This is a genomic window from Pseudomonas sp. SH10-3B (assembly GCF_019891415.1).
Lineage (GTDB): Bacteria > Pseudomonadota > Gammaproteobacteria > Pseudomonadales > Pseudomonadaceae > Aquipseudomonas.
On sequence record NZ_JAFLXD010000019.1, the window covers coordinates 1 to 113464 of the forward strand.

The following is a 113464-nucleotide window of genomic DNA, read 5'->3' on the forward strand; positions in this document are numbered from 1 at the left end:
TGGAAGCCGCCCATGCATAACCATCTGTGGGGAGCGGGCTTGGTATGCCTAGCGGGCATCCTGTGGCGAGCGGGCTTGCCCCGCGTTGGGCCGCGTAGCGGCCCCTGTAAGGTAACCGAGCTGTGTCAGACGGAACTCTGGCGCAGGTTTCAGGGCCGCTCCGCAGCCCAACGCGGGGCAAGCCCGCTCGCCACAACAAGCCCGCTCGCCACAGGTTATTTACCAGACGGTGAGGGACACCATGCATAACCCCTGCGCCCTGATCCCGGTCTACAACCACGAAGGCGCCGTGCCCGCCGTGGTCCACAGCCTGTTGAACAGCGGCCTGCCGTGCCTGTTGGTCGACGACGGCAGCAGCCCGGCCTGCGCAGCGGTACTGGCGCAATTGGCGGACCTGGATAACGTCACCCTGCTGACCCTGCCGAACAATCAAGGCAAGGGCGGCGCGGTGATGGCAGGCTTTCGTGAAGCGGCGCGCCTGGGCTTCAGCCACGCTTTGCAGGTCGACGCCGACGGCCAGCACGACCTGCGCGAAGTCGAGACCTTTATCGACGCATCCCGCAGGCAGCCCAACGCAATCATCTGCGGCTACCCCGAATACGACGAAAGCGTGCCCAAGGGCCGCTTGTACGCGCGTTACCTGACCCACGTGTGGGTGTGGATCAACACTCTGTCGCTGCAGATCCGCGACTCGATGTGCGGCTTTCGCGTGTACCCACTGGCACCGGTGCTGGCCCTGATGGACTCGGCCTACATCGGCACGCACATGGACTTCGACTCCGACATCCTGGTGCGCCTGGCCTGGCGTAACCAGCCGATGCGCTGGCTGCCGACCCGGGTGCATTACCCGGCCGACGGCCTGTCGCACTTCCGCCTGTTCCGCGACAACGTACGCATCAGCGCCATGCACACCCGATTGTTCTTCGGCATGTTGGTGCGTGCACCGCTGATCCTGTGGCGACGGTGGCAGGCATGAACGACAGCACCAAGCATTGGGCCGACCGCGAAGAGCGCGGCAGCTACTGGCTGATGAAATTCACCGCCCTCGCCGCCAAGGTCCTCGGCCGCCGCCTGCTGAGCCCGGTGCTGTATGGCATTGTGTTGTACTTCTTCCTGTTCGGCCGCACCGCGCGCCAGAGCGCCTGGCAATACCAGCAGCGCCTGGCCGACTGGAGCGGGCGCGATGAACTGCGCCCCAGCCACCGCAGAGTCTTCGCCCAGTTCATGGCCTTCGCCGACGCCCTGCTCGACAAACTCGACGTGTGGAACGGCAAGCTGCGCCTGGAACAGATCGAGATCAACGACCCGGCGAAACTGCGCGGACAACTGCGCGGCGAGCGCGGCCAGATGCTGGTCGGCGCACATTTGGGCAACCTTGAAGTGTGCCGCGCGCTGGCGGAAATCGGCGAAAGGGTCACCATGAACGTGCTGGTGCACACCAAGCACGCCGAACGCTTCAACCGCCTACTGGGCGAAGCCGGTGCCACCCACTTGCGCCTGATCCAGGTCAGCGAGCTGGACCCGGCCACCATGCTGCTGCTCAGCCAGCGCCTGGACGACGGCGAGTGGCTGGCGATTGCCGGCGACCGTGTGCCCTTGCATGGCGGGCGCACGGTGCGCGTGGATTTCCTCGGCCATGACGCCGCCTTCCCCCAAGGCCCGTGGCTGCTGGCGGGCCTGCTGAAGTGCCCGGTCAACCTGCTGATGTGCCTGAAACACCAGGGCCGCTATCGCCTGACCATCGAGCCCTTCGCGCAATTGATCGAATGGAAACGCAGCACCCGCGAGCAGGTCATCGCCCTGTGGACCGCGCGCTACGCCGCACGCCTGGGCCAGTTCTGCCTGGAAGCGCCCCAACAATGGTTCAACTTTTACCCTTTCTGGAAGACCGATGACGACGCATCTTGAGCCGGTAACCTTTGGCGAACGCCCCCTGCGCATCGAAGACGTGCTGGCCCTGGCCAACCGTCAGGTGCCTACCCAGCTGCAAAGCGATGCCGCGTATCGCCAGCGCATTGCCAAGGGCGCGCAGTTCCTCGACTCGCTGCTGGACAAGGAAGGCGTGATCTACGGCGTGACCACCGGCTACGGCGACTCCTGCGTGGTCGCGGTACCGTTGCAACATGTCGAGGCCCTGCCCCGTCACCTGTACACCTTCCATGGTTGCGGCCTGGGCAAGTTGCTCGACGCCCAAGCCACCCGTGCGGTGCTGGCGGCGCGCTTGCAGTCGCTGTGCCACGGTGTCTCCGGGGTGCGCGTGGAGCTGCTGGAGCGCCTGCATGGGTTCCTCGAACACGACGTGCTGCCGCTGATCCCGGAAGAGGGCTCGGTGGGCGCCAGTGGTGACCTGACGCCGCTGTCCTACGTGGCCGCGACGCTGTCCGGCGAGCGCGAAGTGCTGTTCCGTGGCGAGCGTCGCCAGGCGGCCGACGTGCACCGCGAACTCGGTTGGGAGCCGCTGGTACTGCGGCCCAAGGAAGCCCTGGCACTGATGAACGGCACCGCGGTGATGACCGGCATCGCTTGCCTGGCCTTTGCCCGTGCCGATTACCTGCTGCAACTGGCCACACGCATCACCGCGCTGAACGTGGTGGCGCTGCAAGGCAACCCGGAACACTTCGATGAGCGCCTGTTCGCCGCCAAGCCACATCCAGGGCAGATGCAAGTCGCCGCCTGGCTGCGCAAGGACCTGGCGATCGACGCGCCGACCGCGCCGCTGCATCGCCTGCAGGACCGCTACTCGCTGCGCTGCGCGCCCCACGTCCTCGGCGTGCTGGCCGACAGCCTGAACTGGCTGCGCTCGTTTATCGAGATCGAACTGAACAGCGCCAACGACAACCCGATCATCGACGCCGAAGAAGAGCGCGTGCTGCATGGCGGGCATTTCTACGGTGGGCATATCGCCTTTGCCATGGACAGCCTCAAGACCCTGGTGGCCAACGTCGCCGACCTGCTCGACCGCCAGCTCGCCCTGCTGGTGGACGTGCGCTACAACCACGGCCTGCCGAGCAACCTGTCCGGCGCACCGGCTGACCGCGCGATGATCAATCATGGCTTCAAGGCCGTGCAGATCGGCACCAGCGCCTGGACCGCCGAAGCGCTGAAAAACACCATGCCGGCCAGCGTGTTCTCGCGCTCCACCGAGTGCCACAACCAGGACAAGGTGAGCATGGGCACCATCGCCGCCCGCGATGCGATCCGCGTGCTGGAGCTGACCGAACAGGTCGCCGCCGCGACCCTGCTCGCCGCCAACCAAGGCGTGTGGCTGCGCGCCCAGGCCGACGACGCCCGCCCGTTGCCGCCGGCTCTGGCGGCCATGCATGCGGAACTGGCCCAGGACTTCCCGCCGGTCATCGAAGACCGTGCCCTCGAAGGCGAACTGCGCCTGTGCCTGCAACGCATCGCCGAGCAACACTGGAGGCTGCATGCGTAGCCCTGGCGTACTGCACAGCGATACCGAAATCCTCGTGCCGTTTTTTGACGTCGACACCATGAACGTCGTCTGGCACGGGCATTACGTGAAGTACCTGGAAGTCGCACGCTGCGCGCTGCTGGACAAGATCGGCCATAACTACACGGCGATGCTCGAAGCCGGCTACGCCTGGCCGGTGATCGACATGCAACTGCGCTATGTGCGCGGTGCGGTGTTCGGCCAGACGATCAACGTGCGCGCCAGCCTGGTGGAATGGGAGAACCGTTTGAAGGTCAACTACCTGATCACCGACCTGGCCAGCGGCGAGCGCTTGACCCGCGCCAGCACCGTGCAAGTGGCGGTAGAGATGGCCAGCCGCGAGATGCAGTTGGCCTCGCCCAAAATATTCACCGACGCCGTCGAAAGGGCCCTGAAATGCTGACCCCGTTCTCTGTAGGAGCGAGCTTGCTCGCGAAGATCGTCAACGATAACGCGGGTTTCCTGATCCCCCGCGGCGCTCTCGGGTTTTTCGCGAGCAAGCTCGCTCCTACAGTGTTGGTGTTGTTTGGTTTTTCGGGGGCGGCACACGCCTTCGACCTGCAACAACTCAGCGACCAACTGGCAAAGCCAACGGTCATTCACGGCAGCTTCATCCAGGAAAAACACCTGCGTGCGCTGCCGCAGCCATTGGTCAGCAAGGGCACCTTCGTCCTGGCCAAGGACCACGGCCTGCTGTGGCTGCTGAAAACCCCGCTGCAACAGGACTACCGCATCAGCGCCCAAGGCATCGCCCGCCGTGACGCCAACGGCTGGCAGCTGCTGCCGAACAAGAGCGCCGGTGCCGAACAGAACCGTCTGTTCCTCGCCGTGCTCCAGGGCGACAGCAGCGGCTTGCAGCGTGACTTCGAGCTGCAACTGCAAGGCGAAGCCCAGCAATGGAAACTCACGCTGATCCCGCGTTCACTGCTGCTCAAGCAGGTATTCACCCAGATCAATATCGACGGCGGTGAGCTGGTACACACCATCGAACTGCTGGAAACCCAGGGCGACAGCACCGTACTGCGCATGCAGGACAGCACCGCCAGCCAGCCGTTGAGCGACGCGGAGCAACACGATTTTGCCCAGTGAGCGCCTGTTACCGCGCCTGTTCCTGATCCTGCTGGTGGCCGTGCTGGCCCTGGCCGGCTGGCAGTGGCGCCACGGCGCACCGCTGTCGGCCAACCTGATGGAGCTGGTGCCAGGCAGTACGCCGGACGCCTTGGAGTTGCAAGCCGAACAGCGCATGCAGGAACCGCTCAACCGCGAAATGCTGGTGTTGGTGGGGCACGCCGATCGCCAGCAAGCGGTGGCCGTGGCGCAGCAATTGGGCGAACGCTGGCAGGCCAGCGGCTTGTTCGAGAAGGTGCAGTGGAACCTGCAAGCTGACCTGCCGGCGCTGCGTGAGCAGTTGCTGCGCGGACGCCTGGCGATGCTCTCGGCCAAGGACCGCGAACAGCTGATCGACCACCCCGACGCGTTCATTCAGCAACGGGTGCAGTCGCTGTTCGACCCCTTCACCGGCTTCAGCCTGGTGCCGAGCCAGGACGATTGGCTGGGCCTGACCGGGCGCATCCAGAACAGCCAGCCGCAACACGGTTCGGTGCAACTGGACATCGGCAGCGGCGCCTTGATCGCCGATGCCGACGGCAAGAGCTGGGTGCTGCTGCGCGCGCGCACCACCGGCAACGCCTTCGACATGAAACTGCCGATGCAAGTGGCGGATTTGCTCCAGGCCAGCCGCGCGCAGGCCAGCGAACACGGCGCGCAATTGCTCGCCGCCAGCGGTTTGCTTTACGCCGCGAACGGCCAGCAGCAGGCCACGCGGGAAATTACCTGGGTCGGCGGTGGCGCCACCGTCGGTATCCTGCTGTTGCTGTTGCTGGCGTTCCGACGCTGGCGAGTGCTGTTGGCGTTTGTACCGGTGCTGGTGGGCATGCTGTTTGGTGCCGTCGCGTGCGTGGCGCTGTTCGGCCATATGCATGTGATGACCCTGGTGCTCGGCTCCAGCCTGATCGGCGTCGCGGTGGATTACCCGCTGCACTACCTATCGAAAAGCTGGAGCATGAACCCCTGGCGCAGTTGGCCGGCATTGCGTCTGACGCTGCCAGGACTGAGCCTGAGCCTGGCCACCAGTTGCATCGGCTACCTGGCGCTGGCCTGGACGCCGTTTCCGGCCTTGACGCAGATCGCGGTGTTCTCCGCTGCGGGCCTGGTCGGCGCCTACCTGTCAGCGGTGTGCCTGCTGCCGGCGCTGCTCAAGGGCGTCGAGCTGCGCCCGGCGCAGTGGCCGCTGCGCATTGCCGAATGCCTGTGGCTGGTGCGTGCCTCTTTGCTCAAGCGTGTGCCGAGTTCGGTGCTGCTGGTCTGGGTGCTGCTGTTTTGCGCCGGCGGCCTGTGGCAACTGAACAGCAAAAACGATATCCGCCAGTGGATCGGGGCGCCGCCGCAACTGCTGCAAGAGGCACAGTCCGTGGCGCGCATCACCGGCTTCCAGCCCACCAGCCAGTTCTTCCTGGTGCGCGCCGACAATCAACAGCAGTTGCTGGAGCGTCAGGCCGCCCTCGGTCAGCGCCTGGATCAGTTGGTGAATATGGACAAGCTCCAGGGTTACCTGGCGCTCAACCAACTGGTCAGCCTGCCCGCCGAACAGCAGCAACTGCGCGATGCCCTGAGCACACTCCCACAGCATTGGCAGCCGCTGTTGGACCTTGGCGTGCCCGCCAGCGCCCTGCAAGCCGAAGTCGCGCAACTGCAAGCGCTGCCCACCGAAGACATCGACGCTGCGCTGATAGGCCCCTTGGCCGAACCCTGGCGCACGCTGTGGCTCTGCCCGGTGGACGGCGGTGTGGCGGCCATGGTCAGCCTGCAAGGCTTGAACAACCCGGCGCTGCTGCGGGTGCAAGCCGTGGACCTACCCGGCGTGCAGTTGGTCGATCGCCTCGGTGATTTGAACCGTGTGTTCGCCGACACGCAGATCAGCGCCGCCGAATTGAAGTTGATGTCGTGCGTACTGATCGTGCTGTTGCTGATCCTGCCGTTCGGCTTTGGCGGGGCCTTGCGCATCGTCGCCCTGCCACTGCTGGCGGCGCTGTGCAGCCTGGCCAGCCTGGGTTGGCTGGGCCAGCCGTTGACCCTGTTCAGCCTGTTCGGGTTGCTGCTGGTCACGGCCATCAGTGTCGACTATGCGATTTTGATGCGCGAACAGATCGGCGGCCCTGCTGTCAGCCTTTTAGGGACATTGCTGGCAGCGTTGACGACCTGGTTGTCGTTCGGCCTGCTGGCGGTGTCCAGCACCCCGGCAGTGAGTAATTTCGGCCTGTCGGTCAGCCTGGGCCTGGCATTCAGCTTTATGCTGGCGCCTTGGGCCGGCCAACGGAAACACGCCTCATGAATGTAATTATCGCCAAAGCGGCAAGGAGCCCTCGTGCCCATAGTTGAAATGGAACGTCGCCAGGTCGTGGTAATTGGTGCCGGGCCATCCGGCGCGATTGCCGCCGCACTGCTCAAACGCAAAGGGCATGATGTATTGATCATCGAGCGCCAGCATTTCCCGCGCTTCTCGATCGGCGAAAGCCTGCTGTCGCACTGCATCGATTTCATCGAGGAAGCCGGCATGCTCGATGCCGTGAACGCGGCGGGTTTCCAGGTAAAAACCGGTGCCGCGTTCGCCTGGGGCGAGCGGTATAGCGCGTTTGATTTCGGTGACACCTTCAGCAACGGCAAGCCGACCACCTTCCAGGTGCAGCGCGGCGAGTTCGACAAGTTGCTGGCCGATCAGGCAGCCCAGCAAGGCGTCGACATCCGCTACGGCGAAACCATCGTCGGCGTGGATTTCTCCGGTGAGTGCCGCTACCTGCATGTGCGCCGCGAGAACGGCAGCGAGTACCACATCAAGGCCAAGTTCGTGCTCGATGCCAGCGGCTACGGCCGTGTGCTGCCGCGCCTGCTCGACCTGGAGGCGCCGTCGAATTTCCCGCTGCGCCAGGCGGTGTTCACCCACGTTGAAGACCGCATCGAACACCCAGGCTTTGACCGCACCAAGATCCTGGTGACCACGCACCCTACGAAGCGCGACATCTGGTTCTGGACCATCCCGTTCAGCAACGGTCGCTGCTCGGTGGGTGTGGTTGCGGCCAAGGAGCATTTCGACGGCCGCGACAGCGACCTCGACGCTTGCCTGCGGGGTTTTATCTATGAGACCCCAAGCCTGTCCGGTGTGCTGCGCCACGCTGTGTGGGATACCCCCGCGCGCACCATCGGCGGCTACTCGGCCAACGTCAAAACCCTGCACGGCCCCGGCTTTGCGCTGCTGGGCAATGCGGCGGAATTCCTCGACCCGGTGTTCTCCTCCGGCGTGACCATCGCCATGCGTTCGGCGAGCATGGCCGCCGGCGTGCTGCATCGTCAGCTCAAAGGCGAGACCGTAGACTGGCAAACCGAGTTTGCCGAGCCGCTCAAGCGCGGTGTCGACACCTTCCGTTGCTACGTCGAAGGCTGGTACGCCGGTACATTCCAGGATGTGATTTTCCACCCCGGCAGCGCGCCGGAGATCCGCCGGATGATCAGTTCGATCCTCGCCGGCTATGCGTGGGACGAGCGCAACCCGTTCGTCAGCGAGCCCAAGCGGCGGTTGCGGATGTTGTCAGAAATTTGTGCAGGGGATGCCGCGTGAGCAGTCGCTACTTAAGCAAGAACTACGTTGAAGAAACCAAGTTCGGCTTCTGGTTCCTACGCAGCCACACCTGGCAGCACCACGTGTTGCGCGTGGCGATCAATGACTTGCGCAGCCGCTTCAGCGAGCCGCTGCCCGTCGCCCCGGTGCTGCTGGACGCGGGGTGCGGCCAGGGCAAATCCTTCAAGTTGCTGCAACAGGTGTTTGCGCCTTCCCGCCTGATCGGCCTGGATGCCGACCCGCACAGCCTGGAACTGAGCCGCCAGGAAGCCGCTCGCCAAGGCCTGGATGTGGAGCTGATCGGCAGTGACTGCGCCACCCTCGACGTGCCGGATGCCAGTGTCGATATTCTCTTCTGCCACCAGACCTTCCATCACCTGGTTGAACAGCAACGCGCGCTGACCGAGTTCTACCGGGTGCTCAAGCCGGGTGGTTACTTGCTGTTTGCCGAGTCCACTGAAGCCTATATCGACACCTGGGTCATTCGCTGGCTGTTCCGCCACCCCATGCATGTGCAGAAAAGCGCCGAAGCGTACCTGCAGATGCTCCGCGAACAGGGCTTTGAGTTCGGCCCGCAAAACGTTTCGTACCCGTACCTGTGGTGGAGCCGCTCCAGCGATTTCGGCCTGCTGGAGCGCTGGGGTTTGCGCAAGGCGCCGCCGGTGGGCCAACGCGAAGAAACCCTGGTCAATTGCGTGGCGCGCAAACCCCTGGCGAGTACCGCAGCATGATGCGCCTGCTGTTGATGGGTTGCCTGTTGCTGCTCAGTGCCTGCGCCAGCCAGCCACCGCTGCCGGAAAAAACCCCGGCCCTGGCGCTGCCCATGCAATTGCATGTGCAGCGCCTGGAAGGTGCCCAGAGCCAGGACTGGCTGCTGGTGATCCAGCGCGAAGGCGCGGGCATTCGCTGGTCGATGATGGACCCGCTGGGCATTCCCCTGGCCCGGCAAAAGCTGATCAATGGCCAGTGGCAGGCCGATGGCTTGCTGCCGCCCAACCCTCAGGCGCGTGAACTGTTCGCGGCCTTGCTGTTTGCCCTGGCCTCGGCGGATGACCTGCGCGCGCTGTACCCCAGTGCCCAGGCGATGGACCTCACGCGCACGTTGCCGGGGCGTTGGCAGATCGTCTATCAGTCTTCGCAGGTGTTCAGCGTGAACATCAGCGGGCAGCCGTTGAGCTACCGCATCACGCCGCTCGGGGCTGCGCCATGACCGCCTATCTCAATGCCCTCGGGGTGATCTGCGCCCTCGGCCGTGGCCAGGCGCACGTCAGCCGCAACCTGTTTGCCGGTGACTGTTCCGGCATGCGCGCCGAAAGCGGCTGGGTGCCGGAACGTGTGTTGCCGGTGGCCGGTGTGCACGGCGAATTGGCGACGATCCCGCCCGAACTGGGCCAGCAAAGCAGCCGCAATAATCAGTTGCTGCTGGAAGCGGCGTTGCAGATCGAGGGCGAGATTCGCCTGGCGATCCAACACTACGGCGCGGCGCGGGTCGGCATTGTGCTGGGCACCAGCACCTCGGGCATCGACGAAGCCAGCCGCGGCATCGCCCAGTACCTGCGCGACAAGCACTTCCCCGGCGACTACGACTACCAGCAACAGGAACTCAGCGCACCGGCAAATTTCCTCGCCGACTGGCTGCAACTGAGCGGCCCGGCCTATGTGATCTCCACCGCCTGTACGTCCAGCGCCCGTGCGCTGATGAGTGCCCAGCGCCTGCTCGACCTGGGCGTCTGCGATGCGGTGATCTGCGGTGGCGTGGACAGCCTGTGCAAGCTGACCCTCAATGGGTTCAGCGCGCTGGAAGCGGTGTCCAACGAGCGCTGCAATCCGTTTTCGGTGAACCGCAACGGCATCAATATCGGTGAAGCAGCGGTGCTGTTCCTGATGACTAAAACGCCTGCAGCGATCGCCCTGTTGGGCAGCGGTGCGAGTTGCGACGCACACCATATCTCCGCGCCGGAACCCACCGGCAAAGGCGCCTTGCAGGCGATGCGCAAGGCCTTGGCCAGCGCGAAGCTTGCGCCCGAGCAGATCGGCTACCTGAACCTGCACGGCACCGCCACCCAACACAATGACGCCATGGAAAGCCTGGCCGTCGCCAGCCTGTTCCCCGAAGGCGTGGCCTGCTCGTCGACCAAACCCATGAGCGGCCACACCCTGGGCGCGGCCGGCGCGCTGGAAGCCGCGTTCTGCTGGCTGAGCCTGGCCCACGGCCGGGTGCCGCCCCATGTGTGGGACGGCCAGGCCGACCCCACGCTGCCCGCCTTACGATGGGCACACAGCGGCGAAACCCTGGAAAAACCCTGCCTGATGAGCAACTCGTTTGCCTTCGGCGGCAACAACGTCAGCCTGATTATCGGAGAGGCCCCATGACCGATTGGCCACTCGCCGAACTGCTGCCCCATGCGGGCGACATGATCCTGATCGACCAGGTGCTGTCGTTCGATGAAGAGCAGATCCACACCCTTATCACCGTCAAGCCTGGCGGCCTGTTCAACCGCCCTGACGGCAGCCTGCCGGCGTGGGTCGGGATCGAGCTGATGGCGCAGAGCGTCGCTGCCTATGCCGGCTGCCGCGCGCGTCAAAAGGGTGAAGCGGTGGAACTGGGCTTCCTGCTCGGCACACGTAAGTTCGAGTGCAATGTGGAGCACTTCCCGGCGGGCGCCGAGTTGCGCATCCACGGCCTGCGCTCCCTGGAAGACGACAACGGCATGGGTGTGTTCGAATGCCACCTGACCGGTGACGGTATCCAGGCCAGCGCACGCCTGAATGTATTTCGACCGCCCCAGGCGGCCAACTATTTAGATGAATCGAAGGACGAAACGCCATGACTGAATCCGTACTGGTCACCGGCTCCAGCCGTGGCATCGGCCGCGCCATTGCCCTGCGCCTGGCCCAGGCCGGGCATGACATCGTGCTGCATTGCCGTAGCGGTCACGCCGAAGCCTGCGCGGTACAGGTCGAGATCGAGGCCTTGGGCCGCCAGGCGCGGGTGCTGCAATTCGACGTGGCGGACCGCGCCGCGTGCAAGCAAATCCTTGAAGCCGACGTGGAGCAACACGGGGCTTATTACGGCGTGGTACTCAACGCCGGCCTGACCCGCGACGGCGCCTTCCCGGCCTTGTCGGAGGACGATTGGGACGTGGTGATGCGCACCAACCTCGATGGTTTCTACAACGTGCTGCACCCGGTGATGATGCCGATGATTCGTCGTCGCGCGGCCGGGCGTATCGTCTGCATCACCTCGGTGTCGGGGTTGATCGGCAACCGTGGCCAGGTCAATTACAGCGCCTCCAAGGCCGGCCTGATCGGCGCGGCCAAGGCCCTGGCCATCGAGTTGGGCAAGCGCAAGATCACCGTCAACTGCGTCGCCCCCGGTTTGATCGACACCGCCATGCTGGATGAAAACGTACCGGTGGAAGAACTGATGAAGATGATCCCGGCGCAACGCATGGGCACCCCGGAAGAAGTTGCCGGCGCGGTAAATTTCCTGATGTCGGCCGAAGCCGGCTATATCACGCGCCAGGTTTTGGCCGTGAACGGAGGCCTGTGCTGATGAAGCGCGTCGTCGTTACCGGCATGGCCGGCATGACCTCCCTGGGCAGTGACTGGGAGACGATCTCGGCCAACTTTCGCGCCAACCGCAGCGGCATCCGGCGCATGGACGAGTGGGAGCGTTTTACCGAACTGAACACGCGCCTGGCCGGGCCGATCGACGACTTCGTCGTGCCCGCCCACTGGACCCGCAAGCAGCTGCGCAGCATGGGCCGCGTCTCGCGCCTGGCGGTGTGGGCGGCGGAGCAGGCGTTGCAGGACGCGGGTTTACTCGGTGACGAGTCGATCAAGGACGGGCGCATGGGCGTCGCTTGCGGCTCATCCACCGGCAGCACCGACGAGATCAAGGCCTTCGGCAATATGCTGCTGAACTCGGTGGCCGAGGGGCTCAATGCCAACTCCTACGTGCGCATGATGCCCCACACCACGGCGGCGAATATCAGCATCTTCTTTGGCCTGACCGGGCGGCTGATCCCCACGTCCAGTGCGTGCACCAGCGGCAGCCAGGGCATCGGCTATGCCTACGAGGCGATCAAGTTCGGCCGCCTGCCGTTGATGCTTGCCGGCGGCGCCGAAGAACTGTGCCCCACCGAAGCCATGGTGTTTGACGCGCTCTACGCCACCAGCCTGAAGAACGATGCACCGCAAACCAGCCCACGCCCCTACGACAGCGGCCGCGATGGCCTGGTGATCGGCGAAGGCGGCGGCATGCTGGTGCTCGAAGAGCTGGAGCACGCACTGGCGCGGGGTGCGCATATCCATGCCGAGATCGTCGGTTTCGGCAGCAATGCCGACGGCCAGCACACCACCCGCCCGGAACAGAAAACCATGCGCCGCGCCATGGAACTGGCCCTGGAAGATGCGGGCCTGGAGCCTGCCGCCATTGGCTACGTAAACGGTCACGGCACCGCCACCGACCAGGGCGACATCGCCGAAACCCAGGCCACCAGCAGCCTGTTCGGCAGCCGCATGCCCATCAGCTCGCAGAAAAGCTTCCTCGGCCATACCTTGGGTGCGTGCGGGGCGCTGGAATCGTGGTTCAGCATCGAGATGATGAACCGCGACCAGTACGTGCACACCTTCAACCTGGACTCAGTCGACCCGCAATGCGGCGAGCTGGATTACCTGCAGGGTGAATTTCGCGAGATGCACCACGACTACGTGATGAACAACAACTTTGCCTTTGGCGGCGTCAACACTTCGTTGATCTTCCGCCGCTGGTCCTGACTTTTTAATCGATTGGAGAATACGGAATGTCTTCCTTGCTACGCGTCACCCTGATTACCCTGGCCCTGCTGGTCACCGCCGGCTGCACCACCAAGCCGGTCCTCAACACCCAGCACGACCTGCCGGCCGACGCTCAGGTCAGCGAAGAAAAAATGAAAAAGGTGATCGTCAACGCCCTGCAAAAACGCGATTGGACAGTGCAACGCCTGAGCCCGCAACTGGTACAGGCCGAAATCACCGTGCGCAACCAGTACTACGCGGCCATCGACATCCGCTACACCCGCAACAGCTACGCCATCACCTACCGCGACAGCCGCGAGTTGGGCTACAAGGACGGCAAGATCCATCGCAACTACAACCGCTGGGTGAACAATCTGGACAGCGACATCATGGCGGGATTGCGCAGCAATGGCGTGAGTGGTGAGGCAGGGTCGGCAGCGCAGTTGTTTGAGCAGACGGGAACGTCGAAGTAAAACCAAGGCCGGGCACATCCTCTGTGGCGAGCGGGCTTGCCACAGAGAGCCCGTTGGCGGTGAGTTATTGCACTGCCTTGCGCGTCAACAACTCCACAAACGCCTGCGCCATCGGCGTTTGTGCGCCTTTGCGTTGCACCAGCCATACCGCCGTCACCGCCTCCTGATCCAACAAGGTGCGATAGACCACGCCATCGATCCGTATCCGTTGGTACGACGCCGGCAGCACCGACACGCCCAAGCCCGCCGCCACCAACCCGATAATCGTCATCGCCTCCCCCGCTTCCTGGGCGAAGTGCGGGCTGAAGCCGGCATCACGGGCCAGATTGAGCAGTTGGGCGTACAGGCCACTGCCGTAGGTGCGAGGGAAAAATACAAACGGTTCCTGCGCCAGTTGCGCCAGGTGCAGGCCACGTTCACTGCCCTCCACTAAGGGGTGGTCAGCGTTTAATACGGCAACCAGCGGTTCGCGCATCAGCTCAATCACATTCAATGAGTCCGGCAGCGGCAGCGGACGCATCAGCCCAACCTGGATCGACTCATCCACCAGCGATTCGGCCACTTCGGTGCTGCTCATTTCCTGCAGGTTCAGGTGCACCGCCGGGAAGGCTTGGCGAAACGCGAAGATCGCCTGCGGAATCGTGGAGTTGAACGGCGCCGACGAGGTGAAGCCAATCTTTAATTCGCCCAGTTCCCCCAACTGCGCACGACGCGCCACGTCTGCCGCCTTGTCGACCTGGGCCAGCACCAGCCGCGCCTCGTGCAGGAACAGGCGCCCGGCCTCGCTCAGCTCGACCCGACGATTGGTACGCTCAAACAAGCGCGCGCCCACCTCCTGCTCCAGCGCCTGGATCTGCTGGCTCAACGGCGGTTGCGAGATGCCCAGCACCTGCGCGGCGCGGCCAAAGTGCAGTTCTTCGGCAACGGCAATGAAGTACCGCAGGTGACGTAGTTCCATGCCAGCCTCATTAGGTCGTAAAAGCTATCAAACGGGTCGAACAATATATTGGAAAGAATCATTAGGCAGCTATATTCTTTTTCCATTGCCGGTCCTGGCAGGCTTTCCCTCCCCGAGGTCCCCGTGAAATCTGCTGTCGCTCCACTCGCCCAAGAAGTACCACCTACCGCCCTGGATGAGGTGGTAGCGCAGCTCAATGACGCGTACATCGAAAAAGGCACACCGATGTTCATGCGTACGGTGCTGGCGCTGTTCTCCGGCGGCTTTGCCACGTTTGCCCTGCTGTATTGCGTGCAGCCGATGATGCCGGCGCTGTCCCACGAGTTTTCGATCAATGCAGCGCAGAGCAGTCTGATCCTGTCCGTGTCCACGGCGATGCTGGCGCTGGGTTTACTGATTACCGGGCCGATTTCCGACACCCTGGGGCGCAAGCCGGTGATGGTCGCCGCGTTGTTCTGCGCCGCGCTGGCAACCATCGCCAGCGGCTTGATGCCGTCCTGGGAAGGGATCCTGCTGATGCGTGCGCTGGTGGGCCTGTCCCTGAGCGGCCTGGCTGCCGTGGCGATGACGTACCTGAGCGAAGAGATCCACCCCCAGCACATCGGCCTGGCGATGGGCCTGTATATCGGCGGCAACGCCATCGGTGGCATGAGCGGGCGCCTGATCATTGGCGTACTGATCGACTTCGTCAGTTGGCACACCGCAATGCTGATCATCGGCGCCCTGGCGCTGATCGCCGCCACGGTGTTCTGGAAGATCCTCCCCGAATCGCGCAACTTCCGCGCCAGCAGCCTAAAGCCCCGCAGCCTGGTGGATGGCTTCGTCATGCATTTCAAGGACGCGGGCCTGCCGTGGCTGTTCCTTGAAGCCTTCCTGCTGATGGGCGCGTTTGTGACGCTGTTCAACTACATCGGCTATCGCTTGCTGGCCGATCCGTATGACCTGAGCCAGGCCGTGGTCGGCCTGCTGTCGCTGGTGTACCTCTCGGGCATCTACAGCTCGGCGAAAATCGGCTCCCTCGCTGACCGCCTCGGCCGCCGCCGCGTACTGTGGGCCACCATCGTGCTGATGCTCGCCGGCATGGCCCTGACCCTGCTTACCCCACTGTGGCTGGTGGTGCCGGGCATGTTGATCTTCACCTTCGGCTTCTTCGGCGCCCACTCGGTGGCCAGCAGCTGGATCGGTCGCCGCGCGGTCAAGGCCAAGGGGCAGGCGTCATCGCTCTATCTGTTCTGCTACTACGCCGGGTCGAGTATTGCCGGCACGGCGGGCGGGTTCTTCTGGCACTTTGCCGGGTGGAACGGAATTGGCGCCTTTATCGTGGCGTTGTTGCTGGGCGCGTTGCTGGTGGCGTTGAAGCTGGCCAAGTTGCCGCCCCTCGCGCGCACCTGAGGACGTGTCGTCTCAAGGCTCTGTACCTTGAACGACATCCGCGCCATCACCCGCTTGCCACGCCGTTCATGCAATACCACCGCGCCGATATGCAAGACCAGCATCAGCAACAACAGCGCGCACGACCCTACGTGCACCTGGGTGTACCAGGCGATGGCCGCCGGATCGCTTTCGAACGGCGCAATGGAGAACAGGTTAAAGACATTGATCGGCCGATCCATCATCAGCACACCGGTCACCAATACCACTGCCAACACCAGATACATGGCCTTGTGAACCAATAGCGCCATGTACTCCTGCAGCGAGCGCCGGATGGAAAAATCCAGGCCGTGAGAGAAGGAGCAATACACCCGTAGGACAAATACCGGGATGTACAACGTGGTCAACGACACATTAAAGAACCCCACCCACGCCTTGACCGAAGCGGGGACGGTAAATACGGCCACATAAAAACCAGACAACAGTGACCAAAGGATGATCACAGCCGAAACCCAATGCAGGAGTTTCTGGCTGATCGAATAATCAGAAGTTTTCATTTCGCTAACACCTGTCAATTAACACTTATCCGGCGAGTAAATTCGCGGCGGATTCTTGACGAAATACATCCCTAACACCGTAGGAAAAATCCCAAAAACTACCGAGATGGCGACGTAAGCGCGTAAAGCCATCTCATCGATAGACCGTGCGTCGGCACGCGAGCCCTAGAGCAATACGCGTGCTTCGAGCTGCTGGTCGCGCTTTTCCAGACTCAACACGTGCAGGGCAATACCTTCACGCTCCAGGTCGGCGAGCCAGTCCAGCAGTCTGTGCGCGTCGGCGAGGAGGGTAATGCGCACCTGGTCGCTGTCGACGTCCATCTGTTGAATGTCCAGGCCTGCCGCCGCCGCTCGCGCGCTGATACGTGCAGCCAATGGCTGGGTAGAAACCGTCGCCGAGGGTTGCGGTTGGGCGCTCTGCACGCGCCGTGCGAGGGCCAGTTGCTGCTGATAATGGCGCTCGGCAACGACCAAGCGTTGTTGGGTGGGCTGCCACAGCCATGCATAGGACAGTCCGCCAAGCACCAGCAACGCCATGCCGGTGAGCAGGTAACGTTCCCGCGCGCTGAGGCCTTTCCAGGCCTGGAGCACTGACTTAATCCGCGCGTTCATCATGACTCCTCCAGCATCAACACCGCCTGAACCCGGTTCCCGTCCTTGCTAGCACTGCCGATGCGCACTGGCATGCCGCTCTGCTGCCCACGCTCACGCAGTTGTTCCAAGGCGTTGAAGCTGGCCGCCGTCAATTGCACCTTCCAGCCATCGCCGGCACGAAAATCAATGCGTTGTACATCGATATCCCCACCGCCGATCACCTGCTCGGTCAGGCGGACCAAACGTGCAAGCGCTGTGGTTGGAGCATTCGCCCCTTGCGCCTGCATGGCATCGAGCTGGGCCCGGAGGTCGACGATACGGGTCTGCTGTGGGTACAGCGCTTGAAAACGCTGCAGACTTTGCTCATGCAGCTGTCGCGCCTGCTCGTTGAGTGTATGGATACGCACCTGCTTGAAGCTCACATCCAGGATAAAAATCAGGCTCGCCGCGAGGATAACGGTTGACCACGGCCAGGCTCGCCGGGCTCGCCCGAACTCACCTTGCAACATGTCGATGGAGTCGCCGCGCCCGCCCCACAATGCCGCTTCGATCAGTAGCAGGCTGGCGGGCTCATCCAGCCAGTCCACCGGCTCGCCGAGCATGGGTTCAAGCGCCTTGAGCGCCTGCTCGCCAAGTGCCAGGCGCACATTGCCGCCCACCACGCGCCGGTCGTACCAGCGGATGGCGGCCGCGCTGTCGTCGGGCAATAGATCGGCATCCACCTGCACGCTGACCACTTGAATACCCAACGCCACCATTAATTGCAGCAGTGCGGTGAAACGCGCTTTATCGGTGACGAGCGCCGGATAACCCCCCTTGCGGTCACGACGGCCGACACACACATGCACCCCATCCAGGTCTTCACCCAGTTGCGCCTCAATCGCGAAGGCAATCGCCTGGGCACTCGGTCGTCGTTTTGACGGCCAGGGTTCAGTACGCAACGCACTGCACATCTCCATCGGCAGCAACAGATGGACAGGTTGCCCTGCCAGGCTCTGCGCCGCCTCGATCAACGCCATCCGTTGATTGTCACCCGGAGCCCGCCACAGGCAGCAGGGCCACTGGGCAGAGGGCGCGACGAGACCTTCGGGGCTCAAATGAAGCCAGGTTTTCATAAAGCGATCTCACTTGAAGTCGGAGGTAGGAAACGTCGCTGCACCACACGCCAACGCCCGGTCTTGCGCTCATGTTCAACTTCGCTGGCCATACGCAGTTGGCTGGTGCCCTGGCGCACATCGACACTCACGCGAAACCAGCGACAGCCGATGCCCAGCCCCTGACTGCTAAGCCCCAGGCCGGCGACCAACGGCTCATGGGTAAATGCCTGGGCGCTGGCATAACCGTCGTCGGGACGTTGTTTGATCAACGCTTCGGCGGTCGCCATGGACATGCCCTCAAGCGCCGCCAGCACCGGTGCCGGTGCGGTGTTGATATTCAACGCAGCATCCCTGGGCAACACCGCCACCCAGGGCTCCAGCCTGCGCAGGAATTCGTGACTGATGCCCGGCAACACACGTAACTGGCTCAGCTCCTGCACGGTAGCGTTGGCCGACAGCTCCAACGTGGGCAGTGCCAGGGACTCGAGCAAGCGTGACCAGCGCTGCCGGACCACCTCATCCACTTGCCCTTCACCCAGCAACGCATTGATGTTGAATCGGCCGCAGAGGTCTTCGATATGCACGCGGACCTGCGCGCCGTCGGTCTCGAAAGGCCAACGCAGATGGGCCCAGTCCTGGCCTGGATGCACCTTCCGCGGCAGGTCGACGTTGGCCGCCAGGGTCACCTTGGCCCAGGCCTCCGCCGCCAGTGCCCATTGCCGAAGCTGCAACTGGTGCAGCTGGCGCGCGCTGCTTTGCAGCATCAGGTGATGGCTGCGCAGCATGCCCGCCGTCAATAACAGCGCCAGGCTCATCACCAGCAACACGCTCAGCAACGCGACACCGCGCTGACGGCGCCTCATGGATGCGCCTGGGGGAACAGCCATACACGCCGTATCCGCTCGAATTGGCCGGTAGTCAGTACCATTTCCAGCGCCTGTGGTGGCGTCGCCGCCGCGCCACGACCTAGCGGCCACAGCGCACTCCAACCGGTCTCAGGGTCAAACAAGCGCCAGCTCAACGCCTCCACATCCGTAAGCAGTTTCTGCCGCTCGACCGTGTGCGACTCCAACCCTCGGCTTTCACGCCAGAGCACGCGGTTGTCGAGGCGATAGAGCACTTGCTGACGCTCACTGCGCGGCACGTCATGAGGGTTGCGCCAGTTGCTGCGCACCCACTGCAAGCTGGCGGGACTGAGCACCATGACCGATGACGCCACCTGCAGCGCATCCCGCTCGATTACGCCGAGCGCCCGTTGCAGACGGCGCAGCGCTTGCTCGTGGCTGGCCAAGCCCTGCTGCGAGCGGACGGTGGTATCGAACATGCGCCAACTGGCCAACCCCAACAGGGCAAAGATGGCCAACGCGATAACCAGTTCCAGCAGGGTAAAGCCGCGCTGTTTATTCATTTGCGGCGGGCATCCAACTGCTGGTGCGGTAGATCGGTTGATCACTGTCGGGGCGCTTGACGCTGATATCGACCTTGAGCATGCGCGGGTCATCGCCAGCCGTAATGGTCTGCTCGACCAGCCAATCACGCTGGCCAAACTGCCGGAGCACTTGTTGCCGACCGGGTGAAACCGCCTGCAAGCGCAGCTCGCTCAGTTGGTTATCCGCCAGCCATGCACCTTGCATTTGCTCCTTCACTCGCGCGCTTTGTCGCAATGCATAGTGGTTGGCCGAGATCACTGCGGCCGCCAACGTGGCAAAAATCGTCAGGGCAATCATGACTTCCAGCAGGGTGAACCCTTTTGCTGTCGCGATACGCTTGCGACGTTGCTTACCCTTCAATCCACGGCTCCCCCGCGCCATCACTGACCAGGCTCAGCCACGTCTGTTCCGACGATGCGAAGGACAACACAAACGCGCTGATTTCATCGTTGCTGAGCATCAGCAGCTGCGGCACGGTACCGTCCAGGTTCAGCTGCAACCCTTCCTGCTGGAGATTCAAGTGCAGGCCCTGCGGCAACCGGCGCGCGGCACCCAAGGGCTGCCAACCCTCGTGTTCAAGGCGCATCACCCGATACTCGCCGGGCTGTATTCGCACACCGTATTCACGTCCTTCAAGCACGGCTTGCTCACGCAACTGCAGGATCAGTTGCAGCAACTGGTCGGCTTCCTGACGCGCCTGGCGCCCTGGGCTGTTACCGGTCGCCAGGCTGACGACGCCGAGTACAACGCCGATCAACGCGATCACCACCATCAACTCCAGCAGGGTAAATCCACGGCTCTTTCTAGGCATTCGATCAACCTCCCCAATTGCCGATATCCGCCGCGTGGCCTTCGCCACCCGCTACACCGTCGGAACCCAATGAGTAGAGGTCATAGCCGCCATTGGCGGCGCGTGCGCCAGGTTTGAGGTATTGGTAGGGCGTGCCCCAAGGGTCCACCGGCAAACCCTTGAGATACCCCTGGGGGTTCCAGTTCCTGGCGGGCGGTGTGCCTGTCGGGCGCTGGACCAAGGCTTCCAGGCCTTGCTGGGTCGAAGGGTAGTCAGCGTTGTCGAGACGGTACATTTCCAGGCTGGTGGCGATCGCCTGGATGTCGGTCCTGGCTGCCGTGACTTTGGCCTGATCGGGTCGACTCATGAATTGCGGCACCACGATGGCGCCAAGCACACCGATGATGACCACCACGACCATGATTTCAATCAGCGTAAAGCCACGTTGGCCTTTGGGCATTTTGTGCATTCAGTTCACCAGTTGGTTGAGGCTGAGAATCGGCAACAGGATCGCCATGACGATCAGCAGCACCACGCCACCCATCACCACCAGCATTGCCGGCTCGAACAAACTCACCACCAGCGCAATGCGGGCAGCGAGGCTTTTTTCCTGTTGCTCGGCGGCACGCGCCAGCATCGCGTCGAGTTCACCGGCGCGCTCGCCACTGGCGATCATGTGCAACATCAACGGTGGGATATCGCCGCTGGCTTCAAGCCCGCGGGTCAGAGTGCCGCCTTCACGTACAACGCGCGCGACATCGACCATGCGGGCACGGATGGTGACGTTACCGACCACTGCCGCGGCGATTTCCAGGGCATCCACCAACGGCACCGCACTCTTCCCAAGAATTGCCAGGGTGCTGGCGAATCGGGCGGCTTCCATCGCACGCAACACCCCTCCCACCAGCGGGATACGCAAGGCCAGGCGATGCCAATACCAGCGTCCACCCGGCTGTTGCAGGCTCCAGCGCAGCGCCATTGCGACGGCCGCCAACAGCACCAGTAACAACAGGCCATAAGCACGCAAGCCGTGACTCACGAGGATCATGGCCTGAGTCAATCCGGGCAGCGGCTGGCCGCTGTCGACAAAGATCTTCACCACATCCGGAACCACGTAGCCGAGCAGAAAACCGACGATTGCCACGCAGGCCAGCATCAGCAATGCCGGATAGACCAGAGCCAGTTGGATTTTCTGGCGCGACGCCTGGCGTGCTTCGGTGTACGCCGCCAATTGCGCCAGTACGTGGCCCAGATGACCGGAACGTTCACCGGCCGCAATGGTGGCGCAAAACAATTCTGGAAATGCCCGAGGGAACGCCGCCAATGCCGCCGCCAATGAATGACCTTCCATGACACGCCCGCGCACTTGTGCAAGCAAGCGCGCGACACGACGTTTCTCGCTCTGTTCGGCAACCGCGTCCAAGGCTTGCTCCAGCGGCAGACCCGCTTGAACCAGGGTCGACAGCTGCAAGGTCAGCAACGCCAAGTCAGCGGCGCTCAGGCCGAGCATGCGGGCCTTGCCGCCCCGCACACTTGACGCTTGCACCTGGCTCGGCAACAGACCCCGTTCGCGCAGCAACTGACGGGCGTGACGCTGGCTATCGGCTTCTTGCCGGCCCCGGCACGAACGGCCGTGGTGATCCAGGGCTTTGTAGTCAAAGGTCGGCACGCTAATCCTCCTGGGTGCCCCGCAGCAGTTCATCAACGCTGGTCATGCCTTCGAGCACCAGGCGACGACCGTCTTCGAACAGGCTCGGGGAAGAACGCCGCGCCTCGACCAGCAACGCCTGCTCACCCGCCCCCTGATGAATCATTGCGGCCAGCACCGGGGTCACGCGGACCAATTCGTAGATGCCTACGCGCCCGCGATAACCTTGCTGGCAGTGCTCACAGCCGACCGCCCGGAACAGCCCGGAGACTGACCCGGCAGCCAACCCCAGGCGGCGGCACACGGTCGTGTCCGCCTCAACGCTGACCTTGCAGGCAGGACACAGCGTGCGCAGCAAGCGCTGGGCCAGCACCCCGACCAGGGACGACGCGAGCAGGTAGGCATCAATGCCCATGTCCACCAGGCGGGTGACGGCGCCAATGGCACTGTTGGTGTGCAGGGTCGATAACACCAGGTGCCCGGTCAGCGACGCCTGGACCGCAATTTCAGCCGTTTCACCGTCACGGATTTCGCCGACCATCACCACATCCGGGTCCTGGCGCAGGATCGCGCGCAGACCCCGTGCAAAGGTCATCTCGACCTTGGGGTTGACCGGCGTCTGGCCGATCCCCGGCAGGTGATATTCGATCGGGTCTTCAACGGTGAGAATGTTGCGGGTCTGGTCATTGAGGTGCGTCAGCGCGGCGTAGAGGCTGGTGGTCTTGCCCGACCCCGTGGGGCCGGTCACCAGAAAGATGCCGTGAGGTTTACCCAGCAGCCCATGCAGCTCGGCCAGGGTGGGCGCTGACATGCCCAGGCGCGCCAACTCCAGGCGCCCGGCGTGTTTGTCGAGCAGGCGCAGGACCACTCGCTCACCGTGGGCAGAGGGTAGGGTCGAGACGCGCACATCCACCTCATGCCCTGCCAGGCGCAGGGCCATGCGACCGTCCTGGGGCACGCGTTTTTCGGCGATGTCCAGGCGTGCCATGACCTTGATCCGAGACACCAGCAAGGTCGCCAATTCGCGCCGGGGTCGCAGGACTTCGCGCAGCTGCCCGTCGACGCGCATGCGCACTGACAGCGTGTGTTCGAAGGTTTCCAGATGCACGTCGGAGGCTTTTTCCCGGACGGCCTCGCTGAGCAAGGCATTGATCAGCCGAATGATCGGTGCATCCCCTTGCTGCTCCAGCAAGTCAGCGGTCTGGGGCACCTGCTCGACAAGGCTGAGCAGGTCCAACTCATCATCAAGCCCCTGTGCGACTTGTTCGGCTGCGCTTTGCCCCTCGCGGTAGGTTTCTGCCAGGCGGGCGGCGAAGGCGTCGGCGCCAAGAATGCGCAGCGGCAGTTCGCGATCAGTGAGACGGCGGGCTTCGCCCACGGCACTGATCGGCGTATCACTGCGCAGGATCAGGCAGCCGTCGTCGAGCAGCACGCCGAAACGCCGGGCAAAACCGAAGGGCAATGGCTTCATTGCACCACGGGCTCAAGCTGGCGCAAGTCGAAGAGCCGCGCAGCGTCGTCAGGCAATTGCAGGGAACGATGCTGGCCGGTCGTGGGCAGGCTCTGCTGGTGCAAGTCCTGATAACGCTGCTGGCTGATCCCGGACAGGTCCTGGCCACTGCGCACGATGGTCGGGCGCAGGAACACCATCAGGTTGCTCTTGGTCTGGGTATCGCGGCTCCAACGAAACAGCGCCCCCAGATACGGAATGTCACGCAACAGCGGCACCCCGCTGTGTTGGGTGCGCACACTGTCCTTGATCAGCCCGCCGATCACGATGATCTCGCCATCATCCGCCAGGATCGTGCTTTTGAGCGCCCGCTTGTTGGTAATCAAATCAGAGGAGTCCACCCCGGAGACTGCCGGTGCGATATCCGAGACCTCCTGCTCGACCTCCAGGCGCAGGGTCGACCCTTCATTGATGTAAGGCTTGATCTTGAGGCTGATCCCGACGTCCTTGCGCTCCACCGTGGTGAAGGGGTTATCCGCACCGTTGCTGTTGGTGGCATAGGAGCCCGTCTTGAAGGGCACGTTCTGGCCAACGATGATTTCCGCCTCCTGGTTGTCCAGGGTCAGCAGGCTCGGCGTCGACAACAAATTGCTGCGGCTATTGCTGGCCAATGCGGAGATCAGTGCACCGAAACGGTCCCCTCCCAACTGGAGCACCGCGCCTTCTGGGGCCACGCTTTTCTCATCGAACTTCAAGCCACCCAGTATCGGTAGCCCGGTACCGGGAAAATTGATAAGCCCGGAGGCATCGCCGCCGTTGAGCGCCCATTGCACGCCAAGCGCCTGGGTGATGTCGCCGGAGATTTCAACAATCGCGGCATGGATCAACACCTGGGCGCGCGGGCGATCCAGTTCGCGCACGATGCCTTCGAGCGTCGCCAGTTGGGCCGCTTCGGCCACCACTACCAGGGCATTCTGGCTTTCATCGGCGCGCACCATGAACGGCGCAGTGGCGGTGGTGTCTTTCAGTCCTGAGGCGGTCAATGGCGATTTACTGCCCTGCCCCATGGTGTCCAGCACTTCGGCCAATTGCTTGGCGTCGCTGTAGCGCAGGCGGATGACCCGCGCATTGTCCAGGCGTGCCGGTGCAACGGTATCGAGGCTGCGAGCCAGTTGCACCAGGCGCTGGCGCACCGCTGCCGTACCGACGATCACCAGGCGATTGGCACGCGGATCGGCCATGACCGAAATGGCACCGTCCGCATTCTGTTTGCCAAGGGTGGCCTCCATCAGCGCGGCGATATCCGCTGCCACACCGTGGCGCAGCTCCACCAGTTCATGGTTATTCCTGGCGCCGGAATCCAACTGCCGCACCACTTCACCGATACGCCGTACATTGCGCGCGGTATCGGTAATCACCAGCGCGTTGGTCGACACCGAAGGACCGACGTAGCCGTTGGTCGAGATCAAGGGCCTGACGAGGCCGGCCAGATCGGAAGCATTGCTGACACCCAACGCAATGACTTGGGTAACGAACTGCTCGGGCGCAGCGGTGGACTGATCCGCGTTGCCCGATAACGACCTGGCCTGGACAACGGGGACGATAAGGATCTGGTCGCCCTGGTCGATCACACTGAAACCGTGGGTATCGAGCACGCTGTAAAACAGCCTGCGTACACCTTCACGGTCCAGCGCCTGCCTGGACATCACCGTGATACGCCCCTGCACCTTGGGATCGAGGATCACCGTAGTGCCGAGGATGCTCGATATCTCCTCGACCACATCACGCAGCTCGGCCTGGTTCATGCTCAACTGCCACCGTTGTTCCGTGGCCGACACCGAGGTCGTGAACAGCCACACGAACAGGGTTATTGCGGCAACGACACCGCGTAGGACACGTTGCCCGATGATGCTGTGCATGGGGTTACTCACTCCTGGATTGTCCGGCGGCGGGTTTCAGGTGAAGGCTTCTTGCCTCGTTGCGGCGTGCGTCGACGGCCTGGAGAAACCGCTCGCCTTCGGGACGTAGCCTCAGCAGTTCCTCGCGCCCCTGACGCCACAACACCACATGGGCAGGTTCGATGCGCCGCAACACGCTGCTTCCCGACAGCCGCTCGCCGGCTCGGTAGAAACGCTCGCCGTCTGGCCCGGCCAACAAGGCTCGTGACTCGCTGCCGACCACCGTGGCCAGCAACGTCAAGGGCTCGGCACTGCTCACTGCGCGGTCCTGTGGCGAAAGGCCCAGTACCGTGGCCACCGCCAAGGTGTTCAAGGGGCCGGGCCGCGCGACTGACACGGTTTGCACCTGCGACGGTTGCGGCGCCTGCAACGCTTGGCGAAATGTCTTCTCCTGCGCGGCGAGCACCAGTGCGTAGCCCAAAGGCAGCGTCAGGATGAACACCTTAAGCCATTTAAGGTTTAATACCGCACGCACTAACAGGCCACGCATGTGCGAACAAGGCGTGCTTTAGCCAAAAATGAAAAACGCTGAAAAAAAGTGCAGCACTGTTTAAAAATAGAAAAAAGACATGGCCAGGCCATGAAATAAGCGCAATTACCCCACCTGTTCGCCCCCGGCATTATTGCGGGCACTGAACCCTTCATTCGTTTCATTTGGCAAACTCCCAAAACCAACTAAGCCAACGCATTAAAAAGCCCAGGGCAAGTTCAAAAGAGCTTGCCCTGGCGCCTTTCAACTAACGATCAGAGTTGATTCCAGGCAGTCTGCCAGTGATGACCAACACCCGGTTCAAAGCCATTGGCGGTTGGCAGGTACTGTTTGCAGTAGCCCGAGTCCGGGAACGGCTTGCACTCATAAACTTCGCCGGTTTGCGGGTGCAATACGCGGGTACCGGCCTCGTAGGTTGCCAGGCCTTCAGGGAACACGAAGTGGTAGTCCTTCGCGCCGCCTTCACCCGTCACGTTGACCGGCTGGGTGTCCTGGCGGGTGGTACGACCGTCGGTGGTCGTGCCAACCAAGGTCATGTGGTGAGTGCCCGGCTCGGAACGTACATCCATTTCGAGCCAGTTGCTGGAACCCTGTACCAGGGTCTTTACGCTGCCGACCGGCTTGTTGCTGGCATTGAACAAGGTGGCTTCGACGTTCATGTCGCGGTTGGCGATCATGGCGAAACGCATTTTCGTACGGCCTTTGTCCAGAACGTACTCCTGGGCGAATGCCGACAACGCCATGCTTGCGCTCTCATCTTCCTGCATGTCCAGCGCCAGCTCGTAACGGACCACTGCGCTGTCTTTCTGGGCAAACAGGTTGTTCTGACCCTTGACCGGCGCAATGTTGCCTTGCTCATCGCGGATGCCCGCTTTGATCAGGGTCTGGGTCTTGTTGATTTTTTCCGCGAGTTTGAATGCCCAGTTCTGCGGTGCACCCTCTTCGGCGTTATCGATACTGATTTCAACCGTGTGCGCCGCACTTTCGCCGGCGTTGGTAAAGGCACGGGCCTTGACCTTGTCTCCCGGTATCAACACGGTGGATGGCGCGATGCTGCCAACGTTGCTCCAGCCGCCTGGCAACTCGGCTTCGGCGATGATGTTCACATCGACTACGTTGTAGAACGCTGCATCGGTATCACCGACCGTCCAGATGCCGAGCAGAATGTGAGACCCATTTTTGTCTTGTGGGATCACGCATTCATGCTGGGTGCCCGGCACTGGCAGCACATTGCCGCCATCCACCGTACAGAACGGGGTGCTCTCGAACGAGGTGCGCTTGAGCGGCTCGTTGGGATTCCAACCGTTGCGGGTGATGAAGTACTCGTGCTTGGTCACCGGGTGCGGCGCCGTGTACTTCCAGTCGAACTTGACGGTGCGGTCTTTGATTTCGGTCTTGTGCCAGCGCGTGGCCGACTGGGCATCCATGGCCGAAAACAAACCAATGCCGCCACTGGCAATCTTGCCGTCAACCGGTCCCTGCAGCGGAGCACCACCCACACCAGCAGGGAAACCCTTGAAGGTTTCACCGACGCTTTGCGGCTCGTATTGCGCGCCGCCACAATCTTTGTTCAGGCCTTTCTGGCACAGGAACGCACGTGACGGTGGGTCATTCAAATAACCGTGCGCCTGAACCGCTTGGGAGGGCAGTAACAAAACACTTAACAAGGTGAGCGAAGACACACCACCCCAACGGGACATTTCTTTCTTAATCATAAAATTTCGACCCAACATGACGACCTGAAAAAACCCATATCGGTGATATGGACGACGTTTTTTTGGCTGCTATAGAACAGACGGGGGCGAAGTTTTATAAATTACAACGAGGCTGTATGTAGGAATAGTTGAATTATATAGGGTGAAACATCTTAAATATCGAATTCAGCCACATAAAAATAAGACCTTTCCCACAAGTCTTATTTAAATTAAACAAACTAGCGAGCACCGAAACAACATTTGCAAGTTAGGTATTCAAGCAATAAATCCTCAATAACAACTGTCACCATCACCCTCTTCATGAAGAGGGTGACGTGGCAATCTCGGAAATATTACTCGTGGTATTGCGCGGACAACTCATGCACGGCTTGCAGGAACGCGCCGGCATGCTCGGGGTTCACTTCCGGGGTGATGCCATGGCCGAGGTTGAACACGTGGCCGCTGCCTTTGCCATAGCTGGCCAGGATGCGACCGACTTCAGTGCGGATCGCTTCTGGCTTGGCGTACAGCACGGTCGGGTCCATGTTGCCTTGCAGCGCGACCTTGTCACCGACACGACGGCGGGCGTCGCCAATGTCGCAGGTCCAGTCCAGGCCCAATGCATCTGCGCCGGCGTCGGCGATGCTTTCCAGCCACAGGCCGCCGCCCTTGGTGAACATGATGACCGGCACTTTACGGCCCTCGTGCTCACGGATCAGGCCGCTGACGATCTTGCGCATGTAGGCCAGGGAGAATTCCTGGTACGCCGCCGCCGACAGGTTGCCGCCCCAGGTATCGAAGATCTGTACCGCTTGGGCACCGGCCATGATCTGGCCGTTGAGGTAGGAAGTGACCGACTGGGCCAGCTTGTCCAGCAGCAGGTGCATGGCTTGCGGGTTGTCGTAGAGCATGGCCTTGGTCTTGCGGAAGTCTTTCGACGAGCCGCCTTCGACCATGTAGGTGGCCAGGGTCCACGGGCTGCCGGAGAAGCCGATCAGCGGCACACGGCCGTTCAGCTCGCGGCGGATGGTGCTGACGGCGTCCATCACGTAGCCGAGGTCTTTGTGTGGATCAGGGATCGGCAGGGCTTCGATATCGGCGAGGGTGCTGACGACTTTCTTGAAGCGCGGGCCTTCGCCGGTCTCGAAGTACAAGCCTTGGCCCATGGCGTCAGGGATGGTGAGGATATCGGAGAAGAGGATGGCCGCGTCCAGTTGCGGGTAGCGGTCCAGTGGCTGCATCGTGACTTCGCAGGCGAACTCCGGGTTCATGCACAGGCTCATGAAGTCGCCGGCGTGGGCGCGACTGGCGCGGTATTCCGGCAGGTAGCGACCGGCTTGACGCATCATCCACACGGGAGTGACGTCAACGGGTTGCTTGAGCAGGGCACGAAGGAAACGGTCGTTCTTGAGGGCAGTCATGTCGGCATCCGCAAAAAAAGTGCGGGCATTTTCTCAGAGCGCGACGCAAAAGGCACGGTATGAGCCGTGCCTTTTGTCTATCGGGTTGATTTACGACAATATCTTGAACCTGCGCAAATCAAATGTGGGAGGGGGCTTGCCCCCGATTGCAGTGTGTCAGTTTCAGTATCTGTCACTGAACCACCGCAATCGGGAGCAAGCCCCCTCCCACATTTTGATCGCATTTCAACCTGGGATCAGGGTCAGACTTGCAGGTAGTCCAGGATCCCTTCGGCGGCATTGCGGCCTTCGAAGATCGCCGTTACCACCAGGTCAGACCCGCGCACCATATCGCCACCGGCGAAGATTTTCGGGTTGCTGGTCTGGTGTTTGTACTGGCCTTGTTCCGGCGCCACGACACGGCCCTGGCTGTCGGTCTGGATCTCGAACTGCTCGAACCACGGCGCCGGGCTTGGACGGAAACCGAAGGCGATAACCACGGCATCGGCCGGAATGATCTCTTCGGAGCCCGGGATCGGCTCGGGGCTGCGACGGCCACGGGCGTCCGGTTCGCCGAGACGGGTCTCGACCACCTTCACGCCTTCGACACGGTCTTCACCGACGATGGCGATCGGCTGGCGGTTGTAGAGGAATTTCACGCCTTCTTCCTTGGCGTTCTTCACCTCTTTGCGCGAGCCGGGCATGTTGGCTTCGTCACGGCGATACGCACAGGTCACCGACTTGGCGCCCTGGCGGATCGACGTACGGTTGCAGTCCATCGCCGTGTCGCCACCGCCGAGTACCACGACCTTCTTGCCTTTCATGTCGACGAAGTCTTCCGGCGACTTTTCAAAGCCCAGGTTGCGGTTGACGTTGGCGATCAGGAAGTCGAGCGCGTCATACACGCCCGGCAAATCCTCACCGGCAAAACCGCCCTTCATGTAGGTGTAGGTGCCCATGCCCATGAACACCGCATCGTATTCTTCGAGCAGTTGCTCCATGGTCACGTCTTTGCCGATTTCGGTGTTCAGGCGGAACTCGATGCCCATGCCGGTGAACACTTCACGACGGTTGCTCAGTACGGTTTTCTCCAGCTTGAACTCGGGGATGCCGAAGGTCAGCAGGCCGCCGATTTCCGGGTTCTTGTCGAACACCACCGGGGTTACGCCGCCACGCACCAGCACGTCGGCACAGCCCAGGCCCGCCGGGCCCGCACCGATGATCGCGACACGCTTGCCGGTCGGCTTGACCTTGGACATGTCCGGACGCCAGCCCATGGCGAACGCGGTGTCGGTGATGTACTTCTCCACCGAACCGATGGTTACCGCGCCGAAGCCGTCGTTCAGGGTGCAGGCACCCTCGCACAGACGGTCCTGCGGGCACACCCGGCCGCAGACTTCCGGCAGGGTGTTGGTCTGGTGCGACAGCTCGGCGGCGGCGAGGATGTTGCCCTCGGCCACCAGCTTGAGCCAGTTGGGAATGAAGTTGTGCACCGGGCACTTCCATTCGCAATACGGGTTACCGCAACCCAAACAGCGGTGGGCCTGGTCGGCCGAGTGCTGGGGTTTGAAGGGCTCGTAGATTTCCACGAACTCTTTCTTGCGTTGACGCAACAGTTTCTTCTTCGGATCTTTGCGCCCGACATCGATGAACTGGAAGTCGTTATTCAGACGTTCAGCCATATTAAAACCTCATCAAACTCTTCAGGCGCATATCACTGCGGGTTGGCACGGATGCTGGAAAGCAACGATTTCAGGTTGGCAGCCTTGGGCTTGACCAGCCAGAAACGACGCAGGTAATCATCGAGGTTTTCGGCGAGGTTACGACCCCATTCGCTGCCGGTCTCCTCGACGTACTCGTCCAGCACGTGCTGCAAGTGGTTCCGGTAGGATTCCATGGCTTCGCCGCTGATCCGCTGGATCTCGACCAACTCGTGGTTGACCTTGTCGACGAAGGTGTTGTCCTGGTCGAGCACGTAGGCGAAACCGCCGGTCATGCCCGAGCCGAAGTTGTAACCGGTCTTGCCCAGTACCGCGACAAAGCCCCCGGTCATGTACTCACAGCAGTGATCGCCAGTGCCTTCCACCACGGTGTGGGCACCGGAGTTACGCACGGCGAAACGCTCACCGGCCGTACCGGCGGCGAACAGCTTGCCACCGGTGGCGCCGTACAAGCAGGTGTTGCCGATGATGGCACTGTCCTGGGTCTTGTAGACGCTGCCTTTGGGCGGAACGATGACCAACTTGCCGCCGGTCATGCCCTTGCCTACGTAGTCGTTGGCATCGCCTTCCAGGTACATGTGCAGGCCGCCGGCGTTCCAGACGCCAAAGCTCTGGCCCGCAGTGCCTTTGAAGCGGAAGGTGATTGGCGCTTTCGCCATGCCCTGGTTGCCGTGCTTGCGTGCGATTTCGCCGGAGATGCGTGCGCCGATGGAGCGGTCGCAGTTGCAGATATCCAGGGCGAATTCGCCACCGCTGGCGTCGTTGATCGAAGAAGAAGCCATCTCGACCATCTTCTCGGCCAGCAGGCCTTTGTCGAACGGCGGGTTGCGATCCACCTGGCAGAATTGTGGCTTGTCTGCAGGGATGTGATCGCTGCCCAACAACGGCGTCAGGTCCAGGTGCTGTTGCTTGGCGGTCTGGCCTTCGAGGATGTCCAGCAGATCGGTGCGACCGATCAGCTCTTCCAGCGAACGCACGCCCAGCTTGGCCAGCCACTCACGGGTTTCTTCGGCGACGTAGGTGAAGAAGTTCACCACCATGTCGACGGTGCCGATGTAGTGATCCTTGCGCAGTTTTTCGTTCTGAGTCGCGACGCCGGTGGCGCAGTTGTTCAGGTGGCAGATGCGCAGGTATTTGCAGCCCAAGGCGATCATCGGCGCGGTGCCGAAGCCGAAGCTTTCGGCGCCGAGGATCGCGGCCTTGATCACGTCGAGGCCGGTCTTCAGGCCACCGTCGGTCTGCACCCGCACTTTGCCGCGCAGGTCGTTGCCGCGCAGGGTCTGGTGGGTTTCGGCCAGGCCGAGTTCCCACGGCGCGCCGGCGTACTTGATCGAGGTCAGCGGCGATGCGCCGGTACCGCCGTCGTAGCCGGAGATGGTGATCAGGTCGGCATAGGCCTTGGCCACGCCGGCGGCGATGGTGCCCACGCCCGCTTCGGCGACCAGTTTCACCGAGACCAGCGCCTGCGGGTTGACTTGTTTCAGGTCGAAAATCAGCTGCGACAAATCTTCAATCGAGTAGATGTCGTGGTGCGGCGGTGGCGAAATCAGGGTCACGCCTGGTACCGCATAACGCAGCTTGGCGATCAGGCCGTTGACCTTGCCGCCCGGCAGTTGGCCGCCCTCACCGGGCTTGGCGCCCTGGGCCACCTTGATCTGCAGCACTTCGGCGTTGACCAGGTATTCCGGGGTCACGCCGAAACGGCCAGTGGCAACCTGCTTGATTTTCGAGCTCTTGATGGTGCCGTAGCGCGCCGGGTCTTCGCCGCCTTCGCCGGAGTTGGAACGCGCACCCAGGCGGTTCATGGCTTCGGCCAGGGCTTCGTGGGCCTCAGGCGACAAGGCGCCCAGGGAAATACCCGCGGAGTCGAAACGCTTGAGGATCGATTCCAGCGGTTCGATTTCGCTGATGGCCAGCGGCGTGTCCAAGGTCTTCACCTTGAACAGGTCACGGATCATCGACACCGGGCGGTTATCCACCAACGCGGTGTATTCCTTGAACTTGGCGTAGTCGCCCTGCTGCACGGCGGCTTGCAGGGTGCTCACCACGTCCGGGTTGTAGGCGTGATATTCGCCACCGTGCACAAACTTGAGCAGGCCACCTTGCTGGATCGGCTTGCGCGCGCTCCAGGCTTCGGCGGCCAGGGCTTTCTGTTCGGCTTCGATGTCGACGAAACGCGCACCCTTGATACGGCTCGGCACGCCACGGAAGCTCAGCTCGCAAACTTCTTCCGACAGGCCGATGGCTTCGAACAACTGCGCACCACGATAGGACGTGACGGTGGAGATGCCCATCTTCGACAGGATCTTCAGCAGGCCCTTGGTGATGCCCTTGCGGTAGTTCTTGAACACCTCGTAGAGGTCGCCCAGGACTTCACCGGTACGGATCAGGTCACCCAGCACTTCATAGGCGAGGAACGGGTAGACCGCCGAGGCGCCGAAGCCGATCAACACCGCAAAGTGGTGCGGGTCACGGGCGGTGGCGGTTTCCACGAGGATGTTGGAGTCGCAGCGCAGGCCTTTTTCGGTCAGGCGGTGGTGCACCGCGCCGGTGGCCAGCGAAGCGTGGATCGGCAACTTGCCTGGCGCGATATGGCGGTCAGTCAGCACGATCTGGGTACGACCGGCGCGCACGGCTTCTTCGGCCTGGTCGGCGACGTTGCGCACAGCGGCTTCAAGGCCGAGGCTCTCGTCGTAGTTCAGGTCGATGATCTGGCGGTCAAAACCTGGACGCTCCAGGGTCATCAGCGAACGCCACTTGGCCGGAGACACGACCGGCGAGCTGAGGATCACGCGGGAGGCGTGCTCAGGCGACTCCTGGAAGATGTTGCGCTCGGCACCGAGGCAGACTTCCAGGGACATCACGATGGCTTCGCGCAGCGGGTCGATCGGTGGGTTGGTCACCTGGGCGAACTGCTGGCGGAAATAGTCGTACGGCGTGCGCACACGCTGGGACAGCACAGCCATCGGCGTGTCGTCGCCCATGGAGCCGACCGCCTCGTAGCCTTGCTCGCCGAGTGGACGCAGCACTTGGTCGCGCTCTTCGAACGTGACCTGGTACATCTTCATGTACTGCTTGAGCTGGTCGATGTCGTAGAAAGCCGAACCGTGGTCGTTGTCTTCCATGGTCGCCTGGATGCGCAGGGCGTTCTTGCGCAGCCATTGCTTGTACGGATGACGGGACTTCAAGCGGTTGTCGATGGCGTCGGTGTCGAGGATCTGCCCGGTTTCGGTGTCCACGGCGAGGATCTGGCCAGGGCCTACGCGGCCCTTGGCGATCACGTCTTCAGGCTTGTAGTCCCACACGCCGATTTCCGACGCCAGGGTAATGAAACCGTTGGTGGTGGTGACCCAACGTGCCGGGCGCAGACCGTTACGGTCGAGCAGGCACACCGCGTAGCGACCATCGGTCATGACCACGCCGGCCGGGCCGTCCCACGGCTCCATGTGCATCGAGTTGTACTCATAGAACGCCCGCAGATCGGGGTCCATGGTCTCGACGTTCTGCCACGCAGGCGGAATGATCATGCGCACGCCACGGAACAGGTCGATGCCGCCGGTGACCATCAGTTCGAGCATGTTGTCCATGCTGGAGGAGTCGGAACCCACGCGGTTGACCAGCGGGCCGAGCTCTTCGAGGTCCATCAGATCGTTGGCGAACTTGGTGCGACGGGCCACGGCCCAGTTGCGGTTGCCGGTGATGGTGTTGATCTCGCCGTTGTGGGCGAGGAAGCGGAATGGCTGGGCCAGCGGCCATTTCGGCAGGGTATTGGTGGAGAAGCGCTGGTGGAACACGCAAATAGCGGTTTGCAGGCGCTCATCGCTCAGGTCTGGATAGAAGGCGGTCAAGTCCGCCGGCATCATCAGGCCTTTATAAATGATGGTCTTGTGGGAAAAGCTGCAGATGTAGTGGTCAGCATCCGCCGCGTTGGACACGGACGAGCGACGGCGGGACGTGAACAGCTTGATCGCCATGTCCTGGTCGCTCAGGCCGTCGCCTGCGATGAACACTTGTTCGATCTGCGGCAGGCGCTCGAGAGCCAGGCGGCCGAGTACGCTGGTGTCGATCGGCACTTTGCGCCAGCCGACCAGCTGCAGGCCGGCGGCGGCGATCTCGCGGTTCATGTTTTCGCGAGCGGCTTCGGCTTTGACCGGATCCTGGTTGAAAAACACCATGCCCACGGCGTACTGCTTGGGCAGGTCGACAGCAAAATGCTCTTTGGCGACCGCGCGCAGGAACAGGTCGGGCTTTTGAATCAGCAAGCCGCAACCGTCACCGGTCTTGCCGTCGGCGTTGATCCCACCGCGGTGGGTCATGCAGGTCAGGGCCTCGATGGCCGTTTGCAAAAGGGTATGACTGGGCTCGCCCTGCATATGGGCTATCAGGCCGAAACCGCAGTTATCCTTGAATTCATCGGGTTGGTACAGACCTGCTTTCATAGACACTTTCTCACCAGGCTGCCTCTTATACCGAGGCAAATTTCTTTTCAATTCAACCGGTTACCTTCCACGCCGAACGTACGCCGGCTTAGCGGGGGCAAAAGGGAGGTCATTGTACACACCGACACGAACGCTCACAAATTTAGCGACGAAATGTCGCAAATCTATGTCGCATTTATGAAAGGTTTAAAACGATATGCTGTGCTAGTCAAAACTTTTTTAATTCTGACCGCTACGACTCAAAAGCTACTGTGACGCAGACACCACAAGGCGCGCGGCCTGGAAGGCTGCACGCACTTGCGGTTTTAATTTTGAGGTGCCGGGAGGGCGGCCTGGGTAAGGCCGCCGGATCTTCAGCGAGTTGTCGCCAGTTCTTGTTGAACGCTGGCAACAGTGCGAGGCCAAGGTTTACCAGCCTGAACCTTCGCTGGCAAGGCTTTGATGGCGGAATCAGCTGCGGCACGGCTTGGAAAACTGCCGTAGGTGATCACGTAGAGAGGCTTGCCGTTGAGGACTTTCTTGAAATAACGGTACTCGCCGCCCTGCTCTTTCACGAACGCCTGGGCGTTGGCTTCGGAGCTGGTGCCGAGGATTTGCACCACAAAGTTGCCGGTGGGCTGGCTGCTGTACCAGCTGCTGCCGGCGGCGCCAGCTTTGGCAACGGTGGCGGCTGGTTTTTCAGCAGGCTTGGCAACCACTGCCGGAGCTGGCTTGGCGGCTGGCGCAGGCGTGACCGGCTTGGTCACCGGCGCAGGCTTGGCGGTAGCGACGGTAGGGACAGGCGCAGGTGTTGGCTTGGCAGCAGGCTGGCCGGCTGGCACGCCCGCAGGTGGCGCGGTAGTGGTCACGGTCGGCGGTGTGGCACTGGAGCCTTCCACCGGTACGCCGTCATCGCCTTCGGAGATGCCACCGGCTTCTTCGGCGAGCGGGCCGCGCATCACCGGCTGGCCAACCATCGGCAGATTGGTCGGTTGACCGGAGTTAGCAAATTCGACGTTGGGTGTGGGCTTGCCCAGTGGCAACTGCGCCTGTTCGGTTGGCGCGCCGGCAGTGGTCGGTGCCTTGCTGCGACCCGGAATCAACCAGGCAGCGGCAACGGCAACCACGACAACGGCGGAAATTGCCAATACGTGCTTCTTAGGCATAGTGAACCCCATCTTTGGACGCTTGACCGCAGAGCGGCTGGCAATCATGGCTTCGATCATGGCATCGCGGGCAACCTGGTTGATGGTGCCAGGCCAGCCGTCGGAGCTTTCGTGAATATCAGAGATCTGCGCAGCGGAGAAAAGTTCGATGCCCTGCCCTGCGCCTTCGAGGCGTTGAGCCAGGTATTCGCGGGTTTCTTCCTCTTCGTATGGCTGCAGTTCGATGACGTGGAATAGCTCCTGATCACCGCTGATCTGCTCCAGATCGGCGATCAACGACGACTCACCGAACAGGAACACATGCGGGCGACCTTCCGGTGTGCCCGCCGCCAAGGCCAGCAACGCTTCCAGGGCGGATTCGTCGAGTTGCTCGGCGTCATCCACCAGCAGGTAGACTTCCTGGCCGGTCAGGCCCAATTGCACGACCTGCTTGAGGATAGCGCTCGGCTCAGCAGTGGAAACATCCAGCGCCTGGGCAACCTGGCGCAGCACGCCCGCCGCATCACCGGCACCACGGGCCGAGACGACCACGCTCTGGACCGACTGTTTGTTGGTGCTGGCCACCAGGGCCTGGCGCAGCAGGGTCTTGCCACTGCCCAACGGGCCGGTGACTACCAGCAGTAATTGGCTGTAGCGCGCGAGATGGTGCAGTTGCCCGAGCACCGGCTTGCGCTGGGCGGGGAAAAATTTGAAGCCAGGTACCCGTGGAGCAAAGGGGTCGTGGCTTAACTGGTAATGGCCGAGGAACGCCTCGTCGGCATGCAAACTAGTCATCGGGATCTTATTAACCTTTAAGCTGGGCCAGGGCGCGGTAATCCGCTCCCAGCGTGGCCTGTAAAATCTCTTTCGGATAATCGTCGGTCACGACCGCTTCGCCCATGTGGCGTAACAGCACCAGTCGCAGTCGACCGTCGATCACTTTCTTGTCTATCGCCATATGTTCGAGGAAATCCGCCTCGGTCATCTCTTCCGGCGGGATAACCGGCAAACCAGCGCGCTGGAACAGGCGGATACCGCGATCACGCTCTTGGGCGCTGATCCAGCCCAGGCGCTGCGACATCTCCAATGCCATCACTGTGCCAGCCGCTACGGCCTCCCCATGCAACCACACACCATAGCCCATGTGCGTTTCGATCGCATGGCCGAAGGTGTGGCCCAGGTTCAAGGTGGCCCGTACGCCGGACTCCCGCTCGTCGGCATTCACGACCAACGCCTTGGCGGCGCAGGAGCGGGAAATCGCCTCGGTGAGCGCCACCTGGTCGAGGGCGCGCAGGGCGTCCACATGTTCTTCCAGCCAGGCCAGGAAGGGCTCATCGCAAATCAGCCCGTACTTGATGACTTCCGCCAGTCCGGCCGACAGTTCGCGCGGCGGCAAGGTGTTGAGGGTTGCGGTGTCGATCAGCACGGCCTGAGGCTGGTAGAACGCGCCGACCATGTTCTTGCCCAGCGGGTGGTTGATGCCGGTCTTGCCGCCCACCGACGAATCGACCTGGGACAACAGGGTGGTCGGCACCTGGATAAAGTCCACGCCACGCTGGTAGCAGGCCGCTGCGAAGCCGGCCATGTCGCCGATCACACCGCCGCCCAGGGCAATCACGGTGGTTCGGCGGTCATGGCGTGCGGTCAGCAGGCCATCAAAGATCAGTTGCAGGGTTTCCCAGTTCTTGTGGGCTTCGCCATCGGGCAGAATCACCGAGATCACTGAGTATGCCGCCAGGCTGCGGCTCAAACGCTCAAGATAGAGTGGCGCGACCGTTTCGTTGGAGATGATCGCCACTTGCCGCCCGGCAATGTGCGGTGCCAGCAATTCGGGCTGGTCCAACAGACCTTCGCCAATATGGATCGGGTAGCTGCGCTCGCCTAGATCGACCTTAAGTGTCTGCATGTGTCCCCGCGTTGAAGATGTATTGACGACCGGTAACGTCGAGATCTGACGCTGCCTGATGGCTCTACGCCACACCCCACAGGGTGATGACGCGCCGCCGAGAATAGCGCATTTCGAGCCTGGCTTTAACGGGGTGGCAGCCGTTGCAGGCGCTCAAGAATGTCGAGGACCACCATCCGAGGCGGCCGCTCATCGGTTTCCACCACCAGATCGGCGATTTCCCGATACAGCGGATCGCGCAGCGTGAGCAAGTCCCGCAAGGTTTTTTCCGGGTTGGCCGTGCGCAGCAACGGACGATTGCGATCGCGGGCGGTACGACCCACCTGCTGCTCGACCGACGCATGCAGATAGACCACCCGACCACCGGCATGCAGCGCCCGGCGGTTTTCATCGCGCATTACTGCGCCACCGCCGGTGGCCAATACCACACCATCGCAGCCGCACAGCTCGGCAATCATCGCCTGCTCGCGGTCGCGAAAGCCCAGCTCGCCTTCCTTATCGAAGATCCATGGGATATTGGCACCCGTGCGCAATTCAATTTCCTTGTCGGAATCTTTGAATGGCAGGCGCAGCTCTTTGGCCAGCAAACGGCCGATGGTGCTTTTTCCAGCCCCCATCGGTCCTACAAGAATCAAATTTCGCACAGAATCAACGACTCACAGCAATCGCCTGGTTATTCATAATACGCGGAGTCAGGAATACCAGCAGCTCGGATTTTTTCTCCGCCAGCACATCGCGCCGGAAAAGGCGGCCAAGATACGGCACATCGCCGAAAAATGGCACTTTATCTACCACTTTGCTTTGGGTATTGGAGAAAACCCCACCGATGACGATGGTCTCGCCGTCCCTGACCAGCACCTTGGCATTCACCTCGTTTTTCTTGATCGGCGGTACGTCGTTGAGTTTGTTGAGGTAGTCAGGCTCATCCTTGGTGACTTTCACTTCCATGATCACATGGTCATCGGGGGTGATTTGCGGCGTGACCTCCAACGACAGAGAGGCCTCTTTGAACGACACCGACGTAGCACCTTGGGAAGTGGATTCCTGGTAGGGAATTTCGGTGCCCTTAAGAATCCGCGCGGTTTCCTTGTCGGAAGTGACTACCTTCGGCTGCGAGACGATTTCGCCATTGCCGGTTTTCTCCATGGCCGTCAGCTCCAGGTCCAGCAGGAGGTTATCGGTGATAAAGGCAATGCCCAGGCCCGACGTCCCCGTGAGTGTGCCCAAGTCGACAAATGGCGAGCTGGCAAGGTTTTCCGGCGCTTGAGCGCCGTCAGGCAAGGGCCCCTGGATACCACCGGCAGCCCAATTGCCTCGATTGAGCCGACCACCCCAGCGCGCGCCCAGACTTTTGTCGTAATCAACATTGGCCTCGACAATCCGCGCTTCGATCATCACCTGGCGCACCGGGATGTCCAACTGCGCCACGATCCGCCGCAACTCTTCCAAACGCTCGCCGGTCTGGTAGGCAATGATGTTATTGGTACGGTCATCCACCGCCACAGAACCGCGCTCATCGGTCGCGCCTTCAAGACCGTTCGCCGACTGAAACAGCTTGGCCAGGTCTGACGCCTTGGCATAGTTGACCTGCAGCAGCTCACGGCGCAGCGGTGCCAGGTCGGCCATCTGCTTGCGTGACTCCAGCGTGAGCAACTCGCGAGCGGCCAACTCCTCCGCGGGCGCCACCAGCAACACACCGGACTTTATCCGCTTATCCAAGCCTTTGGTTTGCAGCACCAGGTCCAGCGCCTGATCCCAGGGCACGCCTTTGAGGCGCAGGGTGATGGAGCCCTGTACGTCGTCGCCAACCACCAGATTGAGGCCCGCCACATCGGCAATTTGCTGCAATGCAGCGCGCAGCCCTATGTCCTGGAAGTTGAGGTTCAATGTGTCACCGCTATAGGCGCCCGATACCGCGCTGCCGGGAGGCGGCAGCTGGATCAGATCCACACGATTGGGCACAGCAGCAGCCATCGGTGCCGTGAACGCTATCCATAGCGCCACACCGAAGGACGAGAAAGTCCTTTTCATTGTTTGATTCCGTTATGAGTTGACGTTTAGCACGAGGGTTCGCGGGCGCTCCAGCCATGCACCCTGTTCATCGGGAAACAACTCGACCAGTTCGATATGGCCGTCATGAATTGCGGTGACTCGACCGTGATCCGGCCCCATGTAGTCGCCGACTGCCAGGCGATGCACCGTTGAGGCTTGGCGCAGCAGGGCGAAGGTCTGCGCCCCACGGGACAACGTGCCGACCATTTCGAACTGATCCACCGAGTGCTCTTCCAGGAGCCCACGCGGTCGAGTGAGGTCCGGCGCAACAGCCGCCCGCCCTGGGGCGCGGCCGACTTGCAGGGCAACGGGCTGGAACGGGTCGCGCATACCGAAGGCGTCATATACAAAGGGCTGCCCTTGCACCACCGGCACATCTCGTTTGACGCCTTGCTGCTCGCTCCAATAGGTCTTGACCAGCAGATCAAGGCGCAGCAGCTTGCCATCACGTCGCAGGGCAACATCATGCACCGTCGCGATTCGCGAAAGGCCACCCAGGGCACTCATAAACGTCGCCAGGTCGTGATAGGTGCCGCTGGCGCCGATTTGAACGGGCTGTTGGTTGTAGAACGGCTGAAACTGCTGATCCAACGGCGTGACGTTCTCAATCACCACACCATTGGCCAGCGCCAACCTGGCGATGTCTTCGAGCACGCCGGGCATTTCGGACTCACCTGGCAGTTGCTGCAAAAGCACGCTGGCCTTGTCCTGCATCAGTTGCAACTGGCGAGTCCGCTCTTCAAGGTCGGCAGCCAAGGCGGTTTTTTCCGCGAGTTGCTGCTGCAGGGCCACTTCCTGCACCTCGACCTCGCGCAAGCGCTCCCGTGATGGGCTGAGGTACGCGAGATCGCCCACCAGCAGCACCACGCCGGCCAGCGCACAGCCCAGCAAGGCCTTACCGGGTAAGGGCCATTTAGCAGCATTGTGAGTCAGGGCGGAAAATTCGAGCCTGGACAGGCTCATGGCTGGGCCTCGGAAGATTCTCCCTGGCGCACCATCAACTGGAATTCATTGTTGCCGCGAGTACCTTCGGTCCGCACATGCTGCAGACGCGTGGCGTGGGCGCCCTCAGAGGCTTGCAGGCGACGCATCAGTTGGGCGATATCCTGGCTGGATTCGGCACTGCCGCTGATACTCACCGTATCGCCCTTCGCCACTACCTCATGCAAATGCACACCGTCAGGCATCGCACGGGCCAACTGATCCAACAGTTGCGCACCGGCGGAGCGATTTTCGTGCAGGTCTTGCACGACCTTCATGCGCTCCGCCAGTTGCTGGCTTTGCACCTGAAGGTCATCAATGGTCTTGATCCGCGAGTCCAGAACGGCGATGTCCTTGCCCGCATGATTGTTTCGCGTCACCTGCCGGTCGATTGCCTGGTCGATCACTTGGTCCGCCAGCCAGACAGCCGCAAGCGCCACGCCGGCAAACGCCAGCAACAGCATCAGGAAATATTTACGCCGCCGTTGCGCCAACGCCTGCCGCCACGGCAAAAGATTGATTCGTGTCATCCAGCGAAACTCCTCAGGGCCAACCCGCAAGCGACTCCCATCCTTGGGGCATCCATGATCCATTGTGCACCATCGACTCGATGGCCCAGGGTGAAGCTGGCGAAATCCTGACTGCAAGCGCGCGCCAATGCAAACCCTTCGACATCTACCACCCGGGGCACTAATCCGGCCAGGGCCAAAACGGCTTCACAGGCCTCGACATGCTCCTTCAGGCACGCCGCCAACAATACCTCGACCCGCGCCGGATCCTGCGCCGACGGCCCTTGGACCTGAAAGTCCAGCGCCACCTCGTCCAGTGCGTAGGGAATGTATTGATCTGCTTCCATCTGGATTCTCAAGGCCAATTCGTCGTCGCAAAGTCCCGCCGGCATTTCAATGACCCGTGTAATGACCGAAGGGCCCGCCACCGCGACTGCCGCCTGCCTGGCCGACGTCCGCAGCCGGGACAGCGCCATGTGCAACGCATGGCCTATGCCCTCCAGGTCGCGCAGGGTGCCGTCGACTACCGCATGGGCCGGCAGCGCCTGTGTGGCATAGCTCTGCACGCTGTAACCGCTGGCTGAACATCCCAGCTCGACCAGCTTGATCCCTGCATCATTGATGTCGACGCCAAGGACGGTATCGACTTTTCGCCTGCAAAATCCCTTTCTCATAAAACTCCCCAAAACTTTGCCTGTCTTAACGCCTGATTGCCGCCGGGACCCTGCATTCGGTCGACATGTTGAGCATGCGCGAATGACGTCCCAAGCCGAAAAATGCTTTAATGCCCAGCGTTTTTTCCCGCTTTTTATCTGCTGCCCGGGTCGATCCATCGTTTGCCATGCATGCCCCGACGCCTAACTCATTCTTTTCTCTGGAAATCCAAAAGCCTTGATTCGTCTGCTGAAGTTTTTCGGGTACTCCATTGTCGCGATCGTCTGCGGGCTGCTGCTCGTACTCAGCGGGGCCTACCTCTACCTTAGTCCGGGTTTACCCTCCGTAGAGGCTCTGAGAAGTATCCAGTTGCAGATTCCTTTGCGGGTCTACAGCAGCGATGAAAAGCTGATCGCGGAGTTCGGCGAAATGCGCCGCACACCGATCCGTTTTGCCGATATTCCACCCAATTTCATCAGTGCCCTGCTGTCGGCCGAAGACGATAACTTTGCCAACCACTATGGCGTCGACCCCAGCAGCCTGGTGCGCGCCGCCACGCAACTGGTAAAAAGCGGACACATTCAATCCGGTGGCAGCACCATCACCATGCAGGTGGCGAAGAACTTCTTCCTCACCAGCGAGCGCAGCTTTTCGCGGAAAGCCACTGAAATCCTGCTGGCATTGCAGATCGAACGTCAGCTGACCAAGGACGAAATCCTCGAGCTGTACGTCAACAAGATCTACCTGGGTAACCGCGCCTACGGCATCGAAGCCGCGTCACAGGTGTACTACGGCAAGTCCATTCGGGACGCCAGCCTGGCGCAGATGGCCATGATTGCCGGCCTGCCCAAGGCCCCTTCACGCTTCAACCCCCTGGCCAACCCGGCGCGCAGCAAAGAGCGTCGTGACTGGATCCTGGGGCGCATGTACAAGCTGGGCAAGATCGACCAGGCCGCCTATGAAAGTGCGGTGGCCGAACCATTGAACGCCAGCTATCACGTGCCGACGCCGGAAGTGAATGCACCGTATATCGCTGAAATGGCGCGTGCCGAGATGGTCGGTCGTTATGGCAGCGAGGCCTACACCGAAGGCTTTCGCGTGACCACGACGGTTCCGAGCGACTTGCAGGACATCGCCAATGACTCAGTGCACTCCGGCCTCATCACCTACGACCAACGCCACGGCTACCGTGGCCCCGAGTCGCGCCTGCCGGGCAAGACCCTGAGCGCCTGGACTGTCGAGCTGGGCAAACAGCGTGCGATCAGCGGCCTGGAACCGGCCATCGTCACCCAGGTGAAGAAAGATGGCGTGCAGGTGCTGACCCGCACCGGCGAAGCGCATGTGGCCTGGGACAGCATGAAATGGGCGCGCCCGTTCCTGAACACAAACAGCATGGGGCCGATGCCGAAGCAACCCTCGGATGTCGCGCAAGTCGGTGACCTGATCCGCGTGCAACGCCAGAAGGACGACAGCCTAAAATTCAGCCAGGTGCCGCTGGCCCAGGGTGCACTGGTATCGCTGGACCCGCAGAACGGCGCAATTCGCGCCCTGGTGGGTGGCTTCGCCTTCGAACAGAGCAACTACAACCGTGCCACCCAGGCCAAGCGCCAGCCGGGCTCAAGCTTCAAGCCGTTCATCTACAGCGCCGCCCTGGATAATGGCTACACCGCCGCCAGCCTGGTCAACGATGCGCCCATCGTGTTTGTCGACGAGTACCTGGACAAGGTCTGGCGTCCGAAGAACGACACCAACACCTTCCTAGGCCCTATCCGTATCCGTGAGGCGCTGTACAAGTCGCGCAACCTGGTATCGATCCGCTTGCTGCAGGCGATGGGTGTCGGCAAGACTATCGACTACATCACGCGCTTTGGCTTCAACAAGTCGGACCTGCCGCCGAACCTGTCCCTGGCCCTGGGCACCGCGACCCTCACACCGATGGAAATCGCCACTGGCTGGAGCACGTTTGCCAATGGCGGCTACAAGATCACTCCGTACCTGATCGACAAGATCGAAAGCCGCAATGGCGACACGCTGTTCACCGCCAACCCACCCCGGGTACCGGGTGACGTGGTCAACGGTGTAGCGGCCACGGATGGGCTGGCAGCGCCGAGCAACGGCGGTATTACCATCGAGCCGACGCCGGGTGCTACTCCGACCACAAATGCCGCCCCGGCCGAACCCCAGGCACCCGCCGTGGCCGAACGCATTGTGGATGGCCGTACCACCTATATCCTCAACAGCATCCTGGAAGACGTGATCAAGAAGGGTACCGGCCGTCGCGCGCTGGCCTTGGGCCGCGCAGATATCGCGGGCAAGACTGGTACCACCAACGAATCCAAGGACGCCTGGTTCTCCGGCTATAACGCCGACTACGTGACCACCGTGTGGACCGGCTATGACCAGCCGGAAAGCCTTGGCCGCCGCGAGTTCGGTGGCACCGTCGCGCTGCCGATCTGGATGAGCTACATGGGCGCCGCCCTGAAGGACAAGCCGTTGCATACCCAGCCGGAGCCGGAAGGTATCCTCAGCCTGCGGATCGACCCGGTCAGTGGCCGTGCGGCCTCGCCGAGCACGCCGAATGCGTACTTTGAACTGTTCAAGAGCGAAGACACGCCGCCGTCGGTCAATGAGCTGGGCAACGGCGTCGTACCGGGCAGCCCGTTGCCGGCAGATGAGGCGGCGCCGATCGATCTGTTCTAACCTGGACCTTAAGCCTACGCAGAACCCAATGTGGGAGGGGGCTTGCCCCCTCCCACATTTGATCTCCACAGGACACACGTTAATCGCCACCCCAGCAAAAAGCCCCGACTCGTGAGAGCCGGGGCTTTTTGTTGGTGCGCTACAACGGCTTAACCGTTGAACACATCATCCACGCTTTGCAGCGGGTAGTTTTTCGGATATGGCAGGGTGGCCACACCGGTCTCGATCGCGGCTTTGGCCACGGCATCGGAGATCAGGGTGATCAGGCGCTTATCCATTGGTTTCGGAATGATGTACTCACGACCGAATTCCAGCTTGGCGCCACCGTAGGCGTCACACACGTCCTGAGGCACCGGCAGCTTGGCCAGTTCACGCAGGGCGTTGGCGGCAGCCACTTTCATCTCTTCGTTGATGCGCTTGGCGCGAACGTCCAGGGCACCACGGAAGATGAACGGGAAACCCAGCACGTTGTTGACCTGGTTCGGGTAATCCGAACGACCGGTCGCCATGATCACGTCGTCGCGGGTGGCATGGGCCAGTTCCGGAGCGATTTCCGGATCAGGGTTGGAGCAGGCGAACACGATCGGGTTGGCCGCCATGGACTTCAGGCCTTCAGCGCTCAGCAGGTTCGGGCCGGACAGGCCAACGAACACGTCGGCACCGTTCAGGGCGTCAGCCAGGGTACGCTTGGAGGACGGGTGGGCAAACATCGCCTTGTACTGGTTCAGGTCGGTACGCTCGGACTGGATCACGCCCTTGCTGTCGACCATGTAGATGTTTTCCAGCTTGGCGCCCATGCTGACGATCAGCTTCATGCAGGAGATGGCCGCAGCGCCGGCACCCAGGCAGACGATCTTGGCGTCAGCCAGGGTTTTGCCAGCGATTTCCAGGGCGTTGATCATGCCGGCCGCAGTGACGATCGCGGTGCCGTGCTGGTCATCGTGGAATACCGGAATGTCGCACTGCTCGATCAGGGCCTTTTCGATCTCGAAGCACTCAGGTGCCTTGATGTCTTCCAGGTTGATGCCACCGAAGGTGATGGAGATGCGCTTGACGGTGTCGATGAAAGCCTGCGGGCTCTCGGAATCGACTTCGATGTCAAAAACGTCGATGCCGGCGAAGCGCTTGAACAGCACGCCTTTACCTTCCATGACTGGCTTGGAGGCCAGTGGGCCGAGGTTACCCAGGCCGAGAATCGCGGTGCCATCGGAAATCACTGCAACCAGGTTGCCTTTGCCGGTGTACTTGTACGCCAGTTCAGGGTCGCGGGCGATTTCACGTACGGGCTCGGCCACGCCAGGGCTGTAGGCCAGCGACAGGTCGCGGGCGGTGGCAGTGGCTTTGGTGAGCTCTACACTCAGCTTTCCTGGACGAGGATGGGCATGATATTCGAGAGCGGCAGTTTTCAAATCAGACATATCGGCATTCCGCTTTTACTGTTGGTCGACGGACCGCCGAGGATACTCGTGTCGTAAAGTCCCTACAAGACTGGGCAGTCACAGGTGTCAAGGGCCCTGCGCTAAGACTTTCGGCCAAGAGCCACGGGATACAAGGGCTTAACTGTTCACAATCGACTTGAAAAATGTCTACAATTTTTTCTCAACGCGTCGATTTGAGCATGCCCGGATCGGTCAGCGGCAGGAGCCAGCGGGCCTGGCCATTTTTAAGCCCCCCACGTCGCGAGCGATCCTGCACCCACCCACGCGCCTCGATAGTGCGGCCTTGCAGACCATTGAGCGTGGCCGCATCGAATTGGCTGGCCAGAGCAGGGGCGATACGTAATACCAGTGAGCCCTGCAGTTCAATCCAGACCCCACCACGGTTGCGCTTTACCTTGCTGACCCGGCCGCTGACCACGGCAAACCCGGAGCGCTTGAGCTGCGCCACAGTCTTGACCGGCGATTGGCGCCACAGGCCAAGGCGCGCTTTGCGGGCACGGTTCTCAGCCGCCTGCTGACAGGTGACGAGATCGACATTCGGCGCCACGCCCACCTGGAATCCCAGGCCCTCGGCCAACAGTTGCGCCTCCAGGTTCTCGCCGTTGGCGCCATAGAGGTGGGCCAGGGTGCGACCGTAATGATCCTTGCGCTCGCGCCCCGGCACCAGGCCGACCCGGCCACCGCTGGCATCCACCAAGGCCTGCAAACGCTGGCGTGCGGCGACTGCGAAAGGCTCGTCGGGGCGGCCCTTCCTGCCGGTTTCCGGGGTGTTGATTCCGATCATCCGCACACTGCGGCCATCCTTGAGGCGCACCGTGTCGCCATCCACCACCCGCTGCACTTCCACGCGGGCCACGGCCGCTGGCGCCGGGCAAAACACCTGCGCCTGGGCCACCGACAACCAAATCGCAGGCACAAAAAAGGCGCCCGCAAGGGACGCCTTTTTCAACAGCTGGCAAAAGCCCATAAGGCTTTTGAGCCTTACTCTGCTGGAGTAGCAGCAGGCTTCTTGCCGAAAGCACCAAAGCGATCTGCGAAGCGCTGTACACGGCCGCCGGTGTCCAGAGTTTTCTGCTTACCGGTGTAGAACGGGTGGCACTCGTTGCATACGTCAGTACCCAGTGGCTTGCACAGGTTCGAGCGAGTTTCGAACTTGTTGCCGCAGCTGCAAGTAACTTCGATGGTTTCGTACGCTGGATGGATATCGGCTTTCATGGTGACTTCCTCGGGCTAGCGTGCCGCCACTCGACACTATTGTCGAATACCGCACGTAATTAGGCCGCGGATTCTACCAGACCTTTTTAAACGCGCAAGCGGCGGTACCGCTCGGGTGTAAACATAAAAGCACCTTTCATCAGAAAACTAGCGGCTACCCCAAGCCTCCCGCTGTCTGCTAGGCTCGCGCCCCTGCGCCACCGCCTGCCTTTATAGATGAGACCCCTCGCGTGCCCGACGCCATTTTGCGCCTAGCCCTGCCCTCGCCCCTGCGCCGCCTGTTCGACTACCGGGCCCCGGCCGGCGTACTGCGGGCACAGTTGCAGCCGGGCATGCGCGTGCGCGTGCCGTTTGGCCGCCGGGAGATGATCGGCATCCTGGTGGAAGTCGCCGATCACAGCGAAGTACCGGCCGAGAAACTCAAACCGGCCATCGCCCTGCTGGATGCCACGCCGCCGTTGCCGCCCGCGCTGTTCAAGCTGTGCCTGTGGACCGCCCAGTATTACCAGCACAGCCTCGGTGACACCCTGAGCTGGGCGCTGCCGGTGCTGTTGCGCCAGGGCGAACTGGCCGAAGCGCGCCAGGAACGTTTCTGGTCGACGGTGCCCGGCGCGCGCCTCGACGACCCGCGCATCGCCCGCGCCCCTCGCCAGCGTGAAGCCCTGGCGACCCTGGCACAGCATCCCCATGGCGTCGCCCATCAGCTCCTCAGCAAGCTGATGCTGAGCAAGGACAGCCTCGACCTGTTGCTGGCCAAGGGTTTGGTGCAGGTGGAAATCCGCAAGCACGCCCCCGACCCGCGCCACGAACACTGGCTGGCCCAGCCCGAACTGCCGCTGAACCCCGAGCAGCGCGCGGCGTATGAAGCGATTCGCGCAGGTTTCGACAGCTTCCATGCGTTCCTGCTGGCCGGCGTCACCGGCAGCGGCAAGACTGAAGTCTATCTGCAACTGATCCGCGAAACCCTGCAGGCCGGCAAACAGGCGCTGGTGCTGATTCCCGAGATCAACCTGGGGCCGCAAACCCTGGCGCGCTTCGAACAGCGCTTCAACGCGCGTATCGCCCTGGTGCACTCGGCGGTCAATGACCGCGAGCGCCTGGAGTCATGGCTGGCGGCGCGGGACGGCGAAGCCGACATTATTATCGGCACCCGTTCGGCGCTGTTCACGCCGATGAAAAATCCCGGGCTGATCATCATCGACGAGGAACACGACGGCTCCTATAAGCAACCGGAAGGCCTGCGCTACCACGCCCGCGACCTGGCGCTGGTGCGCGCGCGCCAGGAAGACATTCCGATTGTGCTGGGCTCTGCCACCCCCTCCCTGGAAAGCCTGCACAACGCCTACACCGGTCGTTACGGACTCCTACGCTTGAACGAGCGGGCCGGCGGCGCCAAGCAACCACGCTTCCTGCGCCTGGACGTAAAAAGCCGGCCGCTGGACAGCGGCATCTCCGGGCCGATGCAACAGGCTATCGGCCAGACCCTGGCGGCCGGCCAGCAGGTCTTGGTGTTTCTCAACCGCCGAGGCTTTGCGCCGACGTTGCTGTGCCATGACTGCGGCTGGATGTCCGAGTGCGAGCGTTGCGATGCGCGCATGACCGTGCACCAACGCCATGGCGAGTTGCGTTGCCATCATTGCGGCCATGTGGAACGTGTACCGCGCCACTGCCCGCAGTGCGGCAAGGTCGACCTGCGACCGGTCGGCGCAGGCACAGAGCGCGCCGAGGAGCGCCTGGGCATTCTGTTCCCGGACTACCCGGTGCTGCGCGTCGACCGCGACAGCACCTCGCGCAAGGACGCGATGAACCAGCTGTTCGCCACCATCCAGAAGGGCCAGCCGTGCATCCTGGTGGGAACGCAGATGCTCGCCAAAGGACATCACTTCCCACGGGTGACCCTGGTGTCGATCCTGGATGCCGACGGCGGCCTGTTCTCCGGCGACTTCCGCGCCAGCGAACGCATGGCACAGTTGATCGTGCAGGTCGCCGGCCGCGCCGGGCGTGCCGAAGAGCCGGGCAAGGTGATTATCCAGACCCACCTGGCCGACCATCCGCTGCTGATTCAACTGACCGAACAAGGCTACTTTGCCTTCGCCGAACAGGCGCTGAGCGAACGCCGCTCTGCCGGCCTGCCGCCCTTTGCACACTTGGCGTTGCTTCGCGCCGAAGCCCATAAACCAGGGCAGGCCGAGGGCTTCCTGGATGAAGCCTGCAGCGCAGCGGAACGCTTGCTCGGCGAGCTGGGGCTGAGCGGCATCGAACTGCTCGGCCCGGTACCCGCGCCCATGGAACGTCGTGCCGGGCGTTATCGCGCTCAGCTACTCTTGCAAGCGACATCCCGAGCACCGCTGCATCGACTATTAAGTAGCTGGTTACTTGCCCTGGAGCAAATGCCGAGTGGCCGCCAGGTGCGATGGTCGATGGATGTAGACCCGGTAGATTTGTATTAAGCCTGGCCACAGGTCCTGCGAAGGTTGGCAAGCCCGCCCTCGCCACGGATAATGCCCAGTTTTTCCACCTGCGCATCGCGCGCCGCCGCTTGCGGTCGAAAGAGAACACCATGAAAGACACCATTCGCCAGCTGATCCAACAAGCCCTCACCCAACTCGTCCACGAAGGTGTGTTGCCTGAAGGCCTGACGCCGGCGATCCAGGTGGAAAACACCCGCGACAAGACCCACGGCGACTTCGCCAGCAACATTGCGATGATGCTGGCCAAGCCTGCGGGCATGAAGCCGCGTGACCTGGCGGAAAAAATCATCGCCGCGCTGCCTGCCGACGAGAGTGTTACCAAGGCCGAAATCGCCGGCCCGGGCTTTATCAACTTCTTCCAGAACACCCAGGCCCTGGCTTCGCGCCTGGACGCGGCCCTGGCCGACGCCAGGATCGGCGTGCGCAAGGCCGGCCCGGCTGAGCGCGTGGCCATTGACCTGTCGGCGCCCAACCTCGCCAAAGAGATGCACGTCGGCCACCTGCGCTCGACCATCATCGGTGACGGCGTGGCACGGGTGCTGGAGTTTCTCGGCGACACCGTGATCCGCCAGAACCACGTAGGCGACTGGGGCACCCAGTTCGGCATGCTGATGGCCTATCTGCAGGAAAACCCGATCACCAGCAACGAGCTGTCGGACCTGGAGAACTTCTACCGCGCCGCTAAAAAGCGTTTCGACGAATCCGAAGAGTTCGCCGACCGCGCCCGCAGCCTGGTGGTCAAGCTGCAAGCCGGCGACAAGGAATGCCTGGAACTGTGGGGCCGCTTCCGCGAGATCTCGCTGTCCCACTGCCAGGAAATCTACGAGCTGCTCAACGTCAAACTGACCATGGCCGACGTAATGGGCGAAAGCGCCTACAACGACGATCTGATCAACGTGGTCAACGACCTCAAGGCCAAGGGCCTGCTGGTCGAGAGCAACGGCGCGCAGTGCGTGTTCCTCGAAGAATTCAAGACCGCCGACGGCGAGCCGCTGCCGGTGATCATCGTCAAGGCCGATGGCGGCTACCTCTATGCCACCACCGACCTGGCGGCCGTGCGCTACCGCAGTGGTGTACTCAAGGCTGATCGTGCGCTGTATTTCGTCGACCAACGCCAGGCCCTGCACTTCCAGCAGGTGTTCGAAGTGGCACGTCGCGCCGGCTTCGTTACCCACCCGATGCACATGGAACACATGGGCTTCGGCACCATGAACGGCGCCGATGGCCGCCCGTTCAAGACCCGCGACGGCGGCACCGTGAAGCTGATCGACCTGCTCAACGAAGCCCAGGAACGTGCCTACAACCTGGTGAAGGAAAAGAACCCGGAGCTGGCCGAAGCCGACCTGCGCAACATCGCCCGCGTGGTGGGCATTGGCGCAGTGAAATACGCCGACCTGTCCAAGCACCGCACCAGCGACTACAGCTTCAACTTCGAATTGATGCTCAACTTCGAAGGCAACACCGCGCCGTACCTGCTGTACGCCTACACCCGCGTGGCCGGTGTGTTCCGCAAGCTGGGCAAGGACTTCAGCGAAGTCGAAGGCCAGATCGTGCTGGACGCGCCCCACGAACAGGAACTGGCCGCCAAGCTGGCGCAATTCGGCGAAGTGCTGAACAGCGTCGGCGAGAAAGGCACGCCGCATATCCTCTGCACCTACCTGTACGAAGTCGCCGGGTTGTTCTCCAGCTTCTACGAGAACTGCCCGATCCTCACCGCCGACGACGAAGCCCAGAAGCAAAGTCGCCTGCGCCTCGCCGCACTGGCTGGACGGACCCTCAAGCAAGGCCTGGAACTGTTGGGCCTGGAAACTCTGGAGCGTATGTAAGTTGGCTGCCAAGAAAAAACCTGCACCCAAGCGCGGCGCCAGCCGCTACCAGGCCCCGGCGAAGAAGCCGATCCCGGGTTGGTTGTGGATGGCGATCGGCCTTACGGTCGGCGCGTTCATTGTGTTCCTGATGAAGCTGGACCCAGGCCAGGGCGATGACGTCAAACGGGTCAAGCAGGAGCAGCAGAAGGCCACGAAAATGGCTGAAGCCAACAAGACTGCGCCGAGCCCGACGGCACCGGTAAAGCCGAAGTACGACTTCTATACGCTGCTGCCGGAATCGGAAGTGATCGTGCCGCCTGACGCCGTGCCGGAGAAAACCCTGCCGACGCCGCAAGTGCCGACCACCCCGGTAACCCCGGCAGAAGCAGCGAAAATCGACACCGCGCGGGCCCAGGCAGCATTGGCCGGGATTACTCCGCCGCCAGCACCACCGGTTGCGGAAACCAAAGCCGCACCTGTGACCAAGTTCTTCCTGCAAGCGGGCTCTTTCCCGAAACAGGCGGATGCGGATCGTGTGCGTGCGCAGATCATTCTGCTGGGCCAAACGGTGACGGTGGAATCTGGCACGGTGAAGGACGCGACCTGGTATCGCGTACTGGTGGGGCCGTTCAGCAACCGCGAACAGCTGACCGTGGCGCAGAAACAATTGGCCGGCGCCGGGTTTAGTAACCTGTTGTTACAACAACGCCAGAGCCGCTGATTCGGGCTCAACTTCGATCAAAATGTGGGAAGGAGCTTGCCCCCTCCCACATTTGGTTCTTCAGCGCTCTGAAATGCGTGTCAGACCGATAAACACCACTCGTCCGCCATAAACCCCTATGGTTGAAATCCCCCCCGCCACCCCCATATGAGTTTCCATCAGGGCATTTTCGCCCCGCTGCGTGGAGACTCTCCCCTTGACCACCATCGTTTCAGTACGTCGCCACGGCAAAGTTGTCATGGGCGGCGACGGCCAGGTTTCCCTGGGCAATACCGTGATGAAAGGCAACGCGAAAAAAGTGCGTCGCCTGTACCACGGCCAGGTCCTCGCCGGTTTTGCCGGTGCCACCGCCGACGCCTTCACCCTCTTCGAGCGTTTCGAAGGTCAGCTGGAAAAACACCAGGGCCACCTCGTACGCGCCGCTGTCGAACTCGCCAAAGAATGGCGCACCGACCGCTCCCTCAGCCGCCTGGAAGCCATGCTGGCCGTCGCCAACAAAGATGCGTCCCTGATCATCACCGGTAACGGCGATGTGGTTGAGCCTGAACATGGCCTGATTGCCATGGGCTCCGGCGGTGGCTACGCACAAGCCGCAGCCAGCGCACTGTTGAAGAAAACCGACCTGTCGGCCCGCGAAATCGTCGAGACTGCCCTGGGCATCGCCGGCGACATCTGCGTGTTCACCAACCACAACTTCACCATTGAGGAGCAGGACCTCGCCGAGTAAGCCGTAGGCTTATTCCCGCTTGAGGCCGCCAAACACTATGTCCATGACTCCCCGCGAAATCGTCCATGAACTCAATCGCCATATCATCGGCCAGGACGATGCCAAGCGCGCGGTTGCCATCGCGCTGCGTAACCGCTGGCGCCGGATGCAACTGCCCGAAGAATTGCGCGTTGAAGTAACGCCGAAGAACATCCTGATGATCGGCCCGACCGGCGTCGGTAAAACCGAGATCGCGCGACGCCTGGCCAAGCTGGCCAACGCGCCGTTCATCAAGGTCGAAGCCACCAAGTTCACCGAAGTCGGCTATGTGGGCCGCGATGTCGAGTCGATCATTCGTGACCTGGCCGATGCCGCCCTGAAGCTGCTGCGCGAACAGGAAATGACCAAGGTCAGCCACCGCGCCGAAGATGCCGCCGAAGAACGCATCCTCGACGCCCTGCTGCCACCGGCGCGCATGGGCTTCAACGAAGACGCCGCACCGGCCTCGGACTCCAATACCCGCCAGCTGTTCCGCAAGCGCCTGCGTGAAGGCCAGTTGGACGACAAGGAAATCGAGATCGAAGTCGCTGAAGTTTCCGGCGTCGACATCTCCGCACCGCCTGGCATGGAAGAAATGACCAGCCAGTTGCAGAACCTGTTCGCCAACATGGGCAAGGGCAAGAAGAAAAGCCGCAAGCTCAAGGTGAAGGAAGCGCTGAAGTTGGTGCGCGACGAAGAAGCCGGACGCCTGGTGAACGAGGAAGAACTCAAGGCCAAGGCCCTGGAAGCCGTCGAGCAGCACGGCATCGTGTTTATCGACGAGATCGACAAGGTCGCCAAGCGCGGCAACTCCGGTGGCGTCGATGTATCCCGTGAAGGTGTGCAGCGTGACCTGCTGCCGCTGATCGAAGGCTGCACCGTCAATACCAAGCTGGGCATGGTCAAGACCGACCACATCCTGTTTATCGCTTCGGGTGCGTTCCACCTGAGCAAGCCAAGCGACCTGGTGCCGGAGCTGCAAGGCCGCCTGCCAATTCGCGTAGAGCTGAAGGCGCTGACCCCAGGCGACTTCGAGCGCATTCTCAGCGAACCGCATGCCTCGCTCACCGAGCAATACCGTGAGCTGCTGAAAACCGAAGGGCTGGGCATCGAGTTCCTGCCGGACGGTATCAAGCGCTTGGCGGAGATTGCCTGGCAGGTCAACGAGAAGACCGAGAATATCGGTGCGCGTCGCCTGCACACCTTGCTTGAGCGCCTGCTTGAGGAAGTGTCCTTCAGCGCCGGCGACATGGCCGGCGCGCAGAATGGCGTAGCGATCAAGATCGATGCCGACTACGTCAACAGCCACCTGGGCGAATTGGCGCAGAACGAGGACTTGTCGCGGTATATTCTGTAAGCCTCACACCGAACTGCTTTGCTTCAAATGTGGGAGGGGGCTTGCCCCCGATCGCGGTGGATCAGTCAGCTTATCTATAGCTGACCCACTGCAATCGGGGGCAAGGCCCCTCCCACACTTTTATGCCGGTTTATTCAAGAGCACCTCATATGGCCAAGTTTCCTACCGCTGTAAACCTGCACAAAACCTCCAACACCCTAGGCCTCACCTACGGCCCCGACGAGATCTACCAGTTGCCCGCCGAACTGCTGCGGGTGCACTCGCCTTCCGCCGAGGTCCAGGGCCACGGCAAACCTATCCTGCAATTCGGCAAGCTCAACGTGCGCTTGACCAAGATCGAACCGGCCGGCCAGTACGCACTGAAACTGACCTTCGACGACGGGCATGACAGCGGACTGTTCACCTGGGACTACCTCTACCAGTTGGCCGTGCGTCAGGACGCGTTGTGGGCCGATTATCTTGCCGAGCTCAAGGCCGCCGGAAAAACCCGCGATCCGAGTCAGTCGGTCGTGCGCCTGATGCTCTAGCCCAGGCTTCTTGCTCTTTAGAGGGCATTTTCTAATTTCATCTGCTTGAATGCCCTGTCGCGTGGCCAACGATTGGCCCGCTTGCGAAAAAAATTAAACTCGGGTAACCAATGGAACTGGCAAGTTCCCTGCATTTGACGATGCGGTATCAACGGTCACCCGAGTCGCAGTACCTGGCTTGTGTTGTGTATCGAAACCTGGTGCGCAGCGGTACCCGGTACTCGTCTTTCGGACAATGGAGCGTCGTAGATGAGTAACAAGAACAACGATGACTTGAAACGCCAGGCCTCGGAAAACACCCTGGGGCTCAACCCGATCATCGCGTTACGTAAAAAGGATTTATTGGCCTCGGCCAAGATGGTGCTGACCCAAGCCATCAAGCAGCCGTTGCACAGCGTCAAGCACGTCGCCCACTTTGGCGTTGAATTGAAGAACGTGATGTTCGGCAAATCGCAGCTGCAGCCCGAAAGCGATGACCGTCGCTTTCACGACCCAGCCTGGAGCCAGAACCCGCTCTACAAACGCTACCTGCAAACCTACCTGGCGTGGCGCAAGGAACTGCACGACTGGATCGGCGACAGCAACCTGTCGGAACAGGACATCAGCCGCGGCCACTTCGTGATCAACCTGATGACCGAAGCCATGGCCCCCACCAACAGCGCGGCCAACCCGGCGGCGGTCAAACGCTTCTTTGAAACCGGCGGCAAGAGCCTGCTCGACGGGCTGTCGCACCTGGCCAAGGACATGGTGCACAACGGCGGCATGCCGAGCCAGGTCAACATGGGCGCGTTTGAAGTGGGCAAGACCCTGGGGATCACCGAGGGCGCTGTGGTATTTCGCAACGACGTGCTGGAGCTGATCCAGTACAAGCCGATCACCGAACAGGTGCACGAACGCCCCCTGCTGGTGGTACCGCCGCAGATCAACAAATTCTACGTATTCGACTTGAGCCCGGAGAAGAGCCTGGCGCGCTTCTGCCTGCGCAACGGCCAGCAGACCTTTATCGTCAGTTGGCGCAACCCGACCAAGGCCCAGCGCGAGTGGGGCCTGTCGACCTATATCGAAGCGCTCAAGGAAGCGGTCGATGTGGTCACGGCGATCACCGGCAGCAAAGACATCAATATGCTCGGCGCCTGCTCCGGCGGTATCACCTGCACCGCGCTGCTGGGCCACTACGCGGCGCTGGGAGAGAAGAAGGTCAACGCACTGACCCTGCTGGTGAGTGTCCTGGACACCACCCTGGACACCCAGGTGGCGTTGTTTGTGGATGAGCAGACCCTGGAAGCGGCCAAGCGCCACTCCTACCAGGCCGGCGTGCTGGAAGGCCGCGACATGGCCAAGGTGTTCGCCTGGATGCGCCCCAACGATTTGATCTGGAACTACTGGGTCAACAACTACCTGCTGGGCAACGAGCCACCGGTGTTCGACATCCTGTTCTGGAACAACGACACCACGCGCTTGCCGGCGGCCTTCCATGGCGACCTGATCGAGCTGTTCAAAAACAACCCACTCGTGCGCGCCAATGCACTGGAAGTGTGCGGCACGCCGATCGACCTCAAGCAGGTCACGGCCGATATCTACTCACTGGCCGGTACCAACGACCACATCACGCCATGGCAGTCCTGCTACAAGTCAGCGCAGCTGTTTGGCGGCAAGGTGGAATTCGTACTCTCCAGCAGCGGGCATATCCAGAGCATCCTCAACCCGCCCGGCAATCCCAAGGCGCGCTACCAGACCAGCGATAGCCTGGCGGGCAAACCACTGGAGTGGCAGGAGAATGCGACCAAGCACACAGATTCGTGGTGGTTGCATTGGCAGGTGTGGCAAGCGGAACGTGCGGGCAAGCTGAAGAAGGCACCGACGAGTTTGGGTAACAAAACCTTCGCCGCAGCGGAAGCAGCCCCCGGGACTTACGTACACGAACGCTAAATTGAAATGCGTTCAAATGTGGGAGGGGGCTTGCTCCCGATGGCAGTGTGTCAGCCATCTGATCCATTGACTGATCAGTTGCAATCGGGGGCAAGCCCCCTCCCACAGTTGGCCTGCATTCCAACCGTCACATCTCACAGGGCTTGAGCATGCCGCAACCGTTCATCTTCCGTACCATCGACCTGGATGGCCAGACCATCCGCACGGCGGTACGCCCGGGCAAGCCTCACTTGACGCCGTTGCTGATCTTCAACGGCATCGGCGCCAACCTTGAGCTGGTGTTTCCGTTCGTCCAGGCCCTGGACCCGGACCTGGAAGTGATCGCCTTCGATGTACCGGGCGTGGGCGGCTCCTCGACACCCAACCGCCCCTATCGCTTTCCCGGCCTGGCCAAGCTCACCGCACGCATGCTGGACTACCTGGACTATGGCCAGGTGAATGCGGTGGGCGTGTCCTGGGGCGGCGCTTTGGCGCAGCAGTTTGCCTACGACTACCCGGAGCGCTGCAAGAAGCTGATCCTGGCGGCGACCGCTGCCGGTGCCTTTATGGTGCCGGGCAAGCCGAAGGTGCTGTGGCTGATGGCGAGCCCCCGGCGCTACATCCAACCGTCCCACGTGGTGCGCATTGCACCCATGATTTATGGCGGTTCGTTCCGCCGCGATTCGAAACTGGCCGCCGAGCACGCCAGCAAAGTGCGCTCGGCCGGCAAGCTGGGTTACTACTGGCAACTGTTCGCGGGGTTGGGCTGGACCAGCATCCACTGGCTGCACAAGATCCGCCAGCCGACCCTGGTGCTGGCCGGGGACGACGACCCGCTGATCCCGCTGATCAATATGCGCATGCTCGCCTGGCGCATTCCCAACGCGCAGTTGCACATCATCGATGACGGCCACCTGTTCCTGATCACCCGGGCTGAAGCCGTGGCGCCGATCATCATGAAGTTTCTCGAGGAGGAGCGCATGCGGGCCGTGATTCACCCGCGACCGGCGGTGTAAGGACCACACCGCCGCGCAACTTGCCGAGAACCGACTATGGTTCTGAATTGGCGTGCCTGTTGATGGCTTGACGAAGGAGTGTTGGCTCATGCGAGAAAGACCCGTGACGAACCCGGCGCCCACCCCCGCCGCGTTCATCAACGCGCAAAACGCGATCACCGGCCTGCGCGGTCGGGATTTGCTGTCGACCCTGCGCAGCGTTGCCGCCCACGGTTTGCGTAACCCGGTGCATACCGCCCGTCACGCTCTCGCGCTGGGCGGTCAACTGGGTCGCGTACTGCTGGGTGAAACGGTGCACGAGCCCAACCCGCGGGACAACCGCTTCATCGACCCGACCTGGACGCTCAACCCGTTCTACCGGCGCAGCCTGCAGGCCTATCTGAGCTGGCAGAAGCAGACTCGTCACTGGATCGATGACAGCTCGCTGAGTGCCGACGACCGCGCCCGCGCGCACTTTGCCTTCGCCTTGATCAACGACGCGGTCTCGCCCTCCAACACCCTGCTCAACCCGCTGGCCATCAAGGAGCTGCTCAACTCCGGAGGCAACAGCGTGGTGCGCGGCGTGAGCAACCTGTTCGACGACCTGCTGCACAACCACGGCCTGCCGCGCCAGGTGAGCAAACAGGCCTTTGAAGTCGGCAAGACGGTGGCCACCACCCCAGGCTCGGTGGTGTTTCGTAATGAGCTGCTGGAGCTGATCCAGTACAAGCCCATGAGCGAAAAACAGTACGCCAAGCCGCTGCTGATCGTGCCGCCGCAAATCAACAAGTACTACATCTTCGACCTGAGCCCGACCAACAGCTTTGTGCAATACGCCCTGAAGAACGGCCTGCAGACCTTTATGGTCAGTTGGCGCAACCCGGACGTGCGCCATCGCGAATGGGGCTTGTCCACGTATGTGGCGGCGCTGGAAGAAGCGCTCAACGTCTGCCGGGCCATCACCGGCGCCCGCGAGGTCAACCTGATGGGCGCCTGCGCGGGTGGCCTGACCATCGCCGCGCTGCAGGGCCACTTGCAAGCCAAGCGCCAGCTGCGCCGTATCTCCAGCGCCAGCTACCTGGTGAGCCTGCTGGACAGCCAGATCGACAGCCCCGCCATGCTGTTCGCCGATGAGCAAACCCTCGAAGCCGCCAAGCGCCGTTCCTACCAGCAAGGCGTGCTCGACGGCCGCGACATGGCCAGGGTCTTCGCGTGGATGCGGCCCAATGACCTGATCTGGAACTACTGGATCAACAACTATTTGCTGGGCAAGGAACCGCCCGCCTTCGACATCCTGTACTGGAACAACGACAACACGCGCCTGCCCGCTGCACTGCATGGCGACTTGCTGGACTTCTTCAAGCACAACCCCCTGAGCCACCCCGGTGGCCTGGAGGTGTGCGGTACGCCCATCGATTTGCAGAAGGTCACGGTGGACAGCTTCAGCGTGGCCGGGATCAACGACCACATCACGCCGTGGGACGCGGTGTATCGCTCCACACAACTGCTCGGCGGTGAGCGGCGCTTCGTGCTGTCCAACAGTGGGCATATCCAGAGCATCCTCAACCCTCCGGGCAACCCCAAGGCCAACTACGTCGAAAACCCCAAGCTGAGCAGCGACCCGCGCGCCTGGTACTACGACGCCAGCCACGTCGAAGGCAGCTGGTGGCCGCAGTGGCTGGCGTGGATCCAGCAGCGCTCGGGCGTACAGCGTGAAACCCTCACGGCCCTGGGCAACCAGAATTACCCACCGATGGAAGCGGCGCCGGGCACCTACGTGCGAGTGCGCTGAGCTCAACGATCACATTAAGAAGACTGGATGAAGACCCGCGACCGTATCCTTGAATGTGCCCTGCAGTTGTTCAACCACAAGGGCGAGCCAAACGTATCGACCATGGAGGTGGCCAATGAAATGGGGATCAGCCCCGGCAACCTCTACTACCACTTCCATGGCAAGGAACCGCTGGTCATCGGCCTGTTCGAGCGTTTCCAAGCTGAGCTGGCGCCGTTGCTCGACCCTCCGGCGGATGCGCAACTGAAGGCGGAGGACTATTGGTTGTTCCTGCACCTGATCGTCGAGCGCATGGCCCACTATCGGTTTCTGTTCCAGGACTTGTCCAACCTGGCCGGGCGCCTGCCGAAACTGGCCAAAGGCATTCGTAACCTGCTCACGGCGCTCAAACGCACCCTGGCGTCATTGCTGGCGCGGTTGAAGGCGGCAGGGCAAGTGGTCAGTGACACCCAGGCGCTGGGGCAACTGGTGGAGCAGATCACCATGACCCTGCTGTTCTCCCTGGACTACCAACGGATCCTTGATCGCGAAGGCGAGGTGCGAGTAGTGGTGTACCAGATCATGATGCTGGTGGCGCCGCACCTGTTATTACCGGCGCGGCTGGCGACGGAGCGGCTGGCCCTGCGCTATCTGGATGAATCCGCTTGACGCTCGGTCACCCAGGCTCGCCGAACTGCTGACTGAACTTGAATAGTTCGCTGTCACTGCTGATACCCAGTTTCCGATAAGCCGATTGTTTTTGCGTACTGATCGTACTTGCACTTCGCGAAAACTTGGCCGCAATTGAATTGACTGACATCCCGTCCAAAAAACACCGCAACACCTCCTGCTCTTTGGGTGTAAGGCAGGCGTTTAACTGTAGCGAACTTGAAAAATCCACTTTCTTTTTTACATTCGCAACATCAAGTACGGACTGCATGCCCTGAAGCGCTGGCACCATACAAGGTTGCAGGTAAATCCGGCCTTGGGCGACGGTTCGAACAGCCGTGACTAACTCCGTCAAGTTCTGGGTTTTCCCCAGAATCCCCCAACATCCGGCTTTCAAAGACAGTGACACGATGGCAGGCGTGTAGTGCGAACACACGATCAAAGGCCTGCACTTACTGAAGCGCCTGTTCAACACCTGAAGCAGACTAAGACCGTCGCTGTCCGACGGCGCCAGGATAAAGTCCATGACCACCACATCCGCAGACCGCCTGGAGAGCGCTTCCAGCAAATCCCTGCCGGTGCCGAAGGAACCGATCACATCGAAGTCGGCCTCTTTATTCAAGCCTAACTCAATCCCCTGCCGGACCATCTCGTGGTCATCTAACAACATGACGGTATACGTGGTGGAAATTGAAATAGACATCGATAAACCCGTATAAGTGAATACAGCCTGCACACGCCAATACTCTATTTTGAGTACGGTATACCCAGCTATACATGGGGATCAATACAGCGAGGCAATAAGTGTGAGTCCTTCAGGAGTTTCTTACAGTCGAATCCCAACGTTATATAGAAACGTCCTAAACTGCCGGAATAAGTTTCGAATAATTACGAAGTAAAACTCGCGACTTCTCTATAGAGAACATTGGCGTTACACGACACAGTACGACGCCCCCGCCAATCGAGAAAACCTCGAAACAAATCGCAGGCGCAGCACTTTAAACCTGCGGCGGGTCATTCCTATAACTCACGAGTGGAACACCATGAAAGTCAACGTCTTATCCACCGTTGCAGGCGCAATGGTCTTAATGGCCGGCCTCTCACAATCCGCCTACGCCACCGATGGCATTATCAATTTCAGCGGTCTGGTGACTGATGTGACCTGCACGGTCGAAGGCTCGCCACCGGGCAGCGGCGCAGTGGTCAAGGACGTCAACCTGGGCGGCGTCTCTGCCGCGCGCCTGGCAACTGCAGGTAGCCGTGCCAACCTCACTGGCTTCACGATTCGCATTGGCGCCCCCGGTGAAGGCAGCTGCACCAACGGGCGTACCGCCATGGTTGCGTTCGACCCAACCAGCCCGGCCATCGACGTCGCCACCGGCCGCTTGAACATCGACGGATACGACGACCCGACGGATACCACCACCGCGAAGAACGTGCAGGTCGAAGTCACCAACCGCGATGGCTCCCCTATCAACGTCTACACCGAGAAATCGGAAGGCGTAGTGATTGCTGACAACCAGGCAATCATCCCCCTGGCCGCACAAATGTACGCCAGCGGCCCCGCCACCGAAGGTACGGTGAACACCCGCGTCGGCTTTATGATCGAGTACGCCGAGTAAGGAGCGAGCAGGCCTGCGCAGGCGGGCCTTGCACGCCATGGACCTGCGCTGATAACGCAGGCCCCCTTGACTCGCAGAGACTTCTGACTATGAAAAAAAAGGCCCGCATTGCGCTTGCCACCTGTGCCTTTGCAATGCTGTCACTGCTGGCACTGCCCTCCCATGCCGGCGTGATTATTCATGGCACCCGCGTGATCTACCCTGCCGAACAGCAGGAGGTCGTGGTGCGCCTGGAAAACAAGGGAAACCTCCCGGCACTGGTGCAAACCTGGCTGGACACCGGCGACCGGCACTCGACACCGGCGACAGCGCAAACGCCACTGACCCTTTCGCCACCGCTCTTTCGTATCGAGCCTTACCAGCAACAGGCGCTGCGCCTGCGCTATTCCGGCGAGCCACTGCCCACCGACCGCGAGAGCCTTTTCTGGCTGAATGTACTGGAAGTCCCGCCACGCTCCGCGGATGCCGCGCAAAACAACAAGATCGAATTGTCGTTCCGGACGCGCCTGCGCGTGTTCTTGCGACCACCGGCGCTGCCCTACCCGGTCGGGAGTGCTCCGTCAAAACTGCAATGGAAACTGGTCGCCCACGAACAGGGCTTCGCCGTGCAAGCCACCAACCCCACGCCGTATCACATTTCACTGGCCTCGGTGGACTTGCTCACCGCAGGCAAACGGTTCAGCAAAGCCCCGAATAAGACGGCCAACGACAGCCTGATGCTGCCCGCCGGTGACGTAAAAGTGTTCGTGCTGCCTCAACTGCGCAATCGCCCAAGTGACGCCGCCAAAGTCGAGTTCACCACCGTCAGCGACTTTGGGGCGCGAGTGCGTCACTCGGCTGCCCTTACCCCCACCGCCGGATAATCCCCGTATGAATGCGACATCGATCTCACACGCCCTGGCGAAGGTCGCAGTGCTGACACTTGTGCTGCAAGGCGCGACCACGGCCCACGCAAGCGTTGTGATCAACAACACTCGAATCGTTTATCCACAGGACGACAAGGAAGTAACCGTCAGGCTGGAAAGCAAGAACCAGGCGCCGGTGCTGGTCCAGACATGGCTGGACGAGGGTGATGAACATTCAACACCTGACCTGGCAGGCATTCCATTCGTCGCCACACCACCGGTCGTGCGCATGGAGCCAGGCAAACAACAAGTCATACGCCTGGCCTACACCGGCGAAACCTTACCGTCGGCCCAGGAAAGCCTGTTCTGGTTCAATCTGCTGGAGGTGCCTTCGCAGCCCCAAGGCGCCCAACCGGGCAATCAGCTGCAGCTCGCCTTCCGGACCCGGATCAAGCTGTTTTTTCGCCCGTCGAATCTGCCGTACGCGGTCGAGGCCGCGCCGGCAAAATTGCAATGGCGTCGCGTACCCACAGAGCAAGGGCAGGCACTGGAAGTCTACAACCCGAGCCCGTATCACGTGACCTTCGAACACATCGAACTGCTGGCGTCCGGGCAGCGTCATGCCAGCCAAGCTGCGGCGTCAGGCCCGGGGAATATGGTGCGGCCCGGAGGTCGCAATCGCTTTGAGCTACCAACGCTCAAAACACCGGCGAGTACTGACGCAACCGTCGAGTTCCAGACGCTTGATGACTTTGGGGTGAAAGTCTCCCACAGCGCCAAGGTATCGCCATGACGACCCGGACCCGCTGCCCACCGTAACCGTTCCGACGACCCGCCATCGGGGGGTCACACGGCCCCCTCACCCCACACATTTGGATGCCCATTGATTCGGGCAGGAACTCCCTATGCCGAAATTCTGGCAGTCTCCACTCGCGGGAGCGGTAAACATGCATTTGAACACGCGCAGAGGCGCAAGCAGCAATCCCCTGGAGCGTCATCGCTCAGCACTTACGATACCCAGCGTGCTGCTGGTATGGGGTGCTTATGCGGCAGCAGCCCAGAGTGCCGAACGTGTCGAATTCAACCCGGCCTTCTTTCCAGACAGAGCCGCCGGCTTGCAGGTGGATATTTCAAAGTTCAGCCAGGGCAACGTCGTGCTGCCCGGACACTACAGCACCGACATTCACCTCAACGGCCAATGGATTGGACGTGAAACCTTGACCTTCACGGCGGTCGCCCATCAGCCGTCGGCGCAACTGTGCCTGGAACGGGACGCGCTGCTCAGGTTTGGCATCAACGTGGATGCAGCGCCCACGCACTCCACCGATTCGAATGCGCCCCCCGCATCGGCGTTTTCCAGTTGCGCCGACATCGCGACGTACCTGCCGGGTGCCAGCAGCCAATTTGACTCAGGTGAAAGCCGCCTGGACTTGCAGGTCCCCCAGATCTACCTGGCGCGCAAGGCGCGGGGTTACGTCGACCCGCAGCACTGGGACAGCGGCATCAATGCCGCCTTCGTGCGCTACAACGCCAATACATTCAGCTCCCAGACCCATGGAAGCTCGCTCAATTCCAATTACCTGGGCCTCAATACCGGCCTCAATCTGGGGGACTGGCACTGGCGCCATAACGGCAGCTACAGCCAGACCAATATCGGTTCTGGCTATCAAAGCAGCGCCACGTACGTGCAGCGCGAGCTGAGCAGGCTGCAATCACAGCTGATGGTCGGCGAAATCTACACCCCAGGGGAGCTGTTCGACAGCGTGCGCATGAAAGGCGCCAGCCTGTTCAGCGATGACCGGATGCTGCCGGATTCCCTGACAGGCTTCGCTCCGGTGGTGCGTGGTGTCGCCGAGACCAATGCCCGCGTCACCGTGCGCCAACGCGGGGTGTTATTGGACGAAGTGTCTGTAGCGCCGGGCCCGTTTGTCCTCAACGATTTGTTTCCTACCGGCTACGGCGGTGACCTGAACGTCACCGTCACCGAAGCCGATGGCCGCACACGCGAGTTCATCGTACCGTTCGCCGCCAACGCCAACCTCCTACGCCCCGGCTACAGCCGCTACTCGTTGAGCATTGGCCAACTGGATGAAATCGGCCTGCGGCACCCTCCCACGCTGATGCAAGCCACTTACCAGCATGGCCTGAGCAATCTGCTGACCGGCTACACCGGCGCGGTACTTGCCGACGACTATCGCTCGCAATTGCTCGGCACGGCCTTTAATACACCGCTCGGCGCGCTGTCCCTTGACCTGACCTACTCCAACGCCGACCTTCCGGGCCACGGTTCGCGTGAGGGGCAAAGCGTACAACTGCGCTACAGCAAAAACTTCACCGAGACCGGCACCCACTTCGCCCTCGGCGCATACCGCTACTCCACCGAAGGCTTCCTGACCCTGAGCGATGCCGCACGCGTGCGCGACCTCGCCATCGACGGACTGAACCTGGACAACGTGTCACGGCTACGCGACAGGATGGACATCAGCCTCAACCAGAGCCTGGGTACTGGTTCGCTGTACCTGACCGGTTCTTCGCAAAACTATTGGAACCGCAAAAGCGGCAACCTGACGTTCACCACCGGTTACAGCGGCACCTGGAAGAACCTTCACTACACCGTCAGTGCGCAGCGCACCCGCGACTTGCTGAGTGACCGAGTCGACAAGCAAGTGGACTTCACCGTGAGCCTGCCACTGGGCAGCGGCGCGCACTCGCCAACCTTGACCACCACGGCCTACCGCGGCGATCAAAGCAGCGGCGAGCGCGTCAGCCTGGGCGGCAGTCTTGGCGAGCGCAGCGAGTTCAGCTACGGCCTGGGGGCCAGCCGAACGCACGGCATCGGCAACACAACCAGTGCAGACGCGAAATACCAGACAAGCCATGGCGTGCTATCCGCCGGTTTTGGTCAGAGCAATGCGTATCGCGCGACCTCCTTGGGCATGACCGGCGGGATTGTCGCCCACGCTGGCGGCGTGACCTTCGCCCCGGAGCTGGGCGACACCATCGGCATCGTCCAAGCACCCGACGCCCTGGGCGCGCGGATCAATGGCAACCACAGTTCACAAGTCGGGAAAAGCGGCTTTGCCGTAGTGCCTCACCTCACGCCCTACCGGCAGAACGTCGTCGAGCTGGACCCAAAAGACCTGTCCGTCGATGTGGAACTCAAGACCGCCGCGCAAAACGTGGCACCACGCGCCGGCGCGGTGGTGAAGTTGCAATTCGAGACCGCCAGCGGCCACGCCCTGTTGATTACGGCTGTGCGCGAGGATGACAGCCCGCTGCCGTTCGGCTCGGATGTATTCGATGAAGAGGGCGCCAGTGTCGGCGTGGTCGGGCAAGGGGGTAAGGCGTTTGTCCGCGTGGCACGCCCCCAGGGGCAGTTGACGGTCAAGTGGGGAGCCAATGCCAGCGCCACTTGCCGCCTTCACTACGACCTCGACGTGCAACCGGATGCCCAGGGCACCCGCCGTTTGCAGCACTTGGACGCGGGTACTTGTCAGCCCGAGTCGGCCCTTTTCTCACTGCGAGACTGATGATGAAACACACCCTAAAACTGATCTCAACACTGCTGGCCCTGGTTCTGCCGATCGCAGCTCATGCAGGTTGTGAACGCTATATGAACAGCACGCTCACCCTCACGCTTCCCAGCACGATCACCGTGCCGGCCAATCTACCGGTGGGCGGGGTAATCGTCAGGCGTTCATTCAGCGGTACAGCCCCGGCTTTCTTTGCGGTTTGCTGGGCCTCGCATCTAAGGATCTTCGGGCGATTCCACTCGTCACCTCCTGCCCCCCCGTACTATCGCACCGAGGCGCCAGGTGTGGGGGCTAGCCTGCGTATCACGGATGCCAGGGGAATAACCAATAACTATGGAATGCGTACTCAAGAGGGCTCGCCGGCAAGTGGCACATATCCCAGCTTCACGGCTGCGGAATTGACGTTCCACAAAATCGAACCTGTAGCCAATGGGACGGTACCAGCCGGAGAAATTTGGGCAGCAAGAAGGGAGCGGCGCTCAGATGGTTTTGTCCTGCGGATGGGTAACGCTGTTCGGTTTGTCACCCCTGTCGCCACCTGCGACCTGGCGACCGGTGACGTCAACCGTACGATCACACTCGACCCGATCAAAGTCAGCGCACTTCAAAACGCCACCTATACCGGCGCACGCCAATTCGAGCTCACCGCCAACTGCACCAACGCATCCAATGTCACCTTTCGTTTTTCCGGCACACCCGCGCCAGGGAATAACCGGCTGTTCGCCAATACAGGCACGGCCGGCGGCGTAGCAGTGTGGCTGTACTCACGCATCGGCGCAGGCACCCAGAACATTCTCCCCACTGGCGCCGAAAGCTCCCGCACGATCGCTGTTTCGGCCAATAGAGCCGTCCTGCCGCTCGGCGTGGCATACCACAAAAACGGCACAGTCACCCAAGGCACTCTTGTCAGTACGGCCACCGTCAACATTACCTATAACTGAAACGCTGAGGGCTTCTTGATGAGCTTGCGAACACTTCCCCTGCTACTGGCAATCACCGCCGGCCTGGCCGTCAATGCGGTCCAGGCCGCCACCACGGGCACCTTGCGCTTTACCGGCCAGATCAATGCCGGTACCTGTAACCTGGCGGCCGGCGACGAAAACCGTACCATCACATTGCCGACTATCAAGATTTCCGACTTGGACGCGACCTCCAGCGCGGGCGCGTTTGATTTCGAGATCTCTGCCGATTGTGAATCGGATTTGCGCAACGTGATTTTCCTGTTCGCAGGCACAGCCTCCACCGGGAACGCCGCGCTGTTTTCCAACACGGGCACCTCCAAGGGTACCGCCCTTCGACTACTGCACCGTGCCTCTCCCGCTTATGCCATCCCCGCCAACGGTACCGCCGCCCAGCGCAGCCGCACCATCGCGACGAGCAGCAACAAGGCGGTGATCCCCCTCACAGCGGCATACCACAAAACCGGCGAAGCGATCACCCAAGGCACCCTGGCCAGCGCGGTTACCGTTTCGATCACTTACAACTGACCGAACCTGGCGCCACGGATCACGCTGTAAGCGCGCAAAAAAAAAGCCCGACCTTTGCAGGCCGGGCATTTTTTGTATCCCGAAAAAATCAGGACTGACTGGATGACGTCGGGGTTGCCGGCGTTGCAGTCGGGGCAGCAGCAGGCGCTGGTGCAGACACCGAGTTGGCGGTCGAAGCGGTGGGTGTCGGGGTTGCAGGCTTGGCGGCAACGGCCGGCTTTGGCGCTGCTGGTTTTTTCGCTACCGCAGGCTTCTTCGCGGCAGCAGGTTTGGCGGCCGGCTTGGCCACCGCAGGTTTCGCAGCGGCAGGCTTGGCAGCTGCCGTTTTCGCCGCAGGTTTGGCGACGGCCTTGGCTGCAGGTTTAGCCGCAGGCTTGGCAGCGGCTTTAGCAGCCACGGGTTTAGCTTTAGCGGCCGGTTTGGCGGCCGGTTTGGCTGCTGCAGTTTTCGCCGCTGGCTTGGCAGCCGGTTTGGCAGCGGCTTTAGCCGGCGCCTTGGCCGCAGGTTTTGCAGCAGGCTTGGCGGCAGCTTTTACCAGCGGCTTGGCGGCCGTTTTAGCGGCGGGTTTGGCAGCAGCTGTTTTAGCGGCAGGCTTGGCAGCCGGTTTAGCCGCAGCCGCTTTCACGGGGGCGACTTTGGCGCCGGTGAGTTTTTCGATTTGCCGGGTCAACGTATCGACCTTGCTGTGCAGCGCTTTCACTTCTGTACGGCTAGGAACGCCCAGTCGCGAAATAGCACTGTTGAGGCGCTTGTCCAGCGTCTCTTCCAACTTGCCCCAGGTGTCAGAAATACTCGACTTGGCGGAACCAGCGCTCGCCTTTGCCGCATCGACTTTCTTACCCACTGCACTTTTGGTCAACTTCTCGGCTTTCTCGCCGTCTTTAACCAACGTCTCGAAGAGTTTGCTGCCGTCACTGTCGATCTTCGAATAAACGCCTAAACCAGCCAGCCAGATTTTGCGGGAATATTCTTCAACTTTCCCGACCCACGAGCTGCTTTCTTTCTGAGTAGTCTTTTTAACAGCCATCCCGATGTCTCCTTAGTGTTTACGCGCGACACGTTCGAGCAATGCCGTCAGCTCTTCGAGCTTAGCAGAGAGTGTCTCCACGTCATGTTTAGACGCAATGCCGATTCGATTCAAGGCACTTGCAACACGAGTATCAAAAGCTTTTTCAACTTTATCCAGCTGAACTTCTACCAGACCTTTGACTGCAGAGACATTATTCTTTACTTGATCAATCTGACTGTTGGCGGCATCAAGTTGTTCAACTGCAACTTTTTTACCTTTACTTTCAACATGTTGACCGCTCTTAACGAGTTCTTTGAAGTACTCGCCGCCCTCGCTGCCCACCTTCGCGTAGGCACCAAGACCGGCCAACCAGATCTTGCGGGCGTAGGTTTTAACGTCACTCAAAGCGCCGGTCTGAGCATCGATTTTTTTCTTCAGGATAACTTTGGCCATGGTGCACCTCACGCAGGATAGGGGGAGGAACGGCCCGCAGGAGTTGTGGGCTTGGGCACAAAGTAGGAGGAAAAATTAGAATCGGCACCCTAAGTACACAGGAGGGGTGAAAGACCGGTCAGGCCAACGCCTTATCCAGGGCCTTCTCGATTTCGGACTTGATCGTGCCACTCATGGCCGACATCAACAGGCCCAGCTCCACATCGATGCGCAGCGAATCATCCGCCACTAATACCGTGCCTTTAACCCCGGAACGCTTGAGGTTCAAGGTATCGCCCGACCACGAAGGCTCCAGCCCATATTGCTCCTTGAGTTTGTGCGCCAACTTCTCGGCCTTTGCCCGTGCGCCTTCTTTACCCAGGGAATGTGCACGTTCAACGGTTATACGGGCCATTGCAATGACTCCTCTTTATAGGGATTTGAATACCTTCGATGCGGCAAAAGGTCTCGGTGACCTTCCATCTTACCTGCAGCCTTGCCAAGACAAAGCAGGCCTTGGGGATTATCATGTCCCGCATTCTCTTTTGGTGACAGCGATATGACTGATCAGCGCAAAGGCAGCGATGCCGAACCCACCACTCACTTCGGCTTCAAGAACGTCCCGGAAAGCCAGAAAGCGGAAAAAGTCGCTGAGGTGTTCCACTCCGTAGCGGCCAAGTACGACCTCATGAACGACGTGCTGTCGGGCGGTATGCACCGTTTGTGGAAGCGCTTCACTATTGAATTGTCGGGCGTACGTACCGGCAACCGCGTGCTGGATATCGCCGGCGGTACCGGCGACCTGGCGGCCAAGTTCTCCAAGCTCGTCGGCCCTACCGGCCAGGTGGTGCTGGCGGATATCAATGGCTCGATGCTCAAGGTCGGCCGCGATCGCCTGCTCGACAAGGGCGTGGCCGGCAATATCGAATTCGTCCAGGCCGACGCTGAGAAGCTGCCGTTCCCGGACAACCATTTCGACTGCGTGACCATCGCCTTCGGCCTGCGCAACGTGACCCACAAGGAAGATGCGATCCGCTCGATGCTGCGCGTCCTCAAACCGGGTGGCCGCCTGTTGGTACTGGAGTTCTCCAAGCCGACCAACGCGCTGATGTCCAAGGTCTACGACACCTACTCCTTTGCCTTCATGCCGTTGATGGGCAAGCTGATCACAAACGACGCCGAGAGCTACCGCTACCTGGCCGAATCGATCCGCATGCACCCCGACCAGGAAACCCTGAAGTCGATGATGGTAGAAGCCGGTTTCGACCGCGTGACCTACCACAACATGACCTCGGGCATCGTCGCCCTGCACCGCGGCATCAAGCCCTGATGCTGTTCGCAGGCCTGCTTGCCAGCGTCGAACACGGCCTCAACCGTGTGCTGCGCCTGGACAGTACCGCCTTGGCGCGGCTCACGCATTTGAACGGCAAGGTCATCGCCGTGGACTGCACCAGCCCCGCCTTGCAGCTGTTTATCCTGCCCAGCGATGAAGGCCTGCTGCTCGCCACTCAATGGGCCGCCGAAGCCGACTGCACCCTGCGCGCACCGGCCTCCAGCCTGTTGCACCTGGCGCTGAGCCGCAACAAGACCGCCATCCTCCACGGCCCCGAAGTGCACCTGGAAGGCGACAGTGCGGTACTGATGGACCTGGCCGCCGTGCTGCAAGACCTGGAGCTGGACTGGGAGTACGAACTGTCACGCTGGATCGGCCCCGTCGCCACCCAGTTGATCAGCGGGCACCTGCGCAGTCGCACGCGCTGGTACCAGCAGGGGTTCGCCAGCCTTAACCAGAACCTCGCCGAATACCTGAGCGAAGAATCGCGCACCCTGGTCGGAGAACGCGAAGCGCAAGCGCGCTTTCGTGAACTCGACAAGGCCAAAATCGACCTGGAACGTCTTGAGGCACGCTTCGAGCGCCTGAGCCGTTCCCTTGATCCAAGCGATAACGCATGAAGCTGCTCGCCGTCCGCCGTTTGTTCCGTATCCAGCGCGTCGTAATCCGCTACCGCCTCGATGACCTGCTGTTCGCCCTGCCCCTGCCGTGGTTCCTGCTGGCAGTGCGCTATGTGCTGCCGTGGCGCTGGTTCCCGCGCAAACAGCTGGAGCTGAGCCGTGGCGCGCGCCTGCGCCTGGCGTTGCAGGACCTGGGACCGATATTCATCAAGTTCGGGCAGATCCTCTCCACACGTCGCGACCTGCTGCCCGAAGACATCGCCGACGAACTGATGCTGCTGCAGGACCGCGTGCCGCCGTTCGATTCGCAGCAGTCGATGAAGCTGATCGAAGAGCAACTGGGCAAGAAGATCAGCGAGGTGTTCAGCCGCTTCGACGTCGAACCACTGGCCTCGGCCTCGGTGGCACAAGTGCATGCGGCGCAGTTGAAGACCGGCGAAGAAGTGGTGGTCAAGGTGATCCGCCCGGGCCTCAAGCCGATCATCGGCCAGGACCTGGCGTGGCTGTTCATCCTCGCCCGCGCCGCCGAACGTTTCTCTGCCGATGCGCGCCTGCTGCACCCGGTAGACGTGGTCGCCGACTACGAAAAAACCATCTACGACGAACTCGACCTGCTGCGCGAAGCGGCCAACGCCAGCCAGCTCAAGCGCAACTTCGAAGGCTCGCCGTTACTCTATGTACCGCAGGTGTATTGGGATTGGTGCCGCCCCAAAGTGCTGGTGATGGAGCGCATCTACGGCGTGCAGGTCACCGACCTCGCGACCCTGGCCGACCAGCGCACCGATATGAAGATGCTTGCCGAGCGCGGCGTGGAGATTTTCTTCACCCAGGTGTTCCGCGACAGTTTCTTCCACGCCGACATGCACCCCGGCAATATCTTCGTCAGCACCGTCAACCCATGGAGCCCGCAGTACATTGCGATCGACTGCGGCATCGTCGGCAGCCTGACCCCGGAAGACCAGGACTACCTGGCGCGCAACCTGTTCGCCTTCTTCAAGCGCGACTACCGCCGCGTGGCACAGTTGCACATCGATTCGGGCTGGGTGCCGGCGGAAACCAAGCTCAACGAATTCGAAGCGGCGATCCGCACGGTGTGCGAGCCGATCTTTGAAAAACCACTGAAGGATATCTCCTTCGGCCAGGTGCTGATGCGCCTGTTCCAGACCGCGCGGCGCTTCAATATGGAAGTGCAGCCGCAACTGGTGCTGCTGCAAAAAACCTTGCTCAACATCGAAGGCCTGGGCCGCCAGTTGTACCCGGACCTCGACCTGTGGAACACCGCGCAGCCGTTCCTGGAACGCTGGATGCGCGAGCGAGTCAGCCCGAAAACCCTGCTGGGCAACCTGCACAGCCAGTTCGAGCAACTGCCGCACCTGGCCAATATGACCCGCGACCTGCTGGAGCGCATGTCCCAGCCCCACGCCAAGGACCCCGCGCCACCGTGGCACACGCGCAAGGATGACTGGTTCCTGCGCCTGCTGGGCGCCGCGCACCTGGTCGGTGGCGTGATGCTGGCGATTGGCGGGCCGCTGAACCAACTGGGCCACTGGCCGGCCGGCATCATGGTCGCCGTGGGTGTTTATCTGATCGTGCGTCGATAGCCAATCCGGTTATACACTGTCGCAAATTGCCGGAGCCGAACATGAAAGACTGGCTGGACGAGATCAAGTGGGACAGTGACGGCCTGGTGCCGGCCATTGCCCAGGACTACAAGACCGGGCGCGTGCTGATGATGGCCTGGATGAACCGCGAGGCCCTGAGCCTCACCGCCACTGAGCAGCGCGCCATTTACTGGTCACGTTCCCGTGGCAAACTGTGGCGCAAGGGCGAAGAGTCCGGGCATGTGCAAACCCTGCACGAGATGCGCATCGACTGCGACGCCGACGTGGTGATCCTCAAGGTCGAGCAGATTGGCGACATTGCCTGCCACACCGGCCGACACAGCTGCTTCTATCGCGTGTTCGAGAACGGCGAATGGAAGGTTGTAGAGCCGGTGCTCAAAGACCCGCACGCCATCTACTCCGCAGGACACTGAACATGAGCGATACCCTCAACCGTGTGGCCCAGGTGCTGGAAGACCGCAAAGGCGCGGATGCCGACAGCTCCTACGTCGCCAGCCTGTACCACAAGGGCTTGAACAAGATCCTGGAAAAACTCGGCGAAGAGTCCATCGAGACCATCATCGCCGCCAAGGATGCGCAAATCAGCGGCGATTGCAGCGATGTAATCTACGAGACCGCTGACTTGTGGTTCCATAGCCTGGTCATGCTCGCCCAACTGGGGCAGCATCCACAGGCCGTGCTGGATGAACTGGACCGTCGCTTCGGCTTGTCCGGGCATGCCGAAAAGGCCTCGCGCCCGTCCGCTTGAATAACTAAGACTAGAGGATTTGCAGCATGGGCATTTTTGACTGGAAACACTGGATCGTCATTCTGGTGGTGGTGGTACTGGTATTCGGCACCAAGAAACTCAAGAACCTCGGCACCGACGTGGGCGAGTCGATCAAGGGCTTTCGCAAAGCGATGAACGACGACGAAAAACCGGCCGACCCTGCCGCCAACCCCGTGCCACCGGCCCAGCCTGTCCACCCCCAGGCCACCCAGCCGATCACCGAGCGTCGTACCTTCGACGTGCAGGCTGAAAAAGTCCAAGAGCCGACCCGCAAAGACTCGTGAGCACTGACTAATGTTTGGTATCAGCTTCTCTGAACTGCTGCTCGTCGGCCTTGTTGCCTTGTTGGTACTCGGGCCGGAACGCCTGCCCGGTGCCGCACGCACGGCTGGCCTGTGGATCGGGCGCCTGAAACGCAGTTTCAACGCCATCAAACAGGAAGTTGAACGGGAAATCGGCGCCGACGAGATCCGCCGCCAACTGCACAACGAACACATTCTGTCGTTGGAGCAGGAAGCCCGGAAAATACTGTCGCCGGTACAGGAACCCACCAAGCCGGTGGAGCCTGTGGCCGAGCACAGCATCGCACCTGCGGTTGAAACCCCGCCCGCCGCCCCGATCCCGACTGCCCCAACCGAGCCTGCGCCGACGCCCGTTGCGTCGCCCGCGCCCCATGACCCTACATTGCCGCCGCGAGCCCCATGAGCGCTGATAAACCGGAAAACGACCAGCATATGCCGCTGGTCTCGCACCTCACCGAGCTGCGGACCCGCCTGCTGCGTTGCGTCGCGGCAATCTTCATCATTTTTGCCGGGCTGTTCGCCTTCACCCAGCAGATCTACACCTTCGTCTCCACGCCGCTGCGCCAGTACCTGCCGGCCGGTGCGACGATGATCGCCACCGATGTGTCATCGCCGTTCCTCACGCCGTTGAAGCTGACGATGATGGTCTCGCTGTTCCTGGCGATCCCGGTGATCCTGCATCAGATCTGGGGCTTTATCGCGCCGGGCCTGTACAAGCATGAGAAGCGCATCGCAGTGCCCTTGCTGGTATCGAGCATCCTGCTGTTCTACACCGGCATGGCCTTCGCCTACTTCCTGGTGTTCCCGTTGATCTTCAAGTTCTTCGCCGCCGCCACCCCGGCCGGCGTGGAGATGATGACCGACATCACCAGCTACCTCGACTTCGTGATGACGCTGTTCTTCGCCTTTGGCGTCGCCTTCGAAATCCCGGTGGCCGTGGTGTTGCTGGTGTGGATCGGCGTGGTCAACGTGCAGTACCTGAAGAAGATCCGCCCGTATGTGATTATCGGCTGCTTCGTGGTCGGCATGATCCTCACGCCGCCGGACATCTTCTCCCAGACCCTGCTGGCCGTGCCGATGTGGATGCTGTTCGAGATTGGCATCCTGTTCAGCGGCTTGATCAGCAAGCGTGGCGATCACCCGGATGACCAACCCGCCGACGACGACCAGCCGCCAGCGACCCAGCCGTGAACCTGCTGCTGCTGTTCGATGCCGACTTCATTGCGGCCGACCGGGTGATCCTGCGTGACCGGCGCCTGGTGCATATGCAGGAAGTCCACCGCGCCGCTGTAGGCGATAGCCTGCGGGTCGGACGCATTGGCGGGTTGATGGGCAACGCGCAGCTGCTGCGCCTGGAAGCCCACGAAGCCGAACTGCAAGTGAGCTTCGACCAACCACCACCGGCCAAACTGCCCCTGACCCTGCTGCTGGCCCTGCCACGCCCGAAAATGCTGCGCCGGGTGCTGCAAACCGTGGCGGCCATGGGTGTGCCGAAAGTGGTGCTGGTCAACAGTTATCGGGTGGAAAAGAGCTTCTGGCAAACGCCGTTCCTGGAACCCGAGGCCGTTCGCGAGCAACTGATCCTCGGCCTGGAACAGGCGCGGGACACGGTGCTGCCGCAGGTCATTATCGAAAAGCGCTTCAAACCTTTCGTCGAAGATCGCCTGCCAGCCATGACCGAAGGCACCCTTGGCCTGATTGGCCATCCCGGAGACTACCCACCCTGCCCACGCGGCCTGGACGAACCGGTCACCCTGGCGATCGGCCCGGAAGGCGGCTGGATTCCCTACGAAGTGGATTTGCTGGCCAAGGCCGGCTTGCAGCCAGTGCAATTGGGTGCGCGCATCCTACGCGTCGAAACGGCCGTCACCGCCCTGCTCTCTCGCCTGTTCTGAACCCACCGCTGTTCCCCTGTGGGAGGGGGCTTGCTCCCGATGGCGGTGGTTCAGTATCAGAAGTGCTGACTGACCCACAGCGATCAGGAGCAACCCCCCTCCCACAGAGGACAGCGTCGCTACAGAATTCCGTATGCAGGCCGATAACCCGTGAATAAGTCAAAGCCTTGTTCCAGGGGAGTTCGCAGCATGTATCGTTGGTTAGCCGAGAAACTGGGGAATGTCAGCGTCAAAACCAAGCTGGGCGTAGGCTTTGGCTTGGTATTACTCTTGACACTGATGATCACCTTCACCGGCTGGTCCGGCCTGGGCAGCGTGATCAGCCGGGGCGACAAGCTGGGCTACATTTCCAGCGTCAACGAGCTCACCAAGGACCTGCGCCTGGCTCGCCTGGACTACGAAATGCGCCGGGGCGAACAGGGCCCGACGGAAGTCAACGAGCTGATTGGCAAACTGCAAAACGGCCTGAAAACCGCCGATACCTTGATCGATCAACCTGCCGACAATTTGCTGGTGGACGAGCAGCTGACAGCCATCGATCAATACAAGCGCGCATTCGACGACATGGTTCAGGCCGGTGCCAACCGCGAAAACGCCCGCAGCAAGCTGGGCGATACTGCTGACAATGCGGTGATCAAGATCGGCGAGATCGAAAAAGCCCTGCTGCAAGGCGACAGCGTTACCCAGTTCGACAGCGTGGTCGGGCTGAGCAAGCTGATCCAGCAGGCGCGGTTCCAGGTGCGCGGTTACACCTACAGCGGCAAGGTTGAAGCCGAACAGCCGGCGTTGGACGCCATCGACAATGCCCTGAAGAAAATCGCCGCCCTCAACGGTACGTTGCCTGAGCAATACACAACCAACCTGCAACAGGCCAGCGTGTCGCTGCAGGCCTATCGCGCCGCTGTCAGCCAATACCGTGACTCCCAGGTGACGACTGCCGCGGCCATGAAAAAGATGGGCGAACAGGGCGATATCCTGCTCGACCGCAGTAAAAAACTGACCCTCTCCCAAACCGTCGTGCGCGATACCGACGCGGCGCAGGCCAAGAACCTGTTGCTGCTGGCCACCGCGCTCGCGTTGATCTTCGGACTGGTCGCTGCCTGGGCCATCACGCGGCAGATCATCCTCCCGCTGAACCAGACCCTCAAAGTTGCAGAACGCGTAGCTTCAGGCGACCTGAGCCAAGACCTCATTTCACTGCGCCAGGATGAGCTGGGGCAACTGCAACGCGCCATGCAAAGCATGACGGTGGGCCTGCGCGAGTTGATCGGCGGCATCAGCGACGGCGTCACCCAGATCGCCAGCGCCGCCGAACAGCTGTCGGCGGTGACCGAACAGACCAGCGCCGGGGTCAACAGCCAGAAGGTCGAGACCGACCAGGTGGCCACCGCCATGAATGAAATGGCCGCCACTGTGCAGGAAGTGGCACGCAACGCCGAGGAAGCCTCTGAAGCCGCCCTGGCCGCAGACCAGCAGGCGCGCGAAGGCGACAAGGTCGTCGGCGAAGCCATCGCCCAGATCGAACGCCTGGCCACCGAAGTGGGTAACTCCACCGAGGCCATGGGCCATCTCAAACGCGAAAGCGACAAGATCGGCAGCGTGCTCGACGTGATCAAGTCGGTGGCACAGCAAACCAACCTGCTGGCCCTGAACGCGGCGATTGAAGCCGCGCGTGCCGGTGAAGCCGGACGCGGTTTCGCAGTGGTGGCCGATGAAGTGCGCAGCCTGGCCCAGCGCACCCAAAAGTCCACCGAAGAAATCGAAGAGCTGATTGTCGGCCTGCAAAGCGGCACCCAGCAGGTGGCGAACATCATGGACAATAGCCGTGGCCTCACCGACAGCAGTGTCGAGCTGACTCGCCGCGCCGGCACCACCCTGGAGAACATCACTCGTACGGTCTCAACCATCCAGGCGATGAACTCCCAGATCGCCACCGCCGCCGAGCAGCAAAGCGCCGTGGCTGAAGAGATCAACCGCAGCGTGTTGAATGTGCGCGATATCTCGGAACAGACGGCGGCGGCCAGCGAAGAGACCGCCGCGTCGAGTACCGAGCTGGCGCGCCTGGGCACCCATCTGCAAACACTGGTTGGCCGTTTCCGGATCTGACCCCTTCCCCGCGCGGCGACCTGCCCTGGGTCGCCGCCTGCAGCCTGTGAAATTTCCTACGCGTTTATCAGCCTCATTCCTGCGCCAAGAGAACTAGCGTTTCACTCAGCTCAACGTGCCTGCGCACCTTGAGAACGCTCACTGTTCACTTGTCGGAGGTTAATCATGCTTCGTCGAATGACTCACCTGCTGGGTGACGCCAGTGTCACCCTCAAACTGGTCCTGGGCTTCTCCCTGGTCCTGGCGTTGAGCCTTGTGATTGCCGTGACTGGCTGGCAGGCGCTGGCTGCATCCCTTTACCGCTCGCAAACACTGACAGTGCTCGCGCAATTGGCGGTGACTGGCGAAGAACTGCGGGCCGACAGGATCGTTTACCGCACCCTGGACGATAGCGCCAGCTTCAATAAGTTGAGCGTGAGCACGGTAAAGATCGACGGACTGCTGGTGGAGCTTTCGCCACGGCTAAAAGCGCCAAAATCCATTGAGTACCTGAAGGAGATGGCCCGCATCAGTGCGAGTTTCAAAACCACCCTCAAGGATGTGCCCTCGCTGGTCGAGCAACGCGAAAATGCCCGAGAGCAACTCAAGCAGAGCAGCGCGCGAACCGGCGATGTGCTGGCACAACTGGCAAGCGATCTGCCGGACCAGGAGGACACCAAGGCCCTGGATGCCATCGAAGACCTGCGCCAGGCCATCGAACAGGCCGAAGATCGCGCCCAGAGCGCCGCCTGGGCCGCCAGTTCGCTGGATGCCTACGCCCAGGCCGTCAGCGACGCCGAACGCAACCTCGAACTCGCTCAGGCGGCCGTGGCCAAACTGCCGGTCGATAGCAGCGCACTGAAAAATGCCGTGCTCAGCATTCGCACCCACCTGACACGCCTGAAGGAAACCCAGCTCGCCACCGAGAACACGCAAAACCAGTTGGAGCAGCAGCTGGACCAACTGCTCGGGCAAAGCGATCTGCTGAGCCAGGACCAGACCCAACGCCGCGACAATGAAGCCGAGCAAGCCCGCACCCAGACGCTGGGGGTTACTGGCGCCGCGTTGCTCTTCGGCACCCTGGCCGCCTGGCTGATCGCCGGGCAGATCGTCAGGCCGTTGCGCAAGGCGCTGACAGTGGCCAATCGCATTGCCCAGGGCGACTTGAGCCACGATGTGCAGACCCGACGCCGGGATGAATTGGGCCAGTTGCAAAGGAGCATGAGCGAAATGACGCTTAACCTGCGGGGGCTGATCGGCAACATCAGCGACAACGCGCGACAAATCGCCAGCGCCGCCGAAGAGCTTTCCACCGTGACCGAACAAACTCGCGCAGGCGTAAATGATCAGCGCGATGAAACCGAGCAGGTCGCCACCGCGATGAACCAGATGCTCGCCACCGCCCAGGAGGTCGCGCGCCATGCCGAGCAGGCTTCGATCGCGGCTGGCGAGGCCAATCAACAGACTGAACTGGGTGATCAGGTCGTGACCGATGCGGTGGCGCAAATTGAGCACCTGGCCCATGAAATGGCACGCGCAGGCCAAGCCATGCTGGGCCTGCAAAGGGAAAGCCAGAAAATCAGCAGTGTGCTGGACGTGATCAAGTCGGTTTCACAGCAGACCAACCTGCTGGCGCTCAATGCCGCGATAGAAGCCGCACGGGCCGGCGAAGCCGGTCAAGGATTTGCGGTGGTCGCCGATGAGGTGCGTGGTCTCGCCCAACGCACCCAGCAATCCGCAGAGGAAATCGAAGAGCTGATTGGAGGCCTGCACAGCGGTACACAACAGGTAGCCGACATCATGGACTACAGCCGCACCCTGACCGAGAACAGTGTCGGCCTGGCCCGCAACGCCGGGGACTCCCTCACGGAGATCGCCCGCACGGTGGCGGTCATCCAGGAAATGAACCCGCAGATCGCCGCAGCGGCAGAGGAGCAAAGCGCAGTGGCCGAAGAGATCAATCGCAGTGTGTTGAAAGTCCGCGACGCCTCGGAGCAAACCGCCGCCGCCAGCGCACAGACGGCGGCGGCCAGTATCGAACTGGCGCGACTGGGAACGGATTTGCAGCAGTGCGTGGGGAGGTTCAAGGTGTGACGCTCCCCGCTTTCAAAGACCTGGGCCTTATAGAACCTGACGCAGGAACGCCTGGGCCCGTGGATCTTTGGGCGCCGCGAAGAACTCGGCCGGAGCAGCATCTTCCAGCAATTTGCCGTGATCGAAGAACAGCACCCGATCCGCCACTTCACGGGCAAAGCCCATCTCGTGGGTAACGCAGACCATGGTCATGCCTTCAAGGGCCAGGGTCTTCATGACATCCAGCACTTCGCCGACCATTTCCGGGTCGAGGGCCGAGGTGGGTTCGTCGAACAACATCACCTTGGGCTCCATCGCCAACGCCCGGGCTATCGCCACGCGCTGTTGCTGTCCACCGGAAAGCCGCGACGGGAATTCGTTGGCTTTCTGCGCAATGCCGACCTTTTCCAGCAGCGCCAGGGCCTTGGCTTCGCGCTCCTTCTTGCCGCGCTTGCGCACGACTTTTTGCGCCAGGCACAGGTTTTCCAACACGGTCATGTGGGGGAACAGGTTGAAGTGCTGGAACACCATGCCGACTTCACGGCGATAGGCGTTCACATCGGTTTTCGGATCGGCCAGTTGCAGGCCGTCGATGCTCACCGAACCCGAATCGAACTCCTCCAGGCCGTTGAGGCAACGCAGGAACGTGGACTTGCCGGAGCCGGACGGGCCGATCACCACCAGCACTTCGCCCTTGGCCACCTGGGTGGTCACATGGTCCACCGCGCGCACCACGTGCCCACGGGTATCGAAGACTTTTACCAGATCGCGGACTTCAATCACTTTGGGCGAGCCTCCGCTCAAGCCGGCTGGCCATTTTCGACAGCGGCAGGTTGATCAGCAGGTACAACCCTGCGACGCAGAACAGGATTTCAAACGGCGAGAACGAGGTGGTGATCACTTCGCGACCGCTTTTGAGCAGTTCGGTAATGGCGATCACCGAGACCAGCGAGGTGTCTTTCACCAGGCTGATAAATTGCCCGGCCAGCGGCGGCAACACGCGTTTGAAGGCCTGCGGCAGCACCACATGGCGCATCGACTGGCTGGCACTCAGGCCCAGGGAGCGCGCGGCTTCGTTCTGACCACGGGTGATGGACTGCACGCCGGCGCGGACGATTTCCGCCACATACGCGCCCGTGAACAGTGACAGCGCGGCGATCCCGGCAAACTCCCGGGACAGGTTGAGCACCGTGCCGATAAAGAAGTAGAAAATGAAAATCTGCACCAACAGCGGCGTACCACGCACCAGTTCGACGTAGATCGTCGACAGATCGCGCAGGGTCGGGTTAGTGGAGAGTCGGCACAACCCCGTGGCCAGGCCAATCGCCAGGCCGAGGATCCCGGATACCACCGACAGCCACAACGTGGTCCACAAGCCCCACATCAAGGGGCCCAATGCCCAGTGGCGGTTAACACCGATGACATCGCCCTCGGCCACATCGTCGCCGCGCGCCACTTGCAAGCTGTTGTCGGCCACACTCACGCGTTGCTCGACGCCGGCATCGTTGCGCAGCGTGACTTCGGCCACATCGCCTTTACGGACCAGTTCAACGACGGTGGAGATGTCTGCGGCCCGCTGGGACTCTTCAGCCTGGTAGGCGAAGTATTGCGGGACACGGTTCCAACGCCATTCGTAGGACATCAGCGAGGTGGCGTAATACAAGGCGCCGGCCAGGCCGACCAGCACGACCACGGTCAGCAGGTGCCAGGGCCATTGGGCTTTTTTCTGTTTCATTTACTCAACATCCAAAAGAATCGTGGCACGCACACCTGAGGTGGCGAGCGGGCTTGCCACATCAAGCCCCCTCACAACAGAAAACAGTCCCGCTTATTCCATGTCCTTGAGCCACTCAGAGCTCTTGAACCACTTGTCATGGATGCGATCGTAGGTGCCGTCGTTCTTGATCTGGTGCAGGAAGTTATTGATGAAGTTGATGCTGTCGTAGTCACCCTTCTTCAGGCCGAAGGCCAACGGTTCAAAGGTGAAGGGTTCGTCGAGGAACACCAGCTTGCCGTTACCGACTTTTTTCTCGGCGACCACGTTGTACGGCGCGTCATACACAAAGGCATCGGCCTTGCCGTTGACCACGTCCAGCACACCTTCCTGCTCGTTGTCATAGCCGTGGTACTTGGCCTTGGAGATCAGCTTCTTGGCAACCATCTCGCCGGTGGTGCCGAGCTTGGAGGTCAGGCGGTATTTTTCGTCGTTCAGGTCTTTGTAGGACTTAATGGTGCCTTCCAGCTCCTTGCGGATCAGCAGGGTCTGGCCAACCACAATGAAGGGTTCGCTGAAGTTCAGGCGCAGGTTGCGTTCCTGGGTCAGGGTCATGCCGCTGCCGATCATGTCGAACTTGCCGGTCAGGAACGCGGGAATGATGCCGTCGTAACCCGTGGAAACCAGCTCCAGCTTGACCCCCATGGACTTGGCCATGGCCTTGAGGATATCAACCTCGAAACCAATGATTTCGCCACGTTTGTCGGTCATTTCGAACGGCATGTAGGTCGGGTCCATGCCGACTTTCAGCGTGCCGCGCTTGACCGCATCATCGATGGCACCGGCCTGGGCGGCGTTGGCCGCGACCAGCGCGGTGACGCCGAGCAGCAGCATCGAAAGATACTTTTTCATCATCAAGTCCCCTGAACGATTCTTATAAGGTCGGCGCGCAAAAGGGCTGCACCATTTCGGGGTGCGATCCTAACCCACTCATTGCCCGTCACAAAGGTTTGCCGGGTAATTGTTATCTGCGTATGTCGGAAAGGCCCCACAACGGCGCAGCCAAATGCAGAGATAGACACCTGCGCCGGCGACGTCGGCAACGGATTGATGTGTAAGAAGTTATGACCTCCAGTCAACCTCCACCATCCAGTCCAAGTCCTTGAACCACTTGTCGTGCAAGCGATCGTAGGTTCCGTCCTGGGCGACCTGATTGAGGAAATGGTTGATCCAATTGAGGCTGTCGAAATCGCCTTTCTGCACGCCAAACGCCAAGGGTTCAAAAGTGAATGGCTGTTCAAGCGCCAGCAACTCGCCGTTTTCCGGCAAGCTCAGGGCAATCAGGTTGTAGGGCGCGTCATAAATAAAGGCATCGGCGCTACCTTTCACGACTTGGCGCACGGCTTCCTGTGGCGTTGCAAAACTGCTCAAGCGCGCCGCCCCCAGAAATCGTCGCGTCGCCGCCTCGCCGGTGGTGCCTTCAACGGTGGTGACACGGTAAGTGGCGTCGTCCAGGTCTTCGACACTGGTGACCTTGCCGGTCAGGCTGGGGTGCAGCAGCACAGTTTGGCCCACCACGATAAAGGAGTCGCTGAAATTCAGATTCAGGTTGCGCTCCTGGGTGACGGTCATGCCGCTGCCGATCAGGTCGAACTTTTTCGCCTTCAGGCCCGGCAACAGTTCGGTATAGGGCACAGTGACCAATTCGAGTTCCACACCCAGGGCCTGGCTCATGACCTTGAGCAGGTCGACTTCAAAGCCAACGACGCGCCCCTGTCTGTCGGTCATTTCAAAGGGTACGTAGGTGGGCGTGGTGCCGACTTTCAGCACACCGCGCCGAACAGCGTCGTCGATGGCGCCGGCCTGCACCAGACCACTGTGAATCAATCCGACAACGCCGATCAGCAATGCCAAACAATACCTTTTGATCATGAATCCCCCTGTGACCGAGTCAAATTTGGGGGGCGATCCTACCCCACTCGCGGGTGCGTAAATACGCCTCGAACAAGGGTCTTTTGTTTCGAAATAACAAGGAGTTAGGACAATAAAGAAGTGGCGTGAAACGCTGTAGGACCAGCGCTTCGAACACCCCCGAGGTGAGCCCTCGGGGGTGTCTGAATCAGGCCGGTTGGGCCTGGGACGACAGCGGTTGCAACGGCAGCAACGGCGCGTGCGGATCGGCTTTGATCGAGTTACGCCAAGCGGCCAGCCACTCGGCATGCGCCTCGCTCCAGACCAACTCGTGCAAGCGGGCCAAGGCCACCGGGTCGCTGAGCAACGCCAGGCGTTCGCCGTTGTTGAGGCCGGCAGGGCCGACTTTCAATGCGTGACGCACGCGTTCGGTACGCAGGTACTCGATCGGCTCGGCCTGACCGTGACGCGAGGTCGCCAGGGCACAGGCCAGGGCGTTCTGCTGCGGGTCGACCACCGAGCGCACAAAGCCGTCGTTCAGCGCGTGCCAACGGTTTTCGTGGGTGTACTTGTCGGTGGACAGCAGTGCCTGCGGCGGATTGTATTCCTCAGGAATCAGGAACAGGCTCTCATCGCGGGACTTCAAGCCAAGGTTGACCCGACTGGAGATCACCGACACCGGGATCGACAGCATCAGCGAACCCACGATCGGTACCAGCCACCACAGGAAGCTCGGGTTCAACCACACCACCAGCAGCGCCCAGAAGAAGCCCAGCAAGGTCTGTGTGCCGTGACGCTTGATCGCTTCGCCCCACGGAGTGGAGTCGTCATCACGCTGCGGCGAGTTCCAGGTCGCGGCCCAGCCGAGGAACGCGGCGAGCACGAAACGGGTGTGGAAAATCATCCGCACCGGCGCCAGCAGCATGGAGAACAGCATCTCCAGCAGCATCGACATCGTTACCTTGAACTTGCCACCGAACTCTTTCGCGCCCTTGGCCCAGATCAGGATGATGCTCAGCAATTTCGGCAGGAACAGCAGCACGATGGTGGTGGAGAACAGCGCCACCGCCTTGTCCGGATGCCACTGCGGCCACAGCGGGTACAACTGGCGTGGCGCCATGAAGTACTGCGGTTCCATCAGCGTGTTGACCGCCAGCAAGGCCGTGGACAACACCAGGAACAGGAACCACAACGGCGCCGACAGGTAGGACATCACGCCGGTCAGGAACACCGCGCGGTGCACCGGGTGCATGCCCTTGACCAGGAACAGGCGAAAGTTCATCAGGTTGCCGTGGCACCAGCGACGGTCACGCTTGAGTTCATCCAGCAGGTTCGGCGGCAGTTCTTCGTAGCTGCCCGGCAGGTCGTAGGCAATCCACACGCCCCAGCCGGCACGGCGCATCAGCGCTGCTTCAACGAAGTCGTGGGACAGGATGGAACCGGCGAACGCACCTTTACCTGGCAATGGCGCCAAGGCGCAGTGCTCGATAAACGGCTTCATGCGGATGATCGCGTTGTGACCCCAGTAGTGGGATTCCCCCAGCTGCCAGAAGTGCAGGCCGGCGGTAAACAGCGGGCCGTACACGCGGGTGGCGAACTGCTGCATGCGCGCATACAGGGTGTCCATGCCCGACGCACGTGGCGCGGTCTGGATAATCCCGGCATCCGGCGTGGCTTCCATCAGGCGCACCAGGCTGGTCAGGCATTCGCCGCTCATCACGGAGTCGGCGTCGAGAACGACCATGTACTTATAGTCACCACCCCAGCGACGGCAGAAGTCGTCGAGGTTGCCGCTTTTGCGTTTCACGCGACGGCGACGGCGGCGGTAGAAGATCTTGCCGAAGCCACCCGCCTCACGGCACACGTCGAGCCAGGCTTGCTGCTCGGCGATGCAGATGTCGGCGTCGTTGCTGTCGCTGAGCACGAAGAAGTCGAAACGATCGAGGTCACCCGTAGCGGCCACCGATTCGAACGTCGCACGCAAACCTGCGAATACTCGCGGCACGTCTTCGTTGCAGATCGGCATGACCAACGCGGTGCGCGCGTCTTTCGGGATCGGCTCGTCGCCAGCGCTTTTACCGGAAATCCGGTATTTATCGTGGCCGGTGAGCAGTTCGAGGAAGCCCATCAACGCGGTCCAGAAACCGGCCGAGACCCAGCAGAACAAGATCCCGAACATGATCAGGATGCTGGTTTGCAGAGCGTAAGGCAGTACCTGGGTGGCGGTTTGCAGCAGCGTCTGGTTGCGGATCTCGTCGAAGTCGACCAGCGACCAGCCCTGGTACGGCATGATGCCCTTCATGTACCAGCCCGCCACGATGGTCTGGCCGAGCATCAGCACCAGCAGGATGTATCGACGGATCGAACCCACGGTACGCCAGCGGGCGGCCGGCAATACGCGCTCGTCCTTCGGCGGCGCCGGCGGGTTGCTGCGACCGGTAATCCGACGCCAACCGCGCACCAGGATATTGGTGCGCCACGGTTCTGGGACCACGCGAGTGCGCCGAATCGGCGGCGTGGCCTTGAGGCACACGCGCCCACTGGCGTCGACCGCCAGCATTTCGGCCTCTTGCAGTTCCTCGGCGGTGTTGAGGGTCAACCGGCGGCCAACCGAAGCCTGGGCGGCGTCGACTGGCGCATCGAACGCCTTGGACGACAAGCGCTCGTGCAACTCGGCGAAGGATGTGCAGCCCGCCAACTCGGCGCGCTGCTCAGCGGTCATCGGAAGATGCGCCAGATACTCGGACAGAGTCTCTGGCTGGACTTGAGAGTTACTCATCGGCAGGCAACTGATAGCTCCAGGTTTCGGTCAGGACTTGCTCGGTCTTGATCGGCTCCGGTGTGGCTGGGGCAGCTTCTGGCTGCTTGGCTTCCTTGTCTTTCGCGTCTTTCTTGGCCTGTTTCTCGTGTTGCTTGGCCAAGACCTTGTCAGCCTTGAGTACCTGGGTCGAAACCTTCTCGGGCTCAGGCGGCGTGATGTCCTGTACCAGGGCTGCACGCATCTCGGTCGGCTTGCCGGCGTCCTTGATCTTCATGCGCAGGGTCAGGCGCCAGCCTTTGGTGTGCTCGTTGTAACGCACGCTGTTCTCTACCAGCTCAGCGTTGTCACCCACGCTCACCTGGCTGCGCACCGGGGCGTCCGGCAGCAGTTTTTTCAGGGCCGGGCCTTCGAAGTCGACCAGGTACGCGACGCTGCCATCCGGCTGACGGATCAGGTTGGATTGCTTCACGTCACCGGTAGAACGCAGGGTCTGCTTGACCCAGGCGCTGTCCGGCGAGTGGAACGCTGCATCGTCGAGGGTCCAGTGCAGGCGATAGGCTATGTCGAGCGGCTTGCCGACTTCAGGCAATTCGGCCGGGCTCCAGAATGCAACGATGTTGTCGTTGGTTTCGTCGGCAGTCGGAATCTCGACCAGGTCGACGGAGCCCTTGCCCCAATCGCCTTCAGGCTCGATCCAGGCGCTTGGGCGCTTGTCGTAGTTGTCGTCGAGGTCTTCGTAGTGGCTGAAGTTGCGACCGCGTTGAAGCAGGCCGAACCCACGCGGGTTCTCCACGGTGAAGTTGCTGACCGACAGGTGTTTAGGGTTGTTCAGGGGACGCCAGATCCACTCGCCGTTGCCGGCATGGATCGACAGGCCGCTGGAATCGTGGAGCTCGCGACGATAGTTGAGCACCTTGGACGGCTGGTTAGCACCGAACAGGAACATGCTCGTCAGCGGTGCAACGCCCAGTTTGCTGACCTTGTCGCGCAGGAACATCTGGGATTTCACATCGACAACCGTGTCGGTACCCGGACGCAGGATCAGGCGATAGGCGCCGGTCGCACGTGGGGAATCGAGCAAGGCGAAGATCACCAGGTGCTTGTCACCCGGCTTTGGACGCTCGATCCAGAACTCGGTGAAACGCGGGAACTCTTCGCCTGACGGCAGCGCGGTATCGATCGCCATGCCACGGGCGGACAGGCCATAGACCTGGTCCTTGCCGACGACGCGGAAATAGCTGGCGCCGAGCATGGTCATGATTTCGTCTTGCTTGTCAGCCTTGTTGATCGGGAACAGCACACGAAAGCCCGCATAACCCAGCTGTTCGGTGGCTTTAGGATCAAACTTGACGTCGCCGAAATCGAAGCGCGTCGGGTCGTATTTGATTTCCTGGACGCTGTCAGCGGTGACTTCGTTGATTTTCACCGGTGTATCGAAATGCATACCCTGGTGATAGAAGGACAGCTTGAACGGGGTGTTTTGATCGGCCCATTCGGCTTTTTCGTTGCGGAAACGAATCTTCTGGTAGTCCGCGAACTTCATTTCGCGGAATTCGTTCGGCAGATTGCTGCGCGGAGCTTCGTATTTCTGCCCGGCCAGCTCTTTTGCCTTGGCCGACACATCATCCAGACTGAATGCCCACAGTTGACCCGCGCCGAACAGGCAAAACAGGGCAGAGCCCGTCACCAGTGCGTTTCGTAACCGTTTGGCAGACAATTTTGGTGCATTACAGGGACTAACAATCACGAGCAACCCTCGCCGAAAACAGATCAAAAAACCAACGGCCAGCTATCTATATGCCAGGTTGGCGAGCATTGTTCCGACTCCCCTGGGTCAAAATGATTCCCCTGAGGCCGTCGGACAAGTCTCTACCTAAGTCAAAAATGGACCAAACAACGCTGATCCCCGTAGCGCGCGATTATCTAGTAGCCCGCGAGACAACGCATCAGGGACAACGAAGTATTTGTAGCGAAACCCTACGTTTTTGGGCATTAACGTCGTTTTTAATACATTCATGTCTGTAAGAGAAAGGTCACAGGGCCATCATTGACCAAATGCACCTGCATATCCGCGCCAAAACGCCCCGATGCCACCTTGCCATGCAATTGTTGCGCTTGTAACAGCAAGCGATCAAAAAGCGCTGCTCCGAGGGCTGGCGGGGCGGCAGTGGAGAAGCTCGGCCGCAGGCCGCTCTTGGTATCCGCCGCCAGGGTGAACTGCGACACCAGCAGCAATCCCCCATCGATATCCTTCAACGACAGGTTCATCTTGCCCTCGTCGTCGCTGAACACCCGGTAGTTAAGCAGCTTGTGCAGCAGTTTGTCGGCGCTCTCTGGCGTATCTGAAGGTTCGACGGCCACCAGCACCAGCAAACCCTGGTCGATCGCCCCGACAATTTCGCCCGCCACTTCGACCCGGGCGCCGCGCACCCGTTGCAGCAAGCCCTTCATGCTTCTTCTGGCGGCAGATCAAGCAGGCGCCGGGCCATTTCGCCGGTCGCGCGTACCAGGGCATCGGTAATACCGGGCTCGGACGCCGCATGGCCCGCTTCACGGATGACCTGCAGTTCGCTGTTCGGCCACGCCTGATGCAGCTCCCAGGCGTTATCCAGAGGGCAGATCATATCGTAGCGGCCATGGATGATTACGCCAGGCAGATGGGCGATCTTGTGCATATCGCGAATCAGCTGGTTGGGCTCCAGGAAGGAGTTGTTGGTGAAGTAGTGGCACTCGATGCGCGCAATGGACAGCGCGCGTTGCGGCTCGGAAAAACGCTCCACATGCTGCGGGCTCGGGCACAGGCCCAGCATGCGCCCTTCCCAGCCGGACCAGGCCTTGGCGGCGTGCATCTGGGCGATCTGGTCGTTGCCGGTCAGGCGCTTGTGGTAGGCCGCGATCATGTCGTGACGCTCATCGGCCGGGATTGGCGCGATGTAGTCCTGCCAGTAATCCGGGAACAGGCGGCTCGCACCGGCCTGGTAGAACCATTCGATGTCCTGCGGGCGGGCGAGGAAAATGCCGCGCACGATCAGGCCATGCACACGCTCGGGGTGGGTTTGCGCGTAGGCCAGGGCCAGGGTCGAGCCCCAGGAGCCGCCGAACAGCACCCATTTATCGATGCCCAGATGTTCGCGGATACGCTCAAGGTCGGCCACCAGGTCCCAGGTGGTGTTGTTTTCCAGGCTGGCGCGCGGGGTGGAGCGGCCGCAGCCACGCTGGTCGAAGGTAACGATGCGGTACAGGTTGGGATCGAAATAGCAGCGGCTCTGGGCATCGCAACCGGCGCCAGGGCCACCGTGGATGAATACGACAGGCAAGCCTTCGGGGGAGCCACTTTCATCGACGTAGAGCGTGTGGGTGTCATCGACGGCCAGATCGTGCCGGGCGTAGGGTTTGATCTGCGGGTACCAAGTCTGCATTGCGCGCTCCGTAGGGGGTCGGGTTCATCCCTGGGGGGACGTCTTTTATTTTGCCGTCTGGCACTATAAACCCGAATTGTGCAATCAGCATGTCCTTGAGCGCTTAGAGCTGTGTCAGTCGTTCGCTCCTGAGGCCGCCCCGCAGATAAGCGTACAGCCGATCCACCTCCGGAGCCTGGCCGCGCGCGCGTAAACAGCCGTGGACCCGGCCTTTGCCCGGATACAACGGCGCAGGCACAGCAGGTGCAAGGTGGGAGGCTCCACGACCTCTTCGACGTAGCGCTGTCGCGCAGCAAACCGGGATCTCTGTGGCGACTGTTTAGTTGCACAGGGGCAACCGTTCGTCACCCGTAGCGCTTGCGCCCCCACGCCAGCAAGCCTTCCAGCAACTGCTTCAACACCACTTGCGTCGGCTCGGCCAGATCCGGGCGATAGCGGAATGGCTCGACCTCTTCCATATACGTGCTCTGGCACAACTCCAACTGCACGGCATGGATATCCTGCGCCGGATTGCCGTAATGGCGGGTGATATGCCCACCCTTGAAGCGTCCGTTGAGCACGTGGGTGTACTGCGGATGCTCGGCGCAGATGGCTTCCAGCTGGCTGGCCAGCTCAGGGTCACAGGCCGCGCCGTTGAAGGTGCCGAGGTTGAAGTCCGGGAGTTTGCCGTCGAACAGGTGCGGGATCACCGAGCGGATCGAGTGCGCATCGAACAGCAACGCATAGCCGAACTCGGCCTTGAGCCGTGCCAGTTCCTCTTGCAACGTGCGGTGGTAAGGGCCCCAGATTTTTTGCAGATAGCTGGCACGTTCGGTCTCGCTCGGCTCCAGCCCTTCTCGGAACAACGGCACACCGTCGAACAGCGTCGCCGGGTACAGGCCAGTGGTAGCCCCCGCGTACAAAGGCTTGTCGTCCGAAGGCCGGTTCAAGTCGATGACGAACCGCGAGTACTCCGCCGACAGGGTGCTGGCGCCCAGCTCTTCGGCAAAGTCATACAACGTGGGGATGTGCCAGTCGGTGTCCGGCAGGCTTTGCGCCTCGGGGATCAGCCCGGCTTCCACCACAGGCGTCAGGCGCAGGCCGGCGTGGGGCATGCTGATCAGCAGTGGTACGCGGCCTTGTTTGAAGTTCAGAACCTTATCCACAACAGTGCTCCTTATACAGTGACATCAACGCCGTGGCGCACGACGCGTTTATCCAGTTCGCCGCCCAGCCAGTAGGCCAGGTCCGCGGGGCGATCGATCTGCCAGGCAACAAAATCCGCGACCTTGCCGACTTCCAGCGAACCATGGGTATCGCCCATGCCCAGGGCGGTAGCCGCATGTTGCGTGGCACCGGCCAGGGCTTCTTCGGGGGTCATGCGGAACAGGGTGCAGGCCATGTTCAGCATCAGGCGCACCGACAGCGCCGGCGAGGTGCCGGGGTTGAGGTCGCTGGCGATGGCGATCTTCACGCCGTGCTTGCGCAGGGCGTCCATCGGCGGCAGCTGGGTTTCGCGCAGGAAGTAGAAGGCGCCCGGCAGCAAGACGGCGACGGTGCCGGCAGCGGCCATGGCGATGGCGTCTTCTTCGGTCATGAATTCCAGGTGGTCCGCCGACAATGCGTGGTAACGCGCCGCCAGGCTGGAGCCGTGCAGCGACGACAGCTGCTCGGCATGCAGCTTCACCGGCAGGCCGAGTTGCTGGGCGACCTTGAACACGCGCTCCACCTGCTCGGTGGAAAACGCCAGGTATTCGCAGAACGCATCCACCGCGTCCACCAGCCCTTCCGCCGCCAAGGCCGGCAGCATCTCGGCGCAGATGTGCTCGATGTAATCATCGGCGCGATCCTTGTACTCCGGCGGCAACGCATGGGCCGCCAGGCACGTGGCGCGCACGCTGACCGGCAGCGCTTCGCCAAGGCGCCGAGCCACCCGCAACATCTTGCGCTCGTTGGCCAGGTCCAGGCCGTAACCGGACTTGATCTCCACCGTGGTCACGCCGTCGCGCAGCAGGCTGCGCAAGCGCTTGTGGGCGCTGGCGAAGAGTTCATCTTCAGTCGCGGCGCGGGTGGCGCGCACGGTGCTGGCAATACCGCCACCCTTGGCCGCGATGTCGGCATAGCTCACGCCCTCGAGGCGCTGCTCGAATTCGCCGCTGCGGTTGCCGCCAAACACCGTGTGGGTGTGGCAGTCGATCAGCCCGGGAGTGACCCACGCGCCTTGCAGGTCATGCACCTGGGCGTAATCCGCCGTCGGCGCTTGGCTGCGGGGGCCGATCCACTCGATGAGCGAACCGGCGGTGACCATGGCGGCATCCTCGATGATCGAGTATTTGCCGCCAGCCATGGTTGCGACGTGGCAGTGCTGCCAAAGGGTTTTCATCAACGCCTCCCTAAAGTTATCGATGAGACAAAGCCGGGTCGTAATCGACCTTGGCTGCTTGTCCCGCAGCGGGCTTGACCCACAGCAGGTAGGCAACGACCAGCAACACGATCCACACCGCACCGACCATCAAGGCCGCCTGGGTGTCCGGGAAGTAACCGAGCACGCCAAACACAAACAGCATGAACACGATGGCCGCAGCCGGCGCGTAGGGCCAGAACGGCACCGGGAATTTCAGATCAGCAATCTGCTCTTTCGTCATTGAGCGGCGCATTGCGACCTGGGTGAACAGGATCATCAGCCACACCCATACGGTGGCGAAGGTGGCAATCGACGCGATCAGCAGGAAGACGTTTTCCGGGATCAGGTAGTTGAGCAGTACACCGCCGAGCAAGGCGGCGCCCATCACCACCACCGTCATCCACGGTACGCCTTGCCGGGACAATTGGGCAAAGCCCTTGGGCGCCTGCCCTTGCTGGGCCAGGCCGTACATCATGCGGCCGGCACCGAAGATGTCGCTGTTGATCGCCGACACGGCCGCCGAAATCACCACGATATTGAGGATGGTCGCCGCCGAGCCTATCCCGAGGTTGCTGAAGATCTGCACGAACGGGCTGCCCTGGCTGCCGATCTGCGGCCACGGGTAGATGGCCATCAAGACAAACAACGTCAATACGTAGAACAACAGGATGCGCAGCGGCACGGCGTTGATTGCCTTGGGGATCACGCGCTGCGGGTCCTTGGCCTCACCGGCAGTGATACCGATGATTTCGATACCGCCAAAGGCAAACATCACCACCGCAAACGAGGCGATCAGGCCGCCGATACCGTTGGGCATGAAGCCGCCGTGAGCCCACAGGTTGCTCAGGCCACTGGCCTGGGTTTCGCCGGCCGAATGGATGCCGAACAGCATGATGCCAAACCCGCCGAGGATCATCGCGACGATGGCACCGACCTTGAGCAGCGACAGCCAGAACTCCATCTCGCCAAACACTTTGACGTTGCACAGGTTCAGGCCGCCGATCAAAAACACGATGCCGAGCACCCAGACCCAACGCGCGACTTCGGGAAACCAGAAGCCCATGTAGATGCCGAAGGCGGTAACGTCAGCGAGGCAGACGATGATCATTTCAAAGGCGTAGGTCCAGCCCAGGATAAAACCGGCCAAGGGGCCCAGGTAGGTGCTGGCGTATTGGCCGAAGGAGCCGGAAACCGGGTTGTGCACGGCCATTTCGCCGAGGGCGCGCATCACCATGAACACCGCGGCGCCGCCAATCAGGTAGGCCAGCAGCACGGCGGGGCCGGCCATCTGGATGGCCGAGGCGGAACCGTAGAACAGCCCGGTGCCGATCGCGGAACCGAGTGCCATGAAGCGAATATGTCGGGCGGTTAGCCCGCGTTTCAAACCCTTTTCTTGCTGGTGCATTTCTCGTCCTTAATTATTTTTATCCTGAGAAAGTCGTGCGCCTGCGGACGGCGGGCTTTTGTGGTGAGCAAGCTCGCTCGCCACAGCGAGCCACGCCGTCCTCTGAACCGCTTACACGCTTGGCAGCAACTTGGCCGGCACCAGCTCATTCAGGCAGCGACTGGCAAGCAGTTCGCTGGCGGCGATGATGTCCGGGGCGAAGAAGCGGTCCTTGTCGTAGAACGCCACTTTGGCGCGCAGGATGCCACGGGCTTTTTCCAGTTTCGGCGAGGTTTTCAAGCCTTCGCGCAGGTCCAGGCCCTGGCATGCGGCCAGCCATTCCACCGCGAGGATGCCGCGCGTGTTCTCGGCCATTTCCCACAGGCGCTTGCCGGCAGCCGGAGCCATCGACACGTGGTCTTCCTGGTTGGCGGACGTCGGAATGCTGTCGACGCTATGGGGATGGGCCAGCGCCTTATTCTCGCTGGCGAGTGCTGCAGCGGTCACCTGGGCGATCATGAAACCGGAGTTCACCCCGCCATTGCCCACCAGGAACGGCGGCAGTTGCGACATGTGCTTGTCCATCATCAGCGAGATACGGCGCTCGCTCAGGGAGCCGATTTCAGCGATGGCCAGGGCCATGTTGTCAGCCGCCATCGCCACCGGTTCGGCGTGGAAGTTACCGCCGGAAATCACGTCACCCTCAGCGGCAAATACCAACGGGTTGTCGGACACGGCGTTGGCTTCGACCACCAGCACCTCGGCCGCCTGGCGCAACTGAGTCAGGCAGGCGCCCATGACTTGTGGCTGGCAGCGCAGGGAGTACGGATCCTGGACCTTGTCGCAGTTCTGGTGCGACTGCGACACCTGGCTGCTCTCACCCAGCAGGTCACGGTAGGCCGCCGCCGAATCGATCTGCCCACGTTGACCGCGAGCCGCATGAATACGGGCGTCGAACGGCGAGCGCGAACCCAGCACCGCTTCCACGGTAAGGCCCCCGCAGGCCAGGGCGCCGGCAAACAGGTCTTCGCCTTCGAACAGGCCACGCAAGGCATAGGCGGTGGACACCTGGGTGCCGTTGAGCAGCGCCAGGCCTTCCTTGGCGGCGAGGGTCAGCGGCGTCAGGCCGGCGACTTTCAGCGCGTCGGTGGCTTCCAGCCATTCGCCCTTGTAGCGCGCCTTGCCTTCGCCGAGCAGCACCAGGGACATGTGCGCCAACGGCGCCAAGTCACCGGAAGCGCCGACCGAACCTTTCAACGGAATATGCGGGTACACCTCGGCGTTGATCAGCGCGATCAGCGCGTCGATCACCTGCCGGCGAATCCCGGAGAACCCACGGCTGAGGCTGTTGACCTTGAGCACCATGACCAACCGCACCAGCGCATCGCTGATCGGCTCACCGACGCCGGCGGCGTGGGACAGCACCAGGGAACGCTGGAGGTTTTCCAGGTCTTCACTGGCGATGCGGGTCGAGGCCAGCAGGCCGAAACCGGTGTTGATGCCGTAGGCGGTGCGGTTCTCGGCGAGAATCTGTTCCACGCAGGCCACACTGGCTTCGATCTGGGCCGAGGCACTGTCATCCAGACTGAGAGTTACCGGCTGCTGGTAGATGGCCCGCAGTTGGGCGAGGCTCAGTTGGCCTGGAATCAGGTTTAGCGCAGTCACATTCATACTCCTTGTGAATTATTCTTTTGAAATAAGTGTTCAGTGCAGATTTGGTAAAGCGGTGTCTTTGAGCACCTTGGCGGCGCTCGCAATATCCGGCGCCAGCCAACGGTCCTGCTCATAGGCCGGGACCACTTCACGCAACAGGCGCCAGGCGCGATCGGTGCCCGCGCCGAAGCGTTGGTCTTTCAGGAATTCGAAGGCCTGGGCCGCCAGCAGGTACTCGATGGCGAGGATCTGGGTGACGTTGGCCAATACCTGATGCAGCTTGAGCGCAGCGTTGGTGCCCATGCTCAGGTGGTCCTCCTGCAGGCCTGAGGTGACGAAGTTGTCGAGCACCGCCGGTTGCGCCAACTGGCGGTTCTGTCCGCACAGTGAGGCGGCGACGTACTGCACGATCATCATTCCGGAGTTGACCCCCGGGTTGCTCACCAGGAACGCCGGCAGGCCGCTGACGTGCGGGTTGATCAGGCGGTCGAGGCGGCGTTCGGCGACCGAGCCGATTTCGGCCATGGCAATCGCCAGCATGTCAGCGGCCAGGGCGACGGACTGGCCGTGGGGGTTGGCCTGGGACACCACGCGGTAGTGGTCCGGCGTGCCGAGCACCAGCGGGTTGTCGGTGGCGCTGTTGAGTTCGGTCTCGATCTGGCGGGTCGCGTGTTCCACCTGGTCGCGCGCCGCGCCGTGGATCTGCGGAATCGAGCGCAGGCTCAGGGCGTCCTGGGTACGGATGCCTTTGCTGCTGGCGATCACTTCACTGCCATCGAGCAACGCACGCAGGTTGCTGCCGACCTGCTGCATGCCCGGGTGCTGCTTGAGGGCGATGATTTCTTCGTCGAAAGCGTCGATCTGGCCGCGTTGTGCCTCGAAGCTCATGGCGCCGATCACGTCGGCCCATTGCAACAGATGATGGGCGTCGGCCAGGGCCAGGCAGCTCAGGCCGGTCATGCACGGCGTGCCGTTGACCAGGCACAGGCCGTCCTTGGCGCCGAGCACCACCGGCTGCAAACCTGCTTCGGCCAGGGCCTGTTGCGCCGGGACGATCTGGCCGCGATAGCTCACATTACCGACACCCAGCAGCGCCACGCCGACATGGGCCATATGGGTCAGGTAACCCACCGAGCCCTGGGACGGTACTTGCGGCGTGATGCCGTGGTTGAGCAGCGCCAGCAGCGACTGCACCACCTGCGGATGCAGGCCGGATTTGCCGTGGCTGTAGTTGATGACCGCCGCGCAGATGATCGCGCGGGTCTGCTCGTCGCTGAGTACCGGGCCGACGCCACAGGCGTGGCTGAGCAAGGTATTGCGCGACAGCTGGCTCAGTTGCTCGCCCGCAAGCGACACGTTGCACAATGCGCCCAGCCCGGTGTTCACGCCGTAGGCGCGTTCGCCGCTGGTGACGATGCGCTGCACGATGGCCTGGGCATTGTCGATCCGCGCCCAGGCCTGGCCCGAGAGTTCCAGCACCGCACCGTGACGGGCCACGGCGACCACGTCCTGCCAGCGCAGGGGGGTGTCGGCGATGATGATGTTTGCTGCCTGGGACATTGTTGACCTCTTCATATTCTCTACAGCTTTGCCGGCCTCATCGGGGGCAAGCCCCCTTCCACAGGGGAACGCATTCCAAATGTGGGAGGGCGCTTGAGCCTCACCACAGAACCGGGGTCAGACCACAGCCGCACGCCGCTGAACAAACCGATCCACATACTCATCCGCCGGCGAATGCAGGATCTCCCGGGGCGTGCCGACCTGGATCAGCCTGCCGTCCTTGAGGATCGCGATGCGGTTGCCGATCCGCACGGCCTCGTCGAGGTCGTGGGTGATGAACACGATGGTCTTGTGCAGAGTCTTTTGCAGCTCCAGCAGTTGGTCCTGCATCTCGGCGCGGATCAGCGGGTCGAGGGCGCTGAACGCTTCGTCCATCAGGATGATGTCGGTGTCTGCGGCCAGGGCACGGGCCAGGCCGACACGCTGGCGCATGCCGCCGGAAAGCTGGTGCGGGTATTTGTTTTCGTAGCCCTTGAGGCCCACAGTTTCGATCCAGTGCAGCGCGCGTTCGGCGCAGACCTGCTTGGTTTCGCCACGCACCTTGAGGCCGTAGGCGACGTTGTCGAGCACGCTCTTGTGGGGCAGCAGGCCGAAGCTTTGGAACACCATGCTGATCTTGTGTCGACGGAATTGGCGCAGGGCGTCCATGTCCAGTTGCAGGATGTCTTCGCCGTCCACCAGGATCGCGCCGCTGGTGGGGTCGATCAGGCGGTTGAAGTGGCGCACCAGCGTCGACTTGCCGGAACCCGACAGGCCCATGATCACGAAGATCTCACCGGTGCCGATGCTCAGGGACAAATCGTTCACGCCGACCACGCAACCGGTCTCGGCCAGCACCTGGTCCTTGGTCTTGCCCTGGCCAACCATCGCCAGGGCCTCCTTGGAGCGGGCGCCGAAGATCTTGAAGACGTTTTTAACTTCGATTTTGCTGACAGTCGTCATTTGCTCGCCTCATGCCGTGGGCGGCCATAGGCCTGGGTAATGCGGTCGATGACCACTGCAAGAATCACGATTGCCAACCCGGCTTCCAGGCCACGGCCAACGTTGAGGGTCTGGATGCCGACCAATACGTCTTCACCCAAGCCACGGGCACCGATCATCGAGGCGATCACCACCATCGACAACGCCATCATGGTGGTCTGGTTGATACCGGCCATGATGCTCGGCAGCGCCAGCGGCAATTGCACGCCAAACAGCTGTTGCCAGCGGTTGGCACCGAAGGCGTTGATGGCTTCCATGACTTCGCCGTCGACCTGGCGAATCCCCAGGTCGGTGAGGCGAATCAGCGGCGGTGCGGCGTAGATCACCGTGGCGAAAATCGCCGGTACCTTGCCCAGGCCGAACAGCATCAGCACCGGGATCAGGTACACGAAGCTGGGCATGGTCTGCATGATGTCGAGCAACGGCATCAGCACCGAGCGCAGGCGATTGCTGCGCGCCGAGAGAATGCCCAGCGGGATGCCGATCAACACCGAGATCACCGTGGCGACCATCATCAGCGCCAGGGTCTGCATCAGCTTGTCCCACAGGCCAACCGCGCCCACCAGGAACAGCAAACCGACGATCACCGCCGTGGTCACCACCTTGCGCGTGGCGTGCCAGGCAACTGCGCCGACGATGGCCAGCATCAGCCACCAGGGGGCTGCACGCAGCAACCCTTCCAGGTTGACGATGGCCCACAGCAGGGTGTCGGAGATTTGCCGGAACACATCGCCGTAGTTGGTGACCAGTGAATCCACCCAACCGTTGACCCAGTCGGCGATGGAAAACGTAAAACTCTCAGGAAACATAGCGTGCTCTCGATCCAATGGGTTGTAGCCAGGCACCCGGCCACCCCTCAGGGTAGCCGTGCACACTTGACCTACAAGGCCGCGTCGATTTTCTTGGCTGCGTCTTCACTGACCCAGGCGTGCCAGACTTCAGGATGTTCCTTGAGGAAAATTTTCGCCAGTTTCGGCGACTCAATGCGTTCCTTGGCCATGCGCCCCAGGTTCTGGTTCAGCAGGTCGATGGGCAGGTTGACCTTTTCCAGCACGGCCACCAGTTCCGGGGCCTGCTCGTGGAAGGTCTTGGACAGGCCGACCTTGATGCTCACGCTTTTATCCACACCGGGTTTTTCTTCCAGCTTGACCAGGTCGACCTGGCCCATCAGCGGGGTTGGCGACCAGTAGTAGAACAGGATCGGCTCGCCGCGCTTGTAGCTCGACAGCACCGCCGCATCCAGCGCCGGGCCGGTGCCTGGGCGGAAGTTGGTGTAGGTGCTTTCCAGGCCGTAGCTCTTGAGCATTTCGCTGTTGTCCAGCTCGCAGGTCCAGCCGGCCGGGCAGTTGTAGAAACGGCCCTTGGACGGTTCTTCCTGGTCCTTGAACACCGCGGCGTACTTGGCCAGGTCGGCGATATTTTTCAGGCCCGGCGCCTTGGGTTCAAGCTTGCGCTTGGCGTCGCCTTCGATCACGTAGCGCGGTACGTACCAGCCTTCGATAGCGCCCACCACAGGGGCACCGACACCGACGACTTTGCCGGCCTTCTCGGCCTTGTTCCAGACTTCGCTGCGGCCGACCCATTCTTCGGCAAATACTTGGATATCGTTGCTGCTCAGGGCGTTTTCCATGGTGATGGAATTGCCTGGCAGACTGTCGGTTTTACAGTCGTAGCCTTTTTCCAGCACGGTTTGCAGGATGTCGGTGAGCAACATGCCGCTTTCCCAGTTAAGGCCGGCAAATTTGACCGGTTTGCCGGATTCACACCAACCGGCCGCCTGGGCGCCAGCGCTGGCCAGCACGCCTGCAGAGAACAAGGTGGCCAACAGGGTCTTATGCATTTTCATTGTTGTGACGCTCCCAAATCTTGAAATGGATTACGGCAGTCAGTAGGCATCCTGCCCTGTCCACGTCCCATCAGGCCTGTGCAGCCAGCCCGTTTGTCGTCGTCGGTGCAACGCCCTGCTCTAGCGGCAGGATCAGGTGTTCAGGGTGTGCGGCAGGCCACTTTTTCGCCGCCCAGTAGTAAAGCGCGGCGGGAAGCACCAGGCCGATGATCCAGGAAATATCCACATCACCCAGGGCGGCCACCAGGGGGCCGGTGTAGAACTTGGTGGAGATGAACGGCAACTGCACCAGCACGCCGAAGACATACACGCTGATACCGAGCAGGTTCCAACGGCCATAGCGCCCGTTCGGATCGGCCAGCGCTGGTACGTCATAGCGATCGCGGGTGATGCAGTAGTAGTCGACCAGGTTGATCGCGCTCCATGGCGTAAAAAACGCCAGCAGGAACAGGATGAAAGACTTGAACGCCCCCAGGAACGAGTGCTGCCCGAGCAAGGCGATCAGGGTCGCCGTACCGACGATGACCAGCACGAAAAACAGCCGCTGCAAGCGCGTGACCTCCAGGCGACCGCGAAAGCCGCTGATGATGGTGGCAATGCACATGAAGCTGCCGTAGGAGTTCAGCGTGGATATGGTGACCTTGCCGAACGCGATGCTGAAATACAGCAGCGCCGCAGTGGCCCCCGTACCACCCAGACCGACGATGTAGGCCACTTCGTGACCGGCAAATTGCCCGTTGGACATGGCCGCGGCAAACACGCCGAGGATCATCGCCACTTGTGCGCCAACCACCGAGCCCGCGCCTGCGGCAAGAAAGGTTTTCACCGAGGACGTCTTGCTCGGCAGGTAGCGTGAATAGTCCGCCACGTATGGGCCGAAGGCGATTTGCCAGGAAGCCGCTAGCGACACCGCCAGCAGAAAGCTGCTCAAACTGAAGTGGCGGATTTGCAGGAGTGCACCGACGTCGGCCTGGCTCATCAAACGACTGAACAGGTAGACAAAGGCAATCACGCCAATGACGCTGGCAACGCGGCCGATGAAGTGGATCACCCGGTAACCGAGCACCGTGACCAGCACGATGACACTGGCGAAAACCAGGATCCCGACACTGTCGCTGACACCCAACAACTGGCCCAGCGCCTGACCGGAAAGCACGGTACCCGTGGCGGTGAAGCCGAGGTACATCAAGCAGACCAGTACAATCGGGATCGCCGCGCCATACACACCGAACTGCACACGGCTGGAGATCATCTGCGGCAGGCCCAGCTTGGGCCCTTGCGCCGCATGCAACGCCATGACGCCACCGCCCAGCAGTTGACCGATCAACAGACCGATCAACGACCAGAACACATCACCGCCCAGCACCACGGCCAGGGCCCCGGTGACAATCGCGGTGATCTGCAGGTTGGCACCCAGCCACAGGGTGAACTGGCTCAATAGACGACCGTGTCTTTCCGCTTCCGGGATGTAGTCGATCGAACGTTTCTCGATCAACGGGGTGGTGCTTGCACGCGCGTCACTTGCAGCCATGGGTGTTCAACCTCTGATGGATTGTTTTCAGGGTGGTGCTGGCTTACTTGATCATCGGGAGATTGAGACCCTGCTCTTTGGCGCAATCGATCGCGATCTGGTAACCCGCGTCCGCATGACGCATCACACCAGTGGCCGGGTCGTTGTGCAGCACACGGGCAATGCGCTCCGCCGCTTCGTCGGTACCGTCGCAGACGATGACCATGCCGGAGTGCTGGGAGAAGCCCATGCCGACGCCGCCACCGTGGTGCAGCGAAACCCAGGTCGCGCCGCTGGCGGTGTTGAGCAAGGCATTGAGCAACGGCCAGTCGGACACGGCGTCAGAACCGTCCTGCATGGATTCGGTTTCGCGGTTCGGGCTGGCGACCGAGCCGGAGTCCAGGTGGTCACGGCCGATAACTACCGGTGCCGACAACTCGCCGCTGCGCACCATCTCGTTGAACGCCAGGCCGAGCTTGGCGCGTTGGCCCAGGCCGACCCAGCAGATACGCGCCGGCAGGCCCTGGAAGCTGATGCGCTCGCGCGCCATGTCCAGCCAGTTGTGCAGGTGCGCGTCGTCGGGGATCAGCTCTTTGACTTTGGCGTCGGTCTTGTAGATGTCCTGCGGGTCGCCCGACAGCGCAGCCCAACGGAACGGGCCGATGCCACGGCAGAACAGTGGACGGATGTACGCCGGTACAAAGCCTGGGAAGTCGAAGGCGTTTTCCACGCCCTCTTCCTGGGCCATCTGGCGGATGTTGTTGCCGTAGTCGAAGGTCGGGATGCCTTGTTTCTGGAATTCCAGCATGGCTTTGACGTGCACGGCCATCGACTGCTTGGCGGCCTTGATCACGGCAGCCGGTTCGGTCTTGGCGCGGGCGCGGTATTCGTCCCAGGTCCAGCCGGCCGGCAGGTAACCGTTGAGCGGGTCGTGGGCGCTGGTCTGGTCGGTGACCATGTCCGGGCGTACGCCACGCTTGACCAGTTCCGGCAGGATTTCAGCGGCGTTACCCAGCAGCGCGATGGAGATCGCCTTGCCTTCCTTTGTGTACTTGGCGATGCGGGCCAGGGCGTCGTCGAGGTCGGTGGCTTGTTCGTCGACATAGCGGCTGTTGAGGCGGAAATCGATGCTGACCTGCTGGCATTCAATGTTCAGCGAGCACGCGCCGGCCAGTGTCGCGGCCAGAGGCTGGGCACCGCCCATGCCGCCGAGGCCGGCGGTGAGGACCCAACGGCCCTTGAGGTTTGAGTCGTAGTGCTGGCGACCGGCTTCGACGAAGGTTTCATAGGTGCCTTGGACGATGCCCTGGCTGCCGATGTAGATCCAGCTGCCGGCGGTCATCTGGCCGTACATGGCCAGGCCTTTGGCATCCAGTTCGTTGAAGTGCTCCCAGCTGGCCCAGTGCGGCACCAGGTTGGAGTTGGCGATCAGCACACGCGGGGCATTGCTGTGGGTCTTGAATACGCCGACCGGCTTGCCGGATTGCACCAGCAGGGTTTCGTCGTCATTCAGGTTGGTGAGGCTCTCGACGATCTGGTCGTAGCACTCCCAGTTGCGCGCTGCACGGCCGATACCGCCGTACACCACCAGTTCTTTGGGGTTCTCGGCCACTTGTGGGTCGAGGTTGTTCATGAGCATGCGCAGCGGCGCTTCAGTCAGCCAGCTTTTGGCGGTGAGCTTGGTACCGCGGGCGGCGCGGATTTCGACGTCACGGTATTTTGTAGGCTTGGTCACTGCTAGGACTCCTCGGCGATCGATGCGCGAACATGGATGGTGCGAAGGAGAGTCTTACGCACACATCTTTACTTGTACATACAAGCATATGCAATCAAGCGGCCAACTTTTTGAGCGAGGTGTTTGGTTTTTTTTGGAAAGCGTGTCCGAGCCTTGAAAATTAAGGCTTCGAGGCATGATGAAATTTCTTACGTAGGCGTTTTATCGCGAGGGAGGTTTGTCACGACAGCGCGGTTTTGCGCCACGCTGGGGCGTTCGGTAACAAATTGGTGCGGGGGTTGGAAACAGATTCTATAAGCGACACAAAAACAAATGTGGGAGGGGGCTTGCTCCCGATTGCGGTGTGTCAGCCCAGGATATACCGACTGATCCAACGCTATCGGGGGCAAGCCCCCTCCCACATTTTTTAACCCCGCGGGGTCAGTTCGATGATGCAGCAGCGACCCGTGACGGAAATATCCAGCAGACCGCTGTTACCGTCCACTTGCAGGCAATCGTGATGACCCAGTACCTGGCCCAGCACCTTGACTTCATCCGCCACGCTGAACACCAGCACTGTCTGCGCGGTACTGAAAAACCGCTGCACACCATCCACCCACTGCAACCGCGCGTGGTAACGCTGGGGCGAGTAGATCAGGTTGAAGTCGCGGATCGGCCCGGTGATCAGGCGGCATGAAACCTGGCTGTCGCCCTTGAAGGCGAACGGTTGCAGCGGTAACAGCCCGCGCTGTTCCTCGCCATCCACGGTCAACACCATGCCTGCGCCTTTGATCACGGTGATCACGCGTTGGTAACCGGCGAAGGTGGAAAACCCGCCGGACTCACCGATATCGGCAATCGACAGGCGCCAGCCGAAGCCTTCCAGGCCCTCGCCGGCATCGCGGGTGATTTCTTCGGTGCTGCCGCCGCCGTTTTTCCACGGCATGCGTACGTAATCGGCGGCGCGCCAGACTTTTACTGCACTCATTTACTGAACCGTCCTTCCAGGCTGTGGCGGGAACCGGGGTGGATCAAACGTGCCGCCGTCACCGGCTGGCGGCCGGACCAGGTGCGCCGACGAATCAACAGGCACGGCTCGCTCGGCTCAATCTGCAGCAACTCGCACTCGGCCGCGTCGGCGAGAATCGCTTCGACCACATGCTCGCCTTCGGTAAGCGGCGCCACTTGGTTGAGATAGGCATAGGGGGTTTGCAGGGTGAAGTCCTGTTGCAGGTATTCCGGCGCGACCAGGGCGTTGACGAAACGGTCCTCGATTTGCACGGGAATATCGTTTTCGTAATGCACGATCAACGAGTGGAACACCCGCCCGCCTTCACGCATCTCCAGGGCGACGGCGCGTTCGGAACCGGCAGCCTCTTCACCCAGGGTGATGACCTGGCACGTATGCCGATGACCGCGGGAGGCGATCTCATCGGCAATGTTGTGCACTTCAAACAGCGCCGACTGGCTCTTGGGCTCGGCGACGAACGTGCCGACGCCTTGCATGCGCACCAGCAAGCCTTCGGCGGTGAGCTCGCGCAGGGCGCGGTTGATGGTCATGCGGCTGAAGCCCAACTGGCTGACCAGTTCGCTTTCCGACGGTACGCGGTAATGGGGTGGCCAGTTGCCGTTGAGGATCTGCTGGCTGATCATCTGTTTGACGCGGGCATACAAGGGCGCCGGACTTTCGTCCATGTGGGCAGCCAGTGAAGACTTGGCGGGCGGAGTCGGCACAGGGAATCCTTGCAGGGGGAAAAGATGCATAGATTGCCGGAGTTTACCGAGCAGGCAAACGTCTGTATATGTATATACAAATAAACACACGACCGGGGTGCTCTAATCATGTCCGCTTTCTTTGCCGAACGCGCGCTGCTGCCTAATGGATGGGCCAACGATGTACGTCTTGAAGTCAGCGCCGATGGCCTGCTGACACAGGTTGAGGCCAACGCCAGCGCAGACGGTGCCGAACGGCTCAGGGGGCCGGTGCTGGCGGGCATGCCGAACCTGCACTCGCACGCGTTCCAGCGCGCCATGGCGGGGTTGGCCGAAGTGGCCGGCAATCCGAATGACAGTTTCTGGACCTGGCGCGACCTGATGTACCGCATGGTCGGCAAGATCAGCCCGGAGCAACTGCAGGTCATCGCCCGCCAGCTGTACATCGAGATGCTCAAGGCTGGTTACACCTCGGTGGCCGAATTTCACTATGTACATCATGACGTCAGCGGCCAGCCGTACGCCGACCGTACGGAACTGTCGCGGCAAATCAGCCAGGCGGCCACCAGCAGCGGGATCGGCCTGACCTTGCTGCCGGTGCTCTACACCCACTCGGGTTTTGGCGGGCAGGCGCCGAACGAAGGCCAGCGACGGTTTATCAACAGCACCGAAAACTACCTGGACCTGCAGGCGCGCCTCAGACCGATCCTGGCGGCACAACCGGCGCAGCAACTGGGGCTGTGCTTCCACTCCCTGCGCGCTGTGACCCCGCAACAAATCAATCAAGTCCTGGCAGCCAGCGACAAGGCCTGCCCGGTGCATATCCATATCGCTGAACAGCAAAAAGAAGTCGACGACTGCGTGGCCTGGAGCGGCAAACGCCCGCTGCAATGGCTGTACGACAACGTCGAGGTCGATGAGCGCTGGTGCCTGGTGCACGCGACCCACGCCAACCCGGAAGAAGTCACGCGCATGGCCAAGAGCCGGGCGATTGCCGGTTTGTGCCTGACCACCGAAGCTAACCTGGGCGACGGGATTTTCCCGGCCGTGGATTTCCTCGCCCAGGGCGGGCGCCTGGGCATCGGTTCAGACAGCCATGTGTCGCTGAGCGTGGTGGAAGAACTGCGCTGGCTGGAATACGGCCAACGTCTACGCGATCAACGGCGCAACCGCTTGTATCGCAGCGATCAGCCGATGGTCGGCCGTACGCTGTTCGATGCCGCGCTGGACGGTGGCGCACAGGCGCTGGGGCAGCCAATAGGTCGACTGGAAGTTGGCAAGCGTGCGGATTGGATCGTGCTGGACGGTAACGACCCTTACCTGGCGACAGCGACAGACGACGGCATTCTCAATCGCTGGTTGTTTGCCGGCGGCGATCGGCAGGTGCGCGACGTGCTGGTCAACGGCAAGTGGGTAGTGCGCGACGGGCATCATGCCGGCGAAGAGGACAGCAGCCAGGCATTTACGCAGGTCTTAAGAGCGTTACTCGGTTAGAAAATGTGGGAGGGGCTTGCTCCCTCCCACAATTGGATCTGTGGTGATCCAGAGTTACTGCGAAGTCTTCGCCATCTGCTTATCCGACGTACGCCAGATCAACCGCGTGGTGTCATACCCTTGCTGGCGCGCCCTGCTCAACAGGTCTTCGCGAGTATCCGCACTGACCGTTGGCGTGCGTGACAGGATCCACATATAGCGCCGGCTCGGGCTGCCGACGATGGCGGTCTTGTAGTCATCGCTGACATACAACACCCAGTAATCGCCCTTGGCGACGCCTGGCAACAGTGACGTAAACCAGTTATTGAATTCCACCCAGAGCTTGTCGGTCTTGCCGGGTACTTGCGGCGTGGCCGTGCCCTTGGCTTCTTCCCACTTCCAGTCGGTGGTCAGGCAGCGGTTGAATACCGACATATCGCCATCAGGCAGCAGTGTGTAGCGGGCTTCGGACTGCGCGCAGTTGCGCTGGAAGTACATCGGCAATCGAGCCAACTCATACCAGGTGCCCTGGTAACGCTTGAGGTTGACGTTGCTCGCTGTCTTGGGTTGCAGATCATCGCCAGAATGGCTGGCGCAGCCCGCCAAAAACAGGCTGGCACAAAGGCACAAAACAAAACGCATCATTCTTCTTCTCCCGCAGGCTCTCGCCCCGGTTTACTTCAGGCCTTGCCCGGAAAACATCAGAACTTTGTCACCGGCATATTGAACGCTGATAAAGCTGTTTTTATCGCCCCACGTGCAGCTGGACATGCCCAGTGCGCCGGAACAATCAGTCGGCTTACCCAGCAGCGACTCCACCTCGGCCTTAGGCATGCCGGCCGACAACTTTGCGTAGTTTTCTTGATTGACCTTGCTGCAAGCGGCCAACAGCACGCAAAAGGCCAGCAAAGCGAGACGGCGTAACGACATGGAATAACTCCTGGAGGGGCGAAGCAGCTTGGGTATCTGCCAGAAGCTTAGAAGGGAAAAGAGGTGTCTGGTTCCCGACGAACGAAAACAAAAAAGCCCCGAAAACGCTGAAACGTTTCGGGGCTTCTTTAAGGGTGAACCGGCTCACAACAACGCCGTTCACTTATCGCCGCAGGTTACTTCTTGTGGTAAGCGGTCACACGTTCAACTTCTTCCTTGGAACCCAGGAACACCGCCACACGCTGGTGCAAGCCTTCAGGCTGGATGTCGAGGATACGCTGGTGGCCGTCGGTGGACGCACCGCCCGCCTGCTCGACCAGGAAGGACATCGGGTTGGCTTCGTACATCAGGCGCAATTTGCCCGGCTTGGACGGCTCGCGGCTGTCGCGTGGGTACATGAACAAGCCACCACGGGTCAGGATACGGTGCACGTCGGCCACCATCGCGGCGACCCAGCGCATGTTGAAGTTCTTCTTCAACGGGCCTTCCTCACCGGCCATCAACTCGCCCACATAGCGGGTGACGGGCTCTTCCCAGTGGCGCTGGTTGGACATGTTGATCGCGAATTCCTGGGTAGCGGCAGGAATGGTGATGTCTTCGTGGGTAAGGACGAAGCTGCCCATTTCACGGTCCAGGGTGAAGCCTTTGACGCCATCGCCCAAGGTCAGCACCAGCATGGTCTGCGGGCCATAAATGGCGTAACCGGCAGCGACCTGCTCGGTGCCTGGCTGCAGGAAGGCTTTTTCGTTCAGCGCTTCGTTCTGGCTCAGGTATTCGTTCGGGCAACGCAGTACCGAGAAGATGGTGCCGACCGGGGCGTTGATGTCGATGTTGGACGAACCGTCCAGTGGGTCGAACACCAGCAGGTAGGCGCCCTTCGGGTATTTGCCCGGGATCTGGTAGGCATTGTCCATTTCTTCGGACGCCATGCCGGCCAGGTGACCGCCCCATTCGTTGGCTTCGAGCAGGATTTCGTTGGAGATCACGTCGAGCTTCTTCTGCACTTCGCCCTGCACGTTTTCAGTGCCCATGCTGCCCAGGACACCACCCAGTGCGCCTTTGGACACGGCGTGGCTGATTTCCTTGCAAGCACGCGCCACCACTTCGATAAGGAAGCGCAGATCGGCAGGCGTGTTGTTGCTGCGGGTCTGCTCAATCAAATAGCGACTCAAGGTAACGCGGGACATGGAAGGCTCCGATGAAGGGGGGGGCTAAAAACCCGCGCAGTTTAACGCGAGTCGGGGCGTATTTCCTCCTATCAGAGGATTTAAACCCAATAGAGTTCATGGACTTTATTTAACGTGCCGCCGGTGGCTTGCGCAGCAAACTGTAGGCCATGGCGCCCAGTGCCGCCACGCCGAGCAATAACACGGCCCAGAGCCCGAGTTTTTTCCAGTTCGTCCCGCTGTCGGCAGTAGCTGCGACGGCAGGCGAGGTGACAGCGACGGCCCCGGCCACCTTGGCCTGCCCCAACGTGTTGAGGCGTTCGGCGGTGTAATCGGGGATCAGCGTCGACAAAGGCAGGTTCGCCGCCTTCGCCGAGGCATTCCCCAGCGCCAGCGTGAACGGTGGCTCGCCCCGCGCCAGGAACACCAACTGCGTGGCGCGCACCGCGAAGTGCAGGTCCGGCGCTTCGGCGCCAAGGCCGCCGCCACGCTCGTCGACCTGCAACTTGAGTTCGGTGACCGTCTGGCCGGGCAGCTGCAATTCGTCCTGCACCACGTCCTGGCCATTCTGGGTCAGGCGATACAGCAAACCATTGCTCAACGGCTGCCAGGCTTGATTGCTGTCACGTCGCCCCGCCAGGGTCACCGGCGCCAGCGTATTCGGCTGCTTCAACTCGATACGCAAACGTTCGACGCTCAGCCCTGCGGGTAACTTCCAGCTGTACTCACCCGCCTTGAGCCGCGTGCCCGAGAGCGGCGGCGACCACACCAAAGGCAGCGGCAGGCTGCTGCTGGTTGCACTGGCCAACTTGGCCGAGGTCAGCAACGGCGCCGCTTGCCCCTTCCACACCAGGCGCAGGTAACGGGCGGATTGACCCGGCAAACTGACGTCATGCTGCTCGACCCGCTCGTCGGCAAACGACAAACGCGCCACTTGCCCATCCCCCCAGGATTGCCAGTGCTGCAAGTCATCACTGGCTTCAATGCTGAAGCGCTGGAAGCCCTCTTGCTCGCGACTCCAGTCCAGGCTCAGTTGCTGCAACGGGGCCTTGATCTTACTGGCGTCGAGCACCCAGCCGCGCAGCACCTGCTTGCCCGGCTTCGCGGCGGTGGAGGGTTTGATTTCCACCAGGGTGCCTTCGGCCGTGGTTTTCATCACCACACCGGGCAAGGTTGCCTGGGTGTCGGCGGCGTACAGCGGGAACCACTTCACGTCGGTGACTTCACGACTTTCGGTGCGTTGCGACGCTTGACGCGACAGCGCGTAGGCCTGGGGCTCACCGGCAGCGTTAAACACGCGCACATCGCTGAGGTCAGCCTGGCGCGCATTCAGTTGCACGGCCAAGGGCAACTCAAGGCGATACCAGGGGCCGTTGCCGCTGACGCTCAGGGGCACCTGGCTGCTGAAGTCGGCCGGCGTTTCCTGGGCCCACACCGACAACGTCGTACACATGCCCAGCACGACCACGCTCAACTTACCGATCAAGAGGATGCTCCTTCAGTTTCCAATACAGGTTCGGCACGCTTGGGCGGCAGCGGCGCAAAGTAGCCCACCACCAGCAACAACCCGCCCACGCCGATAAACGACACGATCCGCGCCAGGCCGCCACGGTTGCTCAACTCGACAAAGAACAGCTTGGCCACCACTACCGCGATCAACGCCGCGCCGATCAGCCACACTTCGCGACGATGGCGCAGGTGGCCGCCGATCATCAGGCCGAGGGCGATCAGGGTCCAGACAATCGACAGGCCGGCCTGTACGAGCATCGATTCCAGCAACGCATCCAGATGGAACGGCACGCCGCCCCAGTGGTGGGCGGTGCGCATCACCAGTGCCGTAAAGAACGCGAACAGCGAAACACCGGCGATGCCCTGGGCGATCAATTCAGCACGCGGCCCTCGCTGCGGCGCCACGCTGCGCGACCACAGGTACACGCCCAGCAGCGCAAACAGCAAGCCGAGGTCCAGCGGGTTGATCAGCGGCACATACGGCAATGGCTTGGCAGTGCCGTCGCTGAAGGTATTCGCCAGCCAGAACCAGCCCAGCATCAGTACCGCCAAGGGCAGCGCCGCCAACACTCGGTATTCCCGTGGATACGCCGACACAGGCCACGGCCAGTTGCGCGGTGCAGCAGCCAGCACCAGGTACAGACTTGGCAGGATCGCCCAGCCCAGCCAGCGCCAGGCGTTGTATTCGCTCGACAGCAACAACAGGCCGTAACGCAACTCCAGCGCCAATACGCCGATCAACATCCAGCAACCCAACACGTGAGCAACGCTCAGGACGGTGGCCGGCACCACCGTCGCCAAACGCCGCAGCGCGATGAAATGCACCCCGAACACCGCCAACCAGGCCAGCCAGCCATAGTGCGCTGCAGGGTGGTAATAATTATGCGCAGACACCAGCAAGACCATCCCCGCCGCCGGCATCAACGCGGTGCAGAGCACGCCCAGCGAGGCCCAGCGCAGCCGCGTCGCGAGCAACGCCCAGATCGCCACGCTGACCGCCGCAATGCCCAGCAGGAACGGCCCCTGGAGCTCATCGGGAACAAACCGCAGCACTTCAGCGATCAGCGCCAACGCCCACCACGCCGCGCCCCACACCAGCAGCAGGTCAGACAGACGTTGCAGCTTGAGTACGGCAAACACCGGCGCATGGGGCTCACGTTGCAAGCGCCAGGCGCCGACCAAGGCGGCCAGGCCCAACACCATCGGTGTCCAGAAACCGCTATGCCCCAGCGGACGCAAACCTTCGCTGGTCAGGGGCCCGAGCAGCTCCGGCACCGCCAGCAGGAACGAGGCGCCGCCGATCACCTGCAGCAGCAACCCGAACACGAAACTGACGCGCTGTTGCAGGTACAGGCTCAGCCAGATGATCAACAACCCACTGGCTGCCCACACACCACTGGCGCTTTCCCATGGCAGTACAAACAATACGGCGAGATTGATCAGCACCAACCCGGCCAGCAGCACCACGGACAGCCCACGCAACAGGCGCACATCGCTGCGCACCATATCGTCGCGGGCCGCCAGCAGCATGCCGCCGATCAACGCCAGGCCGATCAACGAGGCGGTGAGCAAGCCGCTCCAGCCTGCATTGAATACCGCCGCCGAGTCACCGCCTTGCAAGCGCAGCAGGAACAACGCCCCACCCAGCAGTTGCACGGCAAACGCCGTGAACAGGAAGGTGCGCGAGCCAATCCGCAAGCCGATAAACAGTGTCGCCAGACCGGCGAGCGCCCAACTGATAGCGGTGCCTTGAGTCAGCAACAGCAGCGGCGCGAGCAGGTACACGAAGATCAGGCCGAGGCTGGCCAGAACCGGCAGGCCCTTGCGCTCCCACTCTGCCGCCTGCTCCGTCGAGGCCTTGCGCAGTTGGTCAAAGCTGAACAGCAACGCCGCGCCCAGCAACAGCGCCCCCAAAGGCGCCCCATCCAGCAACGTGTGTTCGCCGATGCGCAATTCACTGAGAAACGCCAGCGCCGAACCCAATTGCAGCAACACGCCAAAGGCGCGCGCCAATGGCCGTTGCTGGCGCAGGCCAAGCCAGAAGATTCCGGCGCCTTCCACGGCCCACGCCGCAGCAGTCCAGCGCGCATCGAGGCCCAGGGGAATCGCCAGGCTGGCAAAGATCACGCCCAAGGCCAGGCAGGTTTCCGCCAGCAGCAAAGCGCGCCCGCCACTGAGCACGCGGGCCAGGCCCATGTAGAGGATGCCCAGGCCCAGCGCACTGAACGCCGCGGCGAACTCAAGGTGCTGCACCAGCGCGAACTGCAGGCCAAACCCCACCAGCGGCGGGCCGAACAGCATGCTGCCGTCGACGTAGTCGCCTTTGGATGCCGACCAGCGCAACAACGCATCACGGCCTTCGGGCGCGTCGCCCATCTCCCGCAACTTGCGCCGGGCGAACAACAGGCCGATAGCCAGGTACATCAGGAAAAACAGGATCAGGAACGGCTCGGTACTCCACAGCAGTTCCGGGGTGTAGGAACGCATGCCCCAGGCAAAGCCGATACCGAAGGTGCCGACAAAGCCGATCAGGTTGAGCAAGCGCCAGGCCTTGAACCAGGCGATGGCAAGGATACCGGCGTTGAGCAGCGCAAAATAACTGAACAGCGCGACATGGTTGCCGGCGCCGGTCGACGTGAGGATCGGCGCCGCGAAGCCGCCGAGTGCTGCCGCACAGGCCAATCCCAACGCATCCTGGGTAATCGCCAGGATCGCCGAGAACACCGTGACCGCCACCAGCAGGCCCAGCGCCGCGCTCGGGTCGATCAACGGGTGCAGGCGCATCGCGGCAAACACCGTCAGGTACAGCACCGCGATCCCGGTGCCTTGCAGCATCAAGCCGTAGTTGCTGTTGCGCAGCCGCAGCCACCAGCCCAGGCCCAGCAAACCAAGGGCCGCCGCCGCAACGCCGGCGTAACGCAGCTCGATCGGCACCACCATGCCTTCGGTGGCGTAGCGCAGCAGGAAGGCCAGGCCGAGGAACAACAGCACCACGCCGACACGCAGCACGGTGTTGCCACCCAACAGCCAATTGCGTGCGCCGCTGATGGCGCGTTCGATCAGGTTGGGGCCACGGGGAGCGGCAGGCTCTTGAGGCGGACGAGGGGTCGGGGCAGGCGCCCAGACGTCATCCGGCAGTGGTTGGCTCGGTTCGGCGACCATCGCGACAGGCGCCAATTCAGCCGGCAGCTCCCACACGAGTTCTGGCGCCTTGGCGACCGGTGCCGGCTCAGGGGCAGGCGTTTCGACGATGACAGGGCTTGGCGGCGTGGGCACTTCCAGTTGCCGCAGGCGCTCACCCAGGGCAATCAACGCCTTCTGCGTGGTTTCCAACTGAGCAGCCTGCTGCTGCGCCTGGGTCGCCAGCTTCGACAGGCGAATCGCCTGGCCAATGCCCAACCCCAACAGCGCACCGATGCCCGCATCGTAGAACGACTCATCGAGCGTCCAGCCGAGCACCAGACCAATCAGCATGAAAATCCATTGCATGGTCGATATTCCCTAAACAAACCGTGCTGTAGGAGCGAGCTTGCTCGCGAAGAACGCAAAGATACCGCGTTAAATCAGAAAGCACGCGTTATCGTTGGCGTTTTTCGCGAGCAAGCTCGCTCCTACAGTAGATCTAGTCGAGGGCTTTCCAGATTTCAGTGGCGTACTCGCGGATCGTCCGGTCCGAGGAGAAC

The 113464-nt window shown here is 61.6% G+C and carries 98 protein-coding genes and 3 pseudogenes; 44 read left to right on the plus strand and 57 right to left on the minus strand.

Features of this window, described 5'->3' with window-relative positions:
- Nucleotides 1-241: 241 nt before the first annotated feature.
- From J1G35_RS15715 to J1G35_RS15780, 14 genes are read left to right on the plus strand one after another with little or no spacing between them, the layout of a single operon-like run.
- Nucleotides 242-976 (plus strand): glycosyltransferase family 2 protein, encoded by a 735-nt coding sequence (locus J1G35_RS15715; RefSeq protein ID WP_223015394.1) that lies wholly within the window; start codon nucleotides 242-244, stop codon nucleotides 974-976.
- Nucleotides 973-1908 carry a glycosyl transferase gene (locus J1G35_RS15720; protein ID WP_223015395.1) on the plus strand — a complete coding sequence of 312 codons (936 nt, stop codon included), beginning with the start codon at nucleotides 973-975 and terminating at the stop codon, nucleotides 1906-1908. Before J1G35_RS15715 ends, J1G35_RS15720 begins: the two co-directional genes overlap by 4 nt.
- On the plus strand, nucleotides 1892-3433 hold the full coding sequence (locus J1G35_RS15725; protein WP_053139196.1) for an aromatic amino acid ammonia-lyase: 1542 nt from the start codon (nucleotides 1892-1894) through the stop codon (nucleotides 3431-3433). Before J1G35_RS15720 ends, J1G35_RS15725 begins: the two co-directional genes overlap by 17 nt.
- The gene (locus J1G35_RS15730) at nucleotides 3426-3854 is read left to right on the plus strand and encodes an acyl-CoA thioesterase (protein WP_223015396.1); all 429 of its coding nucleotides are present in this window, start codon (nucleotides 3426-3428) and stop codon (nucleotides 3852-3854) included. The genes J1G35_RS15725 and J1G35_RS15730 overlap by 8 nt, the downstream gene beginning before the upstream one ends.
- On the plus strand, nucleotides 3848-4540 hold the full coding sequence (locus J1G35_RS15735; RefSeq protein ID WP_223015397.1) for an outer membrane lipoprotein carrier protein LolA: 693 nt from the start codon (nucleotides 3848-3850) through the stop codon (nucleotides 4538-4540). Before J1G35_RS15730 ends, J1G35_RS15735 begins: the two co-directional genes overlap by 7 nt.
- Nucleotides 4530-6842 carry an MMPL family transporter gene (locus J1G35_RS15740; protein WP_223015398.1) on the plus strand — a complete coding sequence of 771 codons (2313 nt, stop codon included), beginning with the start codon at nucleotides 4530-4532 and terminating at the stop codon, nucleotides 6840-6842. Before J1G35_RS15735 ends, J1G35_RS15740 begins: the two co-directional genes overlap by 11 nt.
- 33 nt (nucleotides 6843-6875) lie before the next feature.
- Nucleotides 6876-8123, plus strand: a complete 1248-nt coding sequence (locus J1G35_RS15745; protein WP_223015399.1) for an NAD(P)/FAD-dependent oxidoreductase — start codon at nucleotides 6876-6878, stop codon at nucleotides 8121-8123.
- Nucleotides 8120-8854, plus strand: a complete 735-nt coding sequence (locus tag J1G35_RS15750) for a class I SAM-dependent methyltransferase (RefSeq protein ID WP_053139185.1) — start codon at nucleotides 8120-8122, stop codon at nucleotides 8852-8854. Before J1G35_RS15745 ends, J1G35_RS15750 begins: the two co-directional genes overlap by 4 nt.
- Complete coding sequence (locus J1G35_RS15755; RefSeq protein ID WP_223015400.1) at nucleotides 8851-9333, plus strand: hypothetical protein; 483 nt, start codon at nucleotides 8851-8853, stop codon at nucleotides 9331-9333. Before J1G35_RS15750 ends, J1G35_RS15755 begins: the two co-directional genes overlap by 4 nt.
- Nucleotides 9330-10496, plus strand: a complete 1167-nt coding sequence (locus tag J1G35_RS15760; RefSeq protein WP_053139180.1) for a beta-ketoacyl-[acyl-carrier-protein] synthase family protein — start codon at nucleotides 9330-9332, stop codon at nucleotides 10494-10496. The genes J1G35_RS15755 and J1G35_RS15760 overlap by 4 nt, the downstream gene beginning before the upstream one ends.
- Nucleotides 10493-10954, plus strand: coding sequence for a hotdog family protein (locus tag J1G35_RS15765; RefSeq protein WP_053139178.1), 462 nt, complete (start codon nucleotides 10493-10495; stop codon nucleotides 10952-10954). The genes J1G35_RS15760 and J1G35_RS15765 overlap by 4 nt, the downstream gene beginning before the upstream one ends.
- Entirely contained in the window at nucleotides 10951-11679 is a 729-nt protein-coding gene (gene fabG, locus J1G35_RS15770) for a 3-oxoacyl-ACP reductase FabG (protein ID WP_053139177.1), read from the plus strand. The genes J1G35_RS15765 and fabG overlap by 4 nt, the downstream gene beginning before the upstream one ends.
- Entirely contained in the window at nucleotides 11679-12905 is a 1227-nt protein-coding gene (locus J1G35_RS15775) for a beta-ketoacyl-ACP synthase (protein ID WP_053139175.1), read from the plus strand. Before fabG ends, J1G35_RS15775 begins: the two co-directional genes overlap by 1 nt.
- Nucleotides 12906-12931: 26 nt before the next feature.
- A complete protein-coding gene (locus J1G35_RS15780) occupies nucleotides 12932-13378 on the plus strand; it encodes a hypothetical protein (RefSeq protein ID WP_223015401.1) in 447 nt (148 codons plus the stop codon).
- Between the two features lie 64 nt (nucleotides 13379-13442).
- Here J1G35_RS15780 and J1G35_RS15785 read toward each other — a convergent pair whose 3' ends face one another.
- Nucleotides 13443-14336 (minus strand): LysR family transcriptional regulator, encoded by an 894-nt coding sequence (locus tag J1G35_RS15785; protein WP_053139171.1) that lies wholly within the window; start codon nucleotides 14334-14336, stop codon nucleotides 13443-13445.
- A 123-nt stretch (nucleotides 14337-14459) separates the two neighbouring features.
- On the opposite strand from J1G35_RS15785, the gene J1G35_RS15790 reads away from it, so the two are divergent.
- On the plus strand, nucleotides 14460-15728 hold the full coding sequence (locus tag J1G35_RS15790) for an MFS transporter (protein WP_053139169.1): 1269 nt from the start codon (nucleotides 14460-14462) through the stop codon (nucleotides 15726-15728).
- A 47-nt stretch (nucleotides 15729-15775) separates the two neighbouring features.
- On the opposite strand, the pseudogene J1G35_RS15795 reads toward J1G35_RS15790, so the two are convergent.
- The 23 genes and pseudogenes from J1G35_RS15795 to pilM form a co-directional block, all read right to left on the minus strand.
- Nucleotides 15776-16264, minus strand: a pseudogene (locus J1G35_RS15795) (cytochrome b/b6 domain-containing protein); the annotation flags it as partial.
- A gap of 165 nt (nucleotides 16265-16429) precedes the next feature.
- A complete protein-coding gene (locus tag J1G35_RS15800; RefSeq protein ID WP_262417309.1) occupies nucleotides 16430-16876 on the minus strand; it encodes a type II secretion system protein M in 447 nt (148 codons plus the stop codon).
- The gene (gene gspL, locus J1G35_RS15805; RefSeq protein WP_223015402.1) at nucleotides 16876-17973 is read right to left on the minus strand and encodes a type II secretion system protein GspL; all 1098 of its coding nucleotides are present in this window, start codon (nucleotides 17971-17973) and stop codon (nucleotides 16876-16878) included. Before gspL ends, J1G35_RS15800 begins: the two co-directional genes overlap by 1 nt.
- On the minus strand, nucleotides 17970-18818 hold the full coding sequence (locus tag J1G35_RS15810; RefSeq protein ID WP_223015403.1) for a type II secretion system protein GspK: 849 nt from the start codon (nucleotides 18816-18818) through the stop codon (nucleotides 17970-17972). The genes gspL and J1G35_RS15810 overlap by 4 nt, the downstream gene beginning before the upstream one ends.
- Nucleotides 18815-19363: a type II secretion system protein GspJ gene (locus tag J1G35_RS15815; protein ID WP_223015404.1), complete on the minus strand. Its 549-nt coding sequence runs from the start codon at nucleotides 19361-19363 to the stop codon at nucleotides 18815-18817. Before J1G35_RS15815 ends, J1G35_RS15810 begins: the two co-directional genes overlap by 4 nt.
- The gene (gene gspI / locus J1G35_RS15820) at nucleotides 19356-19745 is read right to left on the minus strand and encodes a type II secretion system minor pseudopilin GspI (RefSeq protein WP_256243951.1); all 390 of its coding nucleotides are present in this window, start codon (nucleotides 19743-19745) and stop codon (nucleotides 19356-19358) included. Before gspI ends, J1G35_RS15815 begins: the two co-directional genes overlap by 8 nt.
- A complete protein-coding gene (gspH, locus tag J1G35_RS15825; RefSeq protein ID WP_053139160.1) occupies nucleotides 19735-20196 on the minus strand; it encodes a type II secretion system minor pseudopilin GspH in 462 nt (153 codons plus the stop codon). The genes gspI and gspH overlap by 11 nt, the downstream gene beginning before the upstream one ends.
- 4 nt (nucleotides 20197-20200) lie before the next feature.
- Nucleotides 20201-20644, minus strand: coding sequence for a type II secretion system major pseudopilin GspG (gene gspG, locus J1G35_RS15830; RefSeq protein ID WP_053139158.1), 444 nt, complete (start codon nucleotides 20642-20644; stop codon nucleotides 20201-20203).
- Entirely contained in the window at nucleotides 20645-21844 is a 1200-nt protein-coding gene (gspF, locus tag J1G35_RS15835; protein ID WP_223015405.1) for a type II secretion system inner membrane protein GspF, read from the minus strand.
- Between the two features lies 1 nt (nucleotide 21845).
- The gene (gspE, locus tag J1G35_RS15840) at nucleotides 21846-23294 is read right to left on the minus strand and encodes a type II secretion system ATPase GspE (protein ID WP_223015406.1); all 1449 of its coding nucleotides are present in this window, start codon (nucleotides 23292-23294) and stop codon (nucleotides 21846-21848) included.
- Nucleotides 23291-25192, minus strand: coding sequence for a type II secretion system secretin GspD (gspD, locus tag J1G35_RS15845; protein WP_223015407.1), 1902 nt, complete (start codon nucleotides 25190-25192; stop codon nucleotides 23291-23293). The genes gspE and gspD overlap by 4 nt, the downstream gene beginning before the upstream one ends.
- Nucleotides 25193-25196: 4 nt before the next feature.
- Complete coding sequence (locus J1G35_RS15850) at nucleotides 25197-25721, minus strand: type II secretion system protein N (protein WP_223015408.1); 525 nt, start codon at nucleotides 25719-25721, stop codon at nucleotides 25197-25199.
- Between the two features lie 254 nt (nucleotides 25722-25975).
- A complete protein-coding gene (gbpA, locus tag J1G35_RS15855) occupies nucleotides 25976-27421 on the minus strand; it encodes an N-acetylglucosamine-binding protein GbpA (RefSeq protein ID WP_262417312.1) in 1446 nt (481 codons plus the stop codon).
- Nucleotides 27422-27768: 347 nt separating this feature from the next.
- A complete protein-coding gene (hemE, locus tag J1G35_RS15860; protein WP_223015410.1) occupies nucleotides 27769-28836 on the minus strand; it encodes a uroporphyrinogen decarboxylase in 1068 nt (355 codons plus the stop codon).
- 242 nt (nucleotides 28837-29078) lie between these two features.
- Nucleotides 29079-30497, minus strand: coding sequence for an FAD-dependent oxidoreductase (locus tag J1G35_RS15865; RefSeq protein ID WP_053140574.1), 1419 nt, complete (start codon nucleotides 30495-30497; stop codon nucleotides 29079-29081).
- A gap of 32 nt (nucleotides 30498-30529) precedes the next feature.
- Nucleotides 30530-34975: a glutamate synthase large subunit gene (gltB, locus tag J1G35_RS15870; protein WP_223015411.1), complete on the minus strand. Its 4446-nt coding sequence runs from the start codon at nucleotides 34973-34975 to the stop codon at nucleotides 30530-30532.
- Between the two features lie 353 nt (nucleotides 34976-35328).
- On the minus strand, nucleotides 35329-36894 hold the full coding sequence (locus J1G35_RS15875) for an AAA family ATPase (RefSeq protein WP_223015412.1): 1566 nt from the start codon (nucleotides 36892-36894) through the stop codon (nucleotides 35329-35331).
- Between the two features lie 10 nt (nucleotides 36895-36904).
- Complete coding sequence (gene aroB, locus J1G35_RS15880) at nucleotides 36905-38005, minus strand: 3-dehydroquinate synthase (protein ID WP_027605004.1); 1101 nt, start codon at nucleotides 38003-38005, stop codon at nucleotides 36905-36907.
- Between the two features lie 125 nt (nucleotides 38006-38130).
- Entirely contained in the window at nucleotides 38131-38649 is a 519-nt protein-coding gene (gene aroK, locus J1G35_RS15885) for a shikimate kinase AroK (RefSeq protein ID WP_010213757.1), read from the minus strand.
- A gap of 4 nt (nucleotides 38650-38653) precedes the next feature.
- Nucleotides 38654-39979, minus strand: coding sequence for a type IV pilus secretin PilQ family protein (locus J1G35_RS15890; RefSeq protein ID WP_053140564.1), 1326 nt, complete (start codon nucleotides 39977-39979; stop codon nucleotides 38654-38656).
- 69 nt (nucleotides 39980-40048) lie between these two features.
- A complete protein-coding gene (locus J1G35_RS15895) occupies nucleotides 40049-41020 on the minus strand; it encodes a pilus assembly protein PilP (protein ID WP_223015413.1) in 972 nt (323 codons plus the stop codon).
- Entirely contained in the window at nucleotides 41017-41568 is a 552-nt protein-coding gene (locus J1G35_RS15900) for a PilN domain-containing protein (RefSeq protein WP_223015414.1), read from the minus strand. The genes J1G35_RS15895 and J1G35_RS15900 overlap by 4 nt, the downstream gene beginning before the upstream one ends.
- Entirely contained in the window at nucleotides 41565-42221 is a 657-nt protein-coding gene (gene pilM / locus J1G35_RS15905) for a type IV pilus assembly protein PilM (protein WP_223015415.1), read from the minus strand. The genes J1G35_RS15900 and pilM overlap by 4 nt, the downstream gene beginning before the upstream one ends.
- A gap of 217 nt (nucleotides 42222-42438) precedes the next feature.
- Here pilM and J1G35_RS15910 point away from each other — a divergent pair, with 217 nt between their 5' ends.
- Nucleotides 42439-44901 (plus strand): penicillin-binding protein 1A, encoded by a 2463-nt coding sequence (locus J1G35_RS15910; protein ID WP_223015416.1) that lies wholly within the window; start codon nucleotides 42439-42441, stop codon nucleotides 44899-44901.
- 149 nt (nucleotides 44902-45050) lie between these two features.
- On the opposite strand, the gene J1G35_RS15915 is transcribed toward J1G35_RS15910, so the two are convergent.
- The 3 genes from J1G35_RS15915 to rpmE form a co-directional block, all read right to left on the minus strand.
- Nucleotides 45051-46319, minus strand: coding sequence for a malic enzyme-like NAD(P)-binding protein (locus J1G35_RS15915; protein WP_027605010.1), 1269 nt, complete (start codon nucleotides 46317-46319; stop codon nucleotides 45051-45053).
- A gap of 181 nt (nucleotides 46320-46500) precedes the next feature.
- Nucleotides 46501-47307: a thermonuclease family protein gene (locus J1G35_RS15920; protein ID WP_223015417.1), complete on the minus strand. Its 807-nt coding sequence runs from the start codon at nucleotides 47305-47307 to the stop codon at nucleotides 46501-46503.
- 14 nt (nucleotides 47308-47321) lie between these two features.
- A complete protein-coding gene (gene rpmE, locus J1G35_RS15925) occupies nucleotides 47322-47555 on the minus strand; it encodes a 50S ribosomal protein L31 (protein WP_005784030.1) in 234 nt (77 codons plus the stop codon).
- 230 nt (nucleotides 47556-47785) lie between these two features.
- On the opposite strand from rpmE, the gene J1G35_RS15930 reads away from it, so the two are divergent.
- The 10 genes from J1G35_RS15930 to J1G35_RS15975 all read left to right on the plus strand — a co-directional run bounded on the left by J1G35_RS15930 (nucleotide 47786) and on the right by J1G35_RS15975 (nucleotide 60527).
- Nucleotides 47786-50005 carry a primosomal protein N' gene (locus J1G35_RS15930; protein ID WP_223015418.1) on the plus strand — a complete coding sequence of 740 codons (2220 nt, stop codon included), beginning with the start codon at nucleotides 47786-47788 and terminating at the stop codon, nucleotides 50003-50005.
- Between the two features lie 110 nt (nucleotides 50006-50115).
- Nucleotides 50116-51852: an arginine--tRNA ligase gene (gene argS, locus J1G35_RS15935; protein WP_223015419.1), complete on the plus strand. Its 1737-nt coding sequence runs from the start codon at nucleotides 50116-50118 to the stop codon at nucleotides 51850-51852.
- A gap of 1 nt (nucleotide 51853) precedes the next feature.
- Nucleotides 51854-52555: an SPOR domain-containing protein gene (locus J1G35_RS15940; RefSeq protein ID WP_027605014.1), complete on the plus strand. Its 702-nt coding sequence runs from the start codon at nucleotides 51854-51856 to the stop codon at nucleotides 52553-52555.
- Between the two features lie 196 nt (nucleotides 52556-52751).
- Entirely contained in the window at nucleotides 52752-53282 is a 531-nt protein-coding gene (hslV, locus tag J1G35_RS15945; protein ID WP_010563201.1) for an ATP-dependent protease subunit HslV, read from the plus strand.
- Nucleotides 53283-53319: 37 nt separating this feature from the next.
- Nucleotides 53320-54657, plus strand: a complete 1338-nt coding sequence (gene hslU / locus J1G35_RS15950) for an ATP-dependent protease ATPase subunit HslU (protein ID WP_053140540.1) — start codon at nucleotides 53320-53322, stop codon at nucleotides 54655-54657.
- Between the two features lie 149 nt (nucleotides 54658-54806).
- Nucleotides 54807-55184, plus strand: coding sequence for a DUF971 domain-containing protein (locus J1G35_RS15955; RefSeq protein WP_053140537.1), 378 nt, complete (start codon nucleotides 54807-54809; stop codon nucleotides 55182-55184).
- Nucleotides 55185-55433: 249 nt separating this feature from the next.
- Nucleotides 55434-57113 carry a class II poly(R)-hydroxyalkanoic acid synthase gene (gene phaC / locus J1G35_RS15960; protein WP_053140534.1) on the plus strand — a complete coding sequence of 560 codons (1680 nt, stop codon included), beginning with the start codon at nucleotides 55434-55436 and terminating at the stop codon, nucleotides 57111-57113.
- Nucleotides 57114-57262: 149 nt separating this feature from the next.
- On the plus strand, nucleotides 57263-58108 hold the full coding sequence (gene phaZ, locus J1G35_RS15965) for a poly(3-hydroxyalkanoate) depolymerase (RefSeq protein WP_053140530.1): 846 nt from the start codon (nucleotides 57263-57265) through the stop codon (nucleotides 58106-58108).
- A gap of 88 nt (nucleotides 58109-58196) precedes the next feature.
- Entirely contained in the window at nucleotides 58197-59879 is a 1683-nt protein-coding gene (gene phaC, locus J1G35_RS15970; RefSeq protein ID WP_223015420.1) for a class II poly(R)-hydroxyalkanoic acid synthase, read from the plus strand.
- Nucleotides 59880-59906: 27 nt separating this feature from the next.
- On the plus strand, nucleotides 59907-60527 hold the full coding sequence (locus J1G35_RS15975; RefSeq protein WP_053140523.1) for a TetR/AcrR family transcriptional regulator: 621 nt from the start codon (nucleotides 59907-59909) through the stop codon (nucleotides 60525-60527).
- 7 nt (nucleotides 60528-60534) lie between these two features.
- Here J1G35_RS15975 and J1G35_RS15980 read toward each other — a convergent pair whose 3' ends face one another.
- A complete protein-coding gene (locus J1G35_RS15980; RefSeq protein ID WP_256243958.1) occupies nucleotides 60535-61230 on the minus strand; it encodes a response regulator transcription factor in 696 nt (231 codons plus the stop codon).
- Nucleotides 61231-61570: 340 nt separating this feature from the next.
- Between J1G35_RS15980 and J1G35_RS15985 the strand changes: the two genes are divergently transcribed.
- From J1G35_RS15985 to J1G35_RS16010, 6 genes are all read left to right on the plus strand, one after another.
- The gene (locus J1G35_RS15985; RefSeq protein WP_053140520.1) at nucleotides 61571-62149 is read left to right on the plus strand and encodes a fimbrial protein; all 579 of its coding nucleotides are present in this window, start codon (nucleotides 61571-61573) and stop codon (nucleotides 62147-62149) included.
- Nucleotides 62150-62283: 134 nt separating this feature from the next.
- The gene (locus tag J1G35_RS15990) at nucleotides 62284-63012 is read left to right on the plus strand and encodes a fimbria/pilus periplasmic chaperone (RefSeq protein ID WP_256243960.1); all 729 of its coding nucleotides are present in this window, start codon (nucleotides 62284-62286) and stop codon (nucleotides 63010-63012) included.
- Nucleotides 63013-63019: 7 nt separating this feature from the next.
- Nucleotides 63020-63787 carry a fimbria/pilus periplasmic chaperone gene (locus J1G35_RS15995; RefSeq protein WP_053140514.1) on the plus strand — a complete coding sequence of 256 codons (768 nt, stop codon included), beginning with the start codon at nucleotides 63020-63022 and terminating at the stop codon, nucleotides 63785-63787.
- Between the two features lie 154 nt (nucleotides 63788-63941).
- A complete protein-coding gene (locus J1G35_RS16000; protein WP_223015422.1) occupies nucleotides 63942-66524 on the plus strand; it encodes a fimbria/pilus outer membrane usher protein in 2583 nt (860 codons plus the stop codon).
- Complete coding sequence (locus tag J1G35_RS16005) at nucleotides 66524-67468, plus strand: fimbrial protein (protein ID WP_347709457.1); 945 nt, start codon at nucleotides 66524-66526, stop codon at nucleotides 67466-67468. Before J1G35_RS16000 ends, J1G35_RS16005 begins: the two co-directional genes overlap by 1 nt.
- An 18-nt stretch (nucleotides 67469-67486) precedes the next feature.
- Nucleotides 67487-68014: a type 1 fimbrial protein gene (locus J1G35_RS16010; protein ID WP_223015423.1), complete on the plus strand. Its 528-nt coding sequence runs from the start codon at nucleotides 67487-67489 to the stop codon at nucleotides 68012-68014.
- Nucleotides 68015-68102: 88 nt separating this feature from the next.
- Here J1G35_RS16010 and J1G35_RS16015 read toward each other — a convergent pair whose 3' ends face one another.
- From J1G35_RS16015 to J1G35_RS16025, 3 genes are all read right to left on the minus strand, one after another.
- A complete protein-coding gene (locus J1G35_RS16015; protein WP_223015424.1) occupies nucleotides 68103-69041 on the minus strand; it encodes a phasin family protein in 939 nt (312 codons plus the stop codon).
- A gap of 12 nt (nucleotides 69042-69053) precedes the next feature.
- On the minus strand, nucleotides 69054-69476 hold the full coding sequence (locus tag J1G35_RS16020) for a phasin family protein (RefSeq protein ID WP_053140505.1): 423 nt from the start codon (nucleotides 69474-69476) through the stop codon (nucleotides 69054-69056).
- 118 nt (nucleotides 69477-69594) lie between these two features.
- Entirely contained in the window at nucleotides 69595-69870 is a 276-nt protein-coding gene (locus tag J1G35_RS16025; protein ID WP_053140503.1) for a polyhydroxyalkanoic acid system family protein, read from the minus strand.
- Nucleotides 69871-70014: 144 nt separating this feature from the next.
- On the opposite strand from J1G35_RS16025, the gene ubiE reads away from it, so the two are divergent.
- The 11 genes from ubiE (at nucleotide 70015) to J1G35_RS16080 (ending at nucleotide 80175) form a co-directional block, all read left to right on the plus strand.
- Nucleotides 70015-70785 (plus strand): bifunctional demethylmenaquinone methyltransferase/2-methoxy-6-polyprenyl-1,4-benzoquinol methylase UbiE, encoded by a 771-nt coding sequence (gene ubiE, locus J1G35_RS16030; RefSeq protein ID WP_003171186.1) that lies wholly within the window; start codon nucleotides 70015-70017, stop codon nucleotides 70783-70785.
- Entirely contained in the window at nucleotides 70785-71408 is a 624-nt protein-coding gene (locus J1G35_RS16035) for an SCP2 sterol-binding domain-containing protein (protein WP_223015425.1), read from the plus strand. Before ubiE ends, J1G35_RS16035 begins: the two co-directional genes overlap by 1 nt.
- Nucleotides 71405-73009, plus strand: coding sequence for a ubiquinone biosynthesis regulatory protein kinase UbiB (gene ubiB / locus J1G35_RS16040; protein ID WP_053140493.1), 1605 nt, complete (start codon nucleotides 71405-71407; stop codon nucleotides 73007-73009). The genes J1G35_RS16035 and ubiB overlap by 4 nt, the downstream gene beginning before the upstream one ends.
- A 41-nt stretch (nucleotides 73010-73050) precedes the next feature.
- Complete coding sequence (gene hisI, locus J1G35_RS16045) at nucleotides 73051-73443, plus strand: phosphoribosyl-AMP cyclohydrolase (RefSeq protein WP_012721796.1); 393 nt, start codon at nucleotides 73051-73053, stop codon at nucleotides 73441-73443.
- A 2-nt stretch (nucleotides 73444-73445) separates the two neighbouring features.
- Nucleotides 73446-73778, plus strand: a complete 333-nt coding sequence (locus tag J1G35_RS16050; protein WP_027605032.1) for a phosphoribosyl-ATP diphosphatase — start codon at nucleotides 73446-73448, stop codon at nucleotides 73776-73778.
- 26 nt (nucleotides 73779-73804) lie between these two features.
- Nucleotides 73805-74083, plus strand: a complete 279-nt coding sequence (locus J1G35_RS16055; RefSeq protein WP_053140487.1) for a twin-arginine translocase TatA/TatE family subunit — start codon at nucleotides 73805-73807, stop codon at nucleotides 74081-74083.
- A 10-nt stretch (nucleotides 74084-74093) separates the two neighbouring features.
- Nucleotides 74094-74504: a Sec-independent protein translocase protein TatB gene (tatB, locus tag J1G35_RS16060; RefSeq protein ID WP_223015426.1), complete on the plus strand. Its 411-nt coding sequence runs from the start codon at nucleotides 74094-74096 to the stop codon at nucleotides 74502-74504.
- The gene (gene tatC, locus J1G35_RS16065) at nucleotides 74501-75292 is read left to right on the plus strand and encodes a twin-arginine translocase subunit TatC (protein ID WP_053140481.1); all 792 of its coding nucleotides are present in this window, start codon (nucleotides 74501-74503) and stop codon (nucleotides 75290-75292) included. Before tatB ends, tatC begins: the two co-directional genes overlap by 4 nt.
- Complete coding sequence (locus J1G35_RS16070; protein ID WP_223015427.1) at nucleotides 75289-75996, plus strand: 16S rRNA (uracil(1498)-N(3))-methyltransferase; 708 nt, start codon at nucleotides 75289-75291, stop codon at nucleotides 75994-75996. The genes tatC and J1G35_RS16070 overlap by 4 nt, the downstream gene beginning before the upstream one ends.
- A 189-nt stretch (nucleotides 75997-76185) precedes the next feature.
- A complete protein-coding gene (locus tag J1G35_RS16075) occupies nucleotides 76186-78102 on the plus strand; it encodes a methyl-accepting chemotaxis protein (RefSeq protein ID WP_223015428.1) in 1917 nt (638 codons plus the stop codon).
- A gap of 165 nt (nucleotides 78103-78267) precedes the next feature.
- On the plus strand, nucleotides 78268-80175 hold the full coding sequence (locus J1G35_RS16080) for a methyl-accepting chemotaxis protein (protein ID WP_223015429.1): 1908 nt from the start codon (nucleotides 78268-78270) through the stop codon (nucleotides 80173-80175).
- 27 nt (nucleotides 80176-80202) lie between these two features.
- Here J1G35_RS16080 and J1G35_RS16085 read toward each other — a convergent pair whose 3' ends face one another.
- The 21 genes and pseudogenes from J1G35_RS16085 to hutC all read right to left on the minus strand — a co-directional run bounded on the left by J1G35_RS16085 (nucleotide 80203) and on the right by hutC (nucleotide 104685).
- Entirely contained in the window at nucleotides 80203-80937 is a 735-nt protein-coding gene (locus tag J1G35_RS16085; protein WP_027605038.1) for an amino acid ABC transporter ATP-binding protein, read from the minus strand.
- On the minus strand, nucleotides 80930-81889 hold the full coding sequence (locus J1G35_RS16090) for an amino acid ABC transporter permease (RefSeq protein ID WP_053140470.1): 960 nt from the start codon (nucleotides 81887-81889) through the stop codon (nucleotides 80930-80932). The genes J1G35_RS16085 and J1G35_RS16090 overlap by 8 nt, the downstream gene beginning before the upstream one ends.
- Nucleotides 81890-81982: 93 nt before the next feature.
- Nucleotides 81983-82780 (minus strand): transporter substrate-binding domain-containing protein, encoded by a 798-nt coding sequence (locus J1G35_RS16095; protein WP_053140467.1) that lies wholly within the window; start codon nucleotides 82778-82780, stop codon nucleotides 81983-81985.
- A gap of 210 nt (nucleotides 82781-82990) precedes the next feature.
- Complete coding sequence (locus J1G35_RS16100) at nucleotides 82991-83800, minus strand: transporter substrate-binding domain-containing protein (protein WP_223015430.1); 810 nt, start codon at nucleotides 83798-83800, stop codon at nucleotides 82991-82993.
- 185 nt (nucleotides 83801-83985) lie between these two features.
- Nucleotides 83986-86558 (minus strand): annotated as a pseudogene (mdoH, locus tag J1G35_RS16105) (glucans biosynthesis glucosyltransferase MdoH); the annotation flags it as partial.
- Entirely contained in the window at nucleotides 86551-88287 is a 1737-nt protein-coding gene (locus J1G35_RS16110; protein WP_053140586.1) for a glucan biosynthesis protein G, read from the minus strand. The gene J1G35_RS16110 and the pseudogene mdoH, both read right to left, overlap by 8 nt.
- A gap of 266 nt (nucleotides 88288-88553) precedes the next feature.
- A complete protein-coding gene (gene dtd, locus J1G35_RS16115) occupies nucleotides 88554-88991 on the minus strand; it encodes a D-aminoacyl-tRNA deacylase (RefSeq protein WP_053140458.1) in 438 nt (145 codons plus the stop codon).
- Entirely contained in the window at nucleotides 88988-89959 is a 972-nt protein-coding gene (gene pip / locus J1G35_RS16120; protein ID WP_027605045.1) for a prolyl aminopeptidase, read from the minus strand. Before pip ends, dtd begins: the two co-directional genes overlap by 4 nt.
- 103 nt (nucleotides 89960-90062) lie before the next feature.
- Nucleotides 90063-90191, minus strand: a pseudogene (locus J1G35_RS30960) (alpha/beta hydrolase); the annotation flags it as partial.
- Nucleotides 90192-90303: 112 nt separating this feature from the next.
- Nucleotides 90304-91104, minus strand: coding sequence for an N-formylglutamate deformylase (hutG, locus tag J1G35_RS16125; RefSeq protein ID WP_053140455.1), 801 nt, complete (start codon nucleotides 91102-91104; stop codon nucleotides 90304-90306).
- An 11-nt stretch (nucleotides 91105-91115) separates the two neighbouring features.
- Nucleotides 91116-92321 (minus strand): imidazolonepropionase, encoded by a 1206-nt coding sequence (gene hutI, locus J1G35_RS16130; RefSeq protein WP_053140450.1) that lies wholly within the window; start codon nucleotides 92319-92321, stop codon nucleotides 91116-91118.
- Between the two features lie 16 nt (nucleotides 92322-92337).
- Entirely contained in the window at nucleotides 92338-93747 is a 1410-nt protein-coding gene (locus J1G35_RS16135) for an amino acid permease (protein WP_223015431.1), read from the minus strand.
- Between the two features lie 111 nt (nucleotides 93748-93858).
- Nucleotides 93859-95397, minus strand: coding sequence for a histidine ammonia-lyase (hutH, locus tag J1G35_RS16140; RefSeq protein ID WP_223015432.1), 1539 nt, complete (start codon nucleotides 95395-95397; stop codon nucleotides 93859-93861).
- Between the two features lie 33 nt (nucleotides 95398-95430).
- Nucleotides 95431-96939: a histidine ammonia-lyase gene (gene hutH / locus J1G35_RS16145; RefSeq protein WP_223015433.1), complete on the minus strand. Its 1509-nt coding sequence runs from the start codon at nucleotides 96937-96939 to the stop codon at nucleotides 95431-95433.
- A gap of 117 nt (nucleotides 96940-97056) precedes the next feature.
- Nucleotides 97057-97881: a glycine betaine/L-proline ABC transporter ATP-binding protein gene (locus J1G35_RS16150; protein ID WP_051429333.1), complete on the minus strand. Its 825-nt coding sequence runs from the start codon at nucleotides 97879-97881 to the stop codon at nucleotides 97057-97059.
- Entirely contained in the window at nucleotides 97878-98729 is an 852-nt protein-coding gene (locus J1G35_RS16155) for a proline/glycine betaine ABC transporter permease (RefSeq protein ID WP_053140441.1), read from the minus strand. Before J1G35_RS16155 ends, J1G35_RS16150 begins: the two co-directional genes overlap by 4 nt.
- Before the next feature lie 71 nt (nucleotides 98730-98800).
- Nucleotides 98801-99766: an ABC transporter substrate-binding protein gene (locus tag J1G35_RS16160; RefSeq protein ID WP_053140439.1), complete on the minus strand. Its 966-nt coding sequence runs from the start codon at nucleotides 99764-99766 to the stop codon at nucleotides 98801-98803.
- A gap of 70 nt (nucleotides 99767-99836) precedes the next feature.
- Complete coding sequence (locus tag J1G35_RS16165) at nucleotides 99837-101297, minus strand: cytosine permease (protein WP_223015434.1); 1461 nt, start codon at nucleotides 101295-101297, stop codon at nucleotides 99837-99839.
- 43 nt (nucleotides 101298-101340) lie between these two features.
- Nucleotides 101341-103011 carry a urocanate hydratase gene (gene hutU / locus J1G35_RS16170; protein WP_223015435.1) on the minus strand — a complete coding sequence of 557 codons (1671 nt, stop codon included), beginning with the start codon at nucleotides 103009-103011 and terminating at the stop codon, nucleotides 101341-101343.
- 406 nt (nucleotides 103012-103417) lie between these two features.
- On the minus strand, nucleotides 103418-103978 hold the full coding sequence (locus J1G35_RS16175; protein ID WP_223015436.1) for a HutD family protein: 561 nt from the start codon (nucleotides 103976-103978) through the stop codon (nucleotides 103418-103420).
- Nucleotides 103975-104685, minus strand: a complete 711-nt coding sequence (gene hutC / locus J1G35_RS16180) for a histidine utilization repressor (protein ID WP_262417316.1) — start codon at nucleotides 104683-104685, stop codon at nucleotides 103975-103977. Before hutC ends, J1G35_RS16175 begins: the two co-directional genes overlap by 4 nt.
- 147 nt (nucleotides 104686-104832) lie before the next feature.
- Here hutC and J1G35_RS16185 point away from each other — a divergent pair, with 147 nt between their 5' ends.
- A complete protein-coding gene (locus J1G35_RS16185; RefSeq protein ID WP_223015437.1) occupies nucleotides 104833-106197 on the plus strand; it encodes a formimidoylglutamate deiminase in 1365 nt (454 codons plus the stop codon).
- A gap of 54 nt (nucleotides 106198-106251) precedes the next feature.
- On the opposite strand, the gene J1G35_RS16190 is transcribed toward J1G35_RS16185, so the two are convergent.
- The 5 genes from J1G35_RS16190 to J1G35_RS16210 all read right to left on the minus strand — a co-directional run bounded on the left by J1G35_RS16190 (nucleotide 106252) and on the right by J1G35_RS16210 (nucleotide 113270).
- Nucleotides 106252-106821, minus strand: coding sequence for a lipocalin family protein (locus J1G35_RS16190; RefSeq protein ID WP_053140422.1), 570 nt, complete (start codon nucleotides 106819-106821; stop codon nucleotides 106252-106254).
- Between the two features lie 30 nt (nucleotides 106822-106851).
- Nucleotides 106852-107106 (minus strand): hypothetical protein, encoded by a 255-nt coding sequence (locus J1G35_RS16195; RefSeq protein ID WP_027605061.1) that lies wholly within the window; start codon nucleotides 107104-107106, stop codon nucleotides 106852-106854.
- 176 nt (nucleotides 107107-107282) lie between these two features.
- On the minus strand, nucleotides 107283-108293 hold the full coding sequence (locus J1G35_RS16200; protein WP_053140419.1) for a class 1 fructose-bisphosphatase: 1011 nt from the start codon (nucleotides 108291-108293) through the stop codon (nucleotides 107283-107285).
- Between the two features lie 109 nt (nucleotides 108294-108402).
- The gene (locus J1G35_RS16205; protein ID WP_223015440.1) at nucleotides 108403-109755 is read right to left on the minus strand and encodes a DUF3999 domain-containing protein; all 1353 of its coding nucleotides are present in this window, start codon (nucleotides 109753-109755) and stop codon (nucleotides 108403-108405) included.
- Nucleotides 109755-113270, minus strand: a complete 3516-nt coding sequence (locus J1G35_RS16210; RefSeq protein WP_223015438.1) for a DUF2339 domain-containing protein — start codon at nucleotides 113268-113270, stop codon at nucleotides 109755-109757. Before J1G35_RS16210 ends, J1G35_RS16205 begins: the two co-directional genes overlap by 1 nt.
- Nucleotides 113271-113464 lie beyond the last annotated feature (194 nt).

Coding starts and splice junctions, on each gene's coding strand:
- J1G35_RS15715 (WP_223015394.1), top strand. CDS start 242: ATGCATAACCCCTGCGCCCTGATCCCGGTCTACAACCACGAAGGCGCC.
- J1G35_RS15720 (WP_223015395.1), top strand. CDS start 973: ATGAACGACAGCACCAAGCATTGGGCCGACCGCGAAGAGCGCGGCAGC.
- J1G35_RS15725 (WP_053139196.1), top strand. CDS start 1,892: ATGACGACGCATCTTGAGCCGGTAACCTTTGGCGAACGCCCCCTGCGC.
- J1G35_RS15730 (WP_223015396.1), top strand. CDS start 3,426: ATGCGTAGCCCTGGCGTACTGCACAGCGATACCGAAATCCTCGTGCCG.
- J1G35_RS15735 (WP_223015397.1), top strand. CDS start 3,848: ATGCTGACCCCGTTCTCTGTAGGAGCGAGCTTGCTCGCGAAGATCGTC.
- J1G35_RS15755 (WP_223015400.1), top strand. CDS start 8,851: ATGATGCGCCTGCTGTTGATGGGTTGCCTGTTGCTGCTCAGTGCCTGC.
- J1G35_RS15760 (WP_053139180.1), top strand. CDS start 9,330: ATGACCGCCTATCTCAATGCCCTCGGGGTGATCTGCGCCCTCGGCCGT.
- J1G35_RS15765 (WP_053139178.1), top strand. CDS start 10,493: ATGACCGATTGGCCACTCGCCGAACTGCTGCCCCATGCGGGCGACATG.
- fabG (WP_053139177.1), top strand. CDS start 10,951: ATGACTGAATCCGTACTGGTCACCGGCTCCAGCCGTGGCATCGGCCGC.
- J1G35_RS15775 (WP_053139175.1), top strand. CDS start 11,679: ATGAAGCGCGTCGTCGTTACCGGCATGGCCGGCATGACCTCCCTGGGC.
- J1G35_RS15780 (WP_223015401.1), top strand. CDS start 12,932: ATGTCTTCCTTGCTACGCGTCACCCTGATTACCCTGGCCCTGCTGGTC.
- J1G35_RS15785 (WP_053139171.1), bottom strand. CDS start 14,336: ATGGAACTACGTCACCTGCGGTACTTCATTGCCGTTGCCGAAGAACTG.
- J1G35_RS15800 (WP_262417309.1), bottom strand. CDS start 16,876: ATGAACGCGCGGATTAAGTCAGTGCTCCAGGCCTGGAAAGGCCTCAGC.
- gspL (WP_223015402.1), bottom strand. CDS start 17,973: ATGAAAACCTGGCTTCATTTGAGCCCCGAAGGTCTCGTCGCGCCCTCT.
- J1G35_RS15810 (WP_223015403.1), bottom strand. CDS start 18,818: ATGAGGCGCCGTCAGCGCGGTGTCGCGTTGCTGAGCGTGTTGCTGGTG.
- J1G35_RS15815 (WP_223015404.1), bottom strand. CDS start 19,363: ATGAATAAACAGCGCGGCTTTACCCTGCTGGAACTGGTTATCGCGTTG.
- gspH (WP_053139160.1), bottom strand. CDS start 20,196: ATGCCTAGAAAGAGCCGTGGATTTACCCTGCTGGAGTTGATGGTGGTG.
- gspG (WP_053139158.1), bottom strand. CDS start 20,644: ATGCACAAAATGCCCAAAGGCCAACGTGGCTTTACGCTGATTGAAATC.
- gspE (WP_223015406.1), bottom strand. CDS start 23,294: ATGAAGCCATTGCCCTTCGGTTTTGCCCGGCGTTTCGGCGTGCTGCTC.
- gspD (WP_223015407.1), bottom strand. CDS start 25,192: ATGCACAGCATCATCGGGCAACGTGTCCTACGCGGTGTCGTTGCCGCA.
- J1G35_RS15850 (WP_223015408.1), bottom strand. CDS start 25,721: ATGCGTGGCCTGTTAGTGCGTGCGGTATTAAACCTTAAATGGCTTAAG.
- gbpA (WP_262417312.1), bottom strand. CDS start 27,421: ATGTCCCGTTGGGGTGGTGTGTCTTCGCTCACCTTGTTAAGTGTTTTG.
- hemE (WP_223015410.1), bottom strand. CDS start 28,836: ATGACTGCCCTCAAGAACGACCGTTTCCTTCGTGCCCTGCTCAAGCAA.
- J1G35_RS15865 (WP_053140574.1), bottom strand. CDS start 30,497: ATGGCTGAACGTCTGAATAACGACTTCCAGTTCATCGATGTCGGGCGC.
- gltB (WP_223015411.1), bottom strand. CDS start 34,975: ATGAAAGCAGGTCTGTACCAACCCGATGAATTCAAGGATAACTGCGGT.
- J1G35_RS15875 (WP_223015412.1), bottom strand. CDS start 36,894: ATGACTAGTTTGCATGCCGACGAGGCGTTCCTCGGCCATTACCAGTTA.
- aroB (WP_027605004.1), bottom strand. CDS start 38,005: ATGCAGACACTTAAGGTCGATCTAGGCGAGCGCAGCTACCCGATCCAT.
- J1G35_RS15890 (WP_053140564.1), bottom strand. CDS start 39,979: ATGGCTGCTGCTGTGCCCAATCGTGTGGATCTGATCCAGCTGCCGCCT.
- J1G35_RS15895 (WP_223015413.1), bottom strand. CDS start 41,020: ATGAGCCTGTCCAGGCTCGAATTTTCCGCCCTGACTCACAATGCTGCT.
- J1G35_RS15900 (WP_223015414.1), bottom strand. CDS start 41,568: ATGACACGAATCAATCTTTTGCCGTGGCGGCAGGCGTTGGCGCAACGG.
- pilM (WP_223015415.1), bottom strand. CDS start 42,221: ATGAGAAAGGGATTTTGCAGGCGAAAAGTCGATACCGTCCTTGGCGTC.
- J1G35_RS15915 (WP_027605010.1), bottom strand. CDS start 46,319: ATGTCTGATTTGAAAACTGCCGCTCTCGAATATCATGCCCATCCTCGT.
- J1G35_RS15920 (WP_223015417.1), bottom strand. CDS start 47,307: ATGGGCTTTTGCCAGCTGTTGAAAAAGGCGTCCCTTGCGGGCGCCTTT.
- rpmE (WP_005784030.1), bottom strand. CDS start 47,555: ATGAAAGCCGATATCCATCCAGCGTACGAAACCATCGAAGTTACTTGC.
- argS (WP_223015419.1), top strand. CDS start 50,116: ATGAAAGACACCATTCGCCAGCTGATCCAACAAGCCCTCACCCAACTC.
- hslU (WP_053140540.1), top strand. CDS start 53,320: ATGTCCATGACTCCCCGCGAAATCGTCCATGAACTCAATCGCCATATC.
- J1G35_RS15955 (WP_053140537.1), top strand. CDS start 54,807: ATGGCCAAGTTTCCTACCGCTGTAAACCTGCACAAAACCTCCAACACC.
- phaC (WP_053140534.1), top strand. CDS start 55,434: ATGAGTAACAAGAACAACGATGACTTGAAACGCCAGGCCTCGGAAAAC.
- phaZ (WP_053140530.1), top strand. CDS start 57,263: ATGCCGCAACCGTTCATCTTCCGTACCATCGACCTGGATGGCCAGACC.
- phaC (WP_223015420.1), top strand. CDS start 58,197: ATGCGAGAAAGACCCGTGACGAACCCGGCGCCCACCCCCGCCGCGTTC.
- J1G35_RS15975 (WP_053140523.1), top strand. CDS start 59,907: ATGAAGACCCGCGACCGTATCCTTGAATGTGCCCTGCAGTTGTTCAAC.
- J1G35_RS15980 (WP_256243958.1), bottom strand. CDS start 61,230: ATGTCTATTTCAATTTCCACCACGTATACCGTCATGTTGTTAGATGAC.
- J1G35_RS15985 (WP_053140520.1), top strand. CDS start 61,571: ATGAAAGTCAACGTCTTATCCACCGTTGCAGGCGCAATGGTCTTAATG.
- J1G35_RS15990 (WP_256243960.1), top strand. CDS start 62,284: ATGCTGTCACTGCTGGCACTGCCCTCCCATGCCGGCGTGATTATTCAT.
- J1G35_RS15995 (WP_053140514.1), top strand. CDS start 63,020: ATGAATGCGACATCGATCTCACACGCCCTGGCGAAGGTCGCAGTGCTG.
- J1G35_RS16000 (WP_223015422.1), top strand. CDS start 63,942: ATGCATTTGAACACGCGCAGAGGCGCAAGCAGCAATCCCCTGGAGCGT.
- J1G35_RS16005 (WP_347709457.1), top strand. CDS start 66,524: ATGATGAAACACACCCTAAAACTGATCTCAACACTGCTGGCCCTGGTT.
- J1G35_RS16010 (WP_223015423.1), top strand. CDS start 67,487: ATGAGCTTGCGAACACTTCCCCTGCTACTGGCAATCACCGCCGGCCTG.
- J1G35_RS16015 (WP_223015424.1), bottom strand. CDS start 69,041: ATGGCTGTTAAAAAGACTACTCAGAAAGAAAGCAGCTCGTGGGTCGGG.
- J1G35_RS16020 (WP_053140505.1), bottom strand. CDS start 69,476: ATGGCCAAAGTTATCCTGAAGAAAAAAATCGATGCTCAGACCGGCGCT.
- J1G35_RS16025 (WP_053140503.1), bottom strand. CDS start 69,870: ATGGCCCGTATAACCGTTGAACGTGCACATTCCCTGGGTAAAGAAGGC.
- ubiE (WP_003171186.1), top strand. CDS start 70,015: ATGACTGATCAGCGCAAAGGCAGCGATGCCGAACCCACCACTCACTTC.
- J1G35_RS16035 (WP_223015425.1), top strand. CDS start 70,785: ATGCTGTTCGCAGGCCTGCTTGCCAGCGTCGAACACGGCCTCAACCGT.
- ubiB (WP_053140493.1), top strand. CDS start 71,405: ATGAAGCTGCTCGCCGTCCGCCGTTTGTTCCGTATCCAGCGCGTCGTA.
- hisI (WP_012721796.1), top strand. CDS start 73,051: ATGAAAGACTGGCTGGACGAGATCAAGTGGGACAGTGACGGCCTGGTG.
- J1G35_RS16050 (WP_027605032.1), top strand. CDS start 73,446: ATGAGCGATACCCTCAACCGTGTGGCCCAGGTGCTGGAAGACCGCAAA.
- J1G35_RS16055 (WP_053140487.1), top strand. CDS start 73,805: ATGGGCATTTTTGACTGGAAACACTGGATCGTCATTCTGGTGGTGGTG.
- tatB (WP_223015426.1), top strand. CDS start 74,094: ATGTTTGGTATCAGCTTCTCTGAACTGCTGCTCGTCGGCCTTGTTGCC.
- tatC (WP_053140481.1), top strand. CDS start 74,501: ATGAGCGCTGATAAACCGGAAAACGACCAGCATATGCCGCTGGTCTCG.
- J1G35_RS16075 (WP_223015428.1), top strand. CDS start 76,186: ATGTATCGTTGGTTAGCCGAGAAACTGGGGAATGTCAGCGTCAAAACC.
- J1G35_RS16080 (WP_223015429.1), top strand. CDS start 78,268: ATGCTTCGTCGAATGACTCACCTGCTGGGTGACGCCAGTGTCACCCTC.
- J1G35_RS16090 (WP_053140470.1), bottom strand. CDS start 81,889: ATGAAACAGAAAAAAGCCCAATGGCCCTGGCACCTGCTGACCGTGGTC.
- J1G35_RS16095 (WP_053140467.1), bottom strand. CDS start 82,780: ATGAAAAAGTATCTTTCGATGCTGCTGCTCGGCGTCACCGCGCTGGTC.
- J1G35_RS16100 (WP_223015430.1), bottom strand. CDS start 83,800: ATGATCAAAAGGTATTGTTTGGCATTGCTGATCGGCGTTGTCGGATTG.
- dtd (WP_053140458.1), bottom strand. CDS start 88,991: ATGAAGGGCTTGCTGCAACGGGTGCGCGGCGCCCGGGTCGAAGTGGCG.
- pip (WP_027605045.1), bottom strand. CDS start 89,959: ATGCAGACTTGGTACCCGCAGATCAAACCCTACGCCCGGCACGATCTG.
- hutI (WP_053140450.1), bottom strand. CDS start 92,321: ATGAAAACCCTTTGGCAGCACTGCCACGTCGCAACCATGGCTGGCGGC.
- J1G35_RS16135 (WP_223015431.1), bottom strand. CDS start 93,747: ATGCACCAGCAAGAAAAGGGTTTGAAACGCGGGCTAACCGCCCGACAT.
- hutH (WP_223015432.1), bottom strand. CDS start 95,397: ATGAATGTGACTGCGCTAAACCTGATTCCAGGCCAACTGAGCCTCGCC.
- hutH (WP_223015433.1), bottom strand. CDS start 96,939: ATGTCCCAGGCAGCAAACATCATCATCGCCGACACCCCCCTGCGCTGG.
- J1G35_RS16150 (WP_051429333.1), bottom strand. CDS start 97,881: ATGACGACTGTCAGCAAAATCGAAGTTAAAAACGTCTTCAAGATCTTC.
- J1G35_RS16155 (WP_053140441.1), bottom strand. CDS start 98,729: ATGTTTCCTGAGAGTTTTACGTTTTCCATCGCCGACTGGGTCAACGGT.
- J1G35_RS16160 (WP_053140439.1), bottom strand. CDS start 99,766: ATGAAAATGCATAAGACCCTGTTGGCCACCTTGTTCTCTGCAGGCGTG.
- J1G35_RS16165 (WP_223015434.1), bottom strand. CDS start 101,297: ATGGCTGCAAGTGACGCGCGTGCAAGCACCACCCCGTTGATCGAGAAA.
- J1G35_RS16175 (WP_223015436.1), bottom strand. CDS start 103,978: ATGAGTGCAGTAAAAGTCTGGCGCGCCGCCGATTACGTACGCATGCCG.
- hutC (WP_262417316.1), bottom strand. CDS start 104,685: ATGGACGAAAGTCCGGCGCCCTTGTATGCCCGCGTCAAACAGATGATC.
- J1G35_RS16185 (WP_223015437.1), top strand. CDS start 104,833: ATGTCCGCTTTCTTTGCCGAACGCGCGCTGCTGCCTAATGGATGGGCC.
- J1G35_RS16190 (WP_053140422.1), bottom strand. CDS start 106,821: ATGATGCGTTTTGTTTTGTGCCTTTGTGCCAGCCTGTTTTTGGCGGGC.
- J1G35_RS16195 (WP_027605061.1), bottom strand. CDS start 107,106: ATGTCGTTACGCCGTCTCGCTTTGCTGGCCTTTTGCGTGCTGTTGGCC.
- J1G35_RS16200 (WP_053140419.1), bottom strand. CDS start 108,293: ATGTCCCGCGTTACCTTGAGTCGCTATTTGATTGAGCAGACCCGCAGC.
- J1G35_RS16210 (WP_223015438.1), bottom strand. CDS start 113,270: ATGCAATGGATTTTCATGCTGATTGGTCTGGTGCTCGGCTGGACGCTC.